The sequence below is a fragment of the Pseudomonas sp. Eqa60 genome, from assembly GCF_018326405.1.
GTDB classification, from domain to species: Bacteria; Pseudomonadota; Gammaproteobacteria; order Pseudomonadales; family Pseudomonadaceae; genus Aquipseudomonas; species Aquipseudomonas protegens.
This window is the reverse complement of record NZ_AP024342.1, coordinates 972,273-1,087,615: the sequence shown is the minus strand read 5'-3', so window position 1 is coordinate 1,087,615 and position 115,343 is coordinate 972,273. Positions and strand designations below refer to the sequence as shown.

The following is a 115,343-nucleotide window of genomic DNA, read 5'->3' as shown; positions in this document are numbered from 1 at the left end:
AGTTGGGCACCGCGCATCAGCAGCCTGCTGATGGTCCTGCTCGGCCTCGGCCTGCTGGTCTTCGCCGGGCACTTGCTGCTGGGCGCCGCCGTCTCCGTGGCCGACGACCTGGGGCTTTCCGAGCGGGTCATGGGCCTGACCGTGATCGCCGTCAGCACCTCCCTGCCCCAACTCGCCACTTCGCTGCTGGCGGCCCTGCGCGGCCAGCGCGAGATTGCCGTGGGCAACATCATCGGCAGCAACCTGTTCAACCTGCTGGGAGTGCTGGGCTTCACCGCCCTGGTGGCACCGACGCCTCTTTCGGTCTCGCCCAATGCCCTGGACTTCGACCTGCCGGTCATGCTCGGCGTGGCCGTGCTGTGCCTGCCGGTGTTCTATTCCGGATACCGCGTGACCCGGGCCGAAGGCCTGCTGTTTCTGGGCTTGTACCTGGCTTACGGGCTGCATGTGGTGTCCTTCACCACTGGCATGCCTCTGGCCGGCAAGCTGGAACACCTGATGCTGTTTTTCGTCCTGCCAGCGCTGGTGGCGTTCCTGCTGTTCAGTTCGCTGCGAGCCTGGCGCCGCCAACACAAGAAGGAAGCACCATGAGCGAGAACAAGAAAAGCGGGTTGCAGATGCGTCGCCAGGTCATGGGCGATGCGTTCGTCGATCGCGCCCTGGGCAACGCCACCGAATTCACCCAGCCCTTGCAGGACTTCGTCAACGAGCATGCCTGGGGCGGTGTATGGAACCGTGAGGGCCTGCCGCTCAAGACCCGCAGCCTGATCACCCTGGCGACCCTGACCGCACTCAAGTGCCCACAGGAACTCAAGGGCCACGTGCGCGGCGCACTGAACAACGGCTGCAGTGTCGAAGAGATTCGTGAAGCGCTGCTGCATTGCGCGGTGTATGCCGGAGTGCCGGCGGCCATCGATGCGTTTCGCGCGGCCCAGGAAGTGATAGACACCTATCAGCAACCGCAGTGAACCTGCTGCCGGCTCCTACGCAATAGCCGTGCAGGAGCCGGCTCGCGGCAAAGCCTAGATCCACCCACCCCACTGCAACAGGAAAATCCCGATATTGGTGGTCACCGCCGCCATCACCGTGGTGATGACGATGATCGCCGCCGCCAGTTCGTGGTTGCCATTGGCCGCCCGGGCCATGACAAAACTGGCCGCCGCGGTGGGGCTGCCAAAGTACAGGAACAGGATCCCCAACTCCGCCCCGCGAAACCCGCACAGCCAGGCCCCCAGGGTCGCCAGGGCCGGCAGGCTGACCATCTTCAGCAAACTGGAGCTCATCGCCAGCTCGCCGCTGTTGCGCAAGGCTGCCAGGGACAAGGTGCCGCCAATGCAGATCAGCGCCAGGGGCAGGGTCATCTGCGCCAGGTAGCGCCCCGAAGTTTCCAGCCAGTTGGGAATGCCGATCTGCCAGTAGGCGAACGGTGCGGCCACCAGCACACTGACAATCAGCGGGTTGCTGACAACGCTCTTGAAGATGCTCCAGGGATCGGACTTGATCACCGGGCTGTAGACCGCCAGGACGATGGTCGAGAGGGTGTTGTAGAACAGGATCACCAGGGCTGCGAGCACTGCGCCCAGGGAAATTCCGTAATCGCCGTACATGCTGGCAGCCAGGGCCAGGCCGATGATCGCGTTATTGCCGCGAAACGCGCCCTGGGTATAGATCCCGCGGTCGGCCTTGGGGCAACGCCAGATCGCCCAGCCCCAGGCCAGGCCAAAGCACGCCAGGGTGGCCAAGGAGAAATAGATCAGCACCCCGGGTTTCAACGATGAATGCAGGTCGGCATGGACAATGCCGAGAAACAGCAGCGCCGGCATGGTGACGTTAAACACCAGGGCCGAGGCCGTATGAATGAAGTTGTCGTCGATCCATTCCACCCGTTTGAGCAACAGGCCGAGCAGCAACATGGCAAAGACCGGCGCCGTGATCGTCAGGGTTTCGAGAAAAATAGCCAGCATGGGCGGGTGGACCTTGAGCCTGTCGTTAGGGCGCTAATGATAATTCAATCCGCACGCTGGCGTCTGGAGCCTCGCTTCCATGGGATCTGCCTGCCCCACGCAGTACCCAGCCTGCGGCTCCATTGCGGGGCGAAAGAAAAAATGCTGCAGCGGTGCATTCGCTTCTTGACGGGAAAACGTTTTCCTCTATGCTCGATTTAACTGTATATGCATACAGTTAAATAAGGAAATATCCCCATGACATATCAAGGAGCTAGAAATGTCAGGACTCTCTGCACAGAAGCAGCAACAGCCACAACACGCGGGCAAGATCGTCGCCGACCTGGACCGCCTGTTCAGTGAACAAGGCATCGCCATTTCCGGCGATGGCGACACCCTGGTACTGGTCGCCGATGGCCACCACACCATCAAGTACCACCGCCCGGAAGACCTGCCTCGTTCTGCACAAAAAACCACCAAGGGCCAGCCACAGCTGCGTTTCGAGGGCGGCGAACACACAGCCATCGGCGACAGCACCCTGCTGCGCTTCGCCAAGGATGCACCGGCCATCCCGGCGTGGCAGGTCGAACTGCACCTGCCTAACGGCCTGGCGCTGACCTACGGCCAGGTGGTGGCCCTGGGAGGCGACTTCTATGGCATTCCCGAGCAGCCGATCTGCGAAGGTGCAACCCCCAGTGATCGAGTGCAGCGCTTTATCGCGGCGTTCAACTCCCTTGCGGTACTGCCGGCCGCGAAAGACGAAGCCCGGCAGATCCTTGCAGTGATGCAAAAGGAAATCGTCGCCGCCAACCAGGCGATCCGCGACGGCAAGCAGCCCCACGAAGCCTATGACGCCCTGGGCGACACCCTGTCCGAGGAGTGGAACAAGATTACCGGCGGCGGCAGCGTGGTATCCGCCCTGTTCCCCCTGGGGCGCTACCTGAAGCTGGCGGCCAACAACGCCGATCACTTCGGCGAGTGGGCCCTGGATGCCTACACCGCAGGCCATACCGCAGCGCTGCAGCAAGCGGTACTGGCGGGCAAGAGCGCGGACGACAAGCAACTGGAACTGGCTTACGCAATGAACGCCTTCGCCGACCATTTCCTCACCGATCTGTTTTCCTCCGGCCACGTACGGGTGCCGCGCAAACAGGTGGCGGCGGTCGTCACCCCCAGCGACCTGGGTTCGCTGATTACCCGCTTCATGCATGACGAGGACAGCAAGTTCGGCCTGAATGTCAGCAACGCCCAGGGCGATCGCTGGCACGCCTATGGCGACAAGCGCTACTTCGACAGCGTCGACCATCGCAATCGCCAGCAAGTGAAGATGGCTGTGCAGAGTTCGGCAGACGAAATCTTCGCCAGCTACCTCAGCGGCAACCTCCCCGCACCCGCCAGCTACGCAGCCCTGAAAACCCTGCCGGACCTGAATGCCGCGAAAACCGGCAACTTCTCGCCACTGTTCGTGATGAGTGGCGACAAGGTCCTGCGCCGCAGCGACGTCAACAACCTCAATGACAGCAAGACCGTCGACAACTGGTGGGGCTGGAGCACCTACCTGCTGCTGCAGAACTACAGCCCGAACAAGCCGACCGGCTACCTGGAAACCCCCAGCGCGGTTCCGGTGATCCTCGCCGATGGCTGGCAGAGCCACAGCCCCAGCGAACCCAACTGGCTGCCAGGCCACGCGGTGCGCTACGCCCTCAGCGAAACCAACGGGTTGAACGAGTCCTACATCGGCCCCTGGTCGGCCTATGTGGAACTGAGCGACAGCTTCCAGCCAACTCTGAGCATTCCGGCCGGTACCAGCAACAGCAGCGCCACCGGGCGCAATGTGTTCCGCCAGTTCCGTGGTGGTTCACCGGAGCTGGTGGGCTCCATCGACAAGAACGCCAGCCACTTCATCGACAGCAACGCCTGATAAGGAGATCACCATGGCTATCAACCTGAAACTGCAACTGGCCTCCGGCCAGTCTCTCAAGGATGCACCACTGGAGCTGCTGCTCAACGGCGCCCCGATCGCCCGAGCCAGCGTGGATGAACATGGCAACGTGGCCTTCAACGCGAAGCCGGGCAGCGGCCAGTTGGCCGTACGTGTGGACCGTTCGATCCTGCACCAGGGCTGATCGCGGTCTGTAGGAACGGCTCGCTCGCGAAACGGCCCAGCGCCCTTGCACCGGCGGTGCAAGGGCGCTGGGCTTGAGGCTAGCGCTCGGCCCTCCGTCAGGCCGTAAGAGTCTGCTCTTGCAGATGCCCCTGCTCGATACGAACGAGCCGTGGATGGAAGCGCTTGAGGCTGCTGCGATGGCCGACGCTGACAATGCTCAGGCCCGGCAACTGATCAATCAACGCCTGATACAAGGTGGCTTCGTCCTCTTCGTCCATGGCCGAAGTGGCCTCATCCATGTACAGCCACTGCGGTGCATAGAGCAGGGCCCGGGCAAAGGCCAGGCGCTGCTGCTCGCCCGGCGACAACATGCGCTGCCAGTGATTGCTCTCGTCCAGGCGCGCCACCAGATGGGGCAAGCGGCAGGTTTCCAGGACCTGTGCATAACGCTCCTGGGGGTAGCTGTCGCCAGACTGTGGATAACTCAAGGCTTCGCGCAGGCTGCCAATGGGCAGATAGGGCTTTTGCGGCAGGAACAGGTAACGCCGGTTCGGCAGCAGGATGCTCCCGTGCCCGGCCGGCCACAACCGGCCCATGGCCCGCAGCAAGGTACTCTTGCCGCTGCCGGAACGGCCGCTGAGCATGAGCCGCTCACCTGGATTCACGGTCATTTCGGCGCCGGCCAGCAGATGCCGGCCATCGGCCAGGTCCAGGCCCAGGTCACGTACGCACAATTGTTCGCCCTGATGCTGCACGTCGATAGCCGGGGGCCGTTCTTCGTTATCACTCATGGCCTGGCGGAAACTCAGCAGACGATCACAGGTGGCGCGCCAGGCCGCCAGGTCCGAATACGCACTGATGAACCAGCTGAAGTTCTCCTGAACGTTCCCGAATGCCGAGTTGATCTGCATCAGCTCACCCAGCTCGATCTTGCCGGAAAAGTACCGCGGGGCAGCCACGATAAAGGGGAAAATGATCGCAATCTGGCCATACCCGGCGGTGAAGAAGGTCAGGCGCTTGGAGACCTTCATGATGTCCCAGAAGTTGTGCCAGACCTTGCCGAAACGGCTGCTCAGACGCTGGTTCTCGTTCTTCTCGCCGTCATACAGGGCAATGCTCTCGGCATTCTCCCGTACCCGCACCATGGAAAAACGCAGGTCGGCTTCGAAGCGCTGTTGCTGGTTGTTGAGGCCGATCAGGCGGCGCCCGATCAAGTGGGTCAGCCAGCTGCCGACAGCGGCATAGACCAGCGCGCACCAGAACATGTAGCCGGGAATGGTGTAGCCGAACACCTCGATACTGCCGGACACCCCCCACAGGATGATCGAGAAGGACACCAGGCTGACAATGTTGCGGATCAGCCCCAGGCCCAGGGACAGCGTATTGCTGGTAAAGCTGTTGAGGTCTTCGGAAATCCGCTGGTCCGGGTTGTCGGTGTAGCCGCCCTGCTCCAGCTGGTAGTAGTTCTTGTGGCCCAGCCAGCGGGCAAAGTGCTTCTCGGTGAGCCAGGCCCGCCAGCGGATGGTCAGCATCTGGGTCAGGTACAGGCGGTACACCGCCCCCAGGATCGCCACCGCGGCAATCCCGCAGAAATACAGGATCAAGTGCCAGAACGCCGCTTCGTCCTTTTTCTGCAAGGCGTTGTAGAAGTCCTTGTACCAGCTGTTGATCCACACCGAGATGGCCACGCTGAACAGCGACAGGCCGATCACCGCAACCAGCAACAGCCAGGCCTTGCCCTTTTCCTCACTGCGCCAGTACGGCGTGATCATGGCCCAGACCCGGCGAAAGAATTGCCCGCGCACGGCATCGTTGACCGCGGAGTATTCAGCGTTCTGATTCATCGTTGAGGCTCGATAGGAAGAAGGGCAAGCGTTGAGCCGATCATAGTAGATCGGCTCGCTTTTTCACGACGCCCAGCGGACATTCGTTCAGTCGCGGTTCAGCGACGCACGGGACGCTTCTGCAATTTGCGCTGCAAGGTACGGCGGTGCATGCCCAGGGCCCGGGCAGTGGCGGAGATGTTGCCTTCGTGTTCGGTCAACACGCGCTGAATGTGTTCCCACTGCAAGCGGTCCACCGACATCGGGTTTTCCGGCACCAGGGTGTCGAGATCGGCGTGTTCGGAGAGCAGCGCGGCCAGTACATCGTCGGCATCCGCCGGCTTGCACAGGTAGTTGCAGGCGCCACGCTTGATCGCTTCCACCGCGGTGGCGATGCTCGAATAGCCGGTGAGAATCAGTACCCGCATCTCCGGGTCCAGCTCCAGCAGCTTGGGCAACAGCACCAGCCCGGAGTCGCCATCCATCTTCAAGTCCAGCGCGGCGTAGTCCGGCAGGTCCTGCTGGGCAATGACCAGGCCCTCCTCGGCGGAACCGGCGGTGCTCACGCGAAAACCGCGGCGGCTCATGGCACGGGCCATCACGCGGGTAAAGGTGGCGTCATCATCCACCAGCAACAGGTGCGGCAGTTCCTCGCCTTCGACTTGGATCTCTTCACTCATGGTCGTCTCCTCGGGCGGCACGGGGCAGGCGCAGCTCAGTGAGCGTTCCGCCTTCCTCATGACTGTAGAGTTTCACTGAGCCTCCAGCGCGGGTCACGCTGGCCTTGCTCAAAAACAGGCCCAGGCCGAAGCCTTTGCCCTTGGTGGTAAAAAACGGTTTGCCGATCTGTTCGGCGATGGCCAAGGGTACTCCGGCACCGTGGTCACGAATACTGATGGTGAGGTTTTCCGCGTCCCAGTCCAGGCGTACTTCCAGGCCTTCGGGGCAGGCATCGGCGGCATTGTTCAGCAGGTTGAGCAGGGCCTGGGTCAGGTCCGGCGGCGGCGCCAGGCGCGGCACCGGCCCCTCGCCCAACAGATGGAAACGGTAGCTGGCTTCCGGGCGCATCAGGTGCCAACGGTTCAAGGCTTCGTCCAGCCACTGGGTGACTTCCTGCATGTCCACCGCCAGGCGGCGATTGGCCTCGGCCGCGCGCACCAGTTGCTGCAGGGTTTCCTTGCACAGCTTGACCTGGTCCTGGAGCACGCCGAGGTCATCCTGAAGCAGCGGGTCGGGATGGTCCTGGCGCATTTCCTTGAGCAGCACGCTCATGGTCGCCAGGGGCGTGCCCAATTCGTGGGCGGCGCCGGCGGCCTGGGTCGCCACTGCCAGCAATTGCTGGTCGCGCAGCCCCTCTTCGCGCCGGATCGCCCGCAGTTCTTCCTGGCGGCGCAGCTCTTCTGCCATGCGTGCAGCGAAGAAGGTGATCACCGCCGCAGCCAGGGCAAAGCTCAGCCACATGCCGTAGACCTGGAGGTTCTCCCGGGCGATGGGGAAGGTCTGCAACGGGTAGAAACGCGCCAGCAACAGGGTATAGAGCGTCAGGGCGATACCCGACAGGACCACCGAGTAGCGCCACGGCAAGGTCACCGCGGCGATGGTCAGGGGCACCAGGTAATAGGAGACGAAGGGGTTGGTGGAACCACCGGAGAAGTACAGCAGGACACTGTGGATAAACAGGTCACAGGCCAGTTGCAGGGCGTACTCCAGCTCCGTCACCGGCCACGAGGTGCGCAGGCGGATCGCGGTGAAAGCGCACAACACCATGGAAAACATCAGGGTCACGCCCAGTTGCAACCAGGGCAGCGGCAGCAGGTCCAGCCAGTAGGCGAGCCCCACCGAACCGGCCTGAGCGGCCAGCACCAGGGTACGGATAAAGGTCAGGCGCCAGAGGTTCTGACGGGTTGCGGACAGCAATTTTACGGGGGCGAGCATGAGCTCTCCTGATGAGCGCTCCAGGGCAATCGCCGGGAGTATAACCAAGCAGCCCCCGGCACAGGCAAAACTGCGGCAAAGCGCCACACTGGCTTGAGCGGCCGCGGACGATCCATGGCGATCATGTGTATCAAAGTTGTAATTGGCCGCAACGAGGAATAAAAACCACAGTCTGAAGGTTTCACCCAGGCTCTGACCTTATCCTGCGGACCGCACTCAAGGAGTTTTCATGCAGCATTTCAGTCGCAGCGTCGCCCTTCTCGCACTCAGCGCCGGCACCCTCACCAGCCTGCCCGCCCTGGCCGCCGATGAACTGCACTACAACCAGATTTCCCTGCGCGCCGAAGTCAGCCAGGAAGTGGCTCGGGATCTGATGATCGTGACCCTCTACAGCGAATCGCAGAACACCGACCCGGCCAAGCTCGCCGCAGAAATCACCACCACCATGAACAAGGCCCTGGACCAGGCGCGCCAGGTCAAGGACGTGACCCTGCGCCAGGGCAGCCGCAACAGCTACCCGATCTACGACGGCAAGGGCCAGAAGATCACAGGCTGGCGTGAGCGCGCCGAACTGCGCCTGGAAAGCTCCGACTTCGCCGCGCTGTCCAAGCTCACCGGTGAACTGCTGGGCGACCTGAAGATGGGTGGCATGGACTTCGCCATCGCCGACCCGACCCGCAAGGCCAGCGAAGACGCGTTGCTCAAGGATGCGGTCAAGGCCTTCAAGGCCCGTGCGCAACTGGCCACCGAGGCCCTGGGCGGCAAGGGCTACAAGATCGTCAACCTGAACCTCAACAGCAATGGCTATCCACAGCCTTACATGCGCGCGCCGATGATGATGAAGGCCGCCAGCATGGATTCGGCCCCAGTGACACCAGAAGTCGAGGCCGGCACCAGCCAGGTCAGCATGACCGCCGACGGCGCCATCGAAGTGCTGATGCCCTGACCTTTTCCCTGCGTCTTCCAACGGCGATAACCTGCGGCATCAAGGTTATCGCCGTTTTTCGTTACCGGCTATTTCAACCCGGACCCGGGGGAACCCGGCTTTGTGGTGTTAGAGTTATGCCCCGCGGTACGCAGCAGCTCAGATGTTGCTGACGTCCGCCGGGTATACTGCTTCTTTCCTATAAGAGTCTCTTCAATGACCGCAGATCGCATCGGCGAACGCCTGCGTCGCTATCGCCGCGCCGCCAAGAAAACCCTGCGCCAGATCGCCAGCGAATCCGGTCTGACCGCCAGCTTCCTCTCCCAGGCAGAGCGTAATCTCACGGGTGTATCGATCTCTTCCCTGGTCAATATCGCCAAGTCTCTGAACGTTCCGCTGAACGCCCTGTTCGACCAGCCGATCCAGGCGCAACCCGACTCCCACGACGGCAAGCGGGTGCGCTACACCATCGAAGGCCAGCCACTGGCCTACGAGCGCCTGTCCAGCTCCTTTCCCGGAAACCTGATCAACGCGGTCAAGATGAACATACCGGTGGGCTACCAGTCCGAGCTGATTTCCCATGACGGCTCGGAGTTCTCCTACGTGCTTTCAGGACAGATCGTCTACACCATCGAGGGCAGTCAATATCCCCTGAGTGCCGGTGACTCGGTGCACTTCGACGCCACCAAGACTCATTGCCTGGCCAACGTCGGCAATGGCCCGGCAGAAGTCCTGACCGTCACCACCATGGGCCTGTTCGACGACCATTCCGCGGCCTGAGCCCAGCGCACGGCCGTCAGTCGAACCCCTGGGACAAACCTGTGCACAAGGAGAAATGTTAGTCACGCTTAATTTTCGTTGACCACGATTTCAGCATGACTTAATTTCGGCATCGGCGAATCGACTATCAACAACACAACAAAGCGATCGCCGTCGCCGCACAGGGTCCATGGGGCTGCATCCACTCCCCATAAGAAGGCGAGTTTCCATGGCCCACAAGGCCAATCCTCAGATATGCCCTAGAAAAAGAAAAAATGAGGTTTGCATGGATAAGACCTTTCCGCTCCAGGTTTGGCAGACAACTGGTCTGATCCGCGGCACTACGCCGTCACAAACCCGCAGCGACCTCCACAGTGACAACCTCACTGCGAGCCCCGAATTCAGCACCTGCGACGATGTGCCGAGCACGCGCCATCGCCAGCAAAATTGCGGGCATCCGTTCTCCACGGCCTCCCTCACCCAGCCGCCCACCTCCATCCGGTCAGACAAGGCCGGGCGCCTGGGCCAAGCATCACCCGGCACACCAGCCAGCACCGCACCAAGAGTGGGCGCGATGGGCTTCGATTGCCCCGTGAAAAGGCAGCGCATGCACCACAAAACACCGGCGCAAACGATCAAATGCGTCAAGATTTATACAAATGCGTCATTCCTGTACGTTCGTTCCACTCTTTGAGACTTGTGGCAGCCCTGCATCTTGCATTGGGTATGAGGGCTGCATAAGTATCGGCGGGTCGACTCACAAGGTCGCCCTCTACACCAAAAATGACAACAAATCATGAGGCCACCATGTTCAAGAAAGCAGTCCTTCCGTTATTAGTCAGCGCCGGCTTGCTCGCCAGCGCACCCTTCGCCCAAGCGGCGACTAACCTGGTGTTCTGCTCTGAAGGGAGCCCGGCCGGTTTCGACCCTGGCCAGTACACCACCGGAACCGACTTCGACGCCTCAGCCGAAACCCTCTACAACCGCCTCAGCCAGTTCGAACGTGGCGGCACCGCGGTCATTCCGGGCCTGGCCACCAGTTGGGACATCTCGGACGACGGTCTGACCTACACCTTCCACCTGCGCGAAGGCGTCAAGTTCCACACCACGCCGTACTTCACCCCGACCCGTACTTTCAACGCCGACGACGTGCTGTTCACCTTCAACCGCATGATCGACAAGGACATGCCGTTCCGTAAGGCCTACCCCACCGAATTCCCGTATTTCACCGACATGGGGATGGACACCAACATCACCAAGGTCGAGAAAGTCGACGACAAGACCGTCAAGTTCACCCTCAAGACCGTGGATGCAGCCTTCATCCAGAACCTGGCCATGAGCTTCGCCTCGATCCAGTCCGCCGAATACGCCGACAAGCTGCTCAAGGAAGGCAAGGCCAGCGACATCAACCAGAAGCCGATCGGCACTGGCCCCTTCGTGTTCAAGAGCTACCAGAAAGACTCGAACATCCGCTACACCGGCAACAAGGACTACTGGAAGCCTGAAGACGTGAAGATCGACAACCTGATCTTCGCCATCACCACCGACCCCTCGGTGCGTATCCAGAAGCTGAAGAAGAACGAATGCCAGGTCACCCTCTTCCCGCGTCCGGCCGACCTCAAGGCCCTCAAGGAAGACAAGACCCTGAAGATGCCTGAACAGGCAGGCTTCAACCTCGGCTACATCGCCTACAACGTGATGCCGGTCCTCAAGGGCCGTACCGATGCCAACCCGCTGGCCGACCTCAAGGTGCGCCAGGCGCTGGACATGGCGGTGAACAAGCCGCAGATCATCGATTCGGTGTACCAGGGCGCCGGCCAGCTGGCGGTCAACGCCATGCCTCCAACCCAGTGGTCCTATGACACCACCATCAAGGACGCCAAGTACGACCCCGAGAAAGCCAAGGAGCTGCTCAAGGAAGCCGGCATCAAGGAAGGCACCCAGATCACCCTGTGGGCCATGCCGGTACAGCGTCCCTACAACCCCAACGCCAAGCTGATGGCCGAAATGCTGCAGTCGGACTGGGCGAAGATCGGCCTGAAAGTGAACATCGTCAGCTACGAGTGGGGCGAGTACATCAAGCGCTCCAAGGGCGGCGAGAACCAGGCGATGATCATCGGCTGGAGCGGCGACAATGGTGACCCCGACAACTGGCTCGGCACCCTGTTCGGTTGCGATGCAATGAACGGCAATAACTTCTCGAAATGGTGCGACAAGCCTTACGACGCCCTGATCAAGCAAGCCAAGGCTACCTCTGATGTAGCCAAGCGCACCGAGCTGTACAAGCAGGCGCAACACATCCTCAAAGATGCAGTACCGATGACACCTATCGCTCACTCGACGGTGTTCCAACCCATGCGCGCCAACGTGCAGGATTTCAAAATCAGCCCCTTTGGCTTGAACTCCTTCTACGGCGTCAGCATCGGCAAATAAGGTTCTGCAACGGCGACGTCCATGACGTCGCCGTTGCTTTACCAGCCCGGCCCGCTGGAGCTCGGTCTCTACTGCGCAACGACCCGCCACTGGCGCACTGTCTTGCGAATTCAGAGCCGATTCCTACAGGCATTTCAGGTTCGACGCAGTTACCGCCCGGCCCTCGACCCTCAAGGTCGGTGCAAGGCGAAGCTGCGTCTGCCAACGGGCACCTGCCGCACGTAGTGGTTTGGCATCAATGGCCTGTACAGGCTCCAGGAAGGAGTCATGGCCCATTGTTCATCACAACAAAAATGGAGAAGTACGGTCATGCGTCATTCCTGGATTTTCCCGGCCCTGCTGGGCAGCGGCCTGTTGGCCGCCAGTTCGTTCGGCACCGCCGCCGAACGCAGCCTGGTGTTCTGTTCCGAAGGCAGCCCGGCGGGCTTTGACACCGCCCAATACACCACTGCTACCGACAACGATGCCGCCGAGCCGCTGTACAACCGCCTGGTGGAGTTCGAAAGAGGCGCCACCAACGTGCTGCCAGCGCTGGCCAAGAGCTGGGACATTTCCGAGGACGGCCTCACCTACAGCTTTCACCTGCGCGAAGGGGTGAAGTTCCATAGCACGCCCTATTTCAAGCCGAGCCGAGACCTCAACGCCGACGACGTACTGTTCACCTTCAACCGCATGCTCGACGCCGAACATCCGTTCCGCAAGGCTTACCCGACGGAGTTTCCCTACTTCAACGGCATGAGCCTGAACAAGAACATCGCCCGGGTCGAAAAGACCGACCCGCTGACCGTAGTCATGACCCTCAATACCGTGGATGCGGCCTTCATCCAGAACCTGGCCATGAGCTTCGCCGCGATCCTTTCCGCCGAATACGCCGAGCAACTGCTCCAGGCCGGCACCCCGAGCCAGATCAACCAGAAACCCATCGGCACCGGGCCCTTCGTGTTCCAGCGTTACCAGAAAGACTCACAGATCCGCTACAGCGCCAACCCGCACTACTGGGACCCAAGCCGGGTCAAGCTCGACCGGCTGATCTTCGCCATCAACACCGACGCCTCGGTACGGGTACAAAAGCTGAGGGCCGGCGAATGCCAGGTGACCCTGCACCCGCGCCCCGCCGATATCGACACGCTGAAAAACGACCCGAAACTGCAAGTCATCGAAAAGCCCGGGTTCAATCTGGGCTACATCGCCTACAACGTGCAGCACAAACCCTTCGACCAGCTCGAAGTGCGCCAGGCGCTGGACATGGCGGTGAACAAGCCAAGCATCCTCAACGCTGTGTACCAGGGTGCCGGGCAGCTGGCAGTCAACGCCATGCCACCGACCCAGTGGTCCTACGACGAAACCATCAAGGACGCCGCCTACAACCCGGAAAAAGCCCGGGAGCTGCTCAAGGCCGCCGGGGTCAAGGAAGGCACGCAAATCACCCTCTGGGCCATGCCGGTGCAACGCCCCTACAACCCCAACGCCAAGCTGATGGCCGAGATGCTGCAGTCCGACTGGGCGAAGATCGGCCTCAAGGTGAAGATCGTCAGCTACGAGTGGGGCGAGTACATCAAGCGCACCAAGAACGGCGAACACGACATCAGCCTGATCGGCTGGACCGGCGACAACGGTGACCCGGACAACTGGCTGGGCACGCTGTACAGCTGCGACGCCATTGGCGGCAACAACTACTCCATGTGGTGCAACCCGCAGTACGACAAGCTGATCAAGCAGGCCAAGGTCGTCACCGACCGTGAACAGCGCAGCCTGCTGTACAAACAGGCCCAGCAACTGCTCAAGCAACAGGTCCCTATCACACCCGTGGCCCACTCGACGATCAACCAGCCGCTGAGCGCGAAAGTCGAAGGTTTCAAGGTCAGTCCTTTCGGCCGCAACGCCTTTTCGGGTGTCAGCCTAGCCCCATAACCGATGAGCCAAAACCCTGGGGGCGATTTTCGCCCTCACGCAGACGCTTTGCCTGAATTCGGCGATCAAGCCACATGCAAACGTTTGCGATGCCTTGAATGAGTTCCAAAAACCAGCCGGCCCAAAAAAACCGGCATTTAAAAAAGAAAACAAAGGAGCTTCACCCATGAAACTGAGCAGCAGCGCATTGTTAGCCTTGGCTATCAGTAGCATCACCGCCTCGGCCTATGCGGAGAACGTCAGCCAGGACTTCGTCCCGACTGAACTGAACGCCACCAGTGCCCAGGCTGAGACCAAGGGTTTTATCGAAGGGCAGAGCCTGTCGGGTACCACGCGCAACTGGTACGCCAACGAGCTGAAACGTCGTAACGACCGTTTTTCGTACAACCACAATGGTGTAGATACCTCTACCCCGCGCCGTATCAACTGGGTCCAGGGCACCATCCTCAACTACACCTCGGGTTTCACTGAAGGCACCGTTGGCGTCAGCACGGAAGTCGCCGCCTACAACGCTATTGCTCTGGATCGTGACCGCAAGGACATCGCCGGCAAGAACAACCGCACCCTGACCCACTCCGACGGCGACGCCGTGGGCCAGTGGAGCAAGCTGGGCCTGGCCAACGTCAAGTTCCGCGTGTCCAACACCACCCTGACCGCCGGCCGGCAGAACTTCAGCACGCCGATCGTCGACGTCATCGGCAACCGTCCGCTGCCTTCGAGCTTTGAAGGGGTGAGTATCCACAGCGAAGAGTTCAACAACCTGTCGTTCGACGCCGGCAGCTTCGACCGGGTATCGCCACGGACCGAACAGAGCCTGTCCAAGTTCAGCTCCGAGTACAACAGCAACGGTGCCGAGACCGATCGCGTAAGCCTGGTCGGCGCCAACTACCAGCCGCTGAAAAGCCTGAAGACCAGCCTCTACGCCTCCAAGGTGGAAGACTTCTGGAACCAGTACTACTTCGGCGCCACCCACGAGCTGGGCGACAGCTCGGTGCTGAGCCTGACCACCGGCCTGAACTATTACAAGACCGTCGATACCGGCAAGAAGAAGATGGGCGAAATCGACAACGACACCTACTCGCTGTCGCTCGGCCTGACCCACCAGGCCCACAGCCTGACCTTCTCGTACCAGGAAATTAACGGTAACGAGTACTTCGACTACCTGCACGAAACCAACGGCATCTACCTGGCCAACTCCCTGCTCTCGGACTTCAACGGCCCGAACGAGAAATCCTTCCAGATCGCCTACGGCCTGAACATGGCCGAGTACGGCGTGCCCGGCCTCAAGTTCAACATCTACCAGGCCCGTGGCTGGGGCATCGACGGTACCCACTACAACGGCACCGCCTACAGCGGCGTCAAGGCAGACGGTACGGTCTATGGCGTACGCACCATGGACGGCGAGCACCACTACGAATACGGCATCGGTGCTTCCTACGCCGTACAGAGCGGCCCGCTGAAAGCCACCGCGATCCGTGCCACCTACACCACGCACCGCGCCAGCGAGAACCAGGCCGACGGCAACATCAATGAATTCCGACTGGTTACCACCATCCCGTTCAATATTCTCTAACCCACCAGTTGAAGGGCGGATTCATGACGAATCCGCCATTCAAGCTAATCTGGTTCAATCGATTGCAGAGGGTTCCTGATGAAAATGCTTCCCCTGAAAGCGGCCGTTGGCGCCGCCCTGCTGAGCGTCGCCCTGGGCGCCACAGCCAAACCCTTGGTGGTCTGTACCGAAGCCAGCCCGGAAGGCTTCGATATGGTCCAGTACACGACTGCAGTCACGGCCGACGCAGTGGCGGAAACCATCTTCAACCGCCTGGTGGACTTCAAGCCCGGCACCACTGACATCGAGCCGGCCCTGGCCGAATCCTGGGACATCAGCCCCGACGGCCTGCAATACACCTTTCATCTGCGCAAGGGCGTCAAATTCCACAGCACCGACTACTTCACCCCGACGCGCGAGATGAACGCCGACGACGTGCTCTGGAGCTTCCAGCGCCAGCTGGACCCGAAGCACCCCTGGCATGACAAGTCCAGCGTGGGCTTCCCCTATTTCGAAAGCATGGGCTTCAAGGAACTGCTGAAAAGCGTCGAGAAGATCGACGACCACACCGTGGTCTTCACCCTGACCCGCCGCGAAGCCCCTTTCCTCGCCGACGTGGCCATGGCCTTCTCGTCGATCTTCCCGGCCGAATACGCCGACAAGCTGCTCAAGGAAGGCAAGACCTCTGAGCTCAACAGCAAGCCCATCGGCACCGGCCCGTTCATCTTCACCCGCTATGCCAAGGACGCCCAGGTACGCTTCAAGGCCAACCCGGAGTACTTCCGCGGCAAGCCGCCGGCCGACCCGCTGGTGCTGGCGATCACCACCGATAACAACGTGCGCCTGCAGAAACTCAAGGCCAACGAATGCCAGATCGCCCTGTACCCCAAGCCCGATGACATTCCCAGCATCAAGGCCGACGCCAACCTCAAGGTCGACGAGCTGGCCGCCATGACCACCGGCTACATCGCCATGAACACCACGCGCAAGTACATGAGCGACGTGCGAGTGCGCAAGGCCATCGACATCGCCTTCGACAAGGAAGCCTACGTCAACAGCCTGTACGGCAAGGGCAACGCCCTGGTGGCCACCGGCCCGTATCCGCCGACCCTGCTGGGCTTCAACAACAGCCTGAAGAACCCGCCCCGGGATCTGGACAAGGCCCGCGCGCTGCTCAAGGAAGCCGGCGTACCGGAGGGTACGGTTATCACCCTGTTCACCCGCAACGGCGGCGGCCCGACCAACCCCAACCCGATGCTCGGCGCACAGATGATGCAGGCCGACCTGGCCAAGGTGGGCCTCAAGCTCGACATCCGCGTGATGGAGTGGGGCGAGATGCTCAAGCGTGCGAAAAACGGCGAACACGATATGGTGTCGGCGGGCTGGGCCGGGGACAACGGCGATCCGGACAACTTCCTGACCCCGAACCTGAGTTGTGACGCGGCGAAAAACGGCGAAAACTACGCCCGCTGGTGCAACAAGACGTTCCAGGATCTGATCGACGAAGCACGCTCCGACGCTGAACCCGCCAAACGCGCCGAGCTCTATGAAAAGGCCATGCTGGTTTTCGAACAGGATCAACCGTGGATCCCCATGGCCTATCCGAAAATGTTCACCGCCATGCGCAAGAACGTCGAGGGTTATCACATTAGCCCCCTGACCACTAACAACTTCGCTACCACCCAAGTGAAGTAATAAGAAACGCCCGCCGTCCTTGACCCCAAGGATGGCGGGAACGCCTAACCGGCTGATTGAGGTACTTCAGAAGATGTTTAGTTTTATTGCCCGCCGTGTGGGGTTGCTGATACCCACATTCTTCGGCATCACCTTGCTGACCTTCGCCTTGATACGCATGATTCCCGGCGACCCCGTGGAAGTCATGATGGGCGAGCGTCGGGTCGACCCTGAGATGCATGCCCAGGCAATGGAACGCCTTGGATTGAACAAGCCGCTGTACGCCCAGTACCTGGACTACATCGGCAAGCTGGCCCACGGCGACCTGGGCGAGTCCCTGCGCACCCGCACCAGCGTCTGGAGCGAATTCACCTCGCTGTTCCCCGCGACCCTGGAACTGTCCATGGCCGCCCTGCTGTTCGCCGGCGTGCTCGGCCTGCTGGCTGGGGTGATCGCCGCCTTGAAGCGAGGGTCGCTGTTCGACCATGGGGTAATGGGGATCTCGCTGGCGGGGTATTCGATGCCGATCTTCTGGTGGGGCCTGATCCTGATCATGTTCTTCTCGGTAAGCCTGGGCTGGACCCCGGTTTCCGGGCGTATCGACCTGCTCTACGACATCGAGCCGAAAACCGGCTTCATGCTCATCGACACCCTGCTGGCCAAAGACACCGACGCCTTCTTCGACGCGCTGCAGCACCTGATCCTGCCCGCCATCGTGCTGGGCACCATTCCGCTGGCGGTGATCGCGCGGATGACCCGCTCCTCGATGCTCGAAGTGCTGCGTGAGGACTACATCCGTACCGCCAAGGCCAAGGGCCTGTCGCCGGCTCGGGTGGTGTTCGTCCACGGCCTGCGCAACGCGCTGATTCCGGTACTGACCGTGGTCGGCCTGCAAGTCGGCACCCTGCTGGCCGGTGCGGTCCTGACCGAAACCATCTTTTCCTGGCCGGGCATCGGCAAGTGGCTGATCGAGGCCATCGGCGCCCGGGACTATCCCGTGGTGCAGAACGGCATCCTGCTGATCGCCTGCCTGGTGATCATGGTCAACTTCGTGGTGGACATCCTCTACGGCTTTGCCAACCCACGCATCCGTCATCAGCGCTGAGATCAAGACTAATGAGCACTCCAACTTCCTCAGTAGCAGTCGATCAAAGCCTGCTCTATCCGTCCGTCTACAAAGAATTCTGGCAGCACTTCTCCCGCAACAAGGGCGCGGTGGCCGGCCTGCTGTTCATGCTGCTGATCGTGTTCTGCGCACTGTTCGCGCCCTGGGTGGCGCCGCACAACCCCAGCGAGCAGTACCGCGACTTCCTGCTGACCCCTCCGGCCTGGCTCGAAGGCGGCCAGATGCAGTTCCTGCTGGGCACCGATGAACTGGGCCGCGACCTGCTCTCGCGCCTGATCCAGGGTTCGCGCCTGTCGCTGCTGATCGGCCTGTCGTCGGTGGTGATGTCGCTGATCCCGGGGATCCTCCTCGGGCTGTTCGCCGGCTTCTTCCCGCGTTTGCTGGGCCCGACCATCATGCGCCTGATGGACATCATGCTGGCCCTGCCATCGCTGCTGCTGGCCGTGGCCATCGTCGCCATCCTCGGCCCAGGCCTGATCAATACCGTGATCGCCATTGCCGTGGTGTCCCTGCCGTCCTATGTACGCCTGACCCGCGCCGCAGTGATGGGCGAACTCAACCGCGACTACGTGACCGCCGCGCGCCTGGCCGGTGCCGGCCTGCCACGCCTGATGTTCATCACCGTGCTGCCCAACTGCATGGCACCGCTGATCGTCCAGGCCACCCTGAGCTTCTCCTCGGCGATCCTCGACGCCGCCGCCCTGGGCTTCCTCGGCCTGGGCGTGCAACCGCCGACTCCGGAGTGGGGCACCATGCTGGCCTCGGCCCGGGACTACATCGAACGCGCCTGGTGGGTCGTGAGCCTGCCGGGCCTGACCATTTTGCTCAGCGTGCTGGCAATCAACCTGATGGGCGACGGCCTGCGCGATGCGCTGGATCCGAAACTCAAGAACGCCGCCTGAGGAGATTCCCATGTCACTGCTAGAAATCAAGAATCTCAATGTCCGTTTCGGCGACGCCACGGCGGTGCCGGTGGTCGATGGCCTCGACCTCAAGGTCGACAAGGGCGAAGTGCTGGCCATCGTCGGCGAGTCCGGCTCCGGCAAATCGGTGACCATGATGGCCCTGATGGGCCTGATCGAGCACCCCGGCATCGTCACCGCCGATGCCCTAAGCTTCGACGGCCGCGACATGCTCAAGCTCAGCGCGCGCCAGCGCCGGCAGATCGTCGGCAAGGACCTGGCCATGGTCTTCCAGGACCCGATGACCGCGTTGAACCCCAGCTACACCGTGGGCTTCCAGATCGAGGAAGTGCTGCGCCTGCACCTGAAGATGTCCAGCAAGGCGGCGCGCAAGCGCGCCATCGAACTGCTGGAAAAGGTCGAGATCCCCGGCGCCGCCAGCCGCATGGACGCCTACCCGCACCAACTGTCCGGCGGCATGAGCCAGCGGGTGGCAATCGCCATGGCGATCGCCGGCGAGCCCAAGCTGCTGATCGCCGACGAACCCACCACCGCCCTGGACGTGACCATCCAGGCGCAGATCATGGACCTGCTGCTGAACCTGCAGAAAGAGCAGAACATGGGCCTGGTGCTGATCACCCACGACCTCGCCGTGGTCGCCGAAACCGCCCAGCGGGTGTGTGTGATGTACGCCGGCCAGGCGGTTGAGGTGGGCCAGGTACCGGAGCTGTTCGACATCCCCGCGCACCCCTACAGCGAAGCGCTGCTGGCGGCGATTCCCGAGCACAGCCTCGGTGCCACTCGCTTGTCGACCCTGCCGGGCATCGTCCCCGGGCGCTACGACCGGCCTCAAGGCTGCCTGCTGTCGCCGCGCTGCCCCTACGTGCAAGACAACTGCCGCGCCCAGCGCCCCAGCCTCGACCCGAAAGCCGCCAGCCTGGTGCGCTGCTTCTACCCGCTGAATCAGGAGGTGGCGTAATGGCCGTCGTTCTTACCGCCCGCGACCTCACCCGTCACTACGAAGTGTCCCGTGGCCTGTTCAAGGGCCACGCCACCGTGCGCGCACTCAACGGCGTGTCCTTCGAGCTGGAAGCCGGCAAGACCCTGGCTGTGGTGGGTGAATCCGGCTGTGGCAAATCCACCCTGGCGCGGGCCCTGACCCTGATCGAGGAACCGTCTTCCGGCTCGCTGAAGATCGCCGGCCAGGAAGTCGCCGGTGCCGACAAGGCCCAGCGCAAGCAACTGCGCAAAGACGTGCAGATGGTGTTCCAGAGCCCTTATGCCTCGCTCAACCCGCGGCAGAAGATCGGTGACCAGCTGGCCGAGCCGCTGCTGATCAACACCAAGCTGTCGGCCGCCGAACGCCGGGAAAAAGTCCAGGCGATGATGAAGCAGGTAGGCCTGCGCCCCGAACATTACCAGCGCTACCCGCACATGTTCTCCGGGGGCAGCGCCAGCGTATCGCCCTGGCCCGGGCAATGATGCTGCAGCCCAAGGTGCTGGTGGCGGACGAACCGACCTCGGCCCTGGACGTATCGATCCAGGCCCAGGTATTGAACCTGTTCATGGACCTGCAGCAGGAATTCAACACCGCCTACGTGTTCATCTCCCACAACCTGGCAGTGGTGCGCCACGTGGCCGACCAGGTGCTGGTGATGTACCTCGGCCGGCCGGTGGAAATGGGCCCCAAGGAGGACATCTACACCCGCCCCCTGCACCCCTACACCCAGGCCCTGCTGTCGGCGACACCAACCATCCACCCGGACCCGGACAAGCCGAAGATCAAGATCGTCGGCGAGCTGCCCAACCCGCTGAACCCACCACCGGGCTGCGCCTTCCACAAGCGCTGCCCTTATGCCACCGAGCGTTGCAGCACTGAAGAGCCGGCCCTGCGCCAGCTCGACAGCCGCCAGGTGGCCTGCCACTACGCCGAGCAATTCGTGCTGTAGCGGCCATGAAAAAGGCGCTCCCGGATGCCTCCGGGAGCGCCTGAACCTTGTTCGACCCGCCCCCGGCGACGGATTGCGCATCAGTCCGTCGTCGGGGGTTTCTTTTAGCCCTGGCTGTCGCCGTCATCCTCGTCGGTGGTCTGGTCGTCATCGCCGGAACTGCCACCCTGACCTTCATCGCCCGGCTCCGATTCGGACTTGGCAAGCATCTGCACCGGTGCGCTCTGGCTCGAGGAGTAACCCGGCTCGCTCACCTGCATCAGGTTGTGGGCCCAGGCCGCCGAGGTTCCGAGCGACAGCATCACCAGCACTTTGATCAACAGCACAACGCGTTGGAAAATTCTCATAGCCGATTCCATCCTTTCATAGGTGAATCATCGATGGCTGCGCGCCAGCCTTGCGGCGGCCACAGCACTGTCTGAAACCTAGTCGTGATATCCCGGCTTTTCCAGATAGCTCCCTATCGATTCCCGAGCCGCCAAATCCCTTCCGACTAACGGCGCTCCCTTGAAAACACCACACCCCGCAGGAGCCGGCTTGCCGGCGAAGAAACCCGCAAGCCAGGCACAACAGCGTCCGCCGCCTTCGCTGGCAAGCCGGCGCCTACGGGGCGGCGGCAGGCCAATCCTGCGCGCAAAAAAAAGCCCCGCTGTCTGCACAGCGGGGCTCGGGGGTGACCGGCGAACTTAGTGGTGTTCGCGGGTGGCGCGGAATTTCACGTCCGGCCAGCGCTCTTCCATCAGCGCCAGGTTGACCCGGGTCGGCGCCAGGTAGGTCAGGTGGCCGCCGCCGTCCAGGGCCAGGTTTTCCACCGCCTTGTTGGAAAACTCTTCGAGCTTCTTCTTGTCGCTGCATTCGATCCAGCGGGCGGACCACACGGTGATCGGCTCGTAGGAGCACTCCACCTTGTATTCCTCCTTCAGGCGGCTGGCCACCACGTCGAACTGCAGCACACCCACGGCGCCGAGGATGATGTCGTTGCTGCGCTCGGGGAAGAACACCTGGGTCGCGCCTTCTTCGGCCAGCTGTTGCAGGCCCTGGCGCAGTTGCTTGGACTTGAGCGGGTCCTTCAGACGCACACGGCGGAACAGCTCCGGGGCGAAGTGCGGGATACCGGTGAAGCCCAGCGCCTCGCCTTCGGTGAAGGTGTCGCCGATCTGGATGGTGCCGTGGTTGTGCAGGCCGATGATGTCGCCGGCATAGGCCTCTTCCAGTTGCTCACGCTCGGAGGAGAAGAAGGTCAGGGCGTCGCCGATGCGCACGTCCTTGCCAGTGCGCACGTGGCGCATCTTCATGCCTTTCTCGTACTTGCCCGAGCAGATGCGCATGAAGGCGATGCGGTCGCGGTGCTTGGGGTCCATGTTCGCCTGGATCTTGAAGATGAAGCCCGAGAACTTCTCTTCCTGGGGGGCCACGCTGCGCTCGTTGGCAACGCGGGCCAGCGGCAGCGGCGCCCAGTCCACCACGGCGTCGAGCACGTGGTCGACACCGAAGTTGCCCAGCGCGGTCCCGAAGAACACCGGCGTCAGCTGGCCGTCGAGGAACTCCTGCTGGTTGAACTCGTGGCAGGCGCCCTGCACCAGTTCCAGCTGCTCGATGAAGCGCTCGTACTCGTCACCCAGGTGGGCCCGGGCTTCGTCGGAGTCGAGTTTCTCGATGATCTTGGTTTCGGTGCGTTCGTGGCCGTGGCCCGGGGTGTAGACGATGATGTAGTCGCCCGCCAGGTGGTACACACCCTTGAAGTCGCGATAGCAACCGATCGGCCAGGTGATGGGGGCAGCCTTGATCTTCAGGACCGCTTCGATTTCGTCCAGCAGTTCGATCGGGTCGCGAATGTCCCGGTCGAGTTTGTTGATGAAACTGACGATGGGCGTATCGCGCAGGCGGCAGACGTCCATCAGGGCGATGGTCCGTGGCTCTACGCCCTTACCGCCGTCGAGCACCATCAGCGCCGAGTCCACCGCGGTCAGGGTGCGGTAGGTGTCTTCCGAGAAGTCTTCGTGGCCGGGGGTGTCCAGCAGGTTGATCATGTGTTCGCGATAGGGGAACTGCATGACCGACGTGGTAATGGAAATACCCCGCTGCTTCTCCATCTCCATCCAGTCGGAAGTGGCGTGGCGGTCGGACTTGCGCGATTTGACGGTACCCGCCACCGCAATGGCCTTGCCCATCAGCAACAGCTTCTCGGTGATCGTGGTCTTACCCGCATCCGGGTGGGAAATAATGGCGAAAGTGCGCCTGGCGTTGACTTCGTTGACAATTTTACTATCGGACATCGCTTAAGATCTCGATTGTGCACACCGCTGTATACACGGCTAAAAGTAGCTTTGGCCGATTGCAAAGGCCAACACAGAAAACCGCGCATGTTAACAAATAGTGCCCGCAAATACCCGGCGCCCTGACATTCCGAACCGGGCTCCAATGTCAGGCATGACCTTCGTATTGGCTAAACACCCCGGGGATTCGCGCCTGAACAGTAAAAGGCATCACTTTTTATCTAGCCTCAACTAGCAATCAAGAAAATCAACTTCACTCAAGAATTAAGGTCTTTAATTACCACGTAAAACCTACCACTTAACAACACCACACCCAAGCAACTAACTAACACAATAGAAAATAATAAAATCGGCAGTAACAACAGACACTATCACTCCCCCTCGCGAACCAGCCCCATATCTTTTAAGCCCAAAACCCCCGGCCCAGGGCCTTTAAAAACAAACCCACCCGGACCAGCCAGCCCGCCCCCCGAAACTCAACCCACTATAGCCAGCTATCGGCCTAAGCTCTTGCCAAAACAATAACCATACTTATTGCAAGTCAATAAGCTCAAGAAAAATCTTAATCATCATCCGGATATCTCTTAAATAACTTCAAATATTCAAGTGATAGATTAAACCCATCATTTAAATCACTTCCTGCCGCACTTCAGCCCCTCTCGAACACTCCGCAATAGTTTTGCCAGCACGCAGAAGCGAGTGGCTGCATGCCCGACCGTTCGGCGGGGCGCGACGAACAGCGAACGGAACACACCCAAGCCTGGCCTCAGGCGACCGGCGCCACCGAGCACTGCCCAATCTGCTGGGGAAAATCAGCAGCATATGTACAAGAGGACGCATCATGAACAAGAACTATGCATTGGTATGGAACCATGCACTGGGCTGCTGGAACGTGGCCGACGAAGGGGCGCGCCGACGCAGCAAGGCAGGGCGCAGCAAGGCAGTGATCGGCGCCGGACTATCGCTGCTGGGCCTGTTGCTCCAGGCTCCGGCGTTTGCCCTGCCGAGCGGAGGAAACATCGTCTCCGGCAACGCCGACATACAGACGTCCAGCGACGGTCAACACCTGACCATCAACCAGCAAAGCAACAAGCTGATCACCAACTGGAATGACTTCAACGTCAAGGCCGATGAGCGTGTCAGCTTCCAGCAGCCCGGTAGCAACGCGATTGCCCTCAACCGTGTCCTGGGCACCCAGGGCAGCGACATCCAGGGCCGGATCGACGCCAACGGCAAGGTGTTCCTGATCAACCCCAATGGCGTGGTGTTCGGCCAATCCGCCCAAGTCGATGTCGGCAGCCTGGTGGCTTCCACTCAGGACATCACCGACAAGGACTTCCTCAATGGCAACTACCGCTTCAGCGGCACCTCCAGCGCCAGCATCAGCAACGCCGGGACCCTCACGGCGAGCGACGGCGGCAGCATCGCCTTGCTCGGTGCGCAGGTCAGCAACAGCGGCTTGATACAGGCGCGCGTCGGTAGCGTGGCCCTGGGCGCGGGCAACGACATCACCCTCGACTTCAACGGCAACGGCCTGCTCGGCCTGCAAGTCAAAAGCGGTGCCGTGGATGCCCTGGCACAGAACGGAGGCCTGCTCAAAGCCGACGGCGGCCAGGTGCTGATGACCGCCAAGAGCGCCGACAGCCTGCTCAGGACGGTGGTCAGCAACCAGGGCGTGATCGAGGCGAAGACCCTGCAAAACAAGGCGGGCCGGATCGTGCTCGACGGCGACAACGGCATTGTGCAGGTCGCGGGCCGACAGGACGCCAGCGCCATCGGCGGCCAGGGTGATGGTGGCGTGGTGGAAAACCAGGGGGCCAGAGTCGACGTGCAGTTGGCCGCACAGGTGAACACTCGTGCCGAGCAGGGCAAGACCGGCACCTGGAGGATCCATGCCAACGACATCAGCATCGCCAGCACCGAAAACCCAGGCCGGCTCACCCCACGCGGCCTGGTCATCACCGGAGGCATCAGCGGCACCAACTCGGGAACCACCAACGGCGTCGGCATCGGTGTCGGTGCCAATGCCACCGGCAGCGGCAACGGGGGCAATGGCGTCGGCGTGAGCATCGGGGGCAATGGCCACAACAACGTGGCCGTGATCGCTGGCGGCGGTCCAGCCAACACTCGGTCGACACTGCGTACCGACACCCTGGCATCCAACCTGGACACTACCCACATCGAGCTGAACAGCACCCAGGGCAACCTGACGGTCAGCGCACCGCTGACCTGGACGAGCGGCAACTCCCTGAGCCTGACCGCCGAGCGCGGTGACATTCGCGTCGAAGGCGCGCTGCGCGCCAGCGGCAACAAGGCCGGCCTCGTGCTGAATGCGCAGAACGGCGGCATCCGGCTCAACGACAACATCGCCCTCAGCGGCACCGGGGCGAGCCTGGGGCTGAACCATGGGAATAATGGCTACACACTCGAGGACGGCAAGGCGGTGACCCTCTCCGGTGCCGGTGCCCTGTTCAAAGCCAACGGCCAGGACTACGCCGTGATCCACAACCTGGATCAACTGCGTCAAATCGACAGCAACAGCAGCGGCCACTACGTGCTGGGCAACAAGATTTCCGGCAACGGCGCCCGCTTCAAGTCCCTGGGCGAGCGCAGCGGTTTTGGGGGCGTGCTCGATGGCCTGGGCAACAGCATTGAAAACCTCTCGGTCTACGGCACCAGCGGCAGCGTCGGTCTGTTCAGCGTGAATCAGGGAGAAATCCGCAACCTGAACCTCGACCGGGTCTCGGTCAGTGGAGACCGTTCGACTCACTACAACACCCTGGTAGGCACCCTGGCGGGCGTCAATATGGGCCTCATCTCCAACGTCAAGGCCAGCCAGGTGCAAGTCACGGGGGCTTCTCACGCCAACAGCCTGGGTGGGCTGGTCGCGCTGAACCTGCAGGACGGCAGCATCGACAAATCCTCGGCCAGCGGCACGCTGGTGGGCAACCGCTACACCTATGTCATGGGCGGCCTGGCGGCCGAGAACATCAACAACGGCCTGGGCCGAGGCATCGCCAGCATCAGCAATAGCCGGGCGGACGTCACGCTGACCGGGCAGATGGCCGGCCAATCAAGCGCCTACGGCGCCGGCGGCCTGGTCGGTGCGAACCGCAAGGCAAACATCAGCAACAGCAGCAGCACGGGCTTGATCTCCTTGGCTGGTGACAACCTCAACCTGGGTGGCCTGGTCGGCTTCAACACAGGGTCCTCCACGAGCCGGCTGAGCACTGTCGACAGCACCGTCAACGTCCGGGGCAATGGTCGCAACACCTTCCTGGGTGGCTTGATCGGCTTCAATACCGAAGGGGCCGTGAACAACGCCTCGGCCAGTGGCAGTGTGAACGGCAACAACGCCCAGGCAGTCGGTGGCTTGGTTGGCAAAAGCCTGGCCAGCCGCTACAGCAACGTTTCCGCCGCCGGCAACGTAACCGGGGGAGCACGGGCGAATGTCGGCGGGTTGATTGGCGAACTCAGCGCAGGCTCGGTGAACAATGCCTCGGCCAGCGGCACCCTCAACGCCAGTCACTCGCAGGCCATCGGCGGCCTGATCGGCAAGAGCGAGGGCGCCAGCCTGAGCAATGTCAGCGCCAGCGCCAGCGTGCTCGACAGATTCAGCCAGTACCTGGGCGGGTTGCTCGGTCACAGCCGCAACACCACGGTGAACGTTGCCGACGCCACCGGGAACGTCACGGGAGGGGCCAACGCCTTCGCCGGTGGCCTGATCGGCTACCTGGAAGGCGGCACCCTCGCCAACGCTTCGGCCAAAGGTGATGTCCAAGCCGGCGACTCAAGCTTCGTGGGGGGGCTGGTCGGCTTCAACGACGGCCGAATCAGCAACGCCTCTGCCTCCGGTAAAGTCATGGGGACTGCGGCCCAGGTACTGGGCGGCCTGGTCGGCGGCAACAGCGGCTCCATCGAGCACTCGTCAGCGAGCGCCAAGGTCACGCCCGTGAACCCTGGCTACATCCACGGCGGCCTGATCGGCCTGAACCTCGGCCAGCAATCCTTCAACCACCTCGAAGGCGAAGCCGCCAAGCTGCCCCTGATCGGCCGCAGCCTCCCCTTCTGACGCTCACGAGCGGATGAAACAGCAGCCGACCAGGTTGTTCCCATCAGCCTGGCCGGCCTGCACACCATCGGTTTCAGCGGCCTGCCCGGGGGTGCAGGCCCGGGCCTACCCCGTTAATACAGCGAGGCAATCCTGGCAACAACCGCCATTGGAACGCACCAACGCACCGAGCAAATTCGGCCAATGATGGAACCTTTTAAAAGGCCGGGGCGTCCACTCCCCTGCTACGAACTTTCGCCAGGTGTAGAAAAAACAGCAAGTTAGCCTGGCAAAGCGATGCGTACGGCTCACTCTCACGCTGTTTACAGCGCACCGAAGAGCTGCTTCCCGCGATCATTCTTTCGGCTGCCAGGCATGGCACTGCCACACAAGAGAATGCGCGCTGACATAAAAAAGGAGTCCGCCTGTGGCTATTCGCTATGGCAAAGGGCTGATAGGAGGCGCTGCGGTAATCGCCCTCCTGGCCCTGCTGGTCCACTGGATCGGCATCACTACGATCGAACACTACCGCGACGATCTGTTGTTCTACCTGCAAGCTCATCTGTTCCTGGTCCTGGCTTCAATGCTAGCCGCGCTGGTGGTGGGGATCCCCGCCGGCATCGTCCTCAGCCGCCCGAGCATGGTCGGACGCGCCGAACGCTTCATGCAAGTGTTCAACATCGGTAACACCGTCCCTCCCCTGGCCGTCCTGGCCATCGCTCTGGGGATCCTCGGCATCGGCAGTGGCCCGGCCATTTTCGCGCTGTTCCTCGCCTCCCTGCTGCCCATCGTGCGCAACACCTATGAAGGCCTGAAGAACGTCCAGGGCTCCCTCAAGGAGGCCGCGGTCGGCATCGGCATGACGCCACGCCAGGTGCTGTGGAAAGTCGAATTGCCCAATGCCGTGCCGATCATCATCGGCGGCGTGCGGGTGGCCCTGGCGATCAACGTCGGCACCGCGCCCCTGGCCTTCCTGATCGGCGCCAACAGCCTGGGCAGCCTGATTTTCCCCGGCATCGCCCTGAACAATCAGCCGCAACTGCTGCTCGGCGCCGCCTGCACCGCGCTGCTGGCCTTGCTCCTCGATGGCCTGGTGACCCTGGCCAGCCGACTTTGGCTGGAACGTGGTCTGCGCCCGTCTTAAGCCCGTCAGAGCCAAGGAACCGACATGAAGAAATTAAGCCTGATACTCGGCTGCGCCCTGCTTTTCAGCACATTGGCCCACGCCGTGGAAAAACCGCTGATCCGCATCGGCGCCCGGGTCTTCACCGAACAGACCCTGCTGGCGGAGATCACCTCCCAGTACTTGCGCAGCAAGGGCTACGACACCCGCGTCACCGGGGGCCTGGGCAGCAACCTGGCCCGCAGTGCCCAGGAAAGTGGCCAGTTGGACCTGATCTGGGAGTACACCGGAGTCTCGCTGGTGGCCTACAACCACATCGACGAGAAACTCGACAGCGAACAGTCCTACGCCCGGGTGAAAGAACTCGATGCGAAAAAAGGCCTGGTCTGGCTGTCACCGTCCAAGTTCAGCAATACCTATGCCCTGGCGCTGCCAGAGAACGTGGCCAAGGAACATCCGCAGATCAATAGCATCAGCGACCTGACCCAGGCCCTGGCCGAAAACACCAAGGAGAACCGCCTGGTGGCCCTGGACACCGAGTTCGCCAACCGCTCCGACGGCATGGCCGGGATGGTCAAGCTCTATGACATGGCCCTGACCCGCAAGAACACCCGGCAGATGGACGCCGGCCTGGTCTACACCGCCCTGCGCAACGGCCAGGTGTTCGCCGGCCTGGTGTACACCACCGACGGGCGCCTCAATGCCTTCAAACTCAAACTGCTGGAAGACGACAAGCACTACTTCCCGGACTACACCGCCGCGCCGGTGGTACGCCAGGCCTACCTCGACGCCCACCCGCAACTGGCCGCCGAGCTCAAGCCGCTGGCGGCGCTGTTCGACGACGAAACCATGCGCCAGCTGAACGCGCGGGTCGACGTCGACCATGAAAGCCCATCCGCCGTGGCCGCAGATTTCCTGCGCCAGCACCCGATCAACTAAAGAGGAGAAGACATGGAATTCCTGAACGCCTTTTCCCATCTCGATTGGGCCCAGGTCCTGCACCTGACCTGGCAGCACATCACCCTGGTGGGCATCGCCGTCACCCTGGCCATCGTCTTCGGCGTGCCCCTGGGCGTGCTGATGACCCGCTTCCCGACCCTTGCCGGCCCACTGCAGGCCAGCGCCACCGTGCTGCTGACCATTCCATCCATCGCCCTGTTCGGCCTGCTGCTGCCGTTCTACTCCAAGTTCGGCCAGGGCCTGGGCCCGCTACCGGCTATCACCGCGGTGTTCCTCTATTCCCTGCTGCCGATCATGCGCAACACCTACCTGGCGCTGACCGGCGTCGAACCGGGCATTCGTGAAGCCGCCCGCGGCATCGGCATGACCTTCGGCCAGCGCCTGCGCATGGTCGAGTTGCCGATCGCGGTGCCGGTGATCCTCGCCGGGGTACGCACCGCCGTGGTGATGAACATCGGCGTCATGACCATCGCCGCCACCATCGGCGCCGGCGGCCTGGGCGTACTCATTCTTGCTTCCATCAGCCGCAGCGACATGTCGATGCTGATCGTCGGCGCCGTGCTGGTCAGTCTCCTGGCCATCTTCGCCGACCTGCTTCTGCAATGGCTGCAACGCTCGCTGACTCCAAAAGGACTCCTGAAATGATCGAACTTCAAAACCTGACCAAGACCTTTCGCAGCAACGGCAAGGATGTCAAAGCCGTCGACTCGGTAAGCCTGACCGTCAATGAAGGCGAGATCTGCGTGTTCCTCGGGCCCTCCGGCTGCGGCAAGAGCACCACGCTGAAAATGATCAACCGCCTGATCATGCCCACCTCGGGCAAGGTGCTGATCAATGGCGAGGACACCACCGATCTCGACGAAGTGACCCTGCGCCGCAACATCGGCTACGTGATCCAGCAGATCGGCCTGTTCCCCAACATGACCATCGAGGAAAACATCGTGGTGGTGCCACGCCTGCTGGGCTGGGACAAGCAGAAATGCCACGACCGGGCCCGCGAGCTGATGAGCATGATCAAGCTCGAACCCAAGCAGTACCTGCATCGCTACCCACGGGAACTGTCCGGTGGCCAGCAACAGCGAATCGGGGTGATCCGCGCCCTGGCGGCGGACGCTCCGCTGCTGCTGATGGACGAGCCCTTCGGCGCGGTGGACCCGATCAATCGCGAGATGATCCAGAACGAATTCTTCGAGATGCAGCGGGCGCTGAACAAGACCGTGATCATGGTCAGCCATGACATCGACGAAGCCATCAAGCTGGGGGACAAGATCGCCATCTTCCGTGCCGGCAAGCTGCTGCAGATCGATCACCCCGACACCCTGCTGGCGCACCCGGCGGACGACTTCGTCAGCAACTTCGTCGGCCAGGACAGCACCTTGAAACGCCTGTTGCTGGTCAAGGCCGAAGACGCCGCGGACAACGCCCCGTCGGTCAGCCCGGAAACCCCGGTAGCCGACGCCCTGGAACTGATGGACGAACACGACCGGCGCTACGTGGTGGTGACCTGTGCCGAGAACAAGGCTCTGGGTTATGTACGTCGTCGCGACCTGCACCGTCAGACCGGCACCTGCGCCCAGTTCCTGCGAGAGTTCAACGCTACAGCCGCCTACGACGAACACCTGCGGATTCTTCTGTCGCGCATGTACGAGTTCAACCGCTCGTGGCTGCCGGTGATGGATGCCGAGCGGGTGTTCCTGGGCGAGGTGACTCAGGAATCCATCGCCGCCTACCTGAGCTCCGGGCGTTCGCGGGGGATGAAGACCAATATCGTCTCGCCGGCTGAAACAGTGGTCGCCTGATCAATAAATATCCAACAACCAACCTGTGGCGAGGGCGCTTGCTCCCGCGGGACCGTGAAGCGGCCCCTCTTTGCAAAAAGAATGGGGTTGCTGCGCATCCGGCGCAAGCAAGCGCCCTCGCCACCGGGTGTTTTTGGCCCACCCACGCGCCGGAAAAAAATATCAACAGCCGCCCCGGTCAGAGCTGTCCGGCGCCCTCCTCCGAAACAGCCAAAATCCCCCTCAAACCGCCCTCTCGCCGCTAACGTCGCCGATGTTGACGCTTTCATACTTCCCAGCTACTTGGCACGCAAAAGCGTCGAACGTGCAGGTATTTTTAACACTCGAGAATTCTTCGGGAACATCTGTCCGTCATCTGTGTCGGCTACAAAGAGAGGTGTCGATAACGCACGTCAGACAAGTGCAAAAACGCGACATTTTTTGTTGATCTCAGCCCCCTCACCGCCTAAAGTTCGCGCCGAACGTCCATGCTGGAAACGATCCATCCGGCTCAAGTACTGACGACGAGACAGCAAGGCCAAGGGCAGATTTCCCATGGCCTTTTTGCTTTCGGCGACATGCCTTGGGAAGTAGGCGAACCAAAGTGGGGATACGGAGGACGTTCACAAGGCACTGTCATCAATGACATGTCCTTAAACCCATTGATTACCAACGTTTGCCAGTAGGAGTTCCCAACGCATGTCGATTAACGTCGAAGACTATTTCGCGCGCGAAACCTTTCAGAAAATGAAGTCTTTCGCCGACCAGCAAGAAACCCCGTTCGTGGTCATCGACACCCAGATGATCTCCCAGGCCTACGACGACCTGCGCGCCGGTTTCGAATTCGCCAAGGTCTACTACGCGGTCAAGGCCAACCCGGCCGTCGAGATCATCGACCTGCTGCACGAAAAAGGCTCCAGCTTCGACATCGCTTCGATCTACGAGCTGGACAAGGTGCTGGGCCGCGGCGTCAACCCGGCCAACATCAGCTACGGCAACACCATCAAGAAGTCCAAGGACATCCGCTACTTCTATGACAAGGGCGTGCGCCTGTACGCCACCGACTCCGAGGCCGACCTGCGCAACATCGCCAAGGCCGCCCCGGGTTCGAAAGTCTACGTGCGCATTCTCACCGAAGGCTCCACCACCGCCGACTGGCCGCTGTCGCGCAAGTTCGGCTGCCAGACCGACATGGCCATGGACCTGCTGATCCTCGCTCGCGACCTGGGCCTGGTGCCTTACGGTGTGTCGTTCCACGTGGGTTCGCAACAGCGCGACATCAGCGTCTGGGACGCCGCCATTGCCAAGGTCAAGGTGATCTTCGAACGCCTGAAAGAAGAAGACGGTATCGAGCTGAAGCTGATCAACATGGGTGGCGGCTTCCCGGCCAACTACATCACCCGCACCAACAGCCTGGAAACCTATGCCGAGGAAATCATCCGCTTCCTCAAGGAAGACTTCGGCGACGACCTGCCGGAAATCATCCTCGAGCCAGGCCGTTCGCTGATCGCCAACGCCGGCATCCTGGTCAGCGAAGTAGTACTGGTGGCGCGCAAATCCCGCACCGCCGTCGAGCGCTGGGTGTACACCGACGTGGGCAAGTTCTCCGGCCTGATCGAAACCATGGACGAGTCCATCAAGTTCCCGATCTGGACCGAGAAGAAAGGTGAAGTGGAAGAAGTGGTGATCGCCGGCCCGACCTGCGACAGCGCCGACATCATGTACGAGAACTACAAGTACGGCCTGCCACTGAACCTGGCCATCGGCGACCGCCTGTACTGGCTGTCCACCGGCGCCTACACCACCAGCTACAGCGCGGTGGAATTCAACGGCTTCCCGCCGCTGAAGGCCTTCTACGTTTAAAGACGGCAGCTAGCTGCAAGAAAAAGCCCATGACTTGTCATGGGCTTTTTTGTGCGCGCGGGTCAGTGATTCAACGATCTTCCCGGACATGCCAAATACGCAGGATGGACAAGGCCATGCCTTGAATCTCATAACGCATCTCGTAATGCCCCACCAGCAATCGTCGAACATCCCTCGGCTTGAATTCCTCCAACTGCTCTCCCAATCGTGGGTTAGATAGAAGAGCATCTGGAGCCTGCACCAGCGATTGCACGGTCCGAGCAGCAGTAGAACGATTGGCCTGGGCGAGAAACTCAAAAAGCCGAGCCAGATCGGATAGGGCCTTGCTCGTCCATTTCAGCTGTCTCATTTTGGTAAGGGCAGAGGGTTGTCGCCAGACAGACTCTGCGCCCAAGCCAACACTGACTGATGATCCACAACCCTTCCAGCATCGACATCTGCCAAGGCCTCAAGCGTCAGTCGACGGCGCTCTTCTTCCTGGTCAACCCAGGCCACCAACGCCTGCTTCACGACCCAGGCCCGGGAGCGTTCCAGGCGAGAAGCAAGTTGATCGACCTTGTCAGCCAGGTCCAAGGGAATGTGAGCGGTCAGTACTTTTGTCGCGGGCATGAGGCAAGACCTGCATCAGAATGATTAAAAGCGATTAGCTTTGAATCATATTGATTTAAGACAACACAGCAAGCCGCTCTCCATCCCGTTCGTCACCCAATTGCGCCGCCCGCCGCTGATAGGCCTGGGCCAGGTCGCGAATCTCGGGGTGCGTGGCCTTGAGCAGCGCGGCGCATGCCACCCGGAGGAAATTCAGGTTGCCACCGGCCAGAGCCCGTTGCAGCCACGCCACGGCTTCGTCGATACGCCCGGCATCGGCCAGCACTGCCGCATGGCTGAACTGCCCGCGAAAATCCCCGCCTTCGGCCGAGCGCCGGTACCAGTCCCGCGCCGCTTCAAGGTCGGCCTGGCACACCAGCCCCTCCTCCAGGTAGCGCCCCAGCAGGTTCATCGATTTGGCATGGCCCAGGTCCGCCGCACGACGGTAGCAGGCCAGGGCCAAGGCATGGTTCTGCACCACGCCGCGACCGGTGGCCAACAGGTTGGCGTAGTTGTACAGCCCCCAGTCCAGCCCCGCCTCGGCAGCCAGGCGATAGTGCCCGGCCGCGCGGGCGGCATCCGCCGGGCAACCCCAGCCGTGCTCATGGCAGCGCCCGAGCATGTTGCGCGCCATCAGGTGCCCGCGTTGTGCGGCGATCTCGAACCAGCGCACCGCCAGGGGTTGATCCTGCTGGATGCCGCGACCGTCGAGGAGGATCTGCCCCAGCAGCGCCTGGGCGTCCAGCAGCCCCTCGGAAGCAGCGGCCAGCACCGCCTGGGCGGCGCGGGCCGGGCTCTCCTCAAGCATGGCGCTCAGTTGCGCGCCGTCGAGGAGCTCCTCGCGACGAAGTTGAAAAGTCACGGCTTACACCTCGACCCAGCGACGCAAAAGGTTGTGGTAGGTGCCGGTCAGGCGGACCAGCGAAGGATGGTCGGGCACGTCCCGGGTCAGCTCCTGGATCGCGCCGTCCATCTCGAACAGCAAGGCGCGCTGGCTATCTTCGCGCACCAGGCTCTGGGTCCAGAAGAATGAGGCGTAGCGAGCGCCCCGGGTCACCGGGTTGACCTTGTGCAGGCTGGTGCCTGGATACAGCACCATGTCCCCCGCCGGCAGCTTGACCCGCTGCAGGCCGAAGGTGTCCTGGATCTCCAGCTCGCCGCCTTCGTAATCCTCGGGGTCGCTGAAGAACAGGGTCGACGACAGGTCCGTACGCACCCGCTCCGGGCTGCCCTTGGGCTGGCGCACCGCGTTGTCGATATGAAAATCGAAACTGCCGCCGGCGGTGTAGCAGTTGATCAGCGGCGGAAACACCTTGTGCGGCAAGGCGGCGGACATGAACAGCGGGTTCTGCCACAGGCGATCGAGCATCGCCGCGCCGATCTCCTGGGCCAGCGGGTGGCCTTCCGGCAGTTGCAGGTTGTGCTTGGCCTTGGCCGACTGGTAACCGGCGGTGATCTTGCCGTCCGCCCAGTCCGCCTGTTCCAGGGCTTCACGGATGCGCCCGACCTCGTCACGGGTGAACACGCCAGGGATGTGCAGCAACATGGCCAGGTACCTGCAGAGCGAAAGGCCGTCAATGATATTGATTCTTATTGACTGTGTAAAACCCCGGGACGCATGAGAACGTAAAAACCGTAAAGGCAAATTGTAAAGAATGTAAATTAAGTGCGAATAGCAATATTTCGCAATTGATAACAAATGTTTCTTTCCCCTATATTCCGCCGCCTCAAATCCTTGGGGAGGGGAAAAACATGTCACGCCAACAACCACCATCCGCTGTCAGTTCACCACGCCTGCTGGCGTCTGCAATTGGCGTGGCGATCACCGCCGGCTCCGCAGGCCATATGGTCCAGGCGGCTGAAGAGACTCAGCAGAAGACTTCGGGCAAAGCCATTGCCCTGGAAGCCACCAGCATTACCGGTGAGGCCCAGGACAACACCTCCTACCAAGTGGAAAAAGCTTCCTCGCAGAAATACACCGCGCCACTGGTGGATACCCCACGCTCGGTCACGGTGATTCCCCAGCAGGTACTCAAGGACACCGCAGCAACGTCCCTGCAAGACGCGCTGCGCACGGTGCCAGGCATCACCTTCGGCGCTGGCGAAGGCGGCAACCCCCAGGGCGATCGCCCGTTCATCCGTGGTTTTGACGCCCAGGGCGACACTTACCTGGATGGTGTACGCGATACCGGCGGCCAAAGCCGCGAAATCTTCGACATCGAATCGGTCGAGGTCAGCAAAGGCCCGAACTCCTCCTTCGGCGGGCGCGGCTCGGCGGGCGGCAGCCTGAACCTGGTCAGCAAGCAGCCGAAACAGCAGGACTTCCTCAACGGTGGCTTCACCTACGGTTCCGACCAGACCCGTCGCTACACCCTGGACGTCAACCGCCAGTTCCTCGAAGGTGCAGCTTTCCGCCTGAACCTGATGAGCCACGAGCAGAACGTGGCCGGACGCGACGCCGTCAATTACGACCGCTGGGGCGTAGCGCCGTCGCTGACCTTCGGCATGGGCACTCCGACCCGGGTCAACGTCAGCTACTACCACATGGAAAGCGACGACCTGCCGGATTCGGGCATCCCCTATGGCTACAGTTCGAACGGCGCTAAAGCCGCGCACATCCATGACAAACCCACCGACGGTGGTGACAGCAACAACTTCTACGGCCTGAAGGACCGCGACTTCCGAAAGACCCGGGCGGACATCAGCACCTTCTCCGTCGAACATGACCTGAATGACAATATGACGCTGAAAAACACCCTGCGTCATGGCAACACCGGCCAGGACTACATCCTTACCCAGCCGGACGACAGCCAGCACAACGTCAACCAGTTCGGCACCGTGTGGCGTCGGGCCAACTCGCGAGTGTCCACCACCGAGACCACCACCAACCAGACCGATCTGTTTGGCGAGTTCCACGCATTGGGCTTCAAGAACAACTACTCCACCGGCCTTGAGTTCACCGGTGAAGAGACCCGGGTCAGCAGCTATACCGTCACGCCTAACAGCAACCCGACCTGCACCGTTGGCAAGGTCGGCAACAGCGGTGGCAGCTGCACATCCCTGGGCAATCCGAACCCGGACGATGCCTGGACCGGTAGCGCCGTACGCAACTACTACGGCACCAACACCAAAGCCACGACCCGTGCCGCCTACGCCTTCGACACCATCGAACTGGATCCAAAATGGCTGTTGAACCTCGGGGTGCGCTACGACACCTTCGATACCGTGGCCAATACCAACGCCGCCACTGGCCGTTCCAAACTCAAGAGCGACAGCCAGTTCTGGAACTGGCAGGCCGGCCTGGTCTGGAAGCCGGCCGAGAACGGCAGCATCTACGCCTCCTATGCGACATCGGCCAACCCCGCGGGCGGCGTGCTGGATGGTGCTGCCGACAACCCATTGTCGGCAGGCCTGGCCACCAGCGACCTGAAACCGGAGGAAACCGTCAACTACGAGCTGGGCACCAAGTGGGACGTGTTCAACAACCGCCTGTCGCTGACCGGAGCCGTGTTCCGCACCGAGAAGAAGAACACCCGCATTCTGGTTGACTCGCTGACCTACCAGAACGCTGGTGAATCTCGGGTCGACGGGATCGAATTGGGCGCCAGCGGCAAGATCACCGACAAATGGCAAGTCTTCGCCGGTTACAGCTACCTGAAAAGCGAACTGGTGGACGCGGGCCTCAACGGTCGCAATGGCGTAGTCAGCGCCGGCTCCAACAAAGGCAACCAGATGCCGAACACACCGAAAAACACCTTCAGCCTGTGGAGCACCTACGACATCACCTCGAAGCTGACCGTAGGTGGCGGAGCGTTCTACGTTGACGAAGTCTATGGCGATGCGGCCAACACCGTGTACGTGCCGTCCTACACCCGCTACGACGCCATGGCCAGCTACAAGCTGACCAAGAACGTCGACCTGCAGTTGAACGTGCAGAACCTGACCGACAAGACCTACTACGACAAGGCCTACGCGGCGCACTTCGCCAACCAGGCGGCCGGTCGTACCGCGCTGATGAGTGCCAACTTCCACTTCTGATCCAGCGCAAGACCTTCCTGTGGCCACGGCCACAGGCGCCCAAGCCCCACGCATTTCAATGCCTGGGGCTTTTGCATGTAAAAACGAATGCTTCTCGACAACACACGGCATAATGCGCGCCGTGTTTCCTCTCTCTGGACGAACAAGGCGAGTGACGTGTTGAAGAAAACCCTGTTCCAGCTGCACTGGTTCTTCGGCATCAGCGCGGGGCTGGTCCTGGCCCTGATGGGCATCACCGGGGCGACCGTGTCGTTCCAGGACGAAATCCTGCGCGCCCTCAATCCATCGGTGCTGCAAGTCGACAAGCTCCCCGCCGGGGTGCTGCCGCCCGCCGAACTGGTGGAAAAAATCCAGGCCGCCGAAGGCAAGACGGTGTCCATGCTCTGGGTCGAGACCGACAGCGGCAACGCCGCGCGGGTGTTCTTCACCCCGCCGCCGGGGAACGCCGTGGCCAGATGCGCTACTTCGACCCCTATACCGGCGAGTTCATGGGCGACGCCGTCGGCCAGGACTTCTTCGGCTTCATGCTGCAATTGCACCGCTTCCTGGCCATCGGCGACACCGGCCGGCAGATCACCGGCGCCTGCACCCTGATCCTGATCTTCTTCTGCCTGTCCGGGCTGTACCTGCGCTGGCCGCGCCAGGTCGGCAACTGGCGGGTGTGGCTGACCCTGGACTGGGCCAAGAAAGGCCGCGGCTTCAAGTGGGACCTGCACGCCGTGTTCGGCACCTGGTGCCTGCTGTTCTACCTGCTGTTCGCCCTCACCGGCCTGTACTGGTCCTACGATTGGTACCGGGAGGGCCTGACCAAGCTGCTCTCCGATGCGCCACACAGCGAACGCCAGCGTGGCGGCCGCGGTGGCCCACCGCCCAAGGGCCCGGCCCCGGTGGCGGACTACAACGCCATGTGGAGCAGCATCTACAGCGCCGCCGGCAAGGACCTCAATGCCTACAACATCCGTATGCCTGCCGTGGCCGGGCAGCCGGCGACTGTGTTCTACCTGCTCAAGACCTCCCCCACGAACGGGCGCTGAACCAACTGACCCTGGACCCGGCCACCGGGGTGATCAGCCGTCATGACCGCTACGCCGACAAGAGCCTCAAGTCACAGTTGCTCACCAGCGTCTACGCGCTGCACGTGGGCAGCTACTTCGGCCTGGTGGGGCGCATCCTGCTGACCCTGGCCTCCTTGACCATGCCGCTGTTCTTCGTCACCGGCTGGCTGCTGTACCTGGATCGCCGGCGCAAAAAGCGCCAGATCAAGAACGCACGCCAAGGCCTGGAAAGCAGCGCCGACGATGGCTCCGCGTGGCTGATCGGTTTCGCCAGCCAGAGCGGCTTTGCCGAACAATTGGCCTGGCAGACTGCCGGGCAATTGCAAGCTGCCGGGGTGGCGACCAAGGTCCAGCCGCTGAGCAATCTCAGCGAACAGGACCTGCGTGACGCCCAGCGCGCGCTGTTCGTGGTCAGCACCTTTGGCGACGGCGAAGCACCGGACAGCGCCCGCGGCTTCGAGCGCAAGCTGCTGGGCCGCGAGCTGTCGCTGCAAGGCCTGCAATACGCCGTGCTCGGCCTGGGCGACCGCCAGTACCAGCACTTCTGCGGCTTTGCCCGACGCCTGCACGACTGGCTGTCGAACCAGGGCGGCAGCACCCTGTTCGCCCCCATCGAGGTGGACAGCGGCGACAGCTACGCCCTGCGCCACTGGCAGCAGCAACTGGGCCAACTCACCGGCCATGCCCCGGTAGACCTGTGGCAGGCCCCGGCCTTCGACAACTGGACCCTGAAGAGCCGCACCCTGCTCAACCCCGACAGCAGCGGCTCCGGGGTCTACCTGCTGCAACTGCTGGCCCCCAGCGCCAGCAGCTGGCTGGCTGGCGACCTGGTGGAAGTCATGCCGCGCAACAGCCCGTGGCTGGTCGAATACTTCCTCGACGGCCTGGGGCTCTCCGGCGAGGCCAGGGTCCAGCTCGACGGCCTGGAAGAGAGCCTGGAACAAGCCTTGGGCAGCCGCCAGCTACCAGAAAACCGCACCCACCTGGTGGGCCTGCACGCCCAGGCCCTGGTGGATGCCCTGGTGCCCCTGAGCATGCGCGAATACTCCATCGCCTCGATTGCCGCCGACGGTTGCCTGGAGCTGCTGGTACGCCAGGAACGCCACGCCGACGGCAGCCTGGGGATCGGTTCCGGCTGGCTCACCGAGCATGCTGCGGTGGGTTCGAGCATCAGCCTGCGGGTACGGCGCAACAGCGGCTTCCACCTGCCGGCCGAACCTTGCCCGCTGATTCTGCTGGGCAACGGCACCGGGCTGGCGGGCTTGCGCAGCCTGCTCAAGGCGCGGATCGCCGAGGGCCAGCAACGCAACTGGCTGATCTTTGGCGAGCGCAATGCCGAGCATGATTTCTACTTCAAGGATGAACTGCAGGAATGGCGCACCCGGGGCGACCTGAGCCGCCTGGACCTGGCGTTCTCCCGGGACCAGGCCGAGAAGATCTACGTCCAGGACCGCCTGCGCCAGGCGGCGGACGAGCTGAAAAAATGGCTGGACGATGGCGCCGCGATCTACATCTGCGGCAGCTTGCAGGGCATGGCGTCGGGAGTGGACCAGGTACTCAACGAACTGCTGGGAGCAGAACACGTCGAACGCCTGATTGAGCAGGGTCGCTACCGCCGCGACGTTTACTGAGGCGTCAGACGCTTCACCGGCAAGCCGGCTCCTACATCAATCGTGCCGCACCCTCCGTAGGAGCTGGCTTGTAGTGGTCCAGCTTTTTTGGACCACTCTGTAGGAGCATTAGGCCGCCAGCCTTTCAAAAGCAGCGGGCGGCAGATCGTTTGAGGCGCTGTGGCAACGCCGATGGTTGTAATGGGCAATGAAATCCATCACATCCTTCTGCGCCTCGAAATGATTCTGGTAGCCATTTTCAGGCGACCAGTCGTGTTTCAGTGTCCGGAAATAACGCTCCACCACCGCGTTGTCCCAGCAGTTTGCGCGTCGACTCATGCTCTGCACGATCTGCTTCTCAGCCAGGTATTCGACAAAGCGATCCGCGGTGTATTGGCAGCCCTGGTCCGAGTGGAATACCAGCGCTGAACCAGGTCGACGTATGCCAACAGCCAGCCGCAACGCCTTGAGCGACAGCTCGGCATCGGCGGTCCTGGAAAAGGCCCAGCCGACGATCCGACGTGAAAACAGATCCATCACGATTGCCAGGTACAGCCAGCTTCCACCGACGCGAATATAAGTGATGTCTCCGGCCCAAAACGTATTGGGCGATGCAGGATTAAAGCGACGATCAAGGACATTGGCTGCGGTATTGCTGGGCTTTCCGGTCCGACGATAGTGAGCGTAACGGGCTCGTCGTCTGACCAGACCAAGGTTTTTCATCAGACGGCCCATACGATGGCGTCCAACCACGACGCCCTGCTTTTTAAGCTCCCTGGCAAATCCCCGGGCGCCCAGGGCACCTCGATGCTCCCGGTGCAACTGCCGAATGGTCTTTTCCAGTTGCCGCTCGACCCCAGGCTCAGACCGGGCCAAGTGCTTGGCGTAATAGCTGCTGCGAGGCACGCCCAGAAGTCGGCAGCAGTGCCGAATGGAGAGCTGTCCTTTCAAACCCTCGATCATTTGATTCGGCTGAACAGCACCTTCAGATGAGAGGTCAATTGCTTTTTTAGGACGCTATTCTCGGCTTCCAGCAGGGCGAGCCTGGCCTGCAGTGAGTCAATCAGTTCCTGGTCCTGAGGGCGTGTGGGCAGCAAGGCTCCTTCATGCTCCTTGCGCCATCTGGCGACCCAGCGTCGCAGGGCTGTAGGCCCAACCCCGGTTTGCTCACACGCCTTAGGCACCGAGTAATTCATTTCCACGACCAGGCGAATGGCTTCAGCCTTTTCTTCAGCGCTAACAACCCGAAATCCCATGATGCTTCCTTAGGTTGAAACTCCTACAGAGTGGTTCAGGAATATTGAGCCACAACAGCTTGCCAGCGAAGGCGCCCGCCAGAACAGCGCAAGGCTCAAGGGCCTCTTCGCCGGCAAGCCGGCTCCTACATCAATCGTGCTGCACCCTCCGTAGGAGCTGGCTTGCCAGCGAAGGCGCCCGCCAGAACAGCGCAAGGCTCACGGGCCTCTTCGCCGGCAAGCCGGCTCCTACATCAATCGTGCCGCACCCTCCGTAGGAGCTGGCTTGCCAGCGAAGGCGCCCTTCAGAACAGCGCAAGGCTCACGGGCCCTATTCGCCGGCAAGCCGGCTCCTACGGGACGGGGCGTTGGCGGGGATGGTTACGCCGGTTGCAGGTTGTGCTCGTACACCGCCACGCCATCCAGGTCCCGCAGGATTACCTTCAGCTCTGCCGTTTGCCCATCGATCTGCACTTCGCCAAAGAACTGGAAGCCGGCAAAGGGTGAAGTGTTCTGCGCTGGCGGCGCCTTCTGGAACACCACTTCCGGGCCGAAGGTCTTGTCCAGCACATTGGGCCCGAAACTCCCGGCGTTCAGGGGGCCGGCGACAAACTCCCAGAACGGCTCGAAATCCTGGAACGCCGCCCGATCCGGGTGGTAGTGGTGAGCCGCGCAGTAGTGCACGTCCGCCGTCAGCCACACATGGTTGCGCACCTGATGCTTGCGCAAATACGCCAGCAGCTCGGCAATCTCCAGCTCGCGGCCCTGGGCCGGGCCCGGGTCGCCGTTGGCGATCGCCTCCCAGCGCGCCACCCCGGGGCTGACTTCGCCATCGGGCACGCCCAGGCCAATGGGCATGTCCGCCGCCACCACTTTCCACTGGGCCGAGGAGTCCTTGAGCTCACGCTTCAGCCAATCCAATTGCTCGCGGCCGAGGAAAGGTTTCTCGCCGCCGAGGTTGTCATCGTTGGGGCCGCGATAGCTGCGCATGTCCAGCACGAACACATCCAGCAACGGCCCATAGCTGAGCTTGCGATAGATGCGCCCGCCGCCATCGGCGCTCTGCCGGCGCATGGGCGAATACTCCAGCCAGGCCTGGCGCGCGCGGCCCACCAGGGTCTGGATGTCCTTGACCACGTAACGTTCGTCCAGCTGCTTGCTCGGCGACCAGTTATTGACCACCTCGTGGTCGTCCCACTGCCAGATCTGCGGCACCTCGGCGTTGAAGCGGCGCAGGTTTTCGTCCATCAGGTTGTAGCGGTAGTTGCCCCGGTATTCGTCGAGGGTCTCGGCCACTTTGCTCTTGGCCTCGGTGGTGAGGTTGCGCCAGATGCGCCCGTCTTCCACGGTCAACTGTGCCGGCACCGGGCCGTCGGCGTAGATGGTGTCGCCGCTGTGGATAAAGAAGTCCGGCAGGCGCAGGCGCATTGCCTCGTAGATGCGCATGCCGCCGATATCCGGGTTGATGCCGAAGCCCTGCCCTACCGTGTCGCCGCTCCAGACAAAACGGATGTCCCGGCGTTGCGAAGGCGCACTGCGCAAATGGCCGAACCAGGGCTCGCTGGCCACGCCGGACTGGGCATCCTCGAAGGTCACCCGATAGAAGATCGCCTGATTGGCCGGCAGCCCGGTCAACTCCACCCGCGCCGTGAAGTCGGTCCGCGCATCGGCCAGGGGCGAAACAGAGCGCCGGGGGTTGCTGAACATGCTTCGCGTGTCCCACTCCACCACCATCCGCGCCGGACGATCGCTGCGGCTCCAGATCATCGCCTTATCCCCCAGCAGATCCCCGGACTGCACCCCGTCGGTGAGCTGCGGCCGATCCTTGACCGAAGCGATCACCGCCGGCGCCAGGCTCGGCATCAACAGCCCCGCCCCGGCGATTTGCATGATCCGACGACGGCCGAGGTTGAACTCGCTCATGGTGACTCCCTGACAATGGTCAAAAAGCACACCTTAGACAGTGGGGATGAAGGGGGTGTGACAGAGCGGTGGCGAGCTGCGACCTGGATTAAGCATGATACTCACGCGTGTTTTCTTAGCTGCCTACACGGCAGTGAACCGCGACCAGTTCACGCTGCACCACGAGGACTTTTTCTTAGCTGCCTACACGGCAGTGAACCCTGGCCACGACCTTTCGAGGCATGTCCTACTTTTCTTAGCTGCCTACACGGCAGTGAACCCACTTCGGCACCTGGTCCGCGCAGTTTATGTTTTCTTAGCTGCCTACACGGCAGTGAACATGGTCTGGCGCATGGACGCCGGCGACTTCAATTTCTTAGCTGCCTACACGGCAGTGAACGTCGGCGCGCTCGGCTCTGCCCTGGCGGATAGTTTCTTAGCTGCCTACACGGCAGTGAACGCGGAGGCCAGGGCAACCTGATCTCAATGACTTTTCTTAGCTGCCTACACGGCAGTGAACAATCACAAGCTCGTTAACTCGCGTTACGGGTTTTTCTTAGCTGCCTACACGGCAGTGAACGCATCGGTGCCTAGGCCATTATCCTGCATATTTTTCTTAGCTGCCTACGAGGCAGTGAACTTTCATCGTCGGCAATAAGCGTTGCGCTGTTTTTTCTTAGCTGCCTACACGGCAGTGAACTCAGGCATTCGCTTCATTCCAGGGTCCAGGGTTTTCTTAGCTGCCTACACGGCAGTGAACTAGAGCATTTTTTCCATAACCCTCTGATTGCGCTTAGAAAAGGCGTCCAAAGACTCCACATACCCTTTTTCTGATCCCCCTTGTAAGTCATTGATTTTACAAGAGGGCTCAGTCCACCCAGAAAAAAGGGTTAAAACCAAGGCACCGTTGCGCTTGAACTCAAGCCATAAGCGTTGAATGTTCCTGCTTGTGGTTGATCAAGAAGCGGGCCGTGGCGGATGAACAAGTGGAACACTTGATGATTGGTATGACTGCGCATGACAGCAAAAGGCAGGTCACAGCTTTTCGCGGCTGTATCGGGAACACGCCGGCGTGCCTCGTCCTCAGAAAGCCCGTGACGCTTGATCAGGCGGCGCCGCAGGCGTTCGGGATTGCTGTCGACCTGCACCCGGCAGACATGGCGATGCTGCACCGATGCCGGAACAGGGCATAGCTGGCCGATCTGCACATGGTCGCGCATGCCCGTCAGCCAATTGATGGCCAACAATTGGTCCAAGGCTTCGCAGCTCCCATGGAGGCGTAAGTGCGAGCCGAGGTGGCGGATCGAGTGTCGAGTATCGGGAAAACTGATGCCGATATCGTTTCGCCGCACGTCATGCAGCGCGCGATGAAGTTTATTGAGTAGCGCACTCATCAACTGCGTCGGCGGAAATTCAGGGTCGGGCAGCAGTTTCAGGTCGAGGTAGTGGTCCATGGCTCAACCCGCCTCACCGAAGACGCCGCCCCGAATCAAGGTGGCAATCACGAAGTGTTGCTGTTCAACGGGCGGCACCTGATCTTTCAAGACCCAGCCATCCAGCAAGGTGTAGAAGTCATCCTTGCTGCCGCGTGGCTGGCGATAGGCTTTGCCTTGGGTGGTCACCGAACCATAGGGTTCCACGGCAATCGGCCCGTTGTCGTCTGCCTCCTGATACCAGGTGTCGATGCTACGCAGTGCGTTGCCGATTTTCTGCGAGTGAATGCCAGCGATATTTTCAACGCTGTACAGCGTTTTGCTCTTGTCGCCGCGCCCCCGATCCAGAATCAGCTCCTGGGAGGGAAAAACTTCCTGCCCGGCGCCTATGCGGGCATAGGCAGTGATCCGCAACAGCACATGCTGCTCGCCAGCCAACCCCTTGGCGATCAACTGCGCAAGTTGCTGCAAGGCGTCGCCGTGAGCACCCTCCTCGTCGAAATGACGCAATGTCAGACTCAAACTGTCGAAGGTCCATTGCGAAGCGCTGCTGCCAGCGACCAGATGGTCGACCTCGACCTGCACCTGCTCGGCGCCCATTCGGTTGCGCCACAGAAAACGTCCGTTGGCCAGGTTATGAGCGTAGCGGCGCGCCAACTCGTTGAAACCGTTGGCCTGTACATAGCCCTGCACGGTATCCAGCAGTTTTTTCCGGTAGGCAAAATCGTTGCAGGCCGAGGGCTGGCCGGTACCTGCCAGTACGCGCAGGGTAAAAGTAACCCGCAGGGTGTCGGTATCGTGGGGCAGAGTGGCAACATCCACGGTTTGCAGGTTGGGGTTTTCAATCGCGGCATCCAGCTTGGCCGGGTCCATATCCTTGGTTTTGAGACGGTTGGAAATGGTCCCGCGTACGGATTTTTCGCGCACGACGACAGGCACCCAATGATTTCGGGATTGCCAGTCCCCGGCGTGGAACAACGCATCGGACGGATCAAGCTTACGTTCGAAGGCCAGGACAGAAGCGGTTTTCAGGGCGTCATTGCTCATGTTCGTATTCCTTTGCTCAAAAGGGCTATCAGTCGAAGTGGGACATTGATTGCGCACGGTAGTCGTTACGGCAGCGGTACAGCCCCTCGTCACTTTGGTAGTCGGCGTACCAGAGCAACTGCTGCACCGATTGCAGGCGGTGGGGGCTGATCCACTGGCCCACGCCATAGAGGCTTTCCACGAAACGGAACGGGGTCTGGGCATCACGTGCGCGAGCAACCGAGCCGGCTGCCTGAAGTGGGGTGAGCGCGCCATAGCCCAAAGGGATGGGCACTATCCACCCCAGGCCCTTGCGATCGTTGGTCCATTCAGTGTGGCGTGGGGATTCGCATTCGCTCGCAGGGGTAACGCTGGACCAGTTGATCCGTGACAGCAACAGCCAGGCATCCAGTAGCGTGGCCTGGGGCTGGCTGGCTTGCAGGTCCTGATGACGCTGCCGCAGAAGATCTTGCCTCTCTACCAGCACAAACCCAGGCAGCAGGCGCAGCTTGGTCTCATAGAACAGCCGCTCACGCGCCTCTTCGTCACCGGTCATGGGAATCGCATAAGGTTGCTGCTTGCGATGCGGGGCGCTCGAAGGGAGCACACTGCCTCCCGCGATGCGCATCTGCATCAATAGTTCGCGTACCTGCTGCGCGATGAGTCTGCCATCGCCCTGGTCACTGAGCGCTTGGCTTTGTACGGCAAACACCAGGCTGATCTGCAGGTGGATCCGACCTTCCTCAACGATTGCCGCGGTGCTGCCATCTCTGTTGAGGGGGTTGCGGGTCAGGCGCAGGGTGTTGACGAAGTCGCCGTGGGTCACTTGTTCTTCGTGATGATGGGCGACCACGCTGACCGCGTTGAATTGCAAGTCCAGGCCCGCTGCATGAGTTTTCCTCTCCAATGCCCACATCAACCCCAGGAAAGCCGTAATAGAGGGAAATCCATGGGTCAGGGGGCTGGAGAGGCTGTTGGCGTTTTGCACCCACAGATGAGGGATGACCAGCAGGTGTTCAAAGTGTGGACACTCAGCCATGCGTCACCTCCACAGCGGCTTCATCAACTGCCCAGGACTGTAATGTTTCGGCTTCGATAACCGCCTGCCTGGCCCAATGCGCCTGTTCGGTATCGCCTACCGGCAAGCCGCGTTGCAGCAAAATCCCGTTCAGCCAGTTACCAAAGCGGTGGGCGACTTCTTCCGCCCAGGCCTGTCGGGCAAAGGCTGCAGTAAAGGCTTGGTCTGCTTCCATGTGCCCCTCACGCGGCGGCAATTGAGCGCGTTGCGGATCGAGCCAAAGCTGCTCACACAGCGCCAGCCGGCATTGACCATCACGGCTCCAGCCGGCGGGTAGAGAGGCGCGAAAGCTCAGGCCAAAGGCCGCCAGGGCACGTCCCAGCGCGCGTTCTATACGCTCACGCCGAAGTCGGGTGTGCATGGTGGACTGAGGGGTGGCCTGAAGCAGTGTGCAAAGGGCCTCGATCAACTCATCCACGTCCTCAAAACGCCGCAGGCGGCTGAAGGCCGAATCCAGATGCAGAGCGCTGCCGGGGTGCTGCTTCCAAAGCGGCGGAAGGGAAGCCAACAGATAATTCACGCCACCACGTTCACTGTTGAGCTGGCTGATGTTCTGCGGTTTGGTCCCCCCGAGTTTGCGCACCACCAGTTGCGGGTAATCGCCGTAAGTTCCTGTGTGGAGTTGACGATTACGCCTGGCCAAACGTGCTGCTTTGCTGGCCTCGCCGAAGCGGTGCTCGTTGATATCAGCGTGTACGGCATGCACCAGGCTGCTGGGAAACATCGGTTGCAACAATTCAAAGCCGGCATCGTCGCTCGGCTCGCCCGAAACACACCAGAAAACCTGCTTGGCCAGGCTGTGGGAAATCAGCGTTTCGTTCGAGCGAATCAACCCCTTGAAGGCCTGGGCCCAGTTTTGCGCCAAGGTCGGATCCGGGCTCAGGGCGGCCAGCAGATCAACGTCGTCCAGCTGCAGCCAGTCCAGCAGCCGCGCCCCTTCCACCTCCAGCTTGAGAAACTTGTACACATCCAGCGCCGCGGCATTCCCCACGATGTCATCAACGTAGTCGCTAGCCAGTACATGGGTACCGATCTCCTGATGCTGCGTCAGCGTCTGCGGAGCGGCATGCAGGCTGCTACCGCGAGCATCGGGGTGGGTGGCTTTGAGGACATGGGTAACGGCCTGGATTTGCGTTACTCGGCGGGCGGCGTCGGCGAGCCAGGTGCTGTATTCGTACTTCGTTGCATCACCTGCCTCATCACCTTTCAGTTTTGCGTCGCGTCGCTCATTGATGAACGTGGTGATTGTGTTGCGAAAAAGCGTGGAGCGTGCCGCTTGATTCGATCCTTCGTTCATGTCCCTTCCCTGCAGAGAGAACTTGTCGATGGCAAGTCCGTAACGGTTCGAGATAGCACTTAGCTATCGCGTTTTTTTAACAATCTGCCCATCATCCTTCAAGAAACTTGTTATTCGTGGACATAAGTCATGGCTCAGTGTTTTCTGCCAAAGCCCAGCACCGGATGAAAATGCCAGCCCTGGGTGCTGTCGATCAGCTTGGCAGTGGTAAACCGCTCGGCACAGGCCCGCAGCGAAATACCCTGCACCTCGGTTTGTCGAACCAGCAGTTGCATCAGGTCGTGCTGACCCCAGGGGGCGATGCGCGGGCCTGATAGGCTATCTAGATCGATCTCGTCCAGCAGATTCGTCACGGGAACGTAAGCCTCGGTTGATCCAGGGGCGTATTTTTCATGGATGCGGTGCAACACCAGGTTTTCTTCATCCTCGTCCGGCAACCAGAGCACCTCGATTTCCCTGACGGAGCTTTCGCGGAAAGGTTGCTGCTGTGGCAAGGCCCAGGTCAGGGCGGCCTGGGGGTACTGCCACGCGCAGGCCGCATCCAGGTCGAAGGAGGCAGGCTTGACCCCGCGCGGTGTCGGTTTGCCCAAGCCGCGTCGATCCTTGGGCAGCATCTGCGCACTGATCCGCGCATGCTCCAGATCCACCAGGTTGTGCCTTGGGCGCCAAGTCTCGGTGGCCCTGGGCTGGATTCGAGGGCGGGCACTGATGCACTGGTAATCGGCCTGATCCACCAATTGAGCAAGGCGATGGCTGGCCAGGCGCCAAGGGTGTTCGCGCTGGCCACTCTCACTCTCGAAGCCAGGCCGGATAAAGGCCGCGGCGCCTGGCTGCTCGAAATGTCGCAGATTGCTATCGAACACCAGGACATTGGCGCTCTGGCAGGGACGATCACGGTGGCGCTGTACACGACCGGCGAGCTGGATCAGTGAACGCATCGATGACGGCTCGACCACTGCCCAGTCGTAGTCATGGTCGCGCCCTACTTCGGTAACTGGCGACCCCAGCACCACAAACAACTGATCCTGCTCGGGGTACTGATCAATCAACTGGCGTATCTGCGGAAGGGCGTACAGTGCATTCGGCTCCCTACGGTTCAGGCAACTGTCCAACTGAGCTTCGATGGCCGAACGCAACAGCAGCGGAAAACGCGAGTGATAAACGCACAGATGAATCCGCTGGCCAACTGGAGCCCCCAGAGCGAACAGGGCTTGGGCAACGTCGAACAAGGGTTCGATGTTCGCCATGCGCACCAGGCCAACGCTAATTTTCTTGCCACTGTACGGACATGCCTCGGCATGGCGCGCATGCGCTTGCAGCATCGCCGCCTGGACGTGTTCAGCGAAAACACGACGCATAGCCCCTACAGGCTGCGCATCGATCTTCAGGGGAATGAGTTCGCCGCGTCGTCGTGGTTCGGTGCCCTCAAGCGCCTGAACACGGCGCCCAACGAATACATGGTGGTGCTGGACAAAACTCTCGGCACTGCTGCAAGCGCCCTTGTGGGAACCGAACTCATCGACCCACAGGCAAGGGATGTCACTGACGGAAGTACCGGGCTCTCCTCGATTGCGCCGGTAATGCAGACGCCCGGCACGATAAGCCTGGAACATGCCCTCCAGCAGGGCCGGAGGAAGGGTCGCCGATGAGAGCAGCACACGGGTGCCCAACAGCCCGGCCCAATACACCAGACGCGTGAGCGCAGGCAGGTCGGCAAGGTCGAAGTCATCGAGCTCATCGAGAACCAGGTCACTGCTGAGCAGGCGCAACATGGGCGCTATCTGCCTACCGGCTCTCTGTGCTTCGGTAGCGGGCATCAGGTGATCGATGGTGCACACCAGCATCGGCGCGTTGAGCAGGGCCGTGATCTGGGGATTATTCATCACCTTGGACAACAGGCCGTGGGCTTCCATGGCGCCCTCATAACGCACATGGCTGTCCTCTTCGATCAGGGCTTGGGTAGAGGCCGATCCGCAGGCCTCGGCCTCGGCTTGGTAGTAGTCGAACAAGGCCCGGCTTGCAGAACCTCCTACCCTGATGGCCAGGTCGTCTTCACCCAGGTTCAGATCCTCGCGGTAGCTGTGACCGGTTTGCAGGGTCAGGGTGCGCAGGCCCAGGGCGAAGGTACAACGCATCCCAATCTGCGGGTCGGCCAGGGCATACATGATTCGGGCATTGGCCAGCGTCTTGCCGCATCCGGTGGAGGCCATGTTGACGATAAAGGCACCGTGCTGTTGTGCCTCCGCACGCATGCTTGTTGCGGCATCCGCGGCCTTGTCCTGCCAACTGAAGCGAGGGGCACCGGAGCGTTTGCGCAAACCTGGATGACGGGCCAAGCGGGGCAAATGACGCTCGAAACCGGGCAGACCGTGAACAACGCTGCGGGCCATGCGCGCTACCCCGAGCAGGTGTTCGTCCAGGGGCTGTTTGAGTTGGCCATCGATATGCGTGTTGGCAAATAAAGGATGCAGGCCATCTCCCTTTACCCGTTGGCCCGACTCGGGCGGCAAGCCGGAGTAGTAGTGATCGCTCAGCATCAGGCTCATACGGGCCAGATGCATGACATAGGGGTTATTCAGCCAGTCGCCATGACCGGGCTTGGCTTGCAGTGTCAGCAGGCGATTGGCGATCTTCGCAGCCTGCGCGCGCCATTTGGGCCAAGTCACCGGCAGCCCATGCTCGAACTGCCAAAAAACCTCGACGTCCTCGATAGAGGCAGGGCGACTGCACTCATTCCACTCGTGGGTGATGCCCTCGATCAGGTTGTCCAGCATCGACGGATTGAAGCGAGCAGACTTCTTGCCCAGCCATTGTTGTTCTCCTTTCTTGCTCTCATTCCAGCTAGGTAGTGTGGGCAAACGGTGGTGACTGACCACAAGCCAGGCAATGGCAGCCGCCAAGGGCGCAAGCTGTTTAAATGGCGGTTTCGTCGCGGCATCCAGCCCATCGCGCTGATAACGGCCCGCCGCCAGCCAACTGCTGTCATCCTCGTCAGTGGGCGCCGCCAGCCGCCGCAACCAGCTGGGATCATCATCAGAACCAACGAACGCCAGGAACAAACGCAGTGACACCCACTCATGGCGATACAGGTTCCTTTCCAGACTGCGCAGGCGCAGTTTTTTCTGAAAGGCAATGCTGGCCTTGCCCAAGTCATGCAGCAGCGCCGCCATCTGCGTCAGCAGCGAGATGTCTTCAGCACAATGCCAATCATTTTCATCGTCTTTGCGCAGCACATTGCGCGTAGTGGTATGAGTCGGTACCGCCCCCTGTTCATTGAAACGCTTGGCGTCACCGACGATCCACAGCAGCTCGCTGTGATCCAGCCCACGAATCCAGTGGCAGGCCACCGCAGTATTGCGTCGGGCGCTTTTCTTGAGCAGGCGCCTGAGGGTATCCAGGCCGGCCTGCGTGATAGGTGTTTGCCAAGTACGCTCGCCACGTCGCTCGGCAAACTGATCAAGAATTCGCCGGCTTTGCACCAGGGCTTTTTTATCGCACTGACAGATCAGCATGACGTTCATAAAGCCCGTCGCTCCATCTGCTGAGCGATAGCCTTGAGGCTGTCGATCATGAAATCCAGGGCTTCACCGCGAGTCAGGTTGTCAATGCAAGCCTGGCGGAAAGCTTGCTCGTCATCACCTCGCTTGGCCGACAGAAAAGCCTGAGGCAACACCAGTGCATCCTTCACCAAATCAGCCACATCAAAAACCAGGCCCCCACGGCGAGTCTTGCCATGCAGCACCGCCAGCCCATGGGGCAACCCCAGCACCCAGGTGGCGGTCGCAGCCAAACCGTAGGCCAGGTAGTTACCGTGATCGATAAATCGATTGGCTGGATCTACGCCACTGCCACCTTTGGCCCGGACGAAATCGCCATAGGCGGTTGCCGTTGCGGCCAACTTGAACAGGCGCTTGGTCAGGCGGGCCTCTTCGGTCAGCAGGTAAGTAACATCCGAGGCGCCGCTCAATGACGTCAGCGACTGCGCCAAGGCGGACTCCAGCGCCGAAGAGTCGATGTCGAAACCGGCTTTTGCCAGGGGCCCCTGCGAGCGCCAATGCTGCCGAATGCAGTCCAGGCGTAACCTCTGGAAAGCCTTGGCCGCCTCTAGACGATGTTGCTCATCGAACCAGAACCGCACCCAGCGTTGCAGATACTCAGTGGGACGATATTCGCTTTGCGGGGAAAACCAAGCGACTTCGATATCGATCTCATTGGCGCTGAACAACGGCGTGCCACCGCCCCCGCAAAACCCCACCAGAACGCCAGCCTTGGCCAATTCGCGCATGGCTGCCTGGGTGACTGATGTACCGGTCCCCAGTAGCACGGTCGTGGTATTGGCAATTGGGATATTCCAGTACAGCGACTGCTTGCCGGCATCGGTTACATACTCGACCCGACCACCATTGACCAGTACTCGACAGTGCTGCAGGTAATAAATATTGGCGCGCTTGGAATGAAGAATCGTTTTTAGATCTGCGGAGCTGATGTCTTCCATGAGAGAGAGCCGCCTGCTGCATCGTCCATTGAGCGGTAGCGGTTATAAGCAATGTCGGGTTGTTCGTCTATGCCAGTTTGGAAAATCAGATCGTTGCCTCGCTCCAGTGCAAATAGAACTGCCGGGCAAACCTGCTGGCGAAGTTTGGAGGTCACCGGTTGCTACTCAATGCTTGTGGGCCAGATTTTTAGCTGCCTGTACGGCAGTGAACCATCCTGATCGGCGCAGCGCTTAGCCATGTGCTTTCTGAGCTGCCTACATGGCAGTGAACACATCATTTTTGCTGTAAGCGATGGTGTACTTTTTCTGAGCTGCCTACACGGCAGTGAACTCCGACGACTGGCTGGGCATCCCCACGCCCCTTTTCTGAGCTGCCTACACGGCAGTGAACTGCTCGATGACGGAGCCGATCTGTCGCGACTGTTTCTGAGCTGCCTACACGGCAGTGAACGGACCGGTACTGGTTCTGGGTTGACGTGTGCATTTCTGAGCTGCCTACACGGCAGTGAACCAACAGCAGTGACCAGCACAGGCTCTGACACATTTCTGAGCTGCCTACACGGCAGTGAACATCGAGTCGCCCAAGGACGGCGACGTGGTCCTTTTCTGAGCTGCCTACACGGCAGTGAACTTGGCGTAGGCCATCCCGGTTCCCTGCTGGTATTTCTGAGCTGCCTACACGGCAGTGAACCTGCAGCTGGGTGAAAACATCCTGACCGGTTCTTTCTGAGCTGCCTACACGGCAGTGAACCCCAGCGATCACCCCGATCAACCCCACATCGTTTTCTGAGCTGCCTACACGGCAGTGAACTTTTGCTGACCTGGTTTCTGGGTCGGGTCGTTTTTCTGAGCTGCCTACACGGCAGTGAACGAGCAAGTGAAGGTCTTGAACGTCGCGAGGTTTTTCTGAGCTGCCTACACGGCAGTGAACCCGGATGTGTAACGTGGTGAGAGGACGGCGGCTTTCTGAGCTGCCTACACGGCAGTGAACCGAACAACCATGACGCCGTGCACGGAGTCAGTTTTCTGAGCTGCCTACACGGCAGTGAACCTACCGCCCTGATCTATGACAGCATCGGCGTATTTCTGAGCTGCCTACACGGCAGTGAACATAGCGGACCAGACCGACCAGACTCCGACGCTTTTCTGAGCTGCCTACACGGCAGTGAACACGGCCTGCAGGACCAGATCGATGCTCTCGATTTTCTGAGCTGCCTACACGGCAGTGAACTCTTCAGGCCTGATCAGGCGCTGCGTTACATTTTTCTGAGCTGCCTACACGGCAGTGAACACCATCGCGTGGGATGCTGCGCCTGGCGCTGTTTTCTGAGCTGCCTACACGGCAGTGAACGTCTTGCCTTCCAGGTCGGTCAGTACCGAGGTTTTCTGAGCTGCCTACACGGCAGTGAACGAAGTCGCGGCCGCCGGGGTGCGCCTGGTGGTTTTCTGAGCTGCCTACACGGCAGTGAACTAGACAAATTACTTCGTAACCCCATGACTTAAAAGAACAATCAGCCAAACAACCTGCCAGACCCTCTTTTTAGAAGCATCTGTAAGTGATTGATTTTACATAGGGCTTATCCCTCCTCCAAGAAGAGGGTCAGTCCCAAGCATCCGATCGGCAGGGTTCAGACTATAGCCTTTGAACCTATTTGGTTGAGGCCCTAGTGAGAAAAGTGATGGTGACGCAGTGACCAAGGTGGAGCGAGGGAGCGGCTCCCTCGCCATAGAAATCAAACCGTTCAGCTGGAAGAACGACGATTGCCATCAAGCAAGGCATCGACCACGCCACGGGCCATTTCCACCGAATGCACCAGGGACCAGATCAGGCCACGCTCGACGCCGCTGGCCTGCTCGGTGATCTCGTCGGACACCTCTTCGGCGGCTTTGAGCAGCATGGAAACGTGGAGCAAGGCTTCCTCGGCGCTGATGCCGGGGAGGACGGTGAAGGGCGAGTCGGTGCCCGCAGGAGCCGCGGCGGTGGGGTGAAGAGCCGCGATCAACGAGCCGTTTGGGCGGGTGTTGGCCAGTGCATGGCGAACGACTTCGTTGGCCAGATCATGGTCGGGATTACGACGGGAAGAAGGATGGCAAACAGGTGGATCGGGGACGATCTTTTTCATGGTGCAGCTCCTTGGGGTGGAGCCACCACCTGACGCTGCTAAACGTAAGGTGGCAGCTGTACGCGGGTTAGCAGACCGGTCCAAGGAATCCGGCGCACCCAAGGGCGCCCCACGCACAGCCGCCATAACAGAACTCGGCAGGCCAAAAGCCAACCGGGACAGGGGCAATACTTGCGTGTCTTGGAATCAGGCTGCTAAACCCGATCACCGAATATTCAGTGACGAACCGAGCCTAGTGAGCCGAGTACCCAGCCGCAAGCGCCAAGGAGTGTCTCGGAAACCCCTTACAAAAGAAAGAGACTTGGCCGACGGTCGCCGCTGGAGAAAGCAGCAATAAGCCCGGGGCGCGGCCTGCAATAGCAGGTGCGGCGAGGTTGAGCGGCGAGGAAAAAGGACGAGCCCGGCTTGAGGACGTCTTCGCCAGCCAGAACGGTGCAAGGCTTGAGGACCTCTTCGCCGGCAAGCCGGCTCCTACAGAATTGCGGTGGCGCGCCCTCCTCCGTAGGAGCTGGCTTGCCAGCGAAGGCGTCGGCCGGAACGGCGCAAGGCTCAAGGGCCTATTCGCCGGCAAGCCGGCTCCTACGAAGAGGTGGGTTGCAGGGCGAGCTCCACCGCCTCAGGCCGCTTCACCAACGCGTACACCACCGCCGTCAGCAGGCTGCCCGCGACAATCGCCAGCAGGTACAGCAACGCGTGGTTGATGGCATTCGGGATCAGCATGACGAACAGGCCGCCGTGGGGCGCCATCAGTTTGCAGCCGAAGTACATCGACAAAGCCCCGGTCAGGGCGCCGCCGGCGATGCTCGCCGGGATCACTCGCAACGGGTCCTTGGCGGCAAACGGAATCGCGCCTTCGGAGATAAAGCACAGGCCCAATACCAGGGCGGCCTTGCCGGCTTCGCGTTCGGTCTGGGCAAATTTGCGTCGGGCAATGAAGGTAGCAATGCCCAGGCCAATGGGCGGTACCATGCCCGCCGCCATGGTCGCGGCCATCGGTGCATAGCTCTGGGACGCCAGCAGCCCTACCGAGAACGCATAGGCCGCCTTGTTGATCGGCCCGCCCAGGTCGACGCACATCATGCCGCCCAGCAGTACCCCGAGCAGAATCGCGTTGGTGGTACCCATGCTGTCGAGGAAGTGGGTCAGGGCTTCGAGCATGCCCGCCACGGGTTTGCCCACCACGTAGATCATCACCAGCCCGGTGAACAGGCTGGCCAGCAGCGGGATGATCAGGATAGGTTTCAGCGCCTCCAGGCTTTGCGGCAAGCGCGCATATTTATTGATCGCCTTGGCCGCATAACCGGCGAGGAAGCCGGCGACGATGCCGCCGATAAAACCCGCACCCAGGGTGCTGGCGAGCATGCCACCGATCATTCCCGGCGCCAGGCCTGGGCGGTCGGCGATGGAGTAGGCGATGTAACCCGCCAGCAGCGGCACCATCAGCTTGAAGGCGGTCTCGCCGCCGATCTGCATCAAGGCCGCGGCCAGGGTGCCCTCCTCCTTGAAGGCGGTGATGCCGAAGACGAAGGACAGGGCAATCATCAAACCGCCCGCCACCACCATCGGCAGCATGAACGACACCCCGGTCAGCAGGTGTTTGTAGACCCCGGTCTTTTCCTGTTTGGCCGGTGTCTGGGCGCCTGCTGCGGAGGACTCCAGCCGGCCCTCGGCCAGGGCCTTGTTCAGGGTCGCCTCGGACTGTTTCAGGGCCACGCCGGTGCCGCAGCGATAAATGCGCTTGCCGGCAAAACGCTCGGTGGGCACTTCGATGTCCGCCGCCAGCAGCACCACGTCGGCCTCGGCAATGGCTTGGGCGCTCAGCGGATTGCGCGCGCCCACCGAGCCCTGGGTTTCCACTTGCAGGTCGTAGCCCAGGCGCTTGGCGGTTTGCTGCAGGGCCTCGGCGGCCATGAAGGTGTGAGCCACGCCAGTCGGGCAGGCAGTGATCGCTACCAGCCGCGGGGCGCGTTTGCCTGTTTCGAGCACCGGCTCGGCACTGGCCTCGGTGGCGACATGGACCTGGGCCTCTTCGGCACCGCGACGCAGCACTGCATCGACATCCTGCAGGGCCTGGGACGGGCTGCTGCGGTACACCCGCTTGCCGACAAAACGCAACATATCCACAGGCCCGGTGCTGACCACCAGCACCCACTCGGCGGCCTCAATGGTGGCCGCCGAGAGTTGGCGTTCCGGGTGCGCTTCATCGTGCACTTCGACGCTGGTGCTCCAGCCCTGGCGCTGCGCCGCGGCGTCCAGCAGGCGGGCGCAGAGCACGCTGGTGACCATGCCGTTGGGGCAGGCGGTAACTATGGCTAACTTCATGGGCAACCCTCTTATTGTTCTAGGAGGGGATGCACGCGCACCCCCTGCTCCAGCCGGGCCAGTTGCACCCTGTCGCTGATGCCGAAACCGATCTGGGTCACGGCCATGGCGGCAATCGCCGTGGCGGTGCGCAGGGTCTGTTCAAACGGCTGGGCGCTGAGCAGGCCGTGGAGCATGCCCGCCAGCAGCGAGTCGCCGGCGCCTACGGTGCTGACCACGCGGACCTTGGGCGGCAAGGCCTGCAGGGACGGCGCGGCGCTGAACCAGTTGACCCCCTCGGCGCCGTGGGAAATCACCACATGCTCGACGCCCTGGGCGTGCAACTGGCGCGCAGCCTCGGCCTGCCCGGCCACTGAAACCACCGGGCTGCCCAGGGCGTCCGCCAGCTCTTCGGTGTTGGGCTTGACCAGCCAGGGGCCTGCCGCCAGGCCGGCGCGCAAGGCGGCGCCGCTGGTGTCGAGGGCGACTTTAAGACCGAGGTTTTTCAAACGCAGCAGCAGGGCCTGGAACCATTCGGGGCTGACCCCACGCGGCAGGCTGCCGGCCACCACCACCGCGTCATGCCCGGGAGCGATCTGTTCCAGGCGTTCAAGCAGGGCCTGTTGCGCAGCTTCGCTAACCTCGGGCCCAGGGCCGTTGATGTCGGTAATGCGCCCGTCGCTTTCGGCCAGCTTGATGTTGCTGCGGGTGTCCCCGGGCACACGGATAAAGGCGTCGACAAACCCGCGCTGGGCAAACAACGCGTCAAACGCCTGTGGATTGTTTTCCCCGAGAAAGCCGCTGACGGTCAGTTGATGGCCGAGGTCAGCCAGCACCTGGGCCACATTCACGCCCTTGCCAGCGGCGTGGGTGTACATGGCGTCGCTGCGGTTGACCTGCCCTGTGTCCAGGCGCGCCAGCTGCACCGTCAGGTCCAGCGCCGGGTTGAGGGTCAGGGTAAGAATCTTCGCCATTACATGGCCTCCACTAGGGCGCGCACTTCGTTGGCGCTGCCGACGGCCAGGGCCTGTTGAGCAAGGGTTTGTGCCTGGGCCAGGCGCAGTTCGCGGATCCGCGCCTTGACCTCGGCGATGCTGCGTCCGGAGACGCTGAGTTCATCCACCCCCAGGCCCACCAGCACCGGCACCGCCAGCGGGTCGGCCGCCAGCTCGCCGCAGACCCCGACCCACTTGCCATGGGCGTGGGCGGCACGCACGGTGATGTCGATCAGTTGCAACACTGCCGGGTGCAGGCCATCGGCCTGGGCGGAAAGGGTCGGGTGGCCACGATCGATGGCCAGGGTGTACTGGGTCAGGTCGTTGGTGCCGATGCTGAAGAAGTCCACTTCCTTGGCCAGCACCGGCGCCAGCAGGGCGGCGGACGGCACTTCGATCATGATCCCCAGTTGCAGGTCGGCCACGGGGATTTCCCGGCGCAGGCGCTCGGTCATGTCCCGGGCCTGGCGCCACTCTTCGACGCTGCCGACCATGGGGAACATGATCCGCAGCGGGCGGTTGTCCGCCGAGCGCAGCAACGCGCGCAATTGCGCTTCCATGATCAGTGGCCGCTGCAGGGTCAGGCGGATGCCGCGCACGCCGAGGAAGGGGTTTTCCTCCTTGGCAATGGGCCAGTAAGGCAGCGGTTTGTCGCCGCCCACATCCAGGGTGCGCACCACCAGCGGACGCCCGGCGAGGCCGTCGAGTACACGGCGGTATTCGGCTTCCTGGGTGGCTTCGTCCGGGGCCTGGGGATGGGCCATGAAGATCAGTTCGGTGCGCAGCAGGCCGATGCCCTCGGCGCCGTTTTCCACGGCGGCGGCGACACCGGCGCTTTCGCCGATATTGGCGAACACCTCGACCGCGTGACCATCGGCGGTATGGGCCAGTTGATGGCGTTGTTCGGCGGCCGCCTTGAGCCGTTGCTCGCGGTTGTCGCGCTCTTCGGCCGCCCGTTGCAAGGTCGTGCTATCAGCGTCGACATGCAGGCGACCGCGCTGGCCGTCCAGCAGCAAGGACGTGCCGGACTTGATCAGCAGCACGCTGGCCCCCGCGCCCACCAGGGCCGGAATCCCCAGGGCCCGGGCGACGATGGCGCTGTGGGCGGTGGCGCCGCCGCGGGCGGTGAGAATACCGGCGACCCGGGTCGGATCGAGGCGCGCGACGTCCGAAGGGCCGACTTCATCCATCACCAGGATGTAGGGCTGGTCCGGCTCGGCCGGGGTTTCAATGCCGCACAGTTGCGCCAGCACCCGGCGGCCGATGTCCCGCAGGTCGGCGGCGCGCTCGGCGAGCAAGGCGTCCTGCAGGGCTTCCTGCTGTTTGGCGGCGCTTTCGATCACGGTCATCCACGCCGCTTCGGCGCTTTCGCCCTGCTTGAGGCGGGTGTCCACTTCATCGCTCAGTTCGGGGTCGTCGAGCATTTCCTGGTGGGTGATGAAGATTTCGCGGATGGCCTTGGCCTGGCTGCGCTGGATCAGCCTCTGGATGTCCTCGCGGACCTCGGCCAGGGCCTGCTGCAAGCGCTGGCGCTCGATGGCGGTGGACTCGCCCCGCAGTGGGTAATCGATACTTTGCTGGACCTGGATATGGGCCGGGCCGATGGCGATGCCGGGCGCAGCGGCGATGGCCTGGATCAGGCTGCCGGAGGCCGGGGCGCTGAGCGGCTCGACGACCTCTTGTGGCTCTTGCCGAGGCGTGCTGACAGCCGGCAATGGCTCGACCTCTTCGCCCAGGCCCTCTTCGATGGCTGCCAGTAACGCGGGCAAGGCATCGGCGGCAATGCTGGGTTCAGCGATCAGTTCCAGTACCTGGCCACGCCGGGCCCCGAGGCTCAGCAGCTTGCTCAGGCTTTTGACCGAGACCGCAGAATCCTTGCCATCGACGATGCGGATGCGGATCTCGCCTTCAAAGTTTTTTGCCAGTTGCGCCAGCACCTTGGCCGGGCGCGCATGCAGGCCGTGGGCGTTGGCCAGGGCGATGCGGGCGCTGGGCCAGTCCGCAGGCAACTCGCCGCCAAGCACTTCCAGGACTGCGCGGCTGCTGGTGGCGCGGCCCAATTCCTGGCCACGGCCTTCGATCAGCAGCGCACACAGGCGCTCCAGCAGGGCCTGGTGGGCTTCCCCCAGGCTGGCCAGGCAGAACAGGCCGCTGAGGGGCTGGCCCAGGTAGCGGATGGGTTTGTCCGGGGTGACGAACGCCAGCCCCGGGCGCAACACCGTCTGCTCGCTGTGCAGCCACCACAGGCCGTCACCCAGGGGCAGCGCCTCCACCTGTTGCAGCACCGCGGCAAAGCCGTTGCTCACGCACTCGGCCTGGCGCAGCAGGCGAGCACCGCGCCAGACCAGTTCTTCGAAATCTTCCGCCGCCACACCGAGGCCGATCATCTGTGCGTCCAGCGCCAGTTCCTGGGGTGCGCCCTGCAACAACTTGAGCAGGGCCTGGGGAGAGCTGGCGCGGCGCAGGGCCTGGCCCAAGTCGGTTTCACCCAGGGCGCGGGTCAGGAGTTGCAGGAGTCGCAAGTGCTCGTCGGATTTAGCCGCGATGCCGATGGCCAGGTAGACGATCTGCCCGTCTCCCCAATCCACGCCGTCGGGAAACTGCAGCAGGCGCACGCCGGTGGCAAAGACCTGGTCGCGGGTTTCCGGGGTGCCATGGGGAATGGCGATGCCTTGGCCAAGAAAGGTCGAGCCCTGGGCTTCGCGGGCCTGGAGGCCAGCCAGGTAACCCTCGGCCACCAGGCCGTCCGCCACCAATTTGCCGGCCAGCAAGTGCAACGCCGCGGACTTATCCACAGCCGACTGGCCCATGGATATCTGCTCTACAGTGAGCTCGAGCATGGCTTCTCCTATTTAGCGCGGCAGGGGCGGCGCTAGGTATTGTTTTAAGTAAGCAGCGTAGGCGTCTTTACTGCCACAAACGGGACTCGGTGCCTGGCAGGGGCGTTTTCCGTTCGGGCTTCGGCCTAGAAAATACGCTTGCTGAAACGTTTAATCTAGCAAGTTTGGTACGTTACTCCATAATCTCGAGCGCTTGAAGTCCTTCTGGTCGATTGCCGGTTCCGACGTTGGTCGCCTGCCCAGATCAGGTAGGATTGGCGAAAATATCGGGGCAAGCACCAAAAACAAGGAAATCCCGGGTTGAAACTCAGTGATATCGCTCGCCTGGCCGGTGTGTCTGTGACCACCGCCAGTTACGTCATCAACGGCAAGGCCGAACAACAACGCATCAGCAACGCCACCGTGGAACGGGTGCGGGCGGTGGTGGAAGAACACGGCTTTACTCCCAACCCCCAGGCGGCCGGCTTGCGCAGCCGGCACACCCGTACCTTGGGTTTCATTCTCCCGGACCTGGAGAACCCCAGCTACGCACGCATCGCCAAGCTGCTGGAGCAAGGCGCCCGGGCCCGAGGGTATCAGCTGCTGATCGCCAGTTCCGACGACGCTCCGGACAGCGAGCGGCAATTGCTCCAGCTGTTCCGCGCCCGGCGTTGCGACGCGCTGTTCGTCGCCAGCTGCCTGCCGCCGGAAGACGACAGCTACCAGCAGTTGCAGGCCCAGGGCCTGCCGATCATCGCCATCGACCGGGTGATGCCGCCCGAGCTGTTCTGCTCGGTGATCAGCGATGACCTGCAAGCCAGCCTGCACCTGACCCAGAGCCTGCTTGAGCCTGAGCCCAAGCAGATCGTGCTGATCGGTGCGCGCCCGGAACTGAGCATCAGCCAGGAGCGCGCCGCCGGTTTCCGCCAGGCCCTCGAGGGTTTCGGCGGCGAGGTGCTGATCGAGCACGGCGAAGCCTTCAGTCGTGATTGCGGCCGCCAGCTGATGGAGGAATTGCTGCAGCGCCTGGGCCATCTGCCAGACGCCCTGGTGACCACCTCCTATGTACTGCTGCAAGGGGTATTCGATGCCTTGCACGACTTCCCGCTGAAATCCCGGCCTCTGCGCCTGGGCACCTTTGGCGATACCCAGTTGCTGGATTTCCTGCCGCTGCCGGTCAATGCCATGGCCCAGCAGCATCAACTGATCGCCGAAAAAGCCCTGCAACTGGCCCTGGCTGCCATTGAAGAGGCGCATTACCAGCCCGGCGTGCAGGCCATCGCGCGGACCTTCAAACAGCGCATCCAACAGGGCTGAACCGTGGAGCTGATCGACAGCCACACCCACCTGGATTTCGCGGATTTCGATGCCGATCGCGGGGCGCTGCTGGCAGACAGCCGCGCCCTGGGCGTCTCGCGAATGGTGGTGCTGGGGGTCTATCAGGCCAATTGGCAGCGGCTCTGGGATCTGGTGCAAAGCGACTCGCAGCTGTACGCGGCCTTTGGCCTGCACCCGGTGTACCTGGACGATCACCGCCCGGAACATATCCAGCAACTGGGTGACTGGCTGACCCGGCTGGCAGGGCACCCGCAAGTGTGCGCGGTGGGCGAGATCGGCCTGGACTACTTTCTTGCGCACCTGGATCGCGAGCGCCAACAGGCACTCTTCGAAGCGCAATTGCAGCTGGCGGCAGATTTCCAGTTGCCCGCCCTGCTTCATGTCCGGCGCAGCCACGCGGCGGTGATCGCCAGCCTGAAGCACTTCAAGCTCAAGCGTGGCGGCATTATCCACGCCTTCGCCGGCAGCCGCGAGGAAGCCCGGGAATACCTCAAGCTGGGGTTCAAGCTGGGTCTGGGGGGCGCCGCGACCTGGCCCCAGGCCCTGCGCCTGCGCAAGGTGATCGCCGAGCTGCCGCTGCACGCCCTGGTGCTGGAAACCGACTCGCCGGACATGGCGCCTGCCATGTTTCCCGGCCAGCGCAACAGCCCGCAGCACCTGCCGGCCATCTGCGCCGCCCTGGCGCAGATCATCGGCATCACGCCCGAGCAACTGGCCAGCGCCAGCACCCGCAACGCCTGCGAGCTGTTCGGCTGGCCTTCAGCCGGCCTGTAGCTGCAACGGTCGGCGCTGGCGCCGGCGGGCAGCCATCATCACCAACAGGTAGCTCACCAGCATCAATGCCGAAACGCTCAGTTGCTGAGCCAGGCTTACCAGCCCGACCCACTCCAGCACCAGCGTCACCAATATCACCGTGGCACACAGCACGATCATGGTCGCGCGCAGGGTAGCCAGCGAACCCAGGGACCTGAGGCGCTTGATCTGTTCGGGGCAACTGAGCTTCAGCGGTTTGTGGCAATGGTTGCAGTTGAAGGCTTCCTGCAACGCCATGGCATTGAGTTGCCAGGGTTCGAGTTCAAGGAGGGTCTGGCAATGGGCGCAACGGCCCTGGATTCCAGAAGTGGCAGTCATCAACGTATTTCCTCAGGGCCATGCAAGGCACATGGCCAACTGGTCGAACAGCCTGCGGGATCACCGGGGCTGAAAAATCAGACGCGCAGGAAAACAGGAAACACGCGACAAACAAAGCATTCATTTACTACCGATTGTATGCAAAGCAGCGAAGCCCCTGATTTCCGGGGCCTCGCCAAGAGCGGGAGCACGTTGCTCAGACGCGGAAAGCGCCAATCAATTGCTTCAGTTGCACCACCTGGGCCGACAGCTGCCGGCTGGCATCCTCGGTCTGGTGCGCACCCTCGGCAGTGCGCTCACCGGCACGATTGATCTCGACGATGTTCTGGTCGATGTCGTGGGCCACCGCGGTCTGCTGCTCCACGGCCGCGGCGATTTGCTGGTTCTGGTCGACGATCATGCCTACCGCCCCAAGGATATTTTCCAGCGCCTGCTGGACCTTTTCCGACTGGTCCACCGTACCGTTGGCCATGGCGTGGCTGCTGCCCATGGCCTTGACCGCCGCGCTGACGCCACCGTGGAGCTTGCCGATCATGTCCTCGATCTCCTCGGTGGACTGCTGGGTGCGTTTGGCCAGGGTCCGCACTTCATCGGCCACCACCGCAAAGCCCCGGCCCTGCTCACCGGCGCGCGCCGCCTCGATGGCCGCGTTGAGGGCCAGCAGGTTGGTCTGCTCGGCGATGCTCTTGATCACCTCCAGGACCCGGCTGATGGACTGGCTGTCGCTGGCCAGCTGGTTGATCACCAGCACCGACTGGTCGATCTCGCTGGCCAGCCGGGCGATGCTGCCCTGCTGGGATTCCACCAGCCCGCGGCCGCTGATGGTTTCGTCATTCACGCTGTGGGCGCTGCTGACCGCCGCCGCGGCGCTGCGAGCCACTTCCTGGGAGGTGGCGGACATCTGGTTCATCGCCGTGGCCACTTGCTCGATCTGGGTGCGCTGGCCAGCCACGGCCTGATTGCTCTGGGCCGATACACTCTGCACTTGCCCGGCCTGGCGCTCCACCTCACTGACGGTGTGGCCAACCCGCTCGATCAGGTCGTGGATTTTCAGCACGGTGCCGTTGAACACACTGCCCAGTTCCCCCAGTTCGTCGCGGCTGTGGGCGGTGAAGCTGACGGTCATGTCCCCCGCCGCTACCTTGTCCATCATCGCGCCCAGGCGCCGCAGAGTGGTGCGGGTGGAAGCGTAGAAACCGCCGTACAGGTAGACGATGGAGAGAAACACCAGGGCCAGGGCCGCCACCAGCAGCACCATGTGGCGACGGTTCTGCTCCAGGCGCTTTTGCAACTCGACATTCAGGAATTTCAAGGTGCCTTCATTGAGCTGGTAGGTCTGCGCCATCAGCCCGCTGACCTGGTCGTAGAAGGCCTGCCAGGGCGCATCCAGGGTATCGGCCATCACCACCTGCTCCTCGAACAGCTCGCTGGCCTGCTTGAGGCTGCCCTTGCTGGTCGTGGCCAGCGTGTCGAGAGCATCGTGGGCAGCGCGGCTGGACCCCAGGGCATCCTGCAACTTGAGCCCGTATTCGGCCTGGAGCTTTTCGATCTGCACCAGCAATTCGTCGAAACGCGTGCTGGACGAGGAATTGAGGAACCCCTGGCCCAGGGAGTAGGCGCCCATGGCCCGGCCTTCACCGAGGATCTGGGTAACCTGCGGGGTGACGCTGGTGATCAGCTCGCTGAGCTGGCGAATGTCACCCTGGCCATCGCGGCTCAGGCCCGACTGGCTGGCGATGATCTGGCTGAACAACTGCGCGCTGCCCAGCAACTTGCCGATCAGGCCGCTTTTGTTCAGCAGCGAGCTTTCCACTTGCTGGGTCTTGAAGGCGGCAATCAGTTCATCGCGCTTGGCGTTGAAGACCTCCACCTGCTGTGGGTCCGTGGTCACCGCCTGCAAGGCCTGCAGGCGTTCCAGCACGGATTTCTCCAGGGCCACGATCTTGCCTTCCAGGTCCCCTGCCTTGCCGGACTGACCGAGGCTGGCGTTGATCTGCACCAGGTTATTGAGGGTTTCCAGGTCTCGGCGCAGGGCCAGGCTGCTGCCCAGCAGGTCGAGGCTTTGCAGTTCGACCCGGGTGCCCTGGAATTCGCGGTAGGAGTCGCGCACCAGATAGAAGTTGGTCACCAGCATGGGTAGAAAGAACAGCACGCTGATCAGGCTGAACTTCATGCCGAAGCTCAGGCGGTTCATCAGCGCGACAGCGGGATAGAGCAAGCTCTTCACAAAGAAGTCTCCCTTTTCTTTTATTGTTATTGGCAGGCAGGCGAAGGCAGCAGATAGCCACTATTCGGCGCTCCGTCTGTATAGCTCAATTTCGTGGGAGGTTTTGTAACTTAAAGTTAACCGCCAGCGCGGCATCCAGGGGACGCTCGCGGGCTGTGGCGAGGGAGCTTGCTGCCGATCGACGGCGCAGCCGTCGCACTCTCTGCGATGCGCTGCGCCAGAAAACCCTCGGTGGGCGGTTGGGGCCAGCCCTTGCTCACCTCAGGCCAGGACGGCCCACAGGGCAAAGCCGGCGTACCAGAGCACCGCCGCCCGCAACAACAGCTCCCAGATACGATCCAGGCTGTTGATACCTTCGGGCCCGACTTCCGGCGGCGGGATTTCCGCGGCCACCAGGCCGACCTTTTCCACCAACTGCGCGGCACCGATATGCCAGTTGAGCAACTCGTGGAGCATCACCCGGCCGACTGCGACAAAGTTGCCCACCAGGGCAAAACTCGCCGCCAGCAGGCGCACCGGCAACCAGTCGAAGGCATGTCGCAACTGCCCCGCGCGTTCGACCAGGGCGGGGTTCTTGCCATGTTCGGCGGCGAGAGCCAACAGGCGATAGCTCAGGGCCGCTACCGGCCCCAGCAGGAAGTACCAGAAGATCACCGCGAAGAAACTCTGGAAGGCCTGCCACAGCAGGTGGCCCTGCACTCGCTCCAGCAGTTGTTCGCCATTTTCGGCGCAGATGCCCAGGTCACGTTCTGCGACATGGGCTGCCGCTTGCAGATCCTCACGCCGCCAGGCGTCACGGAACGGGCCCAGCTCACCCAGCAGATCGCCGCGACCCAGGGCGTAGATCACCACCAGCAGGTGCACCGGCAGCGCCAGCAAGCCATAGGCGATGGGCTCCAGCACCAGCAGCAACAGCCCGAGCAGCGCCACCGGCAGCAACACCATGACGATCAGCAGCCACCACGGATGCCCGGCCATACGCGGGCTCGACTCCAGACGCGCCAATTCCCCCAGCCACCAGCCATCACGCTGTACCCGCTGGCGCAGGGCCGAGAACTTCTCGATCCACACCGCCAACAGCAACACCAGAAAACTCATTGTCCTTCCCCCTTCTCCAAGGCGGCACGAAAGCGTGCCCAGTCGAATCCCGGGCCCGGGTCGGTCTTGCGCCCGGGCGCGATGTCGCTATGCCCGCAGATCCGTTGTGGCGTGATGTCGCTGAAGGCCCGGCGCAGTTGCCTGCTCAGGCTGATCAACGAGTGATATTGAGCATCGCTGAAAGGCTGATCATCGGTGCCTTCCAGTTCGATGCCCAGGGAAAAGTCGTTGCACGTCTCACGCCCCTGGAAACTCGAGACACCGGCATGCCAGGCCCGATCCAGGCAGGAAACGAATTGGGTGACGGCGCCGTCACGCTCGATCAGAAAATGCGCAGAAACACGCAGATCGGCGATCCCGGCAAAATAGGGATGCTCTGTGACATCAAGGCGATTCTGGAAGAATTCCTGCACCTTGCCGGTGCCGAACTGCCCCGGCGGCAGGCTGATGTTGTGAATCACCAGCAGGGAAATCTCGCTCGCCGGACGTTCATTGAAATTGGGTGACGGGCAATGCCGTACGCCATGACACCACCCCGTGGCAGGGTCCAGCCGCATACCGATTCCTTCAACTAAAGCCTTGGGTGGCCCAGTATGCCGCGTTATCCCCTCGGGTTGCGATCACTTGCCGTGATTGAGTCGCTGCAGGTTGCCGATCACCGATTCCAGGGCGCGGTCGAACAGCAGGGTGTCATCCAGGGCGCGCACTGCGCCACGCTGGAACTCCAGGGCCAGGCCCATGCGCGTACGCTCCAGCACTTTCATGCCGGTGCGGTTGACGAACACGTATTTGGCCACCGGATGGGGAACAATCGCCGCCAGTTTGCAGCGCAGGGTGTTGTCCTCGTCCTCCAGGAATTCGACCCAGGCCCCAAGCCGCAGTTGGTCCACCCATTGCACGCTGGGGTCGTTGGCCGGCAACGCCAGCGGCGCGACTTCCAGCGGGCCCTCTTCGGCACTGGGCAGGACAATCTCTTCGGCCACCACGATCATGTGTGCAGGGTCTGCTTCCAGGACGGCACCCTGCAGTTGCGGGGCCTGAGCCTCGCGCTCGAATGCCTGCAAGTGCAGGAGCTCCAGCTGGCTGAAGAACTCGCTGGTAGCGAAAGGATCGAAAGCCGCCGCGCTCAAACCCTCGCGCAGGCCCTTGAGCAACCCCGGCACCAGCGCCAGCAAGCGCATGGCAGTATCCGGCTGTTCATGGCGCTGCACGCTCCAGATCAGCTCCAGCAGGGTCTGCTCCGCAGTTTGCCACTCTGGCGAGTCGTCGCCGTGCTTGAGGCAACTGAGCAGCATCACCTGACTCCAGGCTTCGCGGACAAAATCCACCACCTTCTGCGGCAACACCTTGCCCAGCAGGGCGTCATTCAGGGCCTGCTCTACCCGGCGCCGGGCCAGTTCGGCCCTGGCCCGCCCTTCCTCGGCGTCACGGGTACGCTGCTCCAGCAACTCGGCGCGACGCCGCTCGTCGGCAGTGAAGGCCAGGAAGTCCGCCAGTAGCTCGGAGAAGATCGCCGGGTCATCGCTGAACTCGCTGAGCAGACGTTGCACCACTTGCTCGATCCGCAGGTACAGACTGTCGCGCTGGTGGTCATCGCAACCGCCCCAGCCCATGGCTGCAGCGGCGATCTCATTGAGCAGGCGCCGGGCCGGGTGATTGCCGCGGCTGAAGAAACTCTTGTCCAGCACCGCCACCTTGAGCATGGGAATCTGCAGGCGGCCAATCAGCGCCTTGAGCGAGTCCGGCAGGTTGCGGTCATCGAGAATGCATTCGAAGAGCATGGCGATCAGGTTGATCACGTCTTCATCGGCCACATCCACCACCCGGGATTTGCCGCTCTTGACGCTGACCCGGGTGAGCAATTGTTCCAACTGGTTGCGCAGGTCGAAATCGTCCTGGGCGCTGGGCGCCGGCACGTATTGCTGCAGGTGCGACAGCAGGCGCATGAGGTCGCGGGTGGAAATCGGCTGGGTTTCGGCGCTGGCTTCCAGGGTCGGCGCCACGCTGCCACGCACATGAAACAGCAGGGTCTGCAGGGCGGCGAAAACTTCCTGCACGCTCTCGTCGAGCTGCGACTGGCTGGATTTCGCCGTGCCCCCCTCGGTCGCTGCCGCACGGGCCTCGGCCTGGGCTCGATCGGCCGCCCGGCGGGCCGGAGCAGGCATCAGTTCCGGCAGGATCCCGGTGGCGATCAGCAGTTGGTTGGCTTCGGCATAGAGTTGTTCGGCATCGCTGAGCACATAACGCTCGAACAACTTGAGGATGATCAGCTTGACCTTGATTTCCACCCCCAGGCTGCGCCCGGCCTGGAGGAAATACTCGCAGAGCAGCGCCGGCCCCAGGGGGTTGTCCCCATCCACCAGGCGCCGTCCCAGCAGCACACTCAGGCGCTCCGTCAACTGCCCCAGGGCGAAGCCATCACGGTTGAGCACCTTGGCCACCATGGCATCCACCGCGACGGTCTTTTCCAAGTCATCGTGGGACGGATCCAGTGATGGGTCGTAGACCACGGCATGGGGAATGGCCAGGGCCGGGTCATACTGCACCAGGCAGGCAAAAGCCTGGAAGAACGCCTCCAGGAAACCGCGCTCGATGCTCTTGCGCTTCAGCCGCAGGTCGCGCATGGCTTCGAAGAGGGTGTTTTGCTCGACGTTGTTGCGGGCCCGATCGGCCATTTCGAACAGGGTGTCATCAGCGTTATCGAACAGTTCCTGCAAGCCGTGGCGCAATTGCTGGGCGGCCTTGTCTCGGACCTGAAGCAGAATCACAGGCAAGCGGGCAAGCGGCGAAGCGGTCGCCTGATCTGTAGCGGCCTTGTGCAAAGGCACTACATTCCCGTCGTTGTGCATCCAAGCCTCCTGGAAAGGTGTTTCTTCGGTTCGAGATCAAGATTCAGTCAAGCCGACGACGCTCACAGCCGGCTCTCAGCGGAGGCACATGCACTCCACTGCACTTCATTTAGGGGGAAGCCAAAGACACGTCAAAGCTATGACGTCAATTACAAGTCATATTATCTTGTAAAAGTCCCCTCTTGCGCCAGCAGACTCTGTGGCCTCCTCCGAAATAACCCCTAGCGACTCAAGAAAAGTCACTCCTATTCATCAGACAAAGCCATCCAGGACAGGTTCGCCAATGCCTTGCAGGCATTTGCCACCTTGGGTTCGCTGATCCCCTGGCCCTATAATCGGCGCACTTTGTTTGTGGAGCCCGTTATGCCGAATCTACGCCTCGCCGACCTGACCGCCGAAATCGAAGCCAACGTGCGCCGTGCGTTGCTGGAAGACATCGGCAGCGGCGACATCACCGCGCAACTGATCCCGGCCGAACGTCTGGCCAAGGCCACCATCATTACCCGCGAAGCCGCGGTAGTCGCCGGCACCGCCTGGGTCGATGCGGTCTTTCGCCAGCTGGACCCGCGGGTCGCTGTGCACTGGCAAGTGGCCGACGGTGAGCGGGTGGTGCCCAACCAGGTGCTTTTCCACCTCGAAGGCCCAGCCCGCTCGCTGCTCACCGGCGAGCGCAGTGCCCTGAACTTTCTGCAACTGCTGTCCGGCGTGGCCACCCGCGCGCGGTACCTGGCGGACTTTGTCGCCGATACCCAGGTCAAGCTGCTGGATACCCGCAAGACCCTGCCGGGGCTGCGCCTGGCACAGAAGTACGCGGTCACCTGCGGCGGTTGCCACAACCACCGCATCGGCCTGTATGACGCCTTCCTGATCAAGGAGAACCATATCGCTGCCTGCGGCGGTATCGCCCAGGCCATCAGCGCCGCCCACAGGATCGCCCCGGGCAAGCCGGTGGAAGTGGAAGTGGAAAGCCTGGAGGAACTGAAGGAGGCCCTGGCCGCCGGGGCCGACATCATCATGCTCGACGAACTGAGCCTGGACGACATGCGCGAGGCCGTGCGCCTGAACGCCGGCAAGGCCAAGCTGGAAGCCAGTGGCGGGATCAACGAAAGCACCTTGCGCCCGATCGCCGAGACCGGGGTGGATTACATTTCCATCGGTGCCATGACCAAGGACGTGAAAGCGCTGGACCTGTCCATGCGCTTGAGCCTCTGAGCCATGAAAAACGCCAGCCTGGTTCAGGCTGGCGTCGTGCTCAACCGTCGATCTCGTTGAGCTGCAGATAGTCCTCCAGGTCCATGCCCAGCGCTTCAGCAACTTCCTGATGCACCTCCAGGCGCATGGCCTTCAGTTCCTCCGGTGTTTCTGCCACCAGATCGAGCACCAGTTCCCATGGCTCTATGCCGCGGGATTCCGCCTCGTCCTCGAACGCCCATTGCGCCTGCTGCTTCTGCTCTTCCGGGCTCAGGGCGCTGATTTCCTCTTGCAAGGAAGGCGTGGCAGCCAGGTACCTTTCAAGCGCTACGTCGATTCTTGCCTCTTTAGGAATCATCTCGTTCTCTCTGATCGTGGGAATGGAAGATGGATCTGGATCGTTGGGATCTCTCTGCCGCAAAAAACCGTTGTGAACTTCGATTTATCTGGCCTTCAGAACCATTCTGGATCATCTGAAAACAGCATGCTGGTACTCAGACAGGGACCGAATATAGGACCTTTGGTCCACGATTTATATGACCTGATGCACCCATTGGAGAAAAACTCCGGGTTTTCCAAGCCATCGGCAGACGCCAGCCCGGCAGAACCCTCAGAGAACGAGATTTCGCAAATGCAGCCGCAGCGATATTTCATGCCGGTGTTTCACCAGGTTACGGAGCTAGGACCCCACAGCCGTAGCTGTTCCTTTTCTCAAGCAAGCTCCTGTCTGCCCGACATCGATAAGCCTTCTTAGATTATCGAGAATATCGAACTCCTTTACTTCTCCATCCTTGGCTATGAGGATCCCGGCTCTAGTCAGCCATAGATACCCTTCCTTGCTTTGATTAGGGATGACAGTAACTACGAAATTCAATGTCGGACTCTCTGGACGACTCTCCGGCACCTTGGTCTCAGTGAAATTGAAAGTCAGTTCATTATCATCGCCTGGTGAAACGCTTTGCGCGCTGACAACAGGCAGCCGAGCCCTTGAAGCAGCAGGAAACTCAGCGGAATACAACACACTTCCTCCCTGTACCTGCTTGGTTATTCTTAAGAAATATTGCTCCAGGTCTTTGGTATTCGTTGGCGTCGTGCAGTCTTCGCCTTCAGCGGCAAAATATTCCCCCTCAAACTCATAAGAGGGTCCTTTCTCACAGGCTGCAAGGGACAGCGACACTATGCCGGCCAAAGCCAGCTTCCACTTCTTCACACCGGTCACTCCATGATTTGCGGGCGTCATTATGCGCAATGCCCCTGGCTGCTACCAACCGGTTCATGACCCGCACAGGTGTGAACAACTGGGCACTAACCTCGTCCAGACACAAAAACACCGACACCAGATAACCCCGAGCAAACCGCTTAAAACTCGGTACAGGATGCTGAGTACAGGCGCGGAAAGTCTTCGTTGATACAAGTCTCTCTGGCTGCTAAATCCGCATAAACAATGAGGCGCACGTCCACAAACAACTATAGGAGCGTTCAATTGAATAGCACCGGGAACCTCTGAAACTTCCAGGGCACACTTTTGCGGGTGCCTCGTAGTTTCCCGCCTTTCAAGGGTGCTCATTCAAAGCCTGGCGAACTTTGTTGGGAGGGTGGGTTTAGACAGCCATAAACTGCTCTCAACCCGAAATGTGGTGCCGGAGACAGGAATCGAACCTGCGACCTTCGCGTTACGAGTGCGCTGCTCTACCGACTGAGCTACACCGGCGTGGGCTAAAACCTAGCACCAGCGCCCCGGGCCGGCAACCGAGCGGCTTTTATCGCAGATAGCAAAACGCCCCGAACCAGTCGGGGCGTCTGCTTGTTCAGCGTAAGGCTAAATGGTGATTAAACGCCCGAAGCCTTGGCTGCTGCCACGTCTTTGATGGACAGCTTGATACGGCCGCGGTTGTCCACGTCCAGTACCAGCACTTCCACTTCCTGGCCTTCTTTCAGGATGTCGGTGACTTTCTCAACGCGAGCGTCGCTCAGCATGGAGATGTGCACCAGACCATCCTTGCCCGGCAGGATGTTGACGAAGGCACCGAAGTCGACGATGCGCTCAACCTTGCCGACGTAGATCTTGCCGATCTCGGCTTCCGCGGTGATGCCCAGAACGCGCTGACGCGCGGCCTCTGCAGCTTCCTTGGTTTCGCCGAAGATCTTGATCGAGCCGTCGTCTTCGATGTCGATCGAAGCCTTGGTTTCTTCACAGATCGCGCGGATGGTGGCGCCGCCTTTACCGATGACGTCACGGATCTTGTCGGTGTCGATCTTCATCGCGATCATGGTCGGAGCGTTGGCCGACAGCTCGGTACGGGACTGACCGATGATCTGGTTCATCTGACCGAGAATGTTCAGGCGAGCTTCCAGGGCCTGGCCCAGGGCGATCTCCATGATCTCTTCGGTGATGCCCTTGATCTTGATGTCCATCTGCAGCGCGGTGACGCCTTTGGCGGTACCGGCTACCTTGAAGTCCATGTCGCCCAGGTGATCTTCGTCACCCAGGATGTCGGTCAGGACTGCGAACTTCTCGCCCTCCTTGACCAGGCCCATGGCGATACCGGCAACCGGCGCCTTCATTGGTACACCAGCGTCCATCAGCGCCAGGGAAGCACCGCACACGGAAGCCATGGAGCTGGAACCGTTGGACTCGGTGATTTCCGATACTACGCGGATGGTGTAAGGGAACACGTCGGCGGCTGGCAGCATGGCCTGGACCGAACGACGGGCCAGACGGCCGTGACCGATTTCACGACGACCAGCGCCGCCCATGCGACCACACTCGCCCACCGAGAACGGAGGGAAGTTGTAGTGCAGCATGAAGGGGTCTTTCTTTTCGCCTTCCAGGGTGTCCAGCAGCTGTGCGTCACGGGCAGTACCCAGGGTCGCAACCACCAAGGCCTGGGTTTCGCCACGGGTGAACAGGGCCGAACCGTGAGTCTTGGGCAGTACGCCGACTTCGATGTTCAGCGGACGTACGGTGCGGGTGTCGCGGCCGTCGATACGCGGCTTGCCGTTGACGATGTTTTCGCGAACGGTGCGGTATTCGATCTCGCCGAAAGCGGCTTTGACGTCGGACGCCGAAGGCTGGCCTTCTTCACCGGAGAGCTTGGCGACGACCTGGTCTTTCAGCTCGCCCAGGCGAGCGTAACGGTCGGCCTTGACGGTGATGGTGTAAGCCTGGGAGATGGCTTCGCCGAACTCGGCACGGATAGCGCCCAGCAGTTCGGTGGCTTCTGGGGCAGCAGCCCAGTCCCAGGTAGGCTTGGCAGCTTCGGCGGCCAGCTCTTTGACAGCCTTGATCACCGACTGGAATTCGTCGTGGGCGAACAGTACAGCGCCCAGCATCTGGTCTTCGGTCAGCTCTTTGGCTTCCGATTCAACCATCAGTACAGCTTCTTCGGTACCGGCCACGACCATGTCCAGGCTCGAAGCAGCCAGTTGCTCGTAGGTCGGGTTCAGCAGGTAGCCGGTGCTTTCGTGGAAAGCCACACGAGCGGCGCCGATCGGGCCGTCGAAAGGAATGCCGGAGATCGCCAGGGCAGCCGAGGTACCGATCATCGCAGCGATGTCCGGATCGGTCTTCTTGCTGGTGGAAACCACGGTGCAGACTACCTGCACTTCGTTCATGAAGCCTTCTGGGAACAGAGGGCGGATCGGACGGTCGATCAGACGCGAGGTCAGGGTTTCTTTCTCGGAAGGACGGCCTTCGCGCTTGAAGAAACCGCCAGGGATCTTACCGGCAGCGTAAGTCTTTTCCTGGTAGTGAACAGACAGAGGGAAGAAGCCCTTGCCTGGATCGGCTTGCTTGGCGCCAACCACGGTCACCAATACGCTGACGTCGTCGTCAACGGTGACCAATACTGCGCCGGAGGCCTGACGGGCGATACGGCCAGTCTCGAGGGTTACGGTCGACTGACCGAACTGGAATTTTTTGATTACCGGGTTCACGGTGTCCTACCTTCTTTGTGGCTCTTGGGGAAACTTGCTTCTTGCGAAATTCTTGGGCAATGCGGGGAATCGGCCCAGCCTTTATTGTCCAGGTAAAACAGTGCAGCAGATAAAACTTGAGGCTGGAAGCCTGCCATACGCCGGCGGAAAAACCGCTGACGCATGGCAAACAACCAACCTCATAGCGCAATCGCTGATTAGCGACGCAGACCCAGACGACCGATCAGGGTGCTGTAACGGCTCAGGTCCTTGCCTTTCAGGTAGTCCAGCAGCTTACGACGCTGGTTTACCATGCGGATCAGGCCACGACGGGAGTGGTGGTCTTTACCGTTGGCTTTGAAGTGACCTTGCAGTTTGTTGATGTTGGCGGTCAGCAGTGCAACTTGCACTTCTGGCGAACCAGTGTCACCAACAGCTTGCTGGTAGTCGGTTACGATCTGAGCTTTTTCTTCAACGCTGAGTGCCATGTGGGCAATCCTTATATCAGGAAACTGTTCAAGAACAGTTTCAACAGGCCAGGGACAAATCCCTGTATCTATAAATGAGTAGTGACCGTGCCTGTTAACAGCCACCCTCGTCCGGTCATTCTGACCGAATCAGTCGACGCGGCGCGATGCGCCCGTCTTCGCTCACTTCACCGATACCGATGAAGCGACCGTTGTGATCCTGTACCCGCACCATGCCGAACTTCGGTGCATCCGGGGCACGTACCGGCTGGCCGTTGAGCCAGTAGAACGCGCTGTGCTCCGAGAACTGCAGCAGCGGCCAATCCAGCAGACCGCTGTCCGATGGCATCAGGAAGCGGTCTACCGCTTCGTTGCCGCCTTCGGCGTGCACTGCTTCGAGCTCTTCCAGGGTGACCGTCTGGGTCAGGCTGAAAGGTCCGGCCTGGGTCCGTCGCAGTTCTGCAACGTAGGCACCACAGCCAAGTTTTTCACCGATATCCTCCACCAGGGTACGGATATAGGTGCCTTTGCTGCAGTCCACCGCCAGGCGGGCAGTGTCACCTTCGCAGGCGAGTAATTCCAAGCGCGCAATAGTAACAGAACGCGGTTCGCGCTCCACCACTTCCCCTGCACGAGCCAGTTTGTAGAGTGGCTGGCCATCACGCTTGAGGGCGGAGTACATCGGCGGTATCTGTTTGATTTCGCCGCGAAACTCCGGCAATACCGCTTCGATATCGGCACGACCAACGGTCACTTCGCGGGTCTGCAAAACTTCGCCTTCAGCGTCCGCGGTGGTGGTGGTCTTGCCCAACTGAGCCAGGGTTTCGTAACCCTTGTCGGAATCGAGCAGGTATTGCGAGAACTTGGTGGCCTCGCCAAAGCACAGCGGCAAAACGCCGGTGGCCAGGGGGTCGAGGCTACCGGTGTGGCCGGCCTTCTCGGCGTTGAGCAGCCAACGGACCTTCTGCAGCGCCGCGTTGGAGGTGAAGCCCAGCGGCTTGTCCAGGAGGATGATGCCGCTGACGTTACGACGGATACGCTTGACCTGAGCCACCGCTTACTCCTTGGCGTCTTCAGGGGCAGGCGCGTCGCCATGCTGGCTGTCTTCAGCCACGGCACGCTCGATCAGGGCCGACAGGTGCGCCCCGCGGGCGACGCTCTCGTCGTAATGGAAGTGCAGTTGCGGCACGCTGCGCAGCTTCATTTCCTTGGCCAGTTGCATGCGCAGGAAACCTGCCGCCGAGTTCAGCACCTTGATGCTCTGGGCAATCTCTTCGGCGTTTTCCTGGCCCATCACGGTGATGAAAATCTTCGCGTGACCGACATCGCGGCTGACTTCCACGGCGGTGATGGTCACCAGGCCGACGCGTGGATCCTTGACTTCACGACGGATCAGTTGCGCCAGTTCGCGCTGCATCTGATCACCGATACGTTGGGTACGGCTGTATTCTTTTGCCATGTCTTGTTACCTGTTACTGCCTCACGGTGAAACCCGTGTGGTCTGAAAGCGGCAAACGCCCGGCCTGGCAGAAGCCAGACCGGGCGTTGCGTTTAGAGGCCGCCGAGGGCGCCGTGCATTTGCATGCGAGCGGCCATCAGGGCTCTTGAAGTGCGCGAGTTAGAGGCTGCGAGCAACCTGGACCTTCTCGAAGACTTCGATCTTGTCGCCGACTTTGACGTCGTTGTAGCTCTTCACGCCGATACCGCATTCCATGCCGGCACGTACTTCAGAGGCGTCATCCTTGAAGCGGCGCAGGGATTCCAGCTCGCCCTCGAAGATAACGATGTCTTCACGCAGTACGCGGATTGGACGGTTACGGTGCACGACACCTTCGATGACCATGCAACCGGCGATCGCGCCAAACTTCGGCGAGCGGAACACGTCGCGAACTTCGGCAACACCCAGGATGTTCTCCCGAACGTCGCTGCCCAGCATACCGGTCAGGGCTTTCTTGACGTCTTCGATGATGTCGTAGATCACGTTGTAGTAACGCATATCCAGACCTTCCTGCTCGACGATCTTCCGTGCGCCGGCGTCGGCACGCACGTTGAAGCCGAACAGTACAGCGTTGGAGGCCAGTGCCAGGTTGGCGTCGCTTTCGGTGATACCACCGACGCCGCCGCCCACTACGCGCACTTGCACTTCGTCGTTGCCCAGGCCGTTCAGAGCGCCTTGCAGAGCTTCCAGCGAACCACGGACGTCGGATTTGAGGACGATGTTGAGCGTCTTCTTCTCTTCCTGGCCCATGCTTTCGAAGATGTTTTCCAGCTTGCCGGCGTGAGCACGGGCCAGCTTGACCTCGCGGAACTTTCCTTGACGGAACAGAGCCACTTCACGGGCTTTCTTCTCGTCGGCAACCACGCTCATCTCGTCGCCAGCGTCCGGAGTACCGTCCAGGCCGAGGATCTCGACCGGAATGGAAGGACCGGCTTCCTTGATTGGCTTGCCGTTCTCGTCGAGCATGGCGCGCACGCGGCCATAGTTCGAGCCGACCAGCACCATGTCGCCTTGACGCAGCGTACCGTCCTGAACCAGCACGGTAGCTACCGGGCCGCGGCCCTTGTCGAGGCGGGACTCGACCACGACACCACGGCCCGGGGCCGAAGGAGTCGCCTTGAGTTCCAGGACTTCGGCCTGCAGCAGAACAGCTTCCAGCAGGTCGTCGACACCGGTACCCATTTTTGCGGAGACCGGTACGAATGGAGTATCACCACCCCAGTCTTCCGACGTCACGCCGTGAACCGAAAGCTCACTGCGGATACGGTCCAGGTCGGCGCCCGGCTTGTCGATCTTGTTCACCGCAACCACCAGCGGAACGCCGGCAGCTTGTGCGTGCTGAACGGCTTCAACGGTCTGCGGCATCACGCCGTCGTCCGCTGCAACCACCAGGATCACAATGTCGGTGGCCTTGGCACCACGGGCACGCATGGCGGTAAACGCGGCGTGACCTGGGGTGTCGAGGAAGGTGACCATGCCGCGCTCGGTTTCTACGTGGTAGGCACCGATGTGCTGGGTGATGCCGCCGGCCTCGCCCGCGGCCACTTTGGCGCGACGGATGTAGTCCAGCAACGAGGTCTTACCGTGGTCAACGTGGCCCATTACGGTCACGACCGGCGCACGGGCAACCGCTTCACCTTCGAACTTCAGGGACTCGGCCAGGGAATCTTCCAGGGCGGTGTCGCTGACCAGGGTCACTTTGTGGCCCAGTTCTTCAGCAACCAACTGGGCAGTTTCCTGGTCCAGAACCTGGTTGATAGTGGCTGGAGTACCCAGCTTGAACATGAACTTGATGACTTCGGCAGCCTTGACCGACATCTGCTGGGCCAGTTCGCCCACAGTGATGGTCTCGCCGATCTGCACGTCACGTACCACTGGCCCGGTTGGGCTCTGGAAACCGTGAGCATTGCGCTTCTTCAGCTTGGCCTTCCCGCGACCACCACGACGGAAGCCATCGCTTTCTTCGTCGGTGGTACGTGGGGCAACGCGCGGAGCTGGCGCCTTTTCCTTGACCGAAGCACGATGCGGAGCATTTTTGCGCTCGCCATCGCCGCCACGACGGTTGTCGTCGTTGCGGGTCTTGTCCGGACGGCGCTGTTCGTCTTTCTTGCGCGCGTCAGCTGCTGGAGCCGCAGTGGCCACCGGAGCTTCCTGCACAGGCTCGACTACAGGCGCTGGAGCAGGAGCTGCTGCTTGCGCAGCAACCGGCTCGGCAACCGGAGCAGGCTGGCGACGCGCTTCTTCTTCGGCGCGACGCTTGGCTTCTTCTTCAGCCTTCTGACGAGCAGCATTTTCTACTGCGCGACGTTCTTCCAGTTCGCGTTGACGCTCGGCTTCGATTTCTTCCGGGCTGCGCTGTACGAAGACTTTCTTCTTGCGCACTTCAACGCTGATGCTCTTGCTGCCAGCAACCCGCAGGGTGCTGGTGGTCTTGCGCTGCAAAGTAATTTTGCGTGGTTCTTCCACTTTCGCCTTGTGGCTGCTTTTCAGGTGAGTCAGCAACGACTGCTTCTCACTGTCGCTCACATGTTCCTCGGCGGCGGTGTGCGGCAGACCTGCCTCACGCATCTGCTGCAGCAGGCGCTCTACCGGTGTTTTGACCTCATCGGCCAGTTGTTTCACCGTGACTTGCGTCATGCACTTCTCTCCTCAGGCCGCGCCTAATTACTCGAACCAGTGGGCTCGGGCGGCCATGATCAACTTGCCGGCACGATCATCGTCAATGCCGTCGATGTCGAGCAGGTCGTCAATAGACTGCTCGGCCAGGTCTTCGCGGGTAATTACGCCGCGCACCGCCAGTTCCATCGCCAAATCCTTGTCCATACCCTCAAGCGAGAGCAGGTCTTCGGCCGGATGGGCGTCTGCCAGCTTTTCCTCAGTAGCGATGGCTTTAGTCAACAAGCGATCCTTGGCCCGAGCGCGAAGCTCGTTGACGATGTCTTCGTCAAAGCCGTCGATGTTGAGCATTTCTTCCAGCGGTACGTAGGCAATCTCTTCCAGGCTGGTGAAGCCTTCATCAACCAGAACCTGTGCCAGTTCTTCATCGACTTCCAGCTCGTCGATGAAATTGCGCAGGATGTCGCCGGTTTCTGCTTGCTGCTTGGCCTGGATGTCCGATTCGGTCATCACGTTCAGGGTCCAGCCAGTCAGTTGGCTGGCCAGACGCACGTTCTGACCACCACGACCGATGGCTTGAGCCAGATTGTCTGCGCCAACGGCGATGTCCATGGCATGGGCATCTTCGTCGACGATAATTGCCGCGACTTCGGCCGGCGACATGGCGTTGATCACGAACTGCGCCGGGTTCTCATCCCACAGGACGATATCCACACGCTCGCCACCCAACTCACCGGAAACGGCCTGGACGCGCGAACCGCGCATACCAATGCACGCGCCCTGCGGGTCGATGCGCTTGTCCTTGGAGCGAACTGCGATCTTGGCCCGCGACCCCGGATCACGGGAGGCGGCCATTACTTCGATCAGGCCTTCGGCAATTTCCGGCACTTCGATACGGAACAGCTCGATCAGCATTTCCGGCGCGGTACGCGACAGGATCAGCTGCGGGCCGCGGTTCTCGGTGCGGATTTCCTTGAGCAGCGCGCGCAGGCGCACGCCAACCCGGAAAGTCTCACGGGAGATGATGTCTTCACGGGCCAGCAACGCCTCGGCGTTGTTACCCAGGTCGACGATCACGTTGTCACGTGTCACTTTTTTCACGGTGCCGGAGATGATTTCCCCCAGGCGCTCGCGATAGGCATCAACTACCTGTGCGCGCTCGGCTTCGCGAACCTTCTGCACGATGACCTGCTTGGCGGTCTGGGCAGCGATGCGGCCGAACTCGATGGATTCGATCTTTTCTTCGATCACATCACCGACTTTGGCGTCGGGATGGGTTTCGCGAGCCTTGCTCAACCAGGTCTCGACCGCTGGATCATCCAGGTCGGCTTCTTCGACCACCGTCCAGCGACGGAAAGTTTCGTAGGAACCGGTGTGGCGATTGATTTCCACACGCAGGTCTACTTCGTCCTCAAAACGCTTCTTGGTAGCAGTGGCCAGGGCCAGCTCCAGCGCTTCAAAAATTACGCTTGCCGGTACACCCTTTTCATTGGATACCGACTCAACAACCAGCAGTACTTCTTTGCTCATCGTACGCCTCGCCTTTCGCAAGCCATTGGATCCGCGGGATCCGCGTCTCAGTCAAAACTGGGAATTATGTTGGCCTTGTCGATCATATCGATCGGCAACAGGAACTCATGGTCATCCACTTGCACCACGACATCCTGTTCCTCCACCCCGCGGAGAAGGCCCTGAAAATTACGCCGACCTTCGAAGGGCGAGCGCAGTTTGATCTTCACTTGCTCACCGACATACTTGGCAAACTGTTCAAGAGTGAACAGTGGGCGTTCCATGCCAGGAGAGGAAACTTCAAGGGTGTATTCAACGGAGATCGGATCTTCTACGTCGAGAACACCACTGATCTGACGGCTGACGATGGCGCAATCGTCCACCAGCACGCCGCCTTCTTTATCGATATAAACGCGCAACAATGAGTGGCGACCCTGAGCCGAAAACTCAATACCCCAGCATTCATAGCCAAGGGCCACGACCACCGGGGCCAACAAGGCCTGCAACTGTTCTAGCTTGCTCGACACCTGAACCCCCTCGTGCATGCTTGTGCAAATAAAAAATGGGCGAAGCGCCCATCCCGGAAACGCCGTTGAATAGCGGCGTTGTAAAGTGTCCAGCTAACAAAAAGCCCCTGAAAAGGGGCTCCGCTAAAACTGGTTGCGGGGGCCGGATTTGAACCGACGACCTTCGGGTTATGAGCCCGACGAGCTACCAGACTGCTCCACCCCGCGACAAAGCTGGGGCGGAAGTATACGACTGATCCCTTTTTGGGTCAATGTAACCTTCCACCTACAAGAAAGCCCGCGACAGCGGGCTCTCCTGATAATTGGTACCGAGAAGGGGACTCGAACCCCTACACCCTATGGGCACAACCACCTCAAGGTTGCGTGTCTACCAATTCCACCACCTCGGCATAGACTACGTTACTGCGTGAAACTCTTCTTACTTCTGCTCTGGAGCTGGAGGTACGTCAGTCGCGCTGTTGGCCGACTTTTGCTCTTGGAGCACCGGGACATCATCAGAAGCCGGTTTTTGCTTTGGTACTTCAAGCACTGCTGGATCTGGCAAACCCACTTGAGTCAGCTGGTGAGCTTTCTCTTTAGCAAAGTAACCTAACCCCAAGCTGGTTATGAAGAAACCGGCGGCAAGTATAGCAGTAAACTTACTAAGAAAGGTAGAGGAACCTTGGCTTCCGAACACAGTATTTGAAGCACCTGCACCGAAAGACGCGCCAGCATCCGCACCTTTACCCTGCTGCAGCAAAACCAGAGCAACTACGCCCAGGGCACCCAGCAGATGAAAAACGACTACGACTGTTTCCAGCATTTTTTCAGTTTCCCGCGGCGCGACAGATCGCACCGAACTCATCTGCATTCAGGGAAGCTCCACCAATGAGCCCCCCATCGATATCCGGCATGCCGAACAGTTCGACCGCATTGGCCGCCTTCACGCTGCCGCCGTATAGAAGCCGCACACCTCGTGCCACTTCAGAATTTTCTGCCGCCAACTGCGCGCGGATAGCTGCGTGCACATCCTGCGCCTGTTGCGGTGTCGCAGTCAGCCCGGTACCAATGGCCCAGACCGGCTCGTAAGCGATAACAGCATTGGCGAACGCACCAACACCCAACTCTTCGATGATGCTGCCCAGCTGACGCCCGACAACCTCTAGAGTCTTCCCGGCTTCGCGCTGCTCGAGGGTCTCCCCTACACACAGAACCGGCTTCAAGCCACAGGCCTGCGCCGCTGCGAACTTGCGATTGAGAGTCGCGTCACGCTCACCCATGATCAGGCGGCGCTCGGAGTGCCCAACCAGCACCAGGGAACAACCTGCATCCACCAACTGACTCGGGGCGATCTCGCCCGTCAATGCACCTTGCATGGATTCCACCGCAGAGTTCTGCGCGCCGACCTGAATCGACTTACCCTTCAAGCCATCAATCACTTGATTGATATGCAAGCAAGGCGGGAATACCGCGACATCAACACCGCTTGGCAAGGCCAGATGACGAAGGCCGTTGATCAGCTCAGCGACGCTGGCGCGGGTACCGTGCATCTTCCAGTTACCAGCTACCATAGGGCGACGCATGCTGTACCTCGTCGGTCAAAGTGGGCGCAGATGTTACCCAACCAAAACAACACTGGCAAGCCGAAATCAGGCAGAAACTTCAGCAACCAGTTTCGCCAGCTCTTCGGCGTAAGCGCGAACCTGAGCTTCGTCGTCGCCTTCAACCATCACGCGCACCAGAGGCTCAGTACCCGACTTGCGCAACAGAACCCGACCACGCCCAGCCATAGCGGCCGTGACACGCTCGCAAGCCTCTTTCACCGCAGGATGCTCGACCGGGTTCTCACCGCCGCCAAAGCGCACATTGACCAGCACCTGAGGACACTTGCGCAGCCCCTGACGGGACTGGGCCAGGCTTTCACCACGAGCCTTGAGCGCCATCAGCACCTGCAGCGCGGCAATGATCGCATCCCCGGTAGTAGCATGACGGAAGCACACGATGTGCCCGGAGTTTTCGCCACCTACCAGCCAATTGCGCTCCAGCAGCTCGGCGATCACATAACGGTCACCGACGTTGGCCCGGACAAAGGGGATACCCAAGTCCGCCAGGGCCAGTTCCAGCCCCAGGTTGCTCATGAGCGTTCCGACCACGCCGCCTTGCAGCTTGTCACGCTCATGCAGGTCGCGAGCGATGATGAACAGCAGCTCATCACCATCCACGATCGCGCCAGTCTGATCGACCATCAGCACCCGGTCACCGTCGCCATCAAAGGCGATCCCCAGGTCCGCATGCTCGGCCAGGACAGCCGCCTGCAATTGGCCCATGTGAGTCGAGCCGCAGTTCTCGTTGATGTTCAAGCCATTAGGCTGCGCAGACAGAACCGTGACTTGTGCGCCCAACTCGCGGAATACACTCGGCGCGACCTTGTAGGTGGCACCATGAGCGCAGTCCAGGACGACCTTCAAGCCGGCAAAACTGGTGCTCGATGGCACACTGCTCTTGCAGAACTCAATGTAGCGTCCTGATGCATCGTTGATCCGCGACACCTTGCCGAGCTTGCTCGACTCGACCACGGTCATCGGCGCATCCAGCAACTCCTCGATCATCAGCTCGACCTCGTCAGGCAGTTTGGTGCCTTCGCCCGAGAAGAACTTGATGCCGTTGTCATCATGAGGATTGTGCGAGGCACTGATAACGATGCCCGCCTCCGCATGGAAGGTACGCGTCAGGTAAGCAATGGCCGGAGTCGGCATCGGTCCCAGGAGCATCACATCGGCACCGGCTGCAGACAACCCGGCCTCCAGTGCAGACTCGAACATGTACCCGGAGATACGCGTGTCCTTGCCCACCAGCACGCGGCAGGCGCCCATGCTGCGAAATGCCATGCCGGCGGCCCAGCCGAGCTTGAGCATGAAATCAGGAGTGATAGGGAATTCGCCTACACGGCCGCGGATGCCGTCGGTGCCAAAGTATTTTTTAGTCATAAGTACTCCATCATTCTTATTCGGCGGATTCCACTGCCACAATCATTCGCACCACATCCACGGTCTCGGCGACATCATGGACACGGATAATTTTCGCGCCCTTGGCCACTGCCAGGGCCGCTAGCGCCAGACTGCCGTGCAATCGCTCACCTACGGGGCGATTCAAGGCCTGGCCAATCATGCTCTTGCGCGACACCCCAACCAACAACGGGCGCCCAAGGGCATGCAAGGCATCCATATGCTTGAACAGGCTCAGGTTGTGTTGCAGGGTCTTGGCAAAGCCAAAGCCCGGATCGAGCACAATCCGCTCTGGACCGATGCCCACTGACGCACACTGGGCCATGCGCTCAACCAGGAACTCGGCAACCTCTCGGGTCACGTCCTGATAATGCGGATTGTCCTGCATATCACCGGGCTCACCCAGCATGTGCATCAGACACACAGGCAAGCCAGTGGCCGCCGCCGCATCCAGGGCACCCTCCCGGCGCAATGAACGAACGTCATTGATCAGCCCTGCGCCGAGGCGAGCGGTTTCACGCATCACCGCCGGTGTCGAGGTATCAACAGAAATGATCACATCCAACTCACGGTGGATGCGCTCGACCACAGGCGCGACTCGCTCCAACTCCTCCAGCGGCGATACCGCACGGGCACCCGGGCGAGTGGATTCGCCACCGACATCAATCAGCGTAGCACCGGCCGCAACCATGGCCTCGGCATGCTGCAAAGCCAGATCAAGCTGGCTGAAGCGGCCACCATCAGAGAAGGAGTCGGGAGTTACATTCAAGATGCCCATGACATGTGCATGGGCCAAATCAAGAACCCGGTTGCCGCAAGGCAACCGGGTGGAGGAAGGAACAGAAGTCATTTAAAACCTTAGTGGTCGGCTGCTGGGCCGCCAATGGGTGTTTCCGGACGCTCATTCTGCACTACTGGAGGAGGAGTACCCGAGCCGCCCTCCCAATCACGAGGTTCGCGTGGAGTACGCCCTGCCATGATGTCGTCGATCTGATCGGCGTCGATGGTTTCGTACTTCATCAGGGCGTCTGCCATGGCGTCCAGCTTGTCGCGGTTGTCCGTCAGGATCTGCTTGGCGGTGCCGTAGCACTGATCGATGATGCTGCGCACCTCGGAGTCGATCAGTTTCGCCGTTTCCGCAGACAGGCTCGCATGCTGGCTACCCGCGCTGCGCCCCAGGAACACCTCACCCTCTTCTTCGGCATACATCAGCGGACCAAGCTTCTCGGAAAGACCCCATTTGGTCACCATGTTCCGCGCGATCTGGCTGGCACGCATGATGTCGTTGGAGGCGCCGGTGGTCACGCCGTCGAAGCCAAGGGTCATTTCTTCAGCGATACGACCGCCGTAGAGCGAGCAGATCTGGCTGATCAAGGCACGCTTGGAGAGGCTGTAACGATCTTCTTCCGGCAGGAACATGGTGACACCCAAGGCCCGGCCGCGAGGAATGATCGACACCTTGTAGACCGGGTCATGCTCGGGCACGACACGACCAACAATGGCGTGGCCAGCTTCGTGATAAGCCGTGTTCTGCTTCTCTTTTTCGGACATGACCATGGATTTGCGCTCCGCGCCCATCATGATCTTGTCCTTGGCCAGTTCGAATTCCTTCATTTCAACGATGCGCTTGCCGGTACGCGCCGCAAACAGCGAGGCCTCGTTGACCAGGTTCGCCAGGTCGGCACCGGAGAAACCCGGGGTACCGCGGGCGATTACCGCAGGTGCGACGTCGTCGCCCATTGGCACTTTACGCATGTGCACCTTGAGAATCTGTTCGCGACCGCGAATGTCCGGCAGGCCAACCACGACCTGACGGTCGAAACGGCCCGGACGCAGCAAGGCCGGGTCCAGTACGTCAGGACGGTTGGTCGCGGCGATCACGATGATGCCGTCGTTCATTTCGAAGCCATCCATCTCAACCAGCAACTGGTTGAGGGTCTGCTCACGCTCATCATGACCGCCGCCCATGCCGGCGCCACGGTGACGACCGACGGCGTCGATCTCGTCGATGAAGATGATGCAAGGAGCATGCTTCTTGGCTTGCTCGAACATGTCACGGACGCGGCTGGCACCCACACCGACGAACATCTCGACGAAGTCGGAACCGGAAATGGTGAAGAAAGGCACCTTGGCTTCACCAGCGATGGCTTTGGCCAGCAACGTCTTACCGGTACCTGGTGGGCCCACCATCAACACGCCGCGAGGAATACGACCGCCCAGACGCTGGAACTTGCCTGGGTCACGGAGGAATTCAACCAACTCACCTACTTCTTCCTTGGCCTCGTCGCAACCGGCAACGTCAGCCAAGGTAGTTTTCACCTGATCTTCAGACAGCAAGCGCGCCTTGCTCTTGCCGAAACTCATCGGCCCGCCCTTGCCTCCGGCACCACCCTGCATCTGGCGCATGAAGAACATGAACACCGCGATGATCACCAGGATCGGGAAGCTGGCCACCAGCAGTTGAGTCCAGATGCTTTGCTGTTCAGGCTGCTTGCCTTCGACCACCACGTGGTTGTCCACCAGGTCGCCGATCAGGCCATTGTCCTGAATGGCAGGACGAATGGTCTTGAAGCTGTCGCCATCGTTGCGCTTGCCGGTAATCACGTAGCCATCAACCGCTACGCGCTCGACCTTGCCATCCTTAACTTGCTGGATGAAGTCGGAATAGTTGAGGGTCTGCGGCTCGTTAGGGCTGGAGAAGTTGTTCATCACCGTCACCAGGACGGCGGCGATGATCAACCACAGGATCAGATTCTTTGCCATGTCGTTCAATTAACTACCCTCTGAAGCAAGCTCCGCTACTGGCGCGCGCTTCGCATGATATTCACCGGCCTAACTTACTACATTACCTACAGCTCTGGCAGGCGCTGTCTGTAACCCTATGTGAAACTTAGACTACACAATATGCGCCTAATCTGACGGGGCGAAATACGAAAATCCTATCACCCCAGTCAAAACTCTTACTTACTCACTACGACCACGGAAGCCGCGCCCCAGCAGGTATTGCTCCCGAGAACGGTCACGGGATGATGACGGTTTGCGCATCTGCACTTTCTCGAACATCTGCCGCACGCTCTTGTGGTACTCATCGAAGCCTTCACCCTGGAAGATCTTGATCAGAAAATCACCACCTGGACGCAAGACCCGACCAGCAAGATCCAGCGCCAACTCGCACAGGAACATCGCTCGCGGCATATCCACGGCTGCTAACCCACTCATATTGGGGGCCATATCGGAAATCACAAGGTCAACTTCAGAATTTCCGACCGCCTCGAGGATCTGCGCCAGTACTGCATCCTCAGTGAAGTCCCCTTGAATAAAGGTCACATCGGGAATGCTGTCCATTTCCAGGATGTCCGAGGCAATCAGGCGCCCCTGGCCACCAATCAGACGACTGGTCACCTGCGACCAGCCACCCGGGGCGGCCCCCAGGTCGATAACACTCATGCCAGGACGGATAAGGCGGTCCTTTTCCTGAATCTCCAGCAGTTTGTAGCTGGCACGGGAACGGTACCCATCTTTTTGCGCCATTTTGACGAATGGGTCGTTGAAGTGCTCTTTCAGCCAGTTATGGCTAGTTTTGGAACGGGCCACGGGCCACCTCAAAATAAAACGGGTCGTGATTAACTGGGCGGTCCCGGACTCGCTCGGGTAAACTGGCCGCCGCTTTTTACAAGATCAGACGCAGGGGTCAGATTATGCCGCTCACTCAAGAGCAGAAGAAACAGTACAAATCCATTGGCCACCATCTGAAACCAGTATTGACTGTGGCTGACAACGGTTTGACCGAAGGTGTATTAGCCGAACTTGAACGCGCCTTGAGCGATCACGAGCTGATCAAGATCAAGCTCAACATCCTCGAGCGCGAGTCGCGCCTGGAGGCCATTGCCCAATTGTGCAAGGCCGGCAAAGCGGATCTGGTGCAGGTCATCGGCAAGATGGCGCTGATCTACCGCAAGAACGCCAAGGTAAACAAGCAATTGTCGAACGTCCATCGTTTCCACTGACGTCGACTCGGGTCAAGGGTGTGCCTGGCGCACCCTGCCACCCCATCCCGGCACTGGCTGCAACACCAGTACCAGCCCGGAAAAACCCAGGACCAGATAGCTGAACAACTGCCAGCGCTGAGCTTCCGGCAACAAGATGCGTACGACGAAATACATCGCACACGCATACATCGCCATCAATAGCAGTTGCCCCCGAATATCCCGCCACAAGCTCCTCAGCCCTTCGGACTGGATCAATACCAGTATCTGCAGGACCAGGCACGCCGCTGAAAAACCTACCAGCAACGCACTGAGCAGTGACGAGATTTCTTCGATCAGCAAGGGGGCAAGGCCAATCTGCCCCAGGGCGGGCAGCAAGCCGAGATGCAACAACCACAAGCCGCCGACCCACAACATCTGGGCCAGCTGCCAAAGCATGGCGCCCGCGTGCAGCGGGCGCCTTCTTTCAGATGTGACGGACTTCGACAATCTCGTACTCGATAACGCCACCAGGCGTTTTGACCGCCACCACATCCCCCTCTTCCTTGGCAATCAAGGCGCGAGCGATCGGCGAGCCGACGGAAATTTTACCGAGTTTGATGTCAGCCTCGTCCTCACCCACGATCTGGTAGGTGACGCTTTCGTCAGTTTCGACGTTGGCGATTTCTACCGTGGTGCCAAAGATCACCTTGCCGGTATGGGGAATGGTCGTGACATCGATGACCACCGAGTTCTGCAGGCGGCCTTCAATATCGCGGATCCGCGCTTCTACCATGCCCTGCTGTTCGCGAGCGGCATGGTATTCGGCGTTTTCCTTCAGGTCACCCAACTCGCGGGCCGTACCGATGTCCTGGCTGAGCTTCGGACGCACGACCTTGGTCAGGTGAGCATGCTCTTCTTCCAGGGCGCGCGCGCCCTGGACGGTCATTGGGTATTTATTCATGCCTTCAATCCTGCGTGTAGATCCTGCAAGCGACGCACGGTCTTTTCCGGACCGAACTTCAACGCTTCACAGATAGCTTCGCCAGCAGCAATGGTGGTGGTGCAGTAGATCTTGTGCTGCAAGGCGTTACGACGAATGGAATAAGAGTCAGCAATCGACTGACGGCCTTCAGTGGTGTTGATGATCAGAGTGACTTCGTCGTTCTTGATCATATCGACCACATGCGGACGACCTTCAGTCACCTTGTTCACACGACGCACTTTCAGACCGGCCGCTTCGATCAGCTTGGCGGTGCCCGCAGTAGCGACCACTTCGAAGCCCAAGTTGATCAGATCACGGGCCACGCCTGCAACCAGAGGCTTGTCATCGTCGCGCACGCTGATGAACGCAGTACCGCCGGTCGGCAGCACCTCGCTGGCACCCATCTGTGCCTTGGCAAAGGCTTCGCCGAAGGTGTCGCCCACGCCCATCACTTCACCGGTGGACTTCATCTCTGGGCCGAGGATCGGGTCGACACCCGGGAACTTGGCAAACGGGAATACCGCTTCCTTGACGCTGTAGAAGTTCGGAATGATTTCCTTGGTGAAGCCCAGCTCTTTCAGGGTCTTACCGGCCATCACACGAGCAGCGATCATCGCCAGGGAGACACCGATGCACTTGGAAACGAACGGCACGGTCCGGGAAGCGCGCGGGTTCACTTCGATGACGTAGATCTGATCGCCCTGCAGGGCCAGCTGCACGTTCATCAAGCCAACCACACCCAGCTCCAGGGCCATTTTCTTGACCTGCTCGCGCATCTCGTCCTGGATGTGCGCCGGCAGCGAGTACGGCGGCAGCGAGCACGCAGAGTCACCGGAGTGAACGCCAGCCTGCTCGATGTGCTGCATGATGGCGCCGATCACTACGTCGGTGCCGTCGCAGACCGCATCCACGTCCATTTCAATGGCGCAGTTGAGGAAGTGATCCAGCAGCACCGGGCTGTCGTTGGACACTTGCACCGCTTCGCGCAAGTAGCGCTTGAGCTCATCTTCCTCGTAGACAATTTCCATCGCCCGGCCGCCCAGCACGTAGGACGGACGCACCACCAGCGGGTAACCGATCTTGGCGGCGGCACGAATTGCTTCGTCTTCGCTGCGCACGGTAGCGTTTGGTGGCTGACGCAGGTTCAGGCGTTCGACCATCTGCTGGAAGCGCTCACGGTCTTCGGCGCGGTCGATAGCGTCTGGGCTGGTGCCGATGATCGGCACGCCGGCGGCTTCCAGGGCACGAGCCAGTTTCAGCGGAGTCTGGCCGCCGTACTGCACGATCACGCCTTTTGGCTTCTCGACACGGACAATTTCCAGCACGTCTTCCAGGGTCACTGGCTCGAAGTACAGGCGATCCGAAGTGTCGTAGTCGGTGGAAACGGTTTCCGGGTTGCAGTTGACCATGATGGTTTCGTAACCATCGTCGCGCAGCGCCAGGGCGGCGTGTACGCAGCAGTAGTCGAACTCGATGCCCTGGCCGATACGGTTTGGACCACCGCCCAGAATCATGATCTTGTCACGGGTCGAAGGTGCGGCTTCGCACTCTTCTTCATAAGTCGAGTACAGGTACGCGGTGTCGGTGGCGAACTCGGCGGCGCAGGTGTCGACGCGCTTGTAGACCGGGAACACTTCCAGCTTCTGACGATGTGTGCGCAGGTTCTTCTCGGTCACGCCCAGCAGCTTGGCCAGACGCTGGTCGGAGAAGCCTTTGCGCTTGAGGCGGAACATCAGGTCGCGGTCGATGGCCGACAGGCCCAGGGTCTTGACCTTCTCTTCTTCCTTGATCAGGTCTTCGATCTGCACCAGGAACCAAGGATCGATCATGTTCATGCCGAAGATCTGCTCGACGGTCATGCCGGCACGGAAGGCATCAGCCACGTACCAGATACGCTCGGCGCCGGGCACGGTCAGTTCGCGCTTGAGCACGTTCATGCTTTCCGGATTGCTCAGGTCGAGCTTGGGATCCAGGCCGCAAACGCCCACTTCCAGACCGCGCAGGGCTTTCTGCAGGGATTCCTGGAAGGTCCGACCGATGGCCATGACCTCACCCACCGACTTCATCTGGGTGGTCAGGCGCGCGTCGGCCTTGGAGAACTTCTCGAAGGCGAAGCGTGGCAGCTTGGTCACGACGTAGTCGATGGACGGCTCGAAGGACGCCGGGGTCTTGCCGCCGGTAATATCGTTGGACAGCTCGTCCAGGGTGTAGCCGACAGCCAGCTTGGCCGCGACCTTGGCGATCGGGAAACCGGTGGCTTTCGAAGCCAGCGCCGAGGAACGGGATACCCGCGGGTTCATCTCGATCACGACCATGCGGCCTGTGTTCGGGCAGATACCGAACTGCACGTTGGAACCGCCAGTTTCCACACCGATCTCGCGCAGCACCGCCAGAGAGGCGTTACGCAGGATCTGGTATTCCTTGTCGGTCAGGGTCTGTGCCGGAGCCACGGTGATGGAGTCACCGGTGTGCACGCCCATCGGGTCGAAGTTCTCGATGGAGCAGACGATGATGCAGTTGTCCTTCTTATCGCGGACCACCTCCATCTCGTACTCTTTCCAGCCGATCAGGGATTCGTCGATCAGCAGTTCCTTGGTCGGCGACAGGTCCAGACCGCGGGCGCAGATTTCTTCGAACTCTTCGCGGTTGTAGGCGATGCCACCACCGGTCCCACCCATGGTGAAGGATGGACGGATGATGCAAGGGAAGCCCAGCTTGTCGAGGACCGCATTGGCCTCTTCCATGCTGTGGGCAATACCGGAGCGCGGGCACGCCAGGCCGATGGACTTCATGGCAGCGTCAAAGCGCGAACGGTCTTCAGCCTTGTCGATGGTGTCGGCGTTGGCGCCGATCATCTCTACGCCGAACTTCTCCAGGACGCCTTCACGCTCCAGGTCCAGGGCGCAGTTCAGCGCAGTCTGGCCGCCCATGGTCGGCAGCAGCGCGTCCGGACGCTCTTTCTCGATGATCTTGGCAACGGTCTGCCACTTGATCGGCTCGATGTAGGTGGCGTCGGCCATGGCCGGGTCGGTCATGATGGTAGCCGGGTTGGAGTTCACCAGGATGACCCGGTAACCCTCTTCGCGCAGGGCCTTGCAAGCCTGGGCGCCGGAGTAGTCGAATTCGCAGGCCTGGCCGATCACGATCGGGCCAGCGCCAAGAATCAGGATGCTTTTAATGTCTGTACGTTTTGGCATGGGTTGTCACTCAAATCCGCAGGTCAGTCGGCAAGCCGTCTTGAACATTCTCTGAGGCGCCCGAGGGGTTCCGCCGGATTTGCCGGGGCCGCCCTCAAGCGCTGCTCGCTACACTTTCAAGGCGAGCGCTTAGCGTCGCTTGGCCATCTCGTTGATGAAGCGGTCGAACAGCGGCGCCACATCGTTCGGGCCCGGGCTGGCTTCCGGGTGGCCCTGGAAGCTGAACGCGCTCTTGTCGGTGCGCTCGATACCCTGCAGGGTGCCGTCGAACAGCGACTTGTGGATCGCCCGGACGTTGCCCGGCAGCGTGGCTTCATCCACCGCAAAACCGTGGTTCTGGCTGGTGATCATGACCACGCCGCTGTCCAGATCCTGCACCGGGTGGTTGGCACCGTGGTGGCCGTGGCCCATTTTCAGGGTCTTGGCACCAGAGGCCAGGGCCAGCAGTTGGTGACCCAGGCAGATGCCGAACACCGGAATCTCGGTTTCGAGGATTTCCTTGATCGCCTTGATGGCGTAGTCGCAAGGCTCGGGGTCACCTGGGCCGTTGGACAGGAACACACCGTCAGGCTTGAGAGCCAGCACATCGCTCGCTGGGGTCTGGGCAGGCACCACGGTGACGCGGCAACCGCGCTCCACCAGCATGCGCAGGATATTCAGCTTGACCCCGTAGTCGTAGGCAACCACGTGATACGGCAGCTCGGAAGCCTCGATGGTGGCGTGGCTGTCGGTCTTCAGATCCCAGACAGTCGAACGCCACTCGTAGCTTTCCTTGGTGCTGACGACTTTCGCCAGGTCCATGCCTTTGAGGCCAGGGAAGCCGCGCGCTGCAGCGATCGCCGCTTCTTCGGAAATGTTGTCACCGGCCATGATGCAGCCGTTCTGTGCACCTTTCTCACGCAGGATGCGGGTCAGGCGACGGGTGTCGATACCAGCGATCGCCACCACGTTGTTGGCTTTCAGGTAATCGGACAGGGACAGAGTGTTACGCCAGTTGCTGGCTACCAGCGGCAGGTCACGGATGACCAGGCCGGCCGACCAGACGCGGTCGGACTCGGCATCTTCCGGCGTGGTGCCGGTGTTGCCGATGTGAGGGTAAGTCAGGGTAACGATCTGTTGGGCGTAGGAAGGATCGGTAAGGATTTCCTGATAGCCGGTCATTGCGGTGTTGAACACCACCTCACCAACGGTTTGACCGTCGGCTCCAATGGCTTCGCCACGAAAAATGCTGCCATCAGCAAGGGCGAGTATGGCTGGCTTAGTCAAGAAGACCTCCCGTAAATAGAGCCTGAAAGGGCGATCGCAGGTTGCAAAAAAGCGGAATGACGTATAGACACGTCACCCCGCTTCTTCGTCGAATTATCTGCGCGCTTTTAGTGGACACACTAAAGCTGTAGCTTACAGAAAAAGGCTTTTTCGGTCCACCGCTAATGAGCCCTAAAGGCAGAGGAATGCGACAGAACATCGCCTAGCGGTACGAAGTGGGGTTGAAGGACAGCCTCAACCCCACTTCAGATGCATCTCAACGCAGATCCAGCACATCCTGCATGTCGTATAGGCCGGCCTCGCGCCCGTCCAGCCACAGCGCGGCACGCACCGCGCCCTTGGCGAAGGTCATGCGACTGGAGGCCTTGTGGGTAATCTCCAGGCGCTCGCCCTCAGTGGCAAACAGCACGGTGTGATCCCCCACCACATCGCCACCACGAACCGTGGCGAAGCCGATGGTTTCACGCTCACGGGCGCCGGTATGGCCTTCACGACCATACACCGCGACCTGCTGCAGATCGCGCCCCAGAGCGCTGGCGATCACCTCACCCATGCGCAGGGCGGTGCCCGATGGCGCATCGATCTTGTGTCGGTGATGCGCCTCGATGATCTCGATATCCGCATCATCACCCAGCACCCGAGCCGCCATATCCAGCAGCTTCAGCGACAGGTTGACCCCAACACTGAAGTTGGCAGCGAAGACGATCGGAATCTCCTTGCCCGCCTCGGCCAGCAATTGCTTTTCCCTGGCACCCAGGCCGGTGGTACCGATCACCATGGCCTTGCCTGCCTTGCGGCAGAACGCCAGGTTCTTGAGCATCACTTCCGGCAAGGTGAAGTCGATCAGCACATCGAACTCATCAACCACCTTCTCCAGGCTGTCGGACATCGGCACGCCAAGACGCCCCAGGGATGCAAGCTCACCCGCATCCGCCCCCACCAGAGAACTGCCCGGACGCACGATCGCCGCGGTCAGCCCGGAGAGCGGCGAACGCAGTTGCACGGCCTCGACCAGGGTCTTGCCCATGCGCCCGGCGGCGCCCATCACTGCTATACGTCGCATGCGTTACTCCTTACAGGTCGCCGAAGAAGCGCTTGACGCCCTCGAACCAGCCGGTGGTTTTCGGCGAGTGAGAATTGTCGTCGTCCAGCGAACCACGCAACTCTTCCAGCAGCTCGCGCTGACGACGACTCAGGTTCACTGGCGTCTCCACCGCAACCCGGCACATCAGGTCGCCGGCACCGCCGCCACGCACGGGAGCAACGCCCTTGCCACGAATCCGGAACTGCTTGCCGGTCTGTGTTCCTTCGGGAATCTTCAGCTTGACCCGACCATCCAGGGTCGGAATCTCCAGCTCGCCACCCAACGCCGCATCTACGAAGCTGATGGGCACTTCACAGAACAGGTGCTTGCCGTCGCGCTGGAAGATCGCGTGCTCACGCACATTGATCACCACATACAGGTCGCCAGTCGGGCCACCCTGGGTCCCCGCCTCGCCTTCGCCGGACAGACGAATACGGTCGCCGGTATCGACACCTGCCGGCACTTTCACCGACAGCGTCTTGTACTCTTCGACCCGACCTTCGCCGTGGCAGGAATCGCACGGATCGGAAATGATCTTGCCCTGGCCATGGCAGCGCGGGCAGGTCTGCTGCACCGAGAAGAAACCCTGCTGCATGCGCACCTGACCAATACCGCCACAGGTCGGACAAGTGACAGGGGAAGACCCCTTCTTGGCGCCCGAACCATCGCATGGCTTGCAGTTGACCAGTGTCGGCACACGGATATTCACCGTGGTGCCACGCACCGCCTCTTCCAGGTTCAACTCCAGGGTGTAACGCAGGTCGCTGCCGCGCTGCGCACCGCCACGGGAACCGCCGCGACCGCCACCGAAGAAATCACTGAACACGTCACCGAAGATATCGGAGAAGTTCTGCCCGCCGAAGCCGGCACCCCGCCACCCATGCTCGGGTCGACACCAGCGTGGCCGTACTGGTCATACGCGGCACGCTTGCTGGAATCGGACAGTACTTCGTAGGCCTCGTTGGCCTCCTTGAACATGTCTTCCGACGCTTTGTCGCCGGGATTACGGTCCGGGTGATGCTTCATCGCCAAACGACGGTAAGCCTTTTTCAGCTCCGCATCGCTGGAGCCACGCTCCACACCCAACACTTCGTAATAGTCACGCTTTGCCATAAGTCTTTGCACTCTTAAGGACGTCCGGCAAACCCTCCTGAGCTCTGCCAAACTCGCTGAGCCCCAATACAGGCCCGGACCCAACTCACGTCAATTCAACGATCCTGGTCTTGGAAAGCCAACCCGGTTGCGGGCCGACCATTGCGGTCATCACAGCCGGAAAGCAGGAGCTTCTCCGACCCGACCGCCAGCGCACAAACGGAGCTTGTACGCCGTCAAAATTTCGCTGACTCCAGACACGCCAACGCGGGAGCAAGCTCCCGCGCGGCGACATCCTACCAGTCACCGCCCGAAGGCAGTCAACCGGCCGACCAACAAGCCATTACTTGTGGTCTTTTACTTCTTCGAACTCGGCGTCGACGACATCGTCGGCTTTTTCAGCAGACTCGGCGTGCGGTGCCGCGCCTTCTGCAGGCTGGGCCTGTTCGGCGTACATCTTCTGGGCAACCGGGGCCGAGACTTTCGACAGCTCTTCGACCTTGGCGTCGATGGCAGCCTTGTCGTCGCCCTTGACGGCAGCTTCCAGGGCAACCACGGCGGCTTCGATTGCGGTTTTCTCTTCCGCGGTCACTTTGTCACCGGCGTCAGCCACCATCTTGCGAGTCGAGTGCACCAGCGCATCACCCTGGTTACGGGCGGTGGCCAGTTCTTCGAACTTGCGATCCTCTTCCGAGTTGGCTTCAGCGTCACGGATCATCTGCTGGATCTCTTCATCCGACAGACCCGAGTTGGCCTTGATCACGATCGACTGAGTCTTGCCGGTAGCCTTGTCCTTCGCACCTACGTGCAGGATGCCGTTGGCGTCGATGTCGAAGGTCACTTCGATCTGCGGCACGCCACGTGGAGCTGGTGGAATGTCGGCCAGGTCGAACTTGCCCAGGGACTTGTTCTGCGCGGCTTGCTTGCGCTCGCCCTGCAGTACGTGAATGGTCACTGCGCCCTGGTTGTCGTCGGCAGTCGAGAACACTTGGGATTTCTTGGTAGGAATCGTGGTGTTTTTCTCGATCAGCGCGGTCATCACGCCACCCATGGTTTCGATACCCAGGGTCAGCGGGCTGACGTCCAGCAGCAGTACGTCTTTCACGTCGCCGGCCAGTACCGCACCCTGGATGGCAGCACCCATGGCAACAGCTTCGTCCGGGTTGACGTCCTTGCGCGCTTCCTTACCGAAGAAGTCGGTTACGGTCTTCTGTACCAGCGGCATACGGGTCTGGCCGCCGACCAGGATCACGTCGTTGATCGAACCCACGTCGATACCGGCGTCTTTGAGCGCGATACGGCAAGGCTCGATGGTGCGCTGAACCAGGTCTTCAACCAGCGATTCCAGCTTGGCGCGGGAGATCTTCACATTCAGGTGCTTAGGACCGGTGGCATCTGCAGTGATGTACGGCAGGTTGACGTCGGTCTGCTGGCTCGAGGACAGCTCGATCTTGGCTTTCTCGGCAGCTTCTTTCAGGCGCTGCATGGCCAGCGGGTCACCCTTGAGGTTCATGCCGCTTTCTTTCTTGAACTCATCAACCAGGTAGTCGATCAAGCGGATGTCGAAGTCTTCACCACCGAGGAAGGTGTCACCGTTGGTGGCCAGCACTTCGAACTGGTGCTCGCCATCGACTTCAGCGATTTCGATCACCGAAACGTCGAAAGTACCACCGCCCAGGTCGTAAACGATCACGGTGTGATCGCCCTTGGCCTTGTCCATACCATAGGCCAGAGCGGCTGCGGTTGGTTCGTTGATGATACGTTTGACGTCCAGGCCTGCGATGCGGCCGGCGTCTTTGGTCGCCTGGCGCTGGCTGTCGTTGAAGTAGGCCGGAACAGTGATGACCGCTTCGGTCACGGCTTCGCCGAGGTAGTCTTCGGCGGTCTTCTTCATTTTCTTGAGGATTTCAGCCGAGATCTGTGGCGGAGCCATTTTCTGGCCGTTCACTTCAACCCAGGCGTCGTTGTTGTCAGCCTTGACGATCTTGTAAGGGACCATCTGGATGTCTTTCTGCACAACTTCTTCGTCGAAGCGACGACCGATCAGACGCTTTACTGCGTACAGGGTGTTGTGCGGGTTGGTGACAGCCTGACGCTTGGCCGACTGACCTACCAGGATTTCGCCATCGTTGGCGTACGCGATGATCGACGGCGTGGTACGCGCGCCTTCAGCGTTTTCGATAACTTTTACGTTGCCGTTTTCAAGAATGGAGACGCACGAGTTGGTGGTCCCCAAGTCAATACCGATAATCTTGCCCATGTTAACTCTCCCGAAACTTTGGATTTGGATGCCGCAGCTGTGGTGGCAAACTGCGGTAGCACTTAAACGCTTGACTGATAAATGGGGGCTCTACAGCCGTTTTCAAGCCTTTTCGTCAATCGAAGGCGAAACCGGTGCAGGGGCCTTGCTGACCACGACCATGGCCGGGCGCAGCAGGCGACCGTTGAGCTGGTAGCCCTTCTGGAACACTTTCAGAACACTGTTCGGCTCGACATCCGCGCTTTCCTGCATGGCCATGGCCTGATGCTGTTCAGCGTTGAAGGGTTCGCCGTGTGGATCGATGGCTTCCAGCTGATAACGCTTGAGGGTGTCGTGGAACATCTTCAAGGTCAGCTCGATGCCTTCACGCATCGGGCGGATGCTTTCGTCGTCCGGGTTGGACAGCTCCAGGCCACGCTCCAGGCTGTCGATCACCGGCAGCAGGTCGCCGGCAAACTTCTCCAGCGCGAATTTGTGAGCTTTCTCCACGTCCTGCTCAGCGCGGCGGCGGACGTTCTGCAGATCGGCAGCAACACGCAAAGCCTGATCCTGCGCGCCAGCCAGTTGCTCTTCGAGCACTTGTACACGAGCCGCCAGGTCATCACCCGATGCCTCGGGAGCCTGATTGGCGTCTAGATTTTGCGTATCCAGCGTCTGTTCGTCAGCCATGAAATTCTCCTTTCAATATCGTCTGTGAGCCGGGCTCACTCTTCTGCCCAGCTATATGGGGTCGCATTTTCAAGGTTCAAGTCCGCAGCCACAGCAAAAGTCGTTCCGACCCGATAAATCCTGTATGTGGACATTACCGAGCGCACTAAAAAGCCAGAACGACCAAGCAAATCGAGCTAAGGGAAAGCATTGTCAGCTCGAAACAAAACACTGTATAAATAACCAGACATCTAGTTTGGGAGCGGCCTTAATGCTGGTGCACCTGTCCGTACACAATTACGCCATCGTCGAACACCTGGATCTGGAACTCGATCGCGGGATGAGCGTCATTACCGGCGAGACCGGTGCCGGCAAGTCGATCATGCTCGACGCGCTCGGCCTGACCCTGGGTGATCGTGCCGACAGCGGCGTGGTACGCCCCGGAGCCGACAAGGCCGATATCCTCGCCACCTTCGATCTGGCGGATATCCCCGAGGCCCACGCCTGGCTGGCCGAGCGTGACCTGGACACTGACGGCCCGTGCATCCTGCGTCGGGTCATCACGGCAGAAGGACGTTCCCGCGGCTATATCAACGGTACGCCCTGCCCGCTCGGAGACTTGAAAGCCCTGGGCGAACTGCTGATCGATATCCACAGCCAGCATGAACACCAGTCGCTGCTCAAGACCGATACCCATAGGCGCCTGCTGGACGAGTACGCCGGCGCAACCGACCTGGCGCGCCAGGTGCAACTGGCTGCGCAGCGCTGGCGCCAGACCCGCCTGGAGCTGGAGCGCCTGTCCAACTCCGGCGACGAGCAGCGCGCTCGCCATCAACTGCTCAGTTACCAGCTCGAAGAACTGGAAAACCTCGGGCTCGGGGAAAATGAACTCGAACAGCTGGAGCAGGAGCACAAGAACCTGACCAATGCCGAAACCCTGCTGGGCATCTGCCGCCAGGTGGTGGAGCAATGCAGCGAAAGTGATTCAGGCAATGTCCTGAACGCCCTGACTGTCAGCCTCAACCGCCTGTCGAGCATCGGCAACTCCTCGGGCTCCCTGGGCGAGGCCACCAACCTGCTGGCCAGCGCGCAGATCCAGGTCGAAGAAGCCGTGGGCGAGTTGAATCGCTTCCTTGACCACTTCGACGCTGATCCAGCACGCCTGCAACAACTCGAAGAACGCCTCGACGCCATCTATACCCTGGCGCGCAAACATCGCATCCAGCCCTTCGAACTCGCCGCCATGCAGCAAACCCTGCTGGATGAAATAGAGACTCTGGACGCCAATGACGAATCCATCGAACGGCTGGGCGAAGAGCTGCAATCCTTCGCTCGTCATTATCAGGAGAAAGCCCAGGAACTGAGCCAGTTGCGCGAGCAGGCCGCGACCAGCCTGGCCAGCGCAGTGGAGCAGGAAATCCAGCGCCTGGGCATGCCCGGAGGGCGCTTCACCATCGAACTGCGCGCCAACAGCAGCGATGAACTGCTGCCCAACGGCCTGGAGCAGGTGGAACTGCTGGTCAGTGCCAACCCCGGGCAACCCCTCAAGGCCCTGGCGAAAGTCGCGTCCGGCGGTGAGCTGTCACGTATCAGCCTGGCGATCCAGGTCATCACCGCGCAGACCTCGCGGGTTCCCACATTGGTATTCGACGAAGTCGACGTGGGGATTGGCGGCCCGACAGCCGAGATCGTCGGCCAGCTGCTGCGCCGCCTCGGCGAACGCGGCCAGGTATTGACCGTGACACACCTGCCGCAAGTCGCCGCCCAGGGGCATCAGCATCTGTTCGTGCACAAGGTGCGCGGCAGCGATGCCACTCATACCGCAGTATCCAAGCTGGGCAAGAATGAGAGGGTCGAGGAGGTGGCGCGGATGCTCGGCGGCATCGACCTGACCAAGGAGTCTCTGGCCCACGCCAAGAAAATGGTGGTGACCGCCAAGGCCTGAACCTTCAGCGCTTCTTTTATATAGGCACAAAACACGAAGGCGACCCTAGGGTCGCCTTCGATCGTTTCACGACGATAAACGCCGCGTGAGGGGCTTACTTCTTCTTGCGCACGTACAGCACAAGATTGTGATCCACCAACTCGAAACCGTGCTTTTCGACAATCGCCTTCTGAAGCTTTTCGATTTCTTCGTCGAAGAATTCGATCACTTCACCAGACTCCACGTTGACCATATGGTCGTGGTGACCGCCATCCGCCAGCTCGAATACAGCGTGACCGCCATCAAAATTATGGCGTACCACCAGTCCGGCTGCTTCGAATTGAGTCAGTACACGGTAAACCGTGGCCAGACCCACATCCTCACCAGCTTCCATCAGCGCCTTGTAGACATCCTCGGCGCTCATGTGCCGCTGCTCGGTGGAATCGAGCATTTGTAGAATTTTGACTCGTGGCAGAGTCACTTTGAGGCCGGCTTTACGTAGTTCGCTATTTTCAACCATGGTCAGCTTTCTCGCCGATGCTGCTTCGCAGCTTCTCTTAATGCGGGTATGATCGGGGTTTACGTTGTCCCAGCCAAGATAGTGGAAGTCGCCCACCGATGCAAAACACCAAGCTCTTGCTAACCAGTTTCACCTTCGTGGGACTGCTCGCACTCGCCGGTTGTTCATTCCCCGGGGTTTACAAAATCGACATCCAGCAGGGCAATGTCGTCACGCAGGACATGATAGACCAGTTGCGCCCCGGAATGACCCGACGGCAAGTACGGTTTATCATGGGCAACCCTCTGTTGACCGACACGTTCCATGCCGATCGCTGGGATTATCTCTACAGCCTGCAGCCTGGTGGTGGTGAACGCCAACAGGAACGCGTGAGCCTGATCTTCAACGGCAACGACCAGTTGGTCAGCTTGGCCGGTGACTTCATGCCAGGTGTAAGCCGCGACGAAGCCCTGCTGGGCAAGGACAGCGCCAACACCGTGACAGCGCCTGCCGAGAACGTCGAGAAACCAAAAGCCGAGAAACCAGCCAAGCCTGGCTCGCTGCTCGACCAGATCCAGAAGGACGTGGATGGCGTGAAAACCGTGCCAGTTCCTACGCCTGAACCACTGGATACTTCGCCGGAATAATTTGTGGCGAAATAAAAAAGCCCGGGCATGCCCGGGCTTTTTATTGCCTGTCACCATCAATCACGATTCGCGCTTGCGAGCCTCGGCCGCTTTCGCCGCCCGCAGACGCCGAACCTCTTTCGGATCGGCCAGCAATGGGCGATAGACCTCGATCCGATCCCCCGCCTGAATCACATGCTGTTCAGGGTCACTGACCTGCTTGCCGAAGATCCCCACCGGACAAGCTGCCAGATCCAGTTCGGGAAACTGCTGCCCGATGGCTGAAGCCTGCAAGGCTGCACGCAGCGTCGCCCCCTGGGGCACCTGCACACTGATCAACGCCTGGCGATCGACAGCCGCGTAGGCCACCTCAATCGAAATCATCGGCTCAGCCATGCAACTGCTTGGCCCGCTGGCAGAAAGCGTCCACCAGGGTATTCGCCGCCTGGTTGAACAGCGGCCCCAAGGTCGCTCGAACCAAAGGCCCCGCATAATCGAAAGACAGATCAAGGCTGATCTTGCAGGCCTTCTCGCCCAGCGGCTTGAACACCCACACGCCATGCAACTGATTGAATGGCCCCTCCTCCAGATTCATCTCGATCGACTGCCCCGGCACCAGATTGTTGCAGGTAACGAAGCGCTGGCTCATGCCGCCCTTGGCCACCGCCAGGCTCGCGCGCATCCGCTCTTCACTGCTTTCCAGCACCTCGGCCGACGAGCACCAGGGCAGAAACTCCGGGTACCGGGCCACGTCATTGACCAGGTCGTAAAGGAACTGCGCCGGATAGGGCAGAAGGGCCGAACGTTGAATATGGGTCGTCATGTGAGCTTCATTTCCACAACTGGGCGGCAAACACCACAAGAATGCCGACGGGCGCCACATAGCGCATCAAAAACAAGGCCAGGGCGAACAACAGCGGGCTACGTAACGACAGCTCATCACGAACTGCCTCACGGCCCATCACCCAACCTGCAAATACCACGAAGCACAAACCGCCAAGAGGCAACATGATCCGCGAGGTGAAAAAGTCGATCACACCAAAGAGGTCCAGACCGCCGGCCGCGCCCCATTGGTAGAGATGAAAAACGCCGCCTTCGTTCACGAAAAATTTGGCCTGTTGCCAGATGTTGAAAGAGAACACCGTTCCCAATCCCACGAACCAGCAACTGAACGCCAGCCAGAATGTCACCCAGCCGCGGCGGATTTTAGTCCTCTCGACGAGATAAGCCACCATCGGCTCCAACAAGGAAATGGCCGAACTCCAGGCAGCGATCGCCACCAGGATAAAGAACACTACGCCCATAAGCTGGCCGAACGCCACATTCCCGAAGGCAAACGGCAGGCTGATGAACATCAGCCCCGGCCCTTCGCTGGGGTTCAGCCCGGCGGCAAATACAATGGGGAACAGGGCCATCCCAGCCACCAGCGAAACGAAGGTATCCAGCAGCGCTACCCCGACCACGGTGCCGGCCAGGGACGAATGCTTGGGCATGTAGGCGCCGTAGATCATGATCGAGCCCACTCCCACGCTGAGGGAAAAGAACGCGTGCCCCATGGCTGGCAACAGCCCGTCCAGCAAACGCTCCAGGCTGAAGTCGAACATGAAGTGCAGGCCCTGCATGAAATGCCCGGTGGTCATGCTGTAGCCCAGCAGCACCAGCAACATCACGAACAGCAGCGGCATCATGACCCGCAGGCTGCGCTCAAGCCCGGCCACCACACCCTTGGCAATCACCAGCGCCGACAACAGCATGAACAGCGTGTGCCACAGGGTCAGGCGCCAGGGGTCGGCCGTCACCGCGGAAAAATAGGCGCCGACCTGATCCGCCGTGACACCCTGAAAATCGCCGCGCCCCATGTCGATGATGTAGTCCAGGGACCAACCACCCACCACGCTATAGAAGGAGAGGATCAGCAGCGCCGTGATCATTCCGGCAAAGGCGCCCCAGGACCACTTGGCCGAATGCCCGGCCTCCAGGGCCAGCACCTTCAGGGCATTCGCCGGGCTTTGCCGCGCGCGGCGGCCAATCAGGGTTTCCGCCAGCATCACCGGCAACCCGATCAGCGCAATACACGCCAGAAACACCAGGACAAAGGCACCACCACCATAGACGCCGACCATGTAGGGGAATTTCCAGATACTCCCCAGGCCCACGGCCGAACCAGTTGCAGCGAGTATAAAGACCCAGCGGCTTGCCCAGCCGCCGTGGACAGAGACCCTGTCTGTCGACATCGTTAACACGCCCAACCGAAAAAAAAGAGCGCGCATTGTCCGGGATTCAATCAACCTGCTCAAGCACGCTGCGTCACCGTAGCCGACGCGCGCGCAACTCCCTATAATGCCGCCCCTATGGCTAAACAGAAGAAACACCCAACAGGGACCATCGCGCAAAATAAAAAGGCGCGTCACGATTACTTCATCGAACATCGGTTCGAGGCTGGCATGGTCCTGGCCGGCTGGGAAGTAAAGAGTCTGCGTGCAGGCAAGGCACAGCTGGTGGACAGTTATGTGCTGCTCAAGGATGGTGAAGCCTGGTTGCTCGGCAGCCACTTCACGCCATTGACCACCGCCAGCACCCACGTCATTGCCGACCCGACGCGCTCGCGCAAGCTGCTGCTCAACCAGCGCGAGCTGGAAAAGCTGTTTGCCGCCGTGCAACAGAAGGGTTATGCCTGCGTATGCCTTTCGCTCTACTGGAGCAAGCACCTGGTCAAGTGTGAGATCGCACTGGGCAAGGGCAAGAAGGAATACGACAAGCGTCATACCGAACGCGAGCGCGATTCCGATCGCGAACTGCAGCGTGCGGTGCGGACCAAGGGCAAGGAAGACTGATCTTCCTGCCTTGAGGTCGCTTTCGCCGGCAAGCCGGCTCCTACAACACCCAGGTAGGAGCCGGCTTGCCGGCGATTTGCATTACATGCCCTTGCGCCGTTCGGCCCGGGCCACTCGCTGCACTTCCTGACGCACTTCTTCGAGCACTTCCTGCACATAGAGAATGTGCCGGCTGGAGATTTCCCGCGCCTCTTCGGCCCGCCCTTCGATAATTGCCTGGTACAGGTCGCGGTGCTGGCTGATCAGCATGTCGCGGGTTTCCGTGCGCTGCTTGTACATGCCACCGATGTTGGTCACCACGTTGCGTTTGAGCAGGTCGAACAGCCCGCGGATGGTGTGCAGCAGCACGGCGTTGTGGCTGGCCTCGGCAATCGCCAAGTGGAATTTGGCATCCGCCGCGCCTTCTTCGATACGACTGACATCGTCGGAACGGGAATAACAATCCTGCAACTCCTCGAAGGCTTGAGTCAGTCGCTCACGATCCACTGCCGTCGCCCGCAGCGCCGCGTAATAGGCGCAGGACGCTTCCAGCGTATGCCGGAACTCCAGCAGGTCGCGCTGGGCATCGGTGTTGTTTTCCAGCAGGTGCAGCAGAGGATCGCTGAAGGTCGAGCCCAGGGATTCCACCACGTAGTTGCCGCCACCCTGGCGGCTGATCAGCAGCCCCTTGGCCGTGAGCTTCTGGATCGCCTCGCGCAGTGAGGGCCGGGAGACACCAAACTGCTCGGCCAGGGCGCGCTCGGCCGGCAGCCGCTCGCCGGCCGTCAAGGTGCCTTCAAGAATCATCCCTTCCAGACGCTCGACGATATCGTCGGACAAACGGCGCTGGCGTATCTGATCAAACCCCATAACTCACTCTCCCCCCTCCCGACCCTTCGCCGGGGGCTCTATTCTGGCCTATTCATGGCGCGCCAACACCTGTCAGAACACGGCCATTTGCACCGATCAGATGCCCGCGCCATAGCGCATTCGACAAAAGTTTTAGGGCGGCAAATTGACACACCGAGCACAAGGCTTTTACCCTAGCCAACAGCGATTGTAAATTGGTCTTACCAATTAACCAAGACGCTAGCAGTGCCTGACCAACAACAATTAGGGGCCACCCCATTATGCAAACCTGGCAACAGCTCTATAGCCCGCTTGGCAGCCTCGGCCTGTCCGCCCTCGCCGCCGTTATCCCGATCGTGTTTTTCTTCCTGGCTCTGGCCGTGTTCCGTCTCAAAGGACACGTCGCCGGGAGTATCACCCTGGCCTTGTCGATCCTGGTGGCGATCTTCGCCTTCCAGATGCCCGCCGACATGGCCCTCGCTGCCGCTGGCTATGGATTTGCCTACGGTCTGTGGCCCATCGCCTGGATCATTGTCGCCGCCGTTTTCCTCTACAAGCTGACCGTGAAGAGCGGCCAGTTCGAAATCATCCGCAGCTCGGTGCTGTCGATCACCGACGACCAGCGCCTGCAGGTGCTGCTGATCGGTTTCTGCTTCGGCGCCTTCCTTGAAGGGGCTGCCGGCTTTGGCGCGCCGGTGGCGATCACCGCCGCCCTGCTGGTGGGCCTGGGCTTCAACCCGCTGTACGCCGCCGGCCTGTGCCTGATCGCCAACACCGCGCCCGTGGCCTTCGGCGCCCTGGGGATTCCGATCATCGTCGCCGGCCAGGTGACGGGCATCGACGCCTTCAAGATCGGCGCCATGACCGGCCGCCAACTGCCGCTGCTGTCGCTGTTCGTGCCGTTCTGGCTGGTGTTCATGATGGACGGCATGCGTGGCGTCAAAGAGACCTGGCCGGCCGCTCTGGTGGCAGGCCTGAGCTTCGCCGTCACCCAGTACTTCACCTCGAACTTCATCGGCCCGGAACTGCCGGATATCACCTCGGCCCTGGCCAGCCTGATCTCCCTGACCCTGTTCCTGAAAATCTGGCAGCCCAAGCGCACCGCCGGCGCGCAGATTGCCGGTGCCACCTCCAGCGCGGCCATCACCGCCAGTGCCGGTGGCTTCGGCCAGCCACGCCAAACCCAGGCCTCACCCTACAGCCTGGGCCAGATCTTCAAGGCCTGGTCGCCGTTCCTGATCCTCACCGTGCTGGTGACCATCTGGACCCTCAAGCCCTTCAAGGCGATGTTCGCTGCCGGCGGCTCGATGTACGGCTGGGTGTTCAACTTCGCCATCCCGCACCTGGATCAGCTGGTGATCAAGATGGCGCCGATCGTGACCACGCCAACGGCCATCCCGGCGGTATTCAAGCTCGACCCGATCTCGGCCACCGGCACGGCGATCTTCTTCTCCGCGCTGATCTCCATGCTGGTGCTGAAGATCGACTTCAAAACTGGTCTGACCACTTTGAAAGAGACCTTCTACGAGCTGCGCTGGCCGATCCTGTCCATCGGCATGGTGCTGGCGTTCGCCTTCGTCACCAACTACTCGGGCATGTCCTCGACCATGGCCCTGGTCCTGGCTGCCACCGGCGCGGCGTTCCCGTTCTTCTCGCCGTTCCTGGGCTGGCTCGGGGTGTTCCTCACCGGCTCCGATACCTCGTCCAACGCCCTGTTCAGCTCGCTGCAGGCCACCACCGCACACCAGATCGGGGTCAATGACACTCTGCTGGTCGCGGCCAACACCAGCGGCGGCGTAACCGGCAAGATGATCTCGCCGCAATCGATCGCCGTGGCCTGCGCCGCCACCGGCCTGGTGGGCAAGGAATCCGACTTGTTCCGCTTCACCCTCAAGCACAGCCTGTTCTTTGCCACTATTGTCGGCCTGATCACCCTGGCCCAGGCCTACTGGTTCACCGGCATGCTGGTGCACTAAGCGACACCGAAAGAACCGACGCCGCCCTCACCCGCGGCGTCAGTCATTCACCACCCGGTCTGCAAGGCTGCTGAAAGCTTGCTGGTTTATCTTTCAGCCGCCGCGACGGACGAATAACCGGGACCACCCGGAGACACGCCTGATGAGCGAGCTTTTCTACAACGCCGTGCCCAATGCGACCCGTGTCGCACCGCCGCTGGCCGAACCCCGGCAGTACCCCAGCGCGAAGCCGTCGCGGGTCTACCTGTTCGGCACTTGTGTGGTCGACCTGTTCTATCCCGAAGCCGGGATGGACGCGATTCACCTGCTGGAGCGCGAAGGCATTCGCGTGGAGTACCCGCAAGGGCAAAGCTGCTGCGGACAACCGGCCTACACCTCGGGTTACACCGAGCAGGCGCGCACCGTGGCCCGCTCGCAACTGGCGCTGTTTGCCGGCGACTATCCGGTGGTGGTGCCGTCGGGTTCCTGCGCAGGCATGCTGCGCGAGCATTACGCGGACTTGTTCAAGGACGAGCCCGAGACGTTGCAACAAGTGCAGGCCCTGGCCGCCCGCACCTATGAACTGGCCGAGTTCCTCCTGCACGTGTGCAAGGTGCAGCTCAAGGACAGTGGCGCTCCGGTCAAGGTGGCCTTGCACACCTCCTGCTCGGCACGCCGGGAAATGAACACCCACCTGCACGGCCGTGAGTTGTTGTCACAGCTGAGCAACGTGGAACGGGTAGAACACAGCCACGAAAGCGAATGCTGTGGCTTTGGCGGGACTTTCAGCGTCCGAATGCCGGACATCTCCGGCGCCATGGTCGCGGACAAGACCCGGGCGCTGAAGGAATCCGGCGCGCATCAGGTACTGAGTGCCGACTGCGGCTGCTTGATGAACATCAACGGCGCGCTGGAGAAACAACAAGAGGCATTGCGCGGCCAACACCTGGCGAGTTTCCTCTGGCAACGTACTGGAGGTGCACAATGAGCACCCCCGAGCTGATTCCGACCACCAACGTGGCGGACGATTTCCGAACCCGGGCCCACGAAGCCCTGGGGGACAAACAACTGCGAAACAACTTTCGCAGCGCCATGGACTCACTCATGGCCAAGCGTGCGGCCTCGTTCAGCGATGCCCACGAAAGAGAACACCTACGCGCCCTGGGCAACGCGATTCGCGCCCGGGCGTTATCCAAGCTGCCCGACCTGCTCGAGCGCCTGGAACAGAACCTGACCCGCAACGGTGTGACAGTGCACTGGGCGGAAACGGTGGACGAGGCCAATGGCATCGTCCTCTCGATCATCCGCGCTCACGAGGCGCGGCAAGTGATCAAGGGCAAATCGATGGTCAGCGAAGAGATGGAAATGAACCATGTCCTCGCTGAACAAGGCATTGAATGCCTTGAGTCGGACATGGGCGAGTTCATCGTCCAGCTCGACCACGAGAAGCCTTCACACATCATTATGCCGGCGATCCACAAGAATGCCGGTCAGGTCGCGTCCTTGTTCCACGACAAACTCGGCGTGGAGTACACCAAGGACGTTGACCAACTCATTCAGATCGGTCGCAAGGTCTTGCGGCAGAAATTCTTCGAAGCCGATATCGGCGTCTCCGGCGTCAACTTCGCCGTGGCCGAGACCGGCACCCTGCTGCTGGTGGAAAACGAAGGCAACGGGCGCATGTCCACCACCGTGCCGCCAGTGCACATCGCCGTCACCGGGATCGAGAAAGTCGTCGAGAACCTGCGGGACGTGGTGCCGCTGCTTTCACTGCTGACCCGCTCGGCCCTGGGCCAGCCCATCACTACATACGTCAACATGATCTCCGGCCCGCGCAAAGAGCATGAGCTCGACGGCCCCCAGGAAGTGCACTTGGTGCTGCTGGACAACGGCCGCAGCCAGGCCTTTGCCGATAGCGAACTGCGCCAGACCCTGAACTGCATCCGCTGCGGCGCCTGCATGAACCACTGCCCGGTCTACACCCGGGTCGGCGGCCACACTTATGGCGAGGTCTACCCGGGGCCGATCGGCAAGATCATCACCCCGCATATGGTGGGTCTGGCCAAGGTCCCGGACCACCCCAGCGCCTCGTCGCTGTGCGGCGCCTGTGGCGAAGTCTGCCCGGTGAAGATCCCGATCCCGGCGCTGCTGCGCCGACTGCGGGAAGAAAACGTCAAGGCCCCCGACAGCCCCCATCAAGTGATGCGCGGCCAGGGCAGCAAGTACTCGCGCAAGGAACGTTTCATCTGGAACGCCTGGGCCCGTCTCAACAGCTCGCCGACCCTGTATCGCCTGTTCACCCTGGCCGCCACCCGCCTGCGCGCCCTCACCCCGAGCAAGGTCGGCCCCTGGACGCAGAACCACAGCGCGCCAAAACCCGCCGCCCGGTCGCTGCATGACCTGGCCCGTGAGCACCTGGACAAGCAGGGAGACCGCTGATGAGCGCGAAACACAACATCCTCGCCAAGCTGCGCAACAGCCTGACCGGCACCACGCCGATTGTGGATAACTTCGACGAGGCGCTGGTCACCGAGCCTTACAGCTACAGCGCGGAACAACGCATCCCGCAGCTGCGCAAACAGATGGAAGCGGTGCACACCGAAATCCACCTGAGCACCGGCGCCGGTTGGCCTGAACTGCTGGCCCGCCTGCTACAGGAACGCCAGTTGCCCAGCCTGCTGATCGCCCCGAGCACGCCCCACGGCCAGCGGGTCACCCAGTACTGGGCCGAGCAGCCGCAACTGCCGGCGCTCAAGGCCTACGACCGCCCGGTGGAAGAATGGAAAGCCGAGCTGTTCAACGACACCCCGGCCAGCCTCACTACCACCCTGGGCGCCATCGCCGCCACCGGCAGCCTGATCCTCTGGCCGACCCGGGAAGAGCCGCGGCTGATGAGCCTGGTGCCGCCGGTGCATTTCGCCCTGCTCAAGGCCAGCGAGATCCGCGACAACTTCTATCAGGTGCAGCAACAGATGAACTGGGCCGCCGGCATGCCGACCAACGCGCTGCTGGTATCCGGCCCGTCGAAGACCGCTGATATCGAGCAAGTCCTGGCTTACGGCGCCCACGGCCCGAAAGACCTGGTGGTGCTGATCCTGGAGGACCAATGAGCCTACCGACCGCTTTTCTGCGTGACGCCCAGCAACTGATCCCCCCGGAGCGGCGCTTCGACGACCCGCTCTCGACCCTGGCCTTCGGCACCGACGCCAGCTTCTACCGACTGATCCCCAAGCTGGTGATCCGCGTCGAATCCGAAGATGAAGTGGTGACCCTGCTCCAGCTGGCCCAGCGCGACCGGGTGCCGGTGACCTTCCGCGCGGCGGGCACCAGCCTTTCCGGGCAGGCCATCAGCGACTCGGTGCTGATCGTTCTGGGGGATAACTGGAACGGCAAGGAGATTCGCCACCAGGGTACGCAGATTCGTCTGCAGCCTGGTGTGATTGGCGCCCAGGCCAATGCCTGGCTGGCACCTTTCGGGCGCAAGATCGGCCCCGATCCGGCCTCGATCAACGCCTGCAAGATCGGTGGCATCGTCGCCAACAACGCCAGCGGCATGTGCTGCGGCACCGCGCAGAACACCTATCACACCCTGGCCGGCATTCGCCTGGTACTGGCCGATGGCACGCGTCTGGATACCGAGGATGAGGTCAGCATCGCCGCCTTCCGCGCCAGCCATGGTCCGTTGCTGGAGCGCCTGGCCGAACTGGGCCGCAGCACCCGTGCCAACAGTGAACTGGCCGCGAAAATCCGCCACAAATACCGGCTGAAAAACACCACCGGCCTGTCCCTCAATGCCCTGGTGGATTTCGACGAGCCGCTGGAGATCCTCAGCCACCTGCTGGTGGGCTCCGAGGGCACCCTGGGCTTTATCAGCGCGGTGACCTACGACACGGTGATCGACCACCCGAACAAGGCGTCGGCGCTGATCGTCTTTCCCGATGTGGAAACCTGCTGCAACGCGGTGACCGTGCTCAAGAGCCAGCCGGTGTCGGCGGTGGAACTGCTGGACCGCCGCAGCCTGCGCTCGGTGCAGGACAAGCCCGGCATGCCGGCCTTCGTCCAGCAACTCTCGGCCAACGCCTGCGCGCTGCTGATCGAGTCCCGCGCCGCGTCCTCATCACTGCTGCATGAGCAACTGGCGCAGATCATGAATTCCCTGGCCGCCTTCCCGGTGGAAAAGCAGGTGGACTTCACTGAAGACCCGCAGGAAAACGCCAAGCTCTGGGCGATCCGCAAGGACACCTTCCCGGCGGTAGGCGCGGTGCGCAAGACCGGCACCACAGTGATCATCGAAGACGTGACCTTCCCCGTGGAACAGCTGGCCATCGGCGTCAATCGCCTGATCGAGCTGTTCGACAAGCACCACTACGACGAAGCGATCCTGTTCGGCCACGCCCTGGAGGGCAACCTGCACTTCGTCTTCACCCAGGGCTTCAACAGCAGCGAGGAAGTGAACCGCTACCAGGCGTTCATGGACGACGTGGCGCAACTGGTGGCGGTGGAATTCGGCGGTTCGCTGAAGGCCGAGCACGGCACCGGGCGCAACATGGCACCCTTCGTCGAGCTGGAATGGGGCAGCGATGCCTACCATCTGATGTGGCAGCTCAAGCGCCTGCTGGACCCCAACAACATCCTCAACCCGGACGTGGTGCTCAGCGAAGACCCGCAGATCCACCTCAAGCACCTCAAGCCACTGCCGGCGGCCGACGAGATTGTGGATAAGTGCATCGAGTGCGGCTTCTGCGAGCCGGTGTGCCCGTCCAAGGGGCTGACCCTGAGCCCGCGCCAGCGCATCGTCATCTGGCGTGATATCCAGGCGCGTAAACGGGCCGGCATCGACACCACGGAACTGGAAGCGGCCTATCAGTACCAGGGCATCGACACCTGCGCCGCCACCGGCCTGTGCGCCCAGCGCTGCCCGGTGGGCATCAACACCGGCGAGCTGGTGAAGAAACTGCGCAGTGAACACGCCACCCATAACGGCACCGCCGACTGGCTCGGCTCGCACTTCGCCACCACCTTGCAGGGCGCCCGCTTCACCCTGCACGTGGCCAACGGTGCGCGCATGCTCTTGGGCGCGCCGCGCCTGAGCAAGCTGTCGGCGAGCCTGACGCGCCTGTCCAAAGGCCAGGTGCCGCAGTGGAGCAGCGCCATGCCTCAGCCGGAAAAGGCCATTCGCTTCAGCCCGAGCGTCAGCGACGCGCGTCCGCGGGTGGTGTACCTGGCAGCCTGTGTGTCCCGGGTCATGGGGCCAGCGGCGGGCGACAAGGAGCAAAGCTCTCTCTACGAGAAAACCCGCGGCCTGCTGGAGAAGGCCGGTTATCAAGTAGTGCTGCCGGACAACCTGGACAACCTGTGCTGCGGCCAGCCGTTCGCCTCCAAGGGCTACGCCACCCAGGCCGAGGACAAACGCCAGGAACTGATCGGCGCCCTGCTCCACGCCAGCCGGGGCGGCCTCGACCCGATCTACTGCGACACCAGCCCTTGCACCCTGCGCCTGGTGCAGGACCTGGGAGACGTGCGCCTGGACCTCTACGACCCGGTACGCTTCATCCGCACCCACCTGCTGGAGCGCCTGGAGTTCACGCCGCAAGAAGCGCCCATCGCGGTGCACGTCACCTGCAGCACCCAGCACCTGGGCGAGAGCCAGGCGCTGATCGAACTGGCCCGGCGTTGCAGCAACAACGTGGTGATCCCCGAAGGCATCCATTGCTGTGGTTTCGCCGGCGACAAGGGTTTCACCACCCCGGAACTCAACGCCCACTCCCTGCGCAGCCTCAAGGACGCGGTGCAGTATTGCAGCGAAGGCATTTCCACCAGCCGCACCTGTGAAATCGGCCTCAGCCAGCATGGCGGGATCGACTATCACGGGCTGGTCTACCTGGTGGATCGGGTGACTCGGGCCAAGGCGGTCTGAGCCATCGAACCGGGCAACCAAGGGGCGTTTTCGCCCCTTTTTTGTGCCTGGCGGAAAACGCTCATGGCTTTTCCATTTCATCGCAAAAAAAAAACAGAACCCCGGCGCGCGGCTAGAGTCCATTTTCTAGGCCCGCAAAAAAGGGCTTAGCCCACTCGGCAGCCGGCCCTGTTGACCGGCAACACCGAGCCCCTGCGATCAAGGAGATAACCATGAAGCGTTCCGCACTGGCTGGACTGTTCATTACCGCCGCGATGCTGGCCTCCCCGGTGTTTGCCGCCGGGCAAGAGGACCTGTGCCAGATCAACCTGCAAAAAATCAAGGATGCCAAGGTCAGCACCGAGGCCATGAGCTCGGACCTGAGCAGCGACATCGACGCCAAGGTCCAGCAAGCCACCGCCGAACACGCCAAAGGCACCGAGGAAGGCACCAAGAACTGCATCTCCCTGACCACCCAGGCGATCCAGCAATTGCAGAACAACACCAAGGGCGATCAGTAGGCCGATGCATTGGGCCAACCTTCGGGTTGGCCTTCTGGCCTCGGTTAGCGTAAACTCCGCCCACCTGTTGGTAATGCACAACAGGTTCGGGGCCGTTTAGGATTCGACGCCGGTTGCGAAACTTTAGGTGCATGCCGAGTTGGTAACAGAACTCGTAAATCCACTGTTGCAACTTCCTATAGTTGCCAATGACGAAACCTACGGGGATTACGCTCTCGCTGCGTAAGCAGCCTTAGCCCTTCCCCCCTGGTACCTTCGGGTCCAGCAATCATCAGGGGATGTCTGTAAACCCAAAATGATTGTCATATAGAACAGAATCGCCGTGCAGTACGTTGTGGACGAAGCGGCTAAAACTTACACAACTCGCCCAAAGCACCCTGCCCGTCGGGTCGCTGAGGGTTAACTCAATAGACACGGCTAAGCATGTAGTACCGACAGCGGAGTACTGGCGGACGGGGGTTCAAATCCCCCGGCTCCACCACCTCAACATCTAAAGACGTCCACGGACGTCTTTTTTTGTGCCTGAAACCCAGTAAATACGGGGGTTTCGGCACCATCAAGATCCATCAGCGTCCACCGACGTCCATGCAAACGTGTATTCCAAGTGGTATTCCAAGCTCCTAACTGGTAATTTTTGGAATACACAAACAGCATTGGAATACACCATGGGTGCCCAAGCCACGCGCCTTTCAGACCTGAAAGTCAAAGCCGCCAAACCTAAGGAAAAGGACTATACGCTGACTGATGGCAACGGCCTTCAAATGCGAGTACGAATCAATGGCTCAAAATTATGGAATTTCAACTATATCCATCCCGTAACCAAAAAACGGATAAACATGGGACTAGGCACGTTCCCCGAGGTGAGTCTGGCTCAAGCACGCAAGCGAACCGTTGAAGCAAGGGAGATCGTCGCTCAGGGGCTGGACCCGAAAGAGCAGCGCGATGCGGAGCGGCATGCGAAAAAAGCAGCCACAGAACACACTCTCGAAAACGTGACGACGGCGTGGTTTGAGCTCAAAAAGGATTCAGTCACCGCTGCCTATGCTGAAGACATTTGGCGCTCTCTCACGCTGCACGTCTTCCCGGACCTGGGCAGCACACCAATCTCAGCCATCAATGCCCCTAAGGTCATCGGTATGCTCAGACCCTTGGAAACCAAAGGCAGCCTCGAAACCGTTAAGCGCCTAACACAGCGTCTCAACGAAGTCATGACCTACGGGGTCAATTCAGGACTGATTCACTCAAACCCGCTCAGCGGAATCCGTTCCGTCTTCAAAAAGCCCAAAAAGAAGAACATGGCGGCACTCCCACCCGATGAGCTGAAAGAC

Annotated in this window: 91 protein-coding genes, 3 tRNA genes, 1 other RNA gene, 3 pseudogenes and 2 CRISPR repeat arrays (2 of these 100 cut by a window edge); of the genes and pseudogenes, 39 read left to right on the top strand and 59 right to left on the bottom strand. The window is 61.1% G+C overall.

The annotated features are described in order from the left end of the window. Together KI242_RS04750 and KI242_RS04745 are read left to right on the top strand one after the other, a co-directional pair. On the top strand, positions 1-591 hold the 3' portion of the coding sequence (locus tag KI242_RS04750) for a calcium/sodium antiporter (RefSeq protein ID WP_026020272.1). Its footprint begins 474 nt before the window's first position; the window shows 591 of its 1,065 coding nt (coding positions 475-1,065); its start codon lies off the left edge, out of view; its stop codon occupies positions 589-591. Next, positions 588-968, top strand: coding sequence for a carboxymuconolactone decarboxylase family protein (locus KI242_RS04745; protein WP_011059245.1), 381 nt, complete (start codon positions 588-590; stop codon positions 966-968). Before KI242_RS04750 ends, KI242_RS04745 begins: the two co-directional genes overlap by 4 nt. Before the next feature lie 54 nt (positions 969-1,022). Here KI242_RS04745 and KI242_RS04740 read toward each other — a convergent pair whose 3' ends face one another. Further along, positions 1,023-1,964 carry an AEC family transporter gene (locus KI242_RS04740; RefSeq protein ID WP_011059244.1) on the bottom strand — a complete coding sequence of 314 codons (942 nt, stop codon included), beginning with the start codon at positions 1,962-1,964 and terminating at the stop codon, positions 1,023-1,025. A gap of 259 nt (positions 1,965-2,223) precedes the next feature. Here KI242_RS04740 and KI242_RS04735 point away from each other — a divergent pair, with 259 nt between their 5' ends. Continuing rightward, the gene (locus KI242_RS04735) at positions 2,224-3,864 is read left to right on the top strand and encodes a phospholipase (RefSeq protein WP_212805959.1); all 1,641 of its coding nucleotides are present in this window, start codon (positions 2,224-2,226) and stop codon (positions 3,862-3,864) included. A 13-nt stretch (positions 3,865-3,877) separates the two neighbouring features. Then, the gene (locus KI242_RS04730; protein WP_015634151.1) at positions 3,878-4,069 is read left to right on the top strand and encodes a hypothetical protein; all 192 of its coding nucleotides are present in this window, start codon (positions 3,878-3,880) and stop codon (positions 4,067-4,069) included. A 97-nt stretch (positions 4,070-4,166) separates the two neighbouring features. Here the strand turns inward: KI242_RS04730 and KI242_RS04725 are convergent, their stop codons facing one another. The 3 genes from KI242_RS04725 to KI242_RS04715 form a co-directional block, all read right to left on the bottom strand. Continuing rightward, positions 4,167-5,894: an ABC transporter ATP-binding protein/permease gene (locus KI242_RS04725; RefSeq protein WP_015634150.1), complete on the bottom strand. Its 1,728-nt coding sequence runs from the start codon at positions 5,892-5,894 to the stop codon at positions 4,167-4,169. Between the two features lie 98 nt (positions 5,895-5,992). Then, a complete protein-coding gene (locus tag KI242_RS04720) occupies positions 5,993-6,553 on the bottom strand; it encodes a response regulator transcription factor (RefSeq protein ID WP_011059240.1) in 561 nt (186 codons plus the stop codon). Further along, positions 6,546-7,808, bottom strand: coding sequence for an ATP-binding protein (locus KI242_RS04715; RefSeq protein ID WP_011059239.1), 1,263 nt, complete (start codon positions 7,806-7,808; stop codon positions 6,546-6,548). Before KI242_RS04715 ends, KI242_RS04720 begins: the two co-directional genes overlap by 8 nt. 229 nt (positions 7,809-8,037) lie before the next feature. Here KI242_RS04715 and KI242_RS04710 point away from each other — a divergent pair, with 229 nt between their 5' ends. From KI242_RS04710 to KI242_RS04660, 11 genes and pseudogenes are all read left to right on the top strand, one after another. Next, entirely contained in the window at positions 8,038-8,754 is a 717-nt protein-coding gene (locus KI242_RS04710; protein WP_011059238.1) for an SIMPL domain-containing protein, read from the top strand. 195 nt (positions 8,755-8,949) lie between these two features. After that, on the top strand, positions 8,950-9,513 hold the full coding sequence (locus tag KI242_RS04705; protein ID WP_015634148.1) for a cupin domain-containing protein: 564 nt from the start codon (positions 8,950-8,952) through the stop codon (positions 9,511-9,513). Positions 9,514-9,778: 265 nt separating this feature from the next. Further along, positions 9,779-10,186, top strand: coding sequence for a hypothetical protein (locus tag KI242_RS04700; protein ID WP_041751953.1), 408 nt, complete (start codon positions 9,779-9,781; stop codon positions 10,184-10,186). A gap of 113 nt (positions 10,187-10,299) precedes the next feature. After that, complete coding sequence (locus KI242_RS04695) at positions 10,300-11,925, top strand: ABC transporter substrate-binding protein (RefSeq protein ID WP_011059237.1); 1,626 nt, start codon at positions 10,300-10,302, stop codon at positions 11,923-11,925. A 309-nt stretch (positions 11,926-12,234) separates the two neighbouring features. Continuing rightward, positions 12,235-13,836: an ABC transporter substrate-binding protein gene (locus tag KI242_RS04690; protein WP_011059236.1), complete on the top strand. Its 1,602-nt coding sequence runs from the start codon at positions 12,235-12,237 to the stop codon at positions 13,834-13,836. 166 nt (positions 13,837-14,002) lie between these two features. Continuing rightward, positions 14,003-15,409 carry an OprD family porin gene (locus tag KI242_RS04685; protein WP_053149027.1) on the top strand — a complete coding sequence of 469 codons (1,407 nt, stop codon included), beginning with the start codon at positions 14,003-14,005 and terminating at the stop codon, positions 15,407-15,409. Between the two features lie 78 nt (positions 15,410-15,487). Next, entirely contained in the window at positions 15,488-17,083 is a 1,596-nt protein-coding gene (locus KI242_RS04680; protein ID WP_041115960.1) for an ABC transporter substrate-binding protein, read from the top strand. A 73-nt stretch (positions 17,084-17,156) separates the two neighbouring features. After that, positions 17,157-18,167, top strand: a complete 1,011-nt coding sequence (locus tag KI242_RS04675; RefSeq protein ID WP_011059233.1) for an ABC transporter permease subunit — start codon at positions 17,157-17,159, stop codon at positions 18,165-18,167. Positions 18,168-18,178: 11 nt separating this feature from the next. Beyond that, complete coding sequence (locus KI242_RS04670; RefSeq protein ID WP_011059232.1) at positions 18,179-19,090, top strand: ABC transporter permease subunit; 912 nt, start codon at positions 18,179-18,181, stop codon at positions 19,088-19,090. Between the two features lie 10 nt (positions 19,091-19,100). Beyond that, on the top strand, positions 19,101-20,069 hold the full coding sequence (locus tag KI242_RS04665; protein WP_011059231.1) for an ABC transporter ATP-binding protein: 969 nt from the start codon (positions 19,101-19,103) through the stop codon (positions 20,067-20,069). After that, positions 20,069-21,039 (top strand): annotated as a pseudogene (locus KI242_RS04660) (peptide ABC transporter ATP-binding protein). Before KI242_RS04665 ends, KI242_RS04660 begins: the two are co-directional and overlap by 1 nt. A 104-nt stretch (positions 21,040-21,143) precedes the next feature. Here KI242_RS04660 and KI242_RS04655 read toward each other — a convergent pair. Then, positions 21,144-21,386 (bottom strand): hypothetical protein, encoded by a 243-nt coding sequence (locus tag KI242_RS04655; protein WP_015634142.1) that lies wholly within the window; start codon positions 21,384-21,386, stop codon positions 21,144-21,146. Positions 21,387-21,725: 339 nt separating this feature from the next. Further along, positions 21,726-23,315: a peptide chain release factor 3 gene (locus KI242_RS04650; RefSeq protein WP_123473922.1), complete on the bottom strand. Its 1,590-nt coding sequence runs from the start codon at positions 23,313-23,315 to the stop codon at positions 21,726-21,728. An 841-nt stretch (positions 23,316-24,156) separates the two neighbouring features. Between KI242_RS04650 and KI242_RS04645 the strand changes: the two genes are divergently transcribed. The 6 genes from KI242_RS04645 (at position 24,157) to KI242_RS04620 (ending at position 33,090) form a co-directional block, all read left to right on the top strand. Continuing rightward, positions 24,157-27,387 carry a GLUG motif-containing protein gene (locus tag KI242_RS04645; protein ID WP_152685947.1) on the top strand — a complete coding sequence of 1,077 codons (3,231 nt, stop codon included), beginning with the start codon at positions 24,157-24,159 and terminating at the stop codon, positions 27,385-27,387. A 406-nt stretch (positions 27,388-27,793) separates the two neighbouring features. Beyond that, on the top strand, positions 27,794-28,510 hold the full coding sequence (locus KI242_RS04640; RefSeq protein WP_011059227.1) for an ABC transporter permease: 717 nt from the start codon (positions 27,794-27,796) through the stop codon (positions 28,508-28,510). Between the two features lie 24 nt (positions 28,511-28,534). Then, positions 28,535-29,428: a glycine betaine ABC transporter substrate-binding protein gene (locus KI242_RS04635; protein ID WP_015634139.1), complete on the top strand. Its 894-nt coding sequence runs from the start codon at positions 28,535-28,537 to the stop codon at positions 29,426-29,428. Between the two features lie 12 nt (positions 29,429-29,440). Further along, positions 29,441-30,094 (top strand): ABC transporter permease, encoded by a 654-nt coding sequence (locus KI242_RS04630; protein ID WP_011059225.1) that lies wholly within the window; start codon positions 29,441-29,443, stop codon positions 30,092-30,094. Then, complete coding sequence (locus tag KI242_RS04625; protein ID WP_015634138.1) at positions 30,091-31,248, top strand: ABC transporter ATP-binding protein; 1,158 nt, start codon at positions 30,091-30,093, stop codon at positions 31,246-31,248. The genes KI242_RS04630 and KI242_RS04625 overlap by 4 nt, the downstream gene beginning before the upstream one ends. 678 nt (positions 31,249-31,926) lie before the next feature. Continuing rightward, positions 31,927-33,090, top strand: a complete 1,164-nt coding sequence (locus tag KI242_RS04620) for a type III PLP-dependent enzyme (RefSeq protein ID WP_015634137.1) — start codon at positions 31,927-31,929, stop codon at positions 33,088-33,090. A 70-nt stretch (positions 33,091-33,160) separates the two neighbouring features. Here KI242_RS04620 and KI242_RS04615 read toward each other — a convergent pair whose 3' ends face one another. From KI242_RS04615 to KI242_RS04600, 4 genes are read right to left on the bottom strand one after another with little or no spacing between them, the layout of a single operon-like run. After that, positions 33,161-33,439: a type II toxin-antitoxin system RelE/ParE family toxin gene (locus tag KI242_RS04615; protein ID WP_072443006.1), complete on the bottom strand. Its 279-nt coding sequence runs from the start codon at positions 33,437-33,439 to the stop codon at positions 33,161-33,163. Further along, positions 33,436-33,699, bottom strand: coding sequence for a ribbon-helix-helix domain-containing protein (locus KI242_RS04610; RefSeq protein ID WP_047283908.1), 264 nt, complete (start codon positions 33,697-33,699; stop codon positions 33,436-33,438). The genes KI242_RS04615 and KI242_RS04610 overlap by 4 nt, the downstream gene beginning before the upstream one ends. 55 nt (positions 33,700-33,754) lie before the next feature. Further along, on the bottom strand, positions 33,755-34,540 hold the full coding sequence (locus KI242_RS04605; RefSeq protein WP_077933345.1) for a tetratricopeptide repeat protein: 786 nt from the start codon (positions 34,538-34,540) through the stop codon (positions 33,755-33,757). Positions 34,541-34,543: 3 nt separating this feature from the next. Next, positions 34,544-35,224: a Fe2+-dependent dioxygenase gene (locus KI242_RS04600; protein WP_011059221.1), complete on the bottom strand. Its 681-nt coding sequence runs from the start codon at positions 35,222-35,224 to the stop codon at positions 34,544-34,546. A 206-nt stretch (positions 35,225-35,430) separates the two neighbouring features. On the opposite strand from KI242_RS04600, the gene KI242_RS04595 reads away from it, so the two are divergent. From KI242_RS04595 to KI242_RS31650, 3 genes and pseudogenes are all read left to right on the top strand, one after another. Next, positions 35,431-37,716, top strand: coding sequence for a TonB-dependent siderophore receptor (locus tag KI242_RS04595; RefSeq protein WP_053149024.1), 2,286 nt, complete (start codon positions 35,431-35,433; stop codon positions 37,714-37,716). 87 nt (positions 37,717-37,803) lie between these two features. After that, positions 37,804-38,564, top strand: a pseudogene (locus KI242_RS32040) (PepSY domain-containing protein); the annotation flags it as partial. Continuing rightward, the gene (locus KI242_RS31650) at positions 38,450-40,402 is read left to right on the top strand and encodes a sulfite reductase flavoprotein subunit alpha (RefSeq protein ID WP_348532654.1); all 1,953 of its coding nucleotides are present in this window, start codon (positions 38,450-38,452) and stop codon (positions 40,400-40,402) included. The pseudogene KI242_RS32040 and the gene KI242_RS31650, both read left to right, overlap by 115 nt. Before the next feature lie 108 nt (positions 40,403-40,510). Here KI242_RS31650 and KI242_RS04585 read toward each other — a convergent pair whose 3' ends face one another. The 13 genes from KI242_RS04585 to ptsP all read right to left on the bottom strand — a co-directional run bounded on the left by KI242_RS04585 (position 40,511) and on the right by ptsP (position 61,106). Then, positions 40,511-41,344, bottom strand: a complete 834-nt coding sequence (locus KI242_RS04585) for an IS3 family transposase (protein WP_169894174.1) — start codon at positions 41,342-41,344, stop codon at positions 40,511-40,513. After that, the gene (locus KI242_RS04580; protein ID WP_212805958.1) at positions 41,341-41,637 is read right to left on the bottom strand and encodes a transposase; all 297 of its coding nucleotides are present in this window, start codon (positions 41,635-41,637) and stop codon (positions 41,341-41,343) included. The genes KI242_RS04585 and KI242_RS04580 overlap by 4 nt, the downstream gene beginning before the upstream one ends. Before the next feature lie 360 nt (positions 41,638-41,997). Next, on the bottom strand, positions 41,998-43,539 hold the full coding sequence (locus KI242_RS04575; protein ID WP_145712612.1) for an alkaline phosphatase D family protein: 1,542 nt from the start codon (positions 43,537-43,539) through the stop codon (positions 41,998-42,000). A gap of 110 nt (positions 43,540-43,649) precedes the next feature. Next, positions 43,650-44,278: a CRISPR direct-repeat array (repeat unit 28 nt; unit sequence TTTCTTAGCTGCCTACACGGCAGTGAAC). Positions 44,279-44,408: 130 nt separating this feature from the next. Beyond that, positions 44,409-44,972, bottom strand: coding sequence for a type I-F CRISPR-associated endoribonuclease Cas6/Csy4 (gene cas6f, locus KI242_RS04570; RefSeq protein WP_212805957.1), 564 nt, complete (start codon positions 44,970-44,972; stop codon positions 44,409-44,411). Positions 44,973-44,975: 3 nt separating this feature from the next. Then, the gene (gene csy3, locus KI242_RS04565) at positions 44,976-45,998 is read right to left on the bottom strand and encodes a type I-F CRISPR-associated protein Csy3 (protein WP_212805956.1); all 1,023 of its coding nucleotides are present in this window, start codon (positions 45,996-45,998) and stop codon (positions 44,976-44,978) included. A 28-nt stretch (positions 45,999-46,026) separates the two neighbouring features. Then, positions 46,027-47,016 (bottom strand): type I-F CRISPR-associated protein Csy2, encoded by a 990-nt coding sequence (gene csy2, locus KI242_RS04560; protein ID WP_212805955.1) that lies wholly within the window; start codon positions 47,014-47,016, stop codon positions 46,027-46,029. Further along, complete coding sequence (gene csy1 / locus KI242_RS04555; protein ID WP_212805954.1) at positions 47,009-48,352, bottom strand: type I-F CRISPR-associated protein Csy1; 1,344 nt, start codon at positions 48,350-48,352, stop codon at positions 47,009-47,011. Before csy1 ends, csy2 begins: the two co-directional genes overlap by 8 nt. 134 nt (positions 48,353-48,486) lie before the next feature. Then, the gene (cas3f, locus tag KI242_RS04550; protein ID WP_212805953.1) at positions 48,487-51,873 is read right to left on the bottom strand and encodes a type I-F CRISPR-associated helicase Cas3f; all 3,387 of its coding nucleotides are present in this window, start codon (positions 51,871-51,873) and stop codon (positions 48,487-48,489) included. Further along, the gene (gene cas1f, locus KI242_RS04545; RefSeq protein WP_212805952.1) at positions 51,870-52,847 is read right to left on the bottom strand and encodes a type I-F CRISPR-associated endonuclease Cas1f; all 978 of its coding nucleotides are present in this window, start codon (positions 52,845-52,847) and stop codon (positions 51,870-51,872) included. Before cas1f ends, cas3f begins: the two co-directional genes overlap by 4 nt. 183 nt (positions 52,848-53,030) lie before the next feature. Beyond that, positions 53,031-54,318: direct repeats of the CRISPR family, unit length 28 nt; unit sequence TTTCTGAGCTGCCTACACGGCAGTGAAC. A 271-nt stretch (positions 54,319-54,589) separates the two neighbouring features. Beyond that, positions 54,590-54,970 carry a hypothetical protein gene (locus KI242_RS04540; protein WP_212805951.1) on the bottom strand — a complete coding sequence of 127 codons (381 nt, stop codon included), beginning with the start codon at positions 54,968-54,970 and terminating at the stop codon, positions 54,590-54,592. 579 nt (positions 54,971-55,549) lie between these two features. Then, positions 55,550-57,292 carry a PTS fructose-like transporter subunit IIB gene (locus KI242_RS04535; RefSeq protein WP_212805950.1) on the bottom strand — a complete coding sequence of 581 codons (1,743 nt, stop codon included), beginning with the start codon at positions 57,290-57,292 and terminating at the stop codon, positions 55,550-55,552. A gap of 11 nt (positions 57,293-57,303) precedes the next feature. Further along, complete coding sequence (pfkB, locus tag KI242_RS04530; RefSeq protein WP_011059216.1) at positions 57,304-58,245, bottom strand: 1-phosphofructokinase; 942 nt, start codon at positions 58,243-58,245, stop codon at positions 57,304-57,306. Beyond that, positions 58,245-61,106: a phosphoenolpyruvate--protein phosphotransferase gene (gene ptsP, locus KI242_RS04525; protein ID WP_053156338.1), complete on the bottom strand. Its 2,862-nt coding sequence runs from the start codon at positions 61,104-61,106 to the stop codon at positions 58,245-58,247. Before ptsP ends, pfkB begins: the two co-directional genes overlap by 1 nt. A 300-nt stretch (positions 61,107-61,406) precedes the next feature. Between ptsP and cra the strand changes: the two genes are divergently transcribed. Next, complete coding sequence (gene cra / locus KI242_RS04520) at positions 61,407-62,402, top strand: catabolite repressor/activator (protein ID WP_011059214.1); 996 nt, start codon at positions 61,407-61,409, stop codon at positions 62,400-62,402. A 3-nt stretch (positions 62,403-62,405) separates the two neighbouring features. Then, positions 62,406-63,197, top strand: coding sequence for a TatD family hydrolase (locus tag KI242_RS04515; protein ID WP_015634130.1), 792 nt, complete (start codon positions 62,406-62,408; stop codon positions 63,195-63,197). Here the strand turns inward: KI242_RS04515 and KI242_RS04510 are convergent. The 5 genes from KI242_RS04510 to KI242_RS04490 form a co-directional block, all read right to left on the bottom strand. Beyond that, positions 63,183-63,554 (bottom strand): hypothetical protein, encoded by a 372-nt coding sequence (locus tag KI242_RS04510; protein ID WP_019095647.1) that lies wholly within the window; start codon positions 63,552-63,554, stop codon positions 63,183-63,185. The genes KI242_RS04515 and KI242_RS04510 overlap by 15 nt on opposite strands. Before the next feature lie 196 nt (positions 63,555-63,750). Beyond that, positions 63,751-65,781, bottom strand: coding sequence for a methyl-accepting chemotaxis protein (locus tag KI242_RS04505; protein WP_212805949.1), 2,031 nt, complete (start codon positions 65,779-65,781; stop codon positions 63,751-63,753). Between the two features lie 261 nt (positions 65,782-66,042). Then, positions 66,043-66,879: a regulatory signaling modulator protein AmpE gene (gene ampE / locus KI242_RS04500; RefSeq protein WP_123473929.1), complete on the bottom strand. Its 837-nt coding sequence runs from the start codon at positions 66,877-66,879 to the stop codon at positions 66,043-66,045. Then, positions 66,876-67,436 (bottom strand): 1,6-anhydro-N-acetylmuramyl-L-alanine amidase AmpD, encoded by a 561-nt coding sequence (ampD, locus tag KI242_RS04495; protein ID WP_053156335.1) that lies wholly within the window; start codon positions 67,434-67,436, stop codon positions 66,876-66,878. Before ampD ends, ampE begins: the two co-directional genes overlap by 4 nt. 63 nt (positions 67,437-67,499) lie before the next feature. Further along, entirely contained in the window at positions 67,500-69,728 is a 2,229-nt protein-coding gene (locus tag KI242_RS04490; protein WP_011059209.1) for a DUF1631 domain-containing protein, read from the bottom strand. A 363-nt stretch (positions 69,729-70,091) separates the two neighbouring features. Between KI242_RS04490 and nadC the strand changes: the two genes are divergently transcribed. Further along, entirely contained in the window at positions 70,092-70,940 is an 849-nt protein-coding gene (gene nadC / locus KI242_RS04485; RefSeq protein WP_015634124.1) for a carboxylating nicotinate-nucleotide diphosphorylase, read from the top strand. A 40-nt stretch (positions 70,941-70,980) separates the two neighbouring features. Here the strand turns inward: nadC and KI242_RS04480 are convergent, their stop codons facing one another. From KI242_RS04480 to rlmE, 18 genes are all read right to left on the bottom strand, one after another. Beyond that, positions 70,981-71,277: a DUF6388 family protein gene (locus KI242_RS04480; protein WP_015634123.1), complete on the bottom strand. Its 297-nt coding sequence runs from the start codon at positions 71,275-71,277 to the stop codon at positions 70,981-70,983. Between the two features lie 321 nt (positions 71,278-71,598). Further along, the gene (locus KI242_RS04475; RefSeq protein WP_041751950.1) at positions 71,599-72,129 is read right to left on the bottom strand and encodes a hypothetical protein; all 531 of its coding nucleotides are present in this window, start codon (positions 72,127-72,129) and stop codon (positions 71,599-71,601) included. Between the two features lie 425 nt (positions 72,130-72,554). Continuing rightward, positions 72,555-72,630: transfer RNA gene (locus KI242_RS04470), tRNA-Thr, on the bottom strand. Positions 72,631-72,749: 119 nt separating this feature from the next. Then, complete coding sequence (pnp, locus tag KI242_RS04465; RefSeq protein ID WP_015634122.1) at positions 72,750-74,855, bottom strand: polyribonucleotide nucleotidyltransferase; 2,106 nt, start codon at positions 74,853-74,855, stop codon at positions 72,750-72,752. Positions 74,856-75,052: 197 nt separating this feature from the next. Continuing rightward, positions 75,053-75,322: a 30S ribosomal protein S15 gene (rpsO, locus tag KI242_RS04460; RefSeq protein ID WP_011059205.1), complete on the bottom strand. Its 270-nt coding sequence runs from the start codon at positions 75,320-75,322 to the stop codon at positions 75,053-75,055. A gap of 115 nt (positions 75,323-75,437) precedes the next feature. Then, complete coding sequence (gene truB / locus KI242_RS04455) at positions 75,438-76,355, bottom strand: tRNA pseudouridine(55) synthase TruB (protein WP_212805948.1); 918 nt, start codon at positions 76,353-76,355, stop codon at positions 75,438-75,440. A 3-nt stretch (positions 76,356-76,358) separates the two neighbouring features. Beyond that, positions 76,359-76,760 carry a 30S ribosome-binding factor RbfA gene (gene rbfA, locus KI242_RS04450; RefSeq protein WP_016967778.1) on the bottom strand — a complete coding sequence of 134 codons (402 nt, stop codon included), beginning with the start codon at positions 76,758-76,760 and terminating at the stop codon, positions 76,359-76,361. A gap of 159 nt (positions 76,761-76,919) precedes the next feature. Then, on the bottom strand, positions 76,920-79,436 hold the full coding sequence (infB, locus tag KI242_RS04445; RefSeq protein WP_011059202.1) for a translation initiation factor IF-2: 2,517 nt from the start codon (positions 79,434-79,436) through the stop codon (positions 76,920-76,922). Positions 79,437-79,463: 27 nt separating this feature from the next. Continuing rightward, a complete protein-coding gene (gene nusA / locus KI242_RS04440) occupies positions 79,464-80,945 on the bottom strand; it encodes a transcription termination factor NusA (protein WP_011059201.1) in 1,482 nt (493 codons plus the stop codon). Positions 80,946-80,992: 47 nt separating this feature from the next. Next, entirely contained in the window at positions 80,993-81,451 is a 459-nt protein-coding gene (gene rimP / locus KI242_RS04435; protein WP_041120545.1) for a ribosome maturation factor RimP, read from the bottom strand. A 130-nt stretch (positions 81,452-81,581) separates the two neighbouring features. Beyond that, positions 81,582-81,658 (bottom strand) — tRNA-Met (locus KI242_RS04430). Between the two features lie 96 nt (positions 81,659-81,754). Further along, positions 81,755-81,840 (bottom strand) — tRNA-Leu (locus tag KI242_RS04425). A gap of 29 nt (positions 81,841-81,869) precedes the next feature. Next, positions 81,870-82,253, bottom strand: a complete 384-nt coding sequence (gene secG, locus KI242_RS04420; protein ID WP_015634120.1) for a preprotein translocase subunit SecG — start codon at positions 82,251-82,253, stop codon at positions 81,870-81,872. 4 nt (positions 82,254-82,257) lie between these two features. Beyond that, the gene (gene tpiA, locus KI242_RS04415; protein WP_015634119.1) at positions 82,258-83,013 is read right to left on the bottom strand and encodes a triose-phosphate isomerase; all 756 of its coding nucleotides are present in this window, start codon (positions 83,011-83,013) and stop codon (positions 82,258-82,260) included. 66 nt (positions 83,014-83,079) lie between these two features. Further along, positions 83,080-84,417, bottom strand: a complete 1,338-nt coding sequence (gene glmM / locus KI242_RS04410; RefSeq protein ID WP_019095644.1) for a phosphoglucosamine mutase — start codon at positions 84,415-84,417, stop codon at positions 83,080-83,082. 16 nt (positions 84,418-84,433) lie between these two features. Then, positions 84,434-85,285 carry a dihydropteroate synthase gene (folP, locus tag KI242_RS04405; protein ID WP_212805947.1) on the bottom strand — a complete coding sequence of 284 codons (852 nt, stop codon included), beginning with the start codon at positions 85,283-85,285 and terminating at the stop codon, positions 84,434-84,436. A gap of 8 nt (positions 85,286-85,293) precedes the next feature. Next, positions 85,294-87,198 carry an ATP-dependent zinc metalloprotease FtsH gene (ftsH, locus tag KI242_RS04400; RefSeq protein WP_011059197.1) on the bottom strand — a complete coding sequence of 635 codons (1,905 nt, stop codon included), beginning with the start codon at positions 87,196-87,198 and terminating at the stop codon, positions 85,294-85,296. 201 nt (positions 87,199-87,399) lie between these two features. Next, the gene (gene rlmE / locus KI242_RS04395; protein WP_011059196.1) at positions 87,400-88,029 is read right to left on the bottom strand and encodes a 23S rRNA (uridine(2552)-2'-O)-methyltransferase RlmE; all 630 of its coding nucleotides are present in this window, start codon (positions 88,027-88,029) and stop codon (positions 87,400-87,402) included. Between the two features lie 104 nt (positions 88,030-88,133). On the opposite strand from rlmE, the gene KI242_RS04390 reads away from it, so the two are divergent. Then, entirely contained in the window at positions 88,134-88,442 is a 309-nt protein-coding gene (locus tag KI242_RS04390; RefSeq protein ID WP_015634115.1) for a YhbY family RNA-binding protein, read from the top strand. Between the two features lie 12 nt (positions 88,443-88,454). On the opposite strand, the gene KI242_RS04385 is transcribed toward KI242_RS04390, so the two are convergent. The 8 genes and pseudogenes from KI242_RS04385 to grpE form a co-directional block, all read right to left on the bottom strand. Next, positions 88,455-88,859, bottom strand: coding sequence for a hypothetical protein (locus KI242_RS04385; RefSeq protein ID WP_011059194.1), 405 nt, complete (start codon positions 88,857-88,859; stop codon positions 88,455-88,457). Between the two features lie 28 nt (positions 88,860-88,887). Then, positions 88,888-89,364, bottom strand: coding sequence for a transcription elongation factor GreA (gene greA / locus KI242_RS04380; RefSeq protein WP_011059193.1), 477 nt, complete (start codon positions 89,362-89,364; stop codon positions 88,888-88,890). Further along, entirely contained in the window at positions 89,361-92,582 is a 3,222-nt protein-coding gene (gene carB / locus KI242_RS04375; protein WP_011059192.1) for a carbamoyl-phosphate synthase large subunit, read from the bottom strand. The genes greA and carB overlap by 4 nt, the downstream gene beginning before the upstream one ends. Positions 92,583-92,711: 129 nt before the next feature. Next, on the bottom strand, positions 92,712-93,848 hold the full coding sequence (gene carA, locus KI242_RS04370) for a glutamine-hydrolyzing carbamoyl-phosphate synthase small subunit (protein ID WP_011059191.1): 1,137 nt from the start codon (positions 93,846-93,848) through the stop codon (positions 92,712-92,714). Positions 93,849-94,104: 256 nt separating this feature from the next. Continuing rightward, complete coding sequence (gene dapB, locus KI242_RS04365) at positions 94,105-94,911, bottom strand: 4-hydroxy-tetrahydrodipicolinate reductase (protein ID WP_011059190.1); 807 nt, start codon at positions 94,909-94,911, stop codon at positions 94,105-94,107. A 10-nt stretch (positions 94,912-94,921) separates the two neighbouring features. Continuing rightward, positions 94,922-96,045: pseudogene (gene dnaJ / locus KI242_RS04360) on the bottom strand (molecular chaperone DnaJ). Between the two features lie 322 nt (positions 96,046-96,367). Next, complete coding sequence (dnaK, locus tag KI242_RS04355; RefSeq protein ID WP_011059188.1) at positions 96,368-98,284, bottom strand: molecular chaperone DnaK; 1,917 nt, start codon at positions 98,282-98,284, stop codon at positions 96,368-96,370. A gap of 102 nt (positions 98,285-98,386) precedes the next feature. Continuing rightward, positions 98,387-98,953 (bottom strand): nucleotide exchange factor GrpE, encoded by a 567-nt coding sequence (gene grpE / locus KI242_RS04350; protein ID WP_011059187.1) that lies wholly within the window; start codon positions 98,951-98,953, stop codon positions 98,387-98,389. Positions 98,954-99,203: 250 nt separating this feature from the next. On the opposite strand from grpE, the gene recN reads away from it, so the two are divergent. Further along, positions 99,204-100,877 carry a DNA repair protein RecN gene (gene recN, locus KI242_RS04345; RefSeq protein ID WP_053149013.1) on the top strand — a complete coding sequence of 558 codons (1,674 nt, stop codon included), beginning with the start codon at positions 99,204-99,206 and terminating at the stop codon, positions 100,875-100,877. A gap of 94 nt (positions 100,878-100,971) precedes the next feature. On the opposite strand, the gene fur is transcribed toward recN, so the two are convergent. Further along, positions 100,972-101,376, bottom strand: coding sequence for a ferric iron uptake transcriptional regulator (fur, locus tag KI242_RS04340; RefSeq protein ID WP_011059185.1), 405 nt, complete (start codon positions 101,374-101,376; stop codon positions 100,972-100,974). A 98-nt stretch (positions 101,377-101,474) separates the two neighbouring features. Here fur and KI242_RS04335 point away from each other — a divergent pair, with 98 nt between their 5' ends. Next, on the top strand, positions 101,475-102,002 hold the full coding sequence (locus KI242_RS04335; protein ID WP_011059184.1) for an outer membrane protein assembly factor BamE: 528 nt from the start codon (positions 101,475-101,477) through the stop codon (positions 102,000-102,002). Positions 102,003-102,062: 60 nt separating this feature from the next. On the opposite strand, the gene KI242_RS04330 is transcribed toward KI242_RS04335, so the two are convergent. The 3 genes from KI242_RS04330 to KI242_RS04320 are packed head-to-tail and all read right to left on the bottom strand — an operon-like array spanning position 102,063 to position 104,215. Next, positions 102,063-102,377 (bottom strand): RnfH family protein, encoded by a 315-nt coding sequence (locus KI242_RS04330; RefSeq protein ID WP_123430065.1) that lies wholly within the window; start codon positions 102,375-102,377, stop codon positions 102,063-102,065. Continuing rightward, complete coding sequence (locus KI242_RS04325) at positions 102,370-102,804, bottom strand: type II toxin-antitoxin system RatA family toxin (protein ID WP_011059182.1); 435 nt, start codon at positions 102,802-102,804, stop codon at positions 102,370-102,372. The genes KI242_RS04330 and KI242_RS04325 overlap by 8 nt, the downstream gene beginning before the upstream one ends. A 7-nt stretch (positions 102,805-102,811) precedes the next feature. Then, positions 102,812-104,215 (bottom strand): sodium-dependent transporter, encoded by a 1,404-nt coding sequence (locus KI242_RS04320; RefSeq protein WP_210671269.1) that lies wholly within the window; start codon positions 104,213-104,215, stop codon positions 102,812-102,814. Between the two features lie 117 nt (positions 104,216-104,332). On the opposite strand from KI242_RS04320, the gene smpB reads away from it, so the two are divergent. Further along, positions 104,333-104,815, top strand: coding sequence for an SsrA-binding protein SmpB (smpB, locus tag KI242_RS04315; RefSeq protein WP_011059180.1), 483 nt, complete (start codon positions 104,333-104,335; stop codon positions 104,813-104,815). 81 nt (positions 104,816-104,896) lie between these two features. On the opposite strand, the gene KI242_RS04310 is transcribed toward smpB, so the two are convergent. Continuing rightward, on the bottom strand, positions 104,897-105,664 hold the full coding sequence (locus KI242_RS04310; RefSeq protein WP_015634108.1) for an FCD domain-containing protein: 768 nt from the start codon (positions 105,662-105,664) through the stop codon (positions 104,897-104,899). Positions 105,665-105,924: 260 nt separating this feature from the next. On the opposite strand from KI242_RS04310, the gene KI242_RS04305 reads away from it, so the two are divergent. The 8 genes from KI242_RS04305 to KI242_RS04270 form a co-directional block, all read left to right on the top strand. Further along, positions 105,925-107,619: a lactate permease LctP family transporter gene (locus tag KI242_RS04305; protein WP_019095641.1), complete on the top strand. Its 1,695-nt coding sequence runs from the start codon at positions 105,925-105,927 to the stop codon at positions 107,617-107,619. Positions 107,620-107,761: 142 nt separating this feature from the next. After that, positions 107,762-108,586 carry a (Fe-S)-binding protein gene (locus KI242_RS04300; RefSeq protein WP_015634106.1) on the top strand — a complete coding sequence of 275 codons (825 nt, stop codon included), beginning with the start codon at positions 107,762-107,764 and terminating at the stop codon, positions 108,584-108,586. Further along, positions 108,583-110,037: a LutB/LldF family L-lactate oxidation iron-sulfur protein gene (locus KI242_RS04295; RefSeq protein WP_102878319.1), complete on the top strand. Its 1,455-nt coding sequence runs from the start codon at positions 108,583-108,585 to the stop codon at positions 110,035-110,037. Before KI242_RS04300 ends, KI242_RS04295 begins: the two co-directional genes overlap by 4 nt. Further along, positions 110,037-110,708 carry a lactate utilization protein gene (locus tag KI242_RS04290; protein WP_212805946.1) on the top strand — a complete coding sequence of 224 codons (672 nt, stop codon included), beginning with the start codon at positions 110,037-110,039 and terminating at the stop codon, positions 110,706-110,708. The genes KI242_RS04295 and KI242_RS04290 overlap by 1 nt, the downstream gene beginning before the upstream one ends. Further along, entirely contained in the window at positions 110,705-113,515 is a 2,811-nt protein-coding gene (locus tag KI242_RS04285) for an FAD-binding and (Fe-S)-binding domain-containing protein (protein ID WP_212805945.1), read from the top strand. Before KI242_RS04290 ends, KI242_RS04285 begins: the two co-directional genes overlap by 4 nt. A gap of 212 nt (positions 113,516-113,727) precedes the next feature. Further along, entirely contained in the window at positions 113,728-114,015 is a 288-nt protein-coding gene (locus KI242_RS04280) for a hypothetical protein (protein ID WP_015634102.1), read from the top strand. An 88-nt stretch (positions 114,016-114,103) separates the two neighbouring features. Next, positions 114,104-114,496: a transfer-messenger RNA gene (gene ssrA, locus KI242_RS04275) on the top strand. 184 nt (positions 114,497-114,680) lie between these two features. Further along, positions 114,681-115,343: the 5' portion of an integrase domain-containing protein gene (locus tag KI242_RS04270; protein ID WP_212805944.1), read on the top strand. It continues 594 nt past the right edge of the window; the window shows 663 of its 1,257 coding nt (coding positions 1-663); it begins with the start codon at positions 114,681-114,683; its stop codon lies beyond the right edge, outside the window.

What these genes read in the sequence shown, in the direction of transcription:
- secG (WP_015634120.1), bottom strand. Translation starts at nt 82,253, where the DNA reads ATGCTGGAAACAGTCGTAGTCGTTTTTCATCTGCTGGGTGCCCTGGGC.
- KI242_RS04575 (WP_145712612.1), bottom strand. Translation starts at nt 43,539, where the DNA reads ATGAGCGAGTTCAACCTCGGCCGTCGTCGGATCATGCAAATCGCCGGG.
- greA (WP_011059193.1), bottom strand. Translation starts at nt 89,364, where the DNA reads ATGAATAAATACCCAATGACCGTCCAGGGCGCGCGCGCCCTGGAAGAA.
- dnaK (WP_011059188.1), bottom strand. Translation starts at nt 98,284, where the DNA reads ATGGGCAAGATTATCGGTATTGACTTGGGGACCACCAACTCGTGCGTC.
- KI242_RS04715 (WP_011059239.1), bottom strand. Translation starts at nt 7,808, where the DNA reads ATGCTCGCCCCCGTAAAATTGCTGTCCGCAACCCGTCAGAACCTCTGG.
- ftsH (WP_011059197.1), bottom strand. Translation starts at nt 87,198, where the DNA reads ATGGCAAAGAATCTGATCCTGTGGTTGATCATCGCCGCCGTCCTGGTG.
- KI242_RS04600 (WP_011059221.1), bottom strand. Translation starts at nt 35,224, where the DNA reads ATGTTGCTGCACATCCCTGGCGTGTTCACCCGTGACGAGGTCGGGCGC.
- KI242_RS04290 (WP_212805946.1), top strand. Translation starts at nt 110,037, where the DNA reads ATGAGCGCGAAACACAACATCCTCGCCAAGCTGCGCAACAGCCTGACC.
- rbfA (WP_016967778.1), bottom strand. Translation starts at nt 76,760, where the DNA reads ATGGCAAAAGAATACAGCCGTACCCAACGTATCGGTGATCAGATGCAG.
- KI242_RS04585 (WP_169894174.1), bottom strand. Translation starts at nt 41,344, where the DNA reads ATGATCGAGGGTTTGAAAGGACAGCTCTCCATTCGGCACTGCTGCCGA.
- KI242_RS04610 (WP_047283908.1), bottom strand. Translation starts at nt 33,699, where the DNA reads ATGCCCGCGACAAAAGTACTGACCGCTCACATTCCCTTGGACCTGGCT.
- KI242_RS04300 (WP_015634106.1), top strand. Translation starts at nt 107,762, where the DNA reads ATGAGCGAGCTTTTCTACAACGCCGTGCCCAATGCGACCCGTGTCGCA.
- KI242_RS04710 (WP_011059238.1), top strand. Translation starts at nt 8,038, where the DNA reads ATGCAGCATTTCAGTCGCAGCGTCGCCCTTCTCGCACTCAGCGCCGGC.
- KI242_RS04280 (WP_015634102.1), top strand. Translation starts at nt 113,728, where the DNA reads ATGAAGCGTTCCGCACTGGCTGGACTGTTCATTACCGCCGCGATGCTG.
- KI242_RS04305 (WP_019095641.1), top strand. Translation starts at nt 105,925, where the DNA reads ATGCAAACCTGGCAACAGCTCTATAGCCCGCTTGGCAGCCTCGGCCTG.
- nadC (WP_015634124.1), top strand. Translation starts at nt 70,092, where the DNA reads ATGCCGAATCTACGCCTCGCCGACCTGACCGCCGAAATCGAAGCCAAC.
- ptsP (WP_053156338.1), bottom strand. Translation starts at nt 61,106, where the DNA reads ATGCTCGAGCTCACTGTAGAGCAGATATCCATGGGCCAGTCGGCTGTG.
- KI242_RS04480 (WP_015634123.1), bottom strand. Translation starts at nt 71,277, where the DNA reads ATGATTCCTAAAGAGGCAAGAATCGACGTAGCGCTTGAAAGGTACCTG.
- cas3f (WP_212805953.1), bottom strand. Translation starts at nt 51,873, where the DNA reads ATGAACGTCATGCTGATCTGTCAGTGCGATAAAAAAGCCCTGGTGCAA.
- dapB (WP_011059190.1), bottom strand. Translation starts at nt 94,911, where the DNA reads ATGCGACGTATAGCAGTGATGGGCGCCGCCGGGCGCATGGGCAAGACC.
- infB (WP_011059202.1), bottom strand. Translation starts at nt 79,436, where the DNA reads ATGACGCAAGTCACGGTGAAACAACTGGCCGATGAGGTCAAAACACCG.
- KI242_RS04620 (WP_015634137.1), top strand. Translation starts at nt 31,927, where the DNA reads ATGTCGATTAACGTCGAAGACTATTTCGCGCGCGAAACCTTTCAGAAA.
- carB (WP_011059192.1), bottom strand. Translation starts at nt 92,582, where the DNA reads ATGCCAAAACGTACAGACATTAAAAGCATCCTGATTCTTGGCGCTGGC.
- KI242_RS04540 (WP_212805951.1), bottom strand. Translation starts at nt 54,970, where the DNA reads ATGAAAAAGATCGTCCCCGATCCACCTGTTTGCCATCCTTCTTCCCGT.
- KI242_RS04580 (WP_212805958.1), bottom strand. Translation starts at nt 41,637, where the DNA reads ATGGGATTTCGGGTTGTTAGCGCTGAAGAAAAGGCTGAAGCCATTCGC.
- csy3 (WP_212805956.1), bottom strand. Translation starts at nt 45,998, where the DNA reads ATGAGCAATGACGCCCTGAAAACCGCTTCTGTCCTGGCCTTCGAACGT.
- KI242_RS04730 (WP_015634151.1), top strand. Translation starts at nt 3,878, where the DNA reads ATGGCTATCAACCTGAAACTGCAACTGGCCTCCGGCCAGTCTCTCAAG.
- KI242_RS04330 (WP_123430065.1), bottom strand. Translation starts at nt 102,377, where the DNA reads ATGGCTGAGCCGATGATTTCGATTGAGGTGGCCTACGCGGCTGTCGAT.
- KI242_RS04645 (WP_152685947.1), top strand. Translation starts at nt 24,157, where the DNA reads ATGAACAAGAACTATGCATTGGTATGGAACCATGCACTGGGCTGCTGG.
- ampE (WP_123473929.1), bottom strand. Translation starts at nt 66,879, where the DNA reads ATGAGTTTTCTGGTGTTGCTGTTGGCGGTGTGGATCGAGAAGTTCTCG.
- fur (WP_011059185.1), bottom strand. Translation starts at nt 101,376, where the DNA reads ATGGTTGAAAATAGCGAACTACGTAAAGCCGGCCTCAAAGTGACTCTG.
- cas1f (WP_212805952.1), bottom strand. Translation starts at nt 52,847, where the DNA reads ATGGAAGACATCAGCTCCGCAGATCTAAAAACGATTCTTCATTCCAAG.
- csy2 (WP_212805955.1), bottom strand. Translation starts at nt 47,016, where the DNA reads ATGGCTGAGTGTCCACACTTTGAACACCTGCTGGTCATCCCTCATCTG.
- KI242_RS04490 (WP_011059209.1), bottom strand. Translation starts at nt 69,728, where the DNA reads ATGCACAACGACGGGAATGTAGTGCCTTTGCACAAGGCCGCTACAGAT.
- KI242_RS04310 (WP_015634108.1), bottom strand. Translation starts at nt 105,664, where the DNA reads ATGGGGTTTGATCAGATACGCCAGCGCCGTTTGTCCGACGATATCGTC.
- KI242_RS04335 (WP_011059184.1), top strand. Translation starts at nt 101,475, where the DNA reads ATGCAAAACACCAAGCTCTTGCTAACCAGTTTCACCTTCGTGGGACTG.
- ampD (WP_053156335.1), bottom strand. Translation starts at nt 67,436, where the DNA reads ATGCGGCTGGACCCTGCCACGGGGTGGTGTCATGGCGTACGGCATTGC.
- KI242_RS04385 (WP_011059194.1), bottom strand. Translation starts at nt 88,859, where the DNA reads ATGCTTTGGCAGCTGGCCCAGATGTTGTGGGTCGGCGGCTTGTGGTTG.
- KI242_RS04390 (WP_015634115.1), top strand. Translation starts at nt 88,134, where the DNA reads ATGCCGCTCACTCAAGAGCAGAAGAAACAGTACAAATCCATTGGCCAC.
- nusA (WP_011059201.1), bottom strand. Translation starts at nt 80,945, where the DNA reads ATGAGCAAAGAAGTACTGCTGGTTGTTGAGTCGGTATCCAATGAAAAG.
- csy1 (WP_212805954.1), bottom strand. Translation starts at nt 48,352, where the DNA reads ATGAACGAAGGATCGAATCAAGCGGCACGCTCCACGCTTTTTCGCAAC.
- KI242_RS04680 (WP_041115960.1), top strand. Translation starts at nt 15,488, where the DNA reads ATGAAAATGCTTCCCCTGAAAGCGGCCGTTGGCGCCGCCCTGCTGAGC.
- KI242_RS04285 (WP_212805945.1), top strand. Translation starts at nt 110,705, where the DNA reads ATGAGCCTACCGACCGCTTTTCTGCGTGACGCCCAGCAACTGATCCCC.
- KI242_RS04735 (WP_212805959.1), top strand. Translation starts at nt 2,224, where the DNA reads ATGTCAGGACTCTCTGCACAGAAGCAGCAACAGCCACAACACGCGGGC.
- grpE (WP_011059187.1), bottom strand. Translation starts at nt 98,953, where the DNA reads ATGGCTGACGAACAGACGCTGGATACGCAAAATCTAGACGCCAATCAG.
- cas6f (WP_212805957.1), bottom strand. Translation starts at nt 44,972, where the DNA reads ATGGACCACTACCTCGACCTGAAACTGCTGCCCGACCCTGAATTTCCG.
- KI242_RS04630 (WP_011059225.1), top strand. Translation starts at nt 29,441, where the DNA reads ATGGAATTCCTGAACGCCTTTTCCCATCTCGATTGGGCCCAGGTCCTG.
- glmM (WP_019095644.1), bottom strand. Translation starts at nt 84,417, where the DNA reads ATGACTAAAAAATACTTTGGCACCGACGGCATCCGCGGCCGTGTAGGC.
- KI242_RS04595 (WP_053149024.1), top strand. Translation starts at nt 35,431, where the DNA reads ATGTCACGCCAACAACCACCATCCGCTGTCAGTTCACCACGCCTGCTG.
- KI242_RS04725 (WP_015634150.1), bottom strand. Translation starts at nt 5,894, where the DNA reads ATGAATCAGAACGCTGAATACTCCGCGGTCAACGATGCCGTGCGCGGG.
- KI242_RS04685 (WP_053149027.1), top strand. Translation starts at nt 14,003, where the DNA reads ATGAAACTGAGCAGCAGCGCATTGTTAGCCTTGGCTATCAGTAGCATC.
- tpiA (WP_015634119.1), bottom strand. Translation starts at nt 83,013, where the DNA reads ATGCGTCGCCCTATGGTAGCTGGTAACTGGAAGATGCACGGTACCCGC.
- KI242_RS04675 (WP_011059233.1), top strand. Translation starts at nt 17,157, where the DNA reads ATGTTTAGTTTTATTGCCCGCCGTGTGGGGTTGCTGATACCCACATTC.
- rpsO (WP_011059205.1), bottom strand. Translation starts at nt 75,322, where the DNA reads ATGGCACTCAGCGTTGAAGAAAAAGCTCAGATCGTAACCGACTACCAG.
- KI242_RS04665 (WP_011059231.1), top strand. Translation starts at nt 19,101, where the DNA reads ATGTCACTGCTAGAAATCAAGAATCTCAATGTCCGTTTCGGCGACGCC.
- recN (WP_053149013.1), top strand. Translation starts at nt 99,204, where the DNA reads ATGCTGGTGCACCTGTCCGTACACAATTACGCCATCGTCGAACACCTG.
- pfkB (WP_011059216.1), bottom strand. Translation starts at nt 58,245, where the DNA reads ATGGCGAAGATTCTTACCCTGACCCTCAACCCGGCGCTGGACCTGACG.
- KI242_RS04320 (WP_210671269.1), bottom strand. Translation starts at nt 104,215, where the DNA reads ATGTCGACAGACAGGGTCTCTGTCCACGGCGGCTGGGCAAGCCGCTGG.
- KI242_RS04535 (WP_212805950.1), bottom strand. Translation starts at nt 57,292, where the DNA reads ATGAAGTTAGCCATAGTTACCGCCTGCCCCAACGGCATGGTCACCAGC.
- KI242_RS04705 (WP_015634148.1), top strand. Translation starts at nt 8,950, where the DNA reads ATGACCGCAGATCGCATCGGCGAACGCCTGCGTCGCTATCGCCGCGCC.
- KI242_RS04325 (WP_011059182.1), bottom strand. Translation starts at nt 102,804, where the DNA reads ATGACGACCCATATTCAACGTTCGGCCCTTCTGCCCTATCCGGCGCAG.
- KI242_RS04625 (WP_015634138.1), top strand. Translation starts at nt 30,091, where the DNA reads ATGATCGAACTTCAAAACCTGACCAAGACCTTTCGCAGCAACGGCAAG.
- KI242_RS04745 (WP_011059245.1), top strand. Translation starts at nt 588, where the DNA reads ATGAGCGAGAACAAGAAAAGCGGGTTGCAGATGCGTCGCCAGGTCATG.
- KI242_RS04720 (WP_011059240.1), bottom strand. Translation starts at nt 6,553, where the DNA reads ATGAGTGAAGAGATCCAAGTCGAAGGCGAGGAACTGCCGCACCTGTTG.
- smpB (WP_011059180.1), top strand. Translation starts at nt 104,333, where the DNA reads ATGGCTAAACAGAAGAAACACCCAACAGGGACCATCGCGCAAAATAAA.
- KI242_RS04510 (WP_019095647.1), bottom strand. Translation starts at nt 63,554, where the DNA reads ATGACTGCCACTTCTGGAATCCAGGGCCGTTGCGCCCATTGCCAGACC.
- KI242_RS04700 (WP_041751953.1), top strand. Translation starts at nt 9,779, where the DNA reads ATGGATAAGACCTTTCCGCTCCAGGTTTGGCAGACAACTGGTCTGATC.
- KI242_RS04650 (WP_123473922.1), bottom strand. Translation starts at nt 23,315, where the DNA reads ATGTCCGATAGTAAAATTGTCAACGAAGTCAACGCCAGGCGCACTTTC.
- KI242_RS04695 (WP_011059237.1), top strand. Translation starts at nt 10,300, where the DNA reads ATGTTCAAGAAAGCAGTCCTTCCGTTATTAGTCAGCGCCGGCTTGCTC.
- KI242_RS04670 (WP_011059232.1), top strand. Translation starts at nt 18,179, where the DNA reads ATGAGCACTCCAACTTCCTCAGTAGCAGTCGATCAAAGCCTGCTCTAT.
- folP (WP_212805947.1), bottom strand. Translation starts at nt 85,285, where the DNA reads ATGACTTCTGTTCCTTCCTCCACCCGGTTGCCTTGCGGCAACCGGGTT.
- KI242_RS04740 (WP_011059244.1), bottom strand. Translation starts at nt 1,964, where the DNA reads ATGCTGGCTATTTTTCTCGAAACCCTGACGATCACGGCGCCGGTCTTT.
- KI242_RS04690 (WP_011059236.1), top strand. Translation starts at nt 12,235, where the DNA reads ATGCGTCATTCCTGGATTTTCCCGGCCCTGCTGGGCAGCGGCCTGTTG.
- KI242_RS04655 (WP_015634142.1), bottom strand. Translation starts at nt 21,386, where the DNA reads ATGAGAATTTTCCAACGCGTTGTGCTGTTGATCAAAGTGCTGGTGATG.
- KI242_RS04295 (WP_102878319.1), top strand. Translation starts at nt 108,583, where the DNA reads ATGAGCACCCCCGAGCTGATTCCGACCACCAACGTGGCGGACGATTTC.
- KI242_RS04635 (WP_015634139.1), top strand. Translation starts at nt 28,535, where the DNA reads ATGAAGAAATTAAGCCTGATACTCGGCTGCGCCCTGCTTTTCAGCACA.
- KI242_RS04615 (WP_072443006.1), bottom strand. Translation starts at nt 33,439, where the DNA reads ATGAGACAGCTGAAATGGACGAGCAAGGCCCTATCCGATCTGGCTCGG.